At 33.9% G+C, this 109,843-nt stretch carries 117 protein-coding genes and 1 pseudogene (1 of these 118 cut by a window edge); 26 read left to right on the top strand and 92 right to left on the bottom strand.

The window, feature by feature from the left end:
* From DPQ31_RS10235 to DPQ31_RS10145, 19 genes are all read right to left on the bottom strand, one after another.
* The coding region (locus DPQ31_RS10235; RefSeq protein ID WP_208731853.1) for a hypothetical protein at nt 1–707 on the bottom strand (707 nt) is incomplete at its 3' end.
* Nucleotides 708–807: 100 nt separating this feature from the next.
* Entirely contained in the window at nt 808–1,632 is an 825-nt protein-coding gene (locus DPQ31_RS10230; protein ID WP_176518856.1) for a DUF3952 domain-containing protein, read from the bottom strand.
* Between the two features lie 75 nt (nt 1,633–1,707).
* Nucleotides 1,708–2,058, bottom strand: a complete 351-nt coding sequence (locus tag DPQ31_RS10225) for a DUF4176 domain-containing protein (RefSeq protein ID WP_208731852.1) — start codon at nt 2,056–2,058, stop codon at nt 1,708–1,710.
* A 1-nt stretch (nt 2,059) separates the two neighbouring features.
* Nucleotides 2,060–2,320, bottom strand: coding sequence for a hypothetical protein (locus DPQ31_RS10220; RefSeq protein WP_097956884.1), 261 nt, complete (start codon nt 2,318–2,320; stop codon nt 2,060–2,062).
* A gap of 39 nt (nt 2,321–2,359) precedes the next feature.
* The gene (locus DPQ31_RS10215; protein WP_097956886.1) at nt 2,360–3,919 is read right to left on the bottom strand and encodes a lipase family protein; all 1,560 of its coding nucleotides are present in this window, start codon (nt 3,917–3,919) and stop codon (nt 2,360–2,362) included.
* Between the two features lie 15 nt (nt 3,920–3,934).
* Nucleotides 3,935–4,735: a DUF3952 domain-containing protein gene (locus tag DPQ31_RS10210; protein WP_097956887.1), complete on the bottom strand. Its 801-nt coding sequence runs from the start codon at nt 4,733–4,735 to the stop codon at nt 3,935–3,937.
* Entirely contained in the window at nt 4,732–9,237 is a 4,506-nt protein-coding gene (gene essC / locus DPQ31_RS10205; RefSeq protein WP_208731851.1) for a type VII secretion protein EssC, read from the bottom strand. Before essC ends, DPQ31_RS10210 begins: the two co-directional genes overlap by 4 nt.
* Before the next feature lie 43 nt (nt 9,238–9,280).
* Nucleotides 9,281–10,480 carry a type VII secretion protein EssB gene (essB, locus tag DPQ31_RS10200; RefSeq protein WP_199631396.1) on the bottom strand — a complete coding sequence of 400 codons (1,200 nt, stop codon included), beginning with the start codon at nt 10,478–10,480 and terminating at the stop codon, nt 9,281–9,283.
* 73 nt (nt 10,481–10,553) lie between these two features.
* The gene (locus DPQ31_RS10195) at nt 10,554–10,805 is read right to left on the bottom strand and encodes an EsaB/YukD family protein (protein ID WP_001007574.1); all 252 of its coding nucleotides are present in this window, start codon (nt 10,803–10,805) and stop codon (nt 10,554–10,556) included.
* Between the two features lie 4 nt (nt 10,806–10,809).
* On the bottom strand, nt 10,810–11,313 hold the full coding sequence (gene essA / locus DPQ31_RS10190; RefSeq protein WP_000595649.1) for a type VII secretion protein EssA: 504 nt from the start codon (nt 11,311–11,313) through the stop codon (nt 10,810–10,812).
* Nucleotides 11,285–14,890, bottom strand: coding sequence for a type VII secretion protein EsaA (gene esaA / locus DPQ31_RS10185; protein ID WP_208731850.1), 3,606 nt, complete (start codon nt 14,888–14,890; stop codon nt 11,285–11,287). Before esaA ends, essA begins: the two co-directional genes overlap by 29 nt.
* Nucleotides 14,891–15,016: 126 nt before the next feature.
* Nucleotides 15,017–15,313 (bottom strand): WXG100 family type VII secretion target, encoded by a 297-nt coding sequence (locus tag DPQ31_RS10180; protein WP_000918601.1) that lies wholly within the window; start codon nt 15,311–15,313, stop codon nt 15,017–15,019.
* A gap of 344 nt (nt 15,314–15,657) precedes the next feature.
* Complete coding sequence (locus tag DPQ31_RS10175) at nt 15,658–16,086, bottom strand: GNAT family N-acetyltransferase (protein WP_208731849.1); 429 nt, start codon at nt 16,084–16,086, stop codon at nt 15,658–15,660.
* Entirely contained in the window at nt 16,083–16,454 is a 372-nt protein-coding gene (locus DPQ31_RS10170; RefSeq protein ID WP_098055915.1) for a cupin domain-containing protein, read from the bottom strand. The genes DPQ31_RS10175 and DPQ31_RS10170 overlap by 4 nt, the downstream gene beginning before the upstream one ends.
* 12 nt (nt 16,455–16,466) lie before the next feature.
* Nucleotides 16,467–16,952 carry a GNAT family N-acetyltransferase gene (locus tag DPQ31_RS10165; RefSeq protein ID WP_000222834.1) on the bottom strand — a complete coding sequence of 162 codons (486 nt, stop codon included), beginning with the start codon at nt 16,950–16,952 and terminating at the stop codon, nt 16,467–16,469.
* Complete coding sequence (locus tag DPQ31_RS10160) at nt 16,949–17,509, bottom strand: 2'-5' RNA ligase family protein (RefSeq protein WP_208731848.1); 561 nt, start codon at nt 17,507–17,509, stop codon at nt 16,949–16,951. The genes DPQ31_RS10165 and DPQ31_RS10160 overlap by 4 nt, the downstream gene beginning before the upstream one ends.
* 6 nt (nt 17,510–17,515) lie before the next feature.
* Nucleotides 17,516–18,082 (bottom strand): GNAT family N-acetyltransferase, encoded by a 567-nt coding sequence (locus DPQ31_RS10155; protein ID WP_001181781.1) that lies wholly within the window; start codon nt 18,080–18,082, stop codon nt 17,516–17,518.
* A gap of 314 nt (nt 18,083–18,396) precedes the next feature.
* Nucleotides 18,397–19,524 (bottom strand): metallophosphoesterase, encoded by a 1,128-nt coding sequence (locus DPQ31_RS10150; RefSeq protein ID WP_097959204.1) that lies wholly within the window; start codon nt 19,522–19,524, stop codon nt 18,397–18,399.
* A 101-nt stretch (nt 19,525–19,625) separates the two neighbouring features.
* Nucleotides 19,626–20,048 carry a GNAT family N-acetyltransferase gene (locus DPQ31_RS10145; protein WP_001101103.1) on the bottom strand — a complete coding sequence of 141 codons (423 nt, stop codon included), beginning with the start codon at nt 20,046–20,048 and terminating at the stop codon, nt 19,626–19,628.
* 130 nt (nt 20,049–20,178) lie between these two features.
* Here DPQ31_RS10145 and DPQ31_RS10140 point away from each other — a divergent pair, with 130 nt between their 5' ends.
* Nucleotides 20,179–21,579: a MocR-like pyridoxine biosynthesis transcription factor PdxR gene (locus DPQ31_RS10140; protein WP_208731847.1), complete on the top strand. Its 1,401-nt coding sequence runs from the start codon at nt 20,179–20,181 to the stop codon at nt 21,577–21,579.
* Between the two features lie 103 nt (nt 21,580–21,682).
* Here DPQ31_RS10140 and DPQ31_RS10135 read toward each other — a convergent pair whose 3' ends face one another.
* Both DPQ31_RS10135 and DPQ31_RS10130 read right to left on the bottom strand, forming a co-directional pair.
* Nucleotides 21,683–22,528: a YitT family protein gene (locus DPQ31_RS10135; protein WP_000831972.1), complete on the bottom strand. Its 846-nt coding sequence runs from the start codon at nt 22,526–22,528 to the stop codon at nt 21,683–21,685.
* A gap of 319 nt (nt 22,529–22,847) precedes the next feature.
* Nucleotides 22,848–24,056, bottom strand: coding sequence for a macrolide family glycosyltransferase (locus DPQ31_RS10130; RefSeq protein WP_070173063.1), 1,209 nt, complete (start codon nt 24,054–24,056; stop codon nt 22,848–22,850).
* A gap of 419 nt (nt 24,057–24,475) precedes the next feature.
* On the opposite strand from DPQ31_RS10130, the gene DPQ31_RS10125 reads away from it, so the two are divergent.
* Together DPQ31_RS10125 and DPQ31_RS10120 are read left to right on the top strand one after the other, a co-directional pair.
* Complete coding sequence (locus tag DPQ31_RS10125) at nt 24,476–25,354, top strand: protein kinase family protein (RefSeq protein WP_208731846.1); 879 nt, start codon at nt 24,476–24,478, stop codon at nt 25,352–25,354.
* Between the two features lie 23 nt (nt 25,355–25,377).
* The gene (locus DPQ31_RS10120) at nt 25,378–26,253 is read left to right on the top strand and encodes a GNAT family N-acetyltransferase (protein ID WP_208731845.1); all 876 of its coding nucleotides are present in this window, start codon (nt 25,378–25,380) and stop codon (nt 26,251–26,253) included.
* A 48-nt stretch (nt 26,254–26,301) separates the two neighbouring features.
* Here the strand turns inward: DPQ31_RS10120 and alr are convergent, their stop codons facing one another.
* Nucleotides 26,302–27,477, bottom strand: coding sequence for an alanine racemase (gene alr, locus DPQ31_RS10115; protein ID WP_043322909.1), 1,176 nt, complete (start codon nt 27,475–27,477; stop codon nt 26,302–26,304).
* Between the two features lie 171 nt (nt 27,478–27,648).
* Between alr and DPQ31_RS10110 the strand changes: the two genes are divergently transcribed.
* Nucleotides 27,649–28,110, top strand: coding sequence for a DinB family protein (locus tag DPQ31_RS10110; protein WP_098820996.1), 462 nt, complete (start codon nt 27,649–27,651; stop codon nt 28,108–28,110).
* Here the strand turns inward: DPQ31_RS10110 and DPQ31_RS10105 are convergent.
* From DPQ31_RS10105 to DPQ31_RS10075, 7 genes are all read right to left on the bottom strand, one after another.
* The gene (locus DPQ31_RS10105; protein WP_208732093.1) at nt 28,079–29,275 is read right to left on the bottom strand and encodes an MFS transporter; all 1,197 of its coding nucleotides are present in this window, start codon (nt 29,273–29,275) and stop codon (nt 28,079–28,081) included. The genes DPQ31_RS10110 and DPQ31_RS10105 overlap by 32 nt on opposite strands.
* Nucleotides 29,276–29,476: 201 nt before the next feature.
* Complete coding sequence (locus DPQ31_RS10100) at nt 29,477–30,022, bottom strand: MarR family winged helix-turn-helix transcriptional regulator (protein ID WP_000377478.1); 546 nt, start codon at nt 30,020–30,022, stop codon at nt 29,477–29,479.
* 145 nt (nt 30,023–30,167) lie between these two features.
* Nucleotides 30,168–30,944 (bottom strand): Cof-type HAD-IIB family hydrolase, encoded by a 777-nt coding sequence (locus DPQ31_RS10095; RefSeq protein ID WP_087970096.1) that lies wholly within the window; start codon nt 30,942–30,944, stop codon nt 30,168–30,170.
* A gap of 6 nt (nt 30,945–30,950) precedes the next feature.
* Entirely contained in the window at nt 30,951–31,541 is a 591-nt protein-coding gene (locus DPQ31_RS10090; protein WP_087970095.1) for a histidine phosphatase family protein, read from the bottom strand.
* Between the two features lie 92 nt (nt 31,542–31,633).
* Entirely contained in the window at nt 31,634–32,881 is a 1,248-nt protein-coding gene (spoIIP, locus tag DPQ31_RS10085) for a stage II sporulation protein P (RefSeq protein WP_306472800.1), read from the bottom strand.
* Nucleotides 32,859–33,827 (bottom strand): SPFH domain-containing protein, encoded by a 969-nt coding sequence (locus tag DPQ31_RS10080; RefSeq protein ID WP_199631387.1) that lies wholly within the window; start codon nt 33,825–33,827, stop codon nt 32,859–32,861. The genes spoIIP (DPQ31_RS10085) and DPQ31_RS10080 overlap by 23 nt, the downstream gene beginning before the upstream one ends.
* A 2-nt stretch (nt 33,828–33,829) precedes the next feature.
* Nucleotides 33,830–34,258, bottom strand: coding sequence for an NfeD family protein (locus DPQ31_RS10075; protein WP_000929499.1), 429 nt, complete (start codon nt 34,256–34,258; stop codon nt 33,830–33,832).
* 273 nt (nt 34,259–34,531) lie between these two features.
* On the opposite strand from DPQ31_RS10075, the gene DPQ31_RS10070 reads away from it, so the two are divergent.
* Complete coding sequence (locus DPQ31_RS10070) at nt 34,532–35,749, top strand: MFS transporter (RefSeq protein ID WP_199631386.1); 1,218 nt, start codon at nt 34,532–34,534, stop codon at nt 35,747–35,749.
* 49 nt (nt 35,750–35,798) lie between these two features.
* On the opposite strand, the gene DPQ31_RS10065 is transcribed toward DPQ31_RS10070, so the two are convergent.
* From DPQ31_RS10065 to spoIIP (DPQ31_RS10045), 5 genes are all read right to left on the bottom strand, one after another.
* Nucleotides 35,799–37,274 carry an amidase family protein gene (locus DPQ31_RS10065; RefSeq protein WP_199631385.1) on the bottom strand — a complete coding sequence of 492 codons (1,476 nt, stop codon included), beginning with the start codon at nt 37,272–37,274 and terminating at the stop codon, nt 35,799–35,801.
* A 185-nt stretch (nt 37,275–37,459) separates the two neighbouring features.
* Nucleotides 37,460–37,906: an NUDIX hydrolase gene (locus DPQ31_RS10060; RefSeq protein ID WP_097854932.1), complete on the bottom strand. Its 447-nt coding sequence runs from the start codon at nt 37,904–37,906 to the stop codon at nt 37,460–37,462.
* 23 nt (nt 37,907–37,929) lie between these two features.
* Entirely contained in the window at nt 37,930–38,670 is a 741-nt protein-coding gene (locus DPQ31_RS10055; RefSeq protein WP_016091007.1) for a M15 family metallopeptidase, read from the bottom strand.
* A gap of 11 nt (nt 38,671–38,681) precedes the next feature.
* On the bottom strand, nt 38,682–39,179 hold the full coding sequence (locus DPQ31_RS10050; RefSeq protein WP_199631384.1) for a GNAT family N-acetyltransferase: 498 nt from the start codon (nt 39,177–39,179) through the stop codon (nt 38,682–38,684).
* Between the two features lie 266 nt (nt 39,180–39,445).
* On the bottom strand, nt 39,446–40,600 hold the full coding sequence (spoIIP, locus tag DPQ31_RS10045) for a stage II sporulation protein SpoIIP (protein ID WP_001079305.1): 1,155 nt from the start codon (nt 40,598–40,600) through the stop codon (nt 39,446–39,448).
* Between the two features lie 89 nt (nt 40,601–40,689).
* On the opposite strand from spoIIP (DPQ31_RS10045), the gene DPQ31_RS10040 reads away from it, so the two are divergent.
* Both DPQ31_RS10040 and DPQ31_RS10035 read left to right on the top strand, forming a co-directional pair.
* A complete protein-coding gene (locus tag DPQ31_RS10040) occupies nt 40,690–40,986 on the top strand; it encodes a hypothetical protein (RefSeq protein WP_000770731.1) in 297 nt (98 codons plus the stop codon).
* A 4-nt stretch (nt 40,987–40,990) separates the two neighbouring features.
* On the top strand, nt 40,991–41,296 hold the full coding sequence (locus tag DPQ31_RS10035) for a hypothetical protein (RefSeq protein WP_044810160.1): 306 nt from the start codon (nt 40,991–40,993) through the stop codon (nt 41,294–41,296).
* On the opposite strand, the gene DPQ31_RS10030 is transcribed toward DPQ31_RS10035, so the two are convergent.
* The 4 genes from DPQ31_RS10030 to cbpA all read right to left on the bottom strand — a co-directional run bounded on the left by DPQ31_RS10030 (nt 41,269) and on the right by cbpA (nt 44,644).
* Nucleotides 41,269–41,835: a DUF1572 domain-containing protein gene (locus DPQ31_RS10030; protein ID WP_199631383.1), complete on the bottom strand. Its 567-nt coding sequence runs from the start codon at nt 41,833–41,835 to the stop codon at nt 41,269–41,271. The two genes, DPQ31_RS10035 and DPQ31_RS10030, sit on opposite strands and share 28 nt — an antisense overlap.
* Nucleotides 41,816–42,145, bottom strand: a complete 330-nt coding sequence (csaA, locus tag DPQ31_RS10025; RefSeq protein ID WP_001263027.1) for a chaperone CsaA — start codon at nt 42,143–42,145, stop codon at nt 41,816–41,818. The genes DPQ31_RS10030 and csaA overlap by 20 nt, the downstream gene beginning before the upstream one ends.
* A gap of 66 nt (nt 42,146–42,211) precedes the next feature.
* A complete protein-coding gene (gene brnQ4 / locus DPQ31_RS10020; protein WP_395935011.1) occupies nt 42,212–43,549 on the bottom strand; it encodes a branched-chain amino acid transport system II carrier protein BrnQ4 in 1,338 nt (445 codons plus the stop codon).
* A gap of 447 nt (nt 43,550–43,996) precedes the next feature.
* Nucleotides 43,997–44,644 (bottom strand): cyclic di-AMP binding protein CbpA, encoded by a 648-nt coding sequence (gene cbpA / locus DPQ31_RS10015; RefSeq protein ID WP_001220521.1) that lies wholly within the window; start codon nt 44,642–44,644, stop codon nt 43,997–43,999.
* 256 nt (nt 44,645–44,900) lie between these two features.
* On the opposite strand from cbpA, the gene DPQ31_RS10010 reads away from it, so the two are divergent.
* The 3 genes from DPQ31_RS10010 to DPQ31_RS10000 all read left to right on the top strand — a co-directional run bounded on the left by DPQ31_RS10010 (nt 44,901) and on the right by DPQ31_RS10000 (nt 47,770).
* Nucleotides 44,901–45,770 (top strand): hypothetical protein, encoded by an 870-nt coding sequence (locus tag DPQ31_RS10010; protein ID WP_199631382.1) that lies wholly within the window; start codon nt 44,901–44,903, stop codon nt 45,768–45,770.
* 208 nt (nt 45,771–45,978) lie between these two features.
* Complete coding sequence (locus tag DPQ31_RS10005) at nt 45,979–47,286, top strand: hemolysin family protein (RefSeq protein WP_097837306.1); 1,308 nt, start codon at nt 45,979–45,981, stop codon at nt 47,284–47,286.
* Nucleotide 47,287: 1 nt separating this feature from the next.
* Nucleotides 47,288–47,770, top strand: coding sequence for a DUF456 domain-containing protein (locus DPQ31_RS10000; RefSeq protein ID WP_000215664.1), 483 nt, complete (start codon nt 47,288–47,290; stop codon nt 47,768–47,770).
* 23 nt (nt 47,771–47,793) lie between these two features.
* Here the strand turns inward: DPQ31_RS10000 and DPQ31_RS09995 are convergent, their stop codons facing one another.
* From DPQ31_RS09995 to cls, 4 genes are all read right to left on the bottom strand, one after another.
* On the bottom strand, nt 47,794–48,414 hold the full coding sequence (locus DPQ31_RS09995) for an NAD(P)-dependent oxidoreductase (protein WP_208731844.1): 621 nt from the start codon (nt 48,412–48,414) through the stop codon (nt 47,794–47,796).
* A gap of 101 nt (nt 48,415–48,515) precedes the next feature.
* On the bottom strand, nt 48,516–48,695 hold the full coding sequence (locus DPQ31_RS09990; protein WP_001045965.1) for a hypothetical protein: 180 nt from the start codon (nt 48,693–48,695) through the stop codon (nt 48,516–48,518).
* A gap of 182 nt (nt 48,696–48,877) precedes the next feature.
* Nucleotides 48,878–49,342 carry a spore coat protein gene (locus DPQ31_RS09985; protein WP_000340532.1) on the bottom strand — a complete coding sequence of 155 codons (465 nt, stop codon included), beginning with the start codon at nt 49,340–49,342 and terminating at the stop codon, nt 48,878–48,880.
* A gap of 30 nt (nt 49,343–49,372) precedes the next feature.
* Nucleotides 49,373–50,557 (bottom strand): cardiolipin synthase, encoded by a 1,185-nt coding sequence (gene cls, locus DPQ31_RS09980; RefSeq protein WP_208731843.1) that lies wholly within the window; start codon nt 50,555–50,557, stop codon nt 49,373–49,375.
* Nucleotides 50,558–50,717: 160 nt separating this feature from the next.
* Here cls and DPQ31_RS09975 point away from each other — a divergent pair, with 160 nt between their 5' ends.
* Nucleotides 50,718–50,804: a YjcZ family sporulation protein gene (locus DPQ31_RS09975; RefSeq protein WP_000505094.1), complete on the top strand. Its 87-nt coding sequence runs from the start codon at nt 50,718–50,720 to the stop codon at nt 50,802–50,804.
* Between the two features lie 126 nt (nt 50,805–50,930).
* On the opposite strand, the gene DPQ31_RS09970 is transcribed toward DPQ31_RS09975, so the two are convergent.
* The 8 genes from DPQ31_RS09970 to cotH form a co-directional block, all read right to left on the bottom strand.
* Nucleotides 50,931–51,437 (bottom strand): acyl-CoA thioesterase, encoded by a 507-nt coding sequence (locus DPQ31_RS09970; RefSeq protein WP_000141169.1) that lies wholly within the window; start codon nt 51,435–51,437, stop codon nt 50,931–50,933.
* 196 nt (nt 51,438–51,633) lie between these two features.
* The gene (locus tag DPQ31_RS09965; RefSeq protein WP_000488051.1) at nt 51,634–52,503 is read right to left on the bottom strand and encodes a TIGR03943 family putative permease subunit; all 870 of its coding nucleotides are present in this window, start codon (nt 52,501–52,503) and stop codon (nt 51,634–51,636) included.
* A gap of 3 nt (nt 52,504–52,506) precedes the next feature.
* Nucleotides 52,507–53,403: a permease gene (locus tag DPQ31_RS09960; RefSeq protein ID WP_000418718.1), complete on the bottom strand. Its 897-nt coding sequence runs from the start codon at nt 53,401–53,403 to the stop codon at nt 52,507–52,509.
* A 198-nt stretch (nt 53,404–53,601) separates the two neighbouring features.
* Nucleotides 53,602–54,543 carry a magnesium transporter CorA family protein gene (locus DPQ31_RS09955; protein WP_000933700.1) on the bottom strand — a complete coding sequence of 314 codons (942 nt, stop codon included), beginning with the start codon at nt 54,541–54,543 and terminating at the stop codon, nt 53,602–53,604.
* A 184-nt stretch (nt 54,544–54,727) separates the two neighbouring features.
* The gene (locus DPQ31_RS09950; protein WP_002043092.1) at nt 54,728–56,107 is read right to left on the bottom strand and encodes a putative polysaccharide biosynthesis protein; all 1,380 of its coding nucleotides are present in this window, start codon (nt 56,105–56,107) and stop codon (nt 54,728–54,730) included.
* 96 nt (nt 56,108–56,203) lie between these two features.
* Complete coding sequence (locus DPQ31_RS09945; RefSeq protein WP_000880689.1) at nt 56,204–56,806, bottom strand: undecaprenyl phosphate transporter UptA; 603 nt, start codon at nt 56,804–56,806, stop codon at nt 56,204–56,206.
* 104 nt (nt 56,807–56,910) lie between these two features.
* Nucleotides 56,911–57,528: an NUDIX hydrolase N-terminal domain-containing protein gene (locus DPQ31_RS09940; protein WP_000153580.1), complete on the bottom strand. Its 618-nt coding sequence runs from the start codon at nt 57,526–57,528 to the stop codon at nt 56,911–56,913.
* A gap of 104 nt (nt 57,529–57,632) precedes the next feature.
* Nucleotides 57,633–58,709: a spore coat protein CotH gene (gene cotH, locus DPQ31_RS09935; protein WP_000938007.1), complete on the bottom strand. Its 1,077-nt coding sequence runs from the start codon at nt 58,707–58,709 to the stop codon at nt 57,633–57,635.
* Between the two features lie 181 nt (nt 58,710–58,890).
* Here cotH and exsB point away from each other — a divergent pair, with 181 nt between their 5' ends.
* Nucleotides 58,891–59,499, top strand: coding sequence for an exosporium protein ExsB (gene exsB, locus DPQ31_RS09930; protein WP_033662989.1), 609 nt, complete (start codon nt 58,891–58,893; stop codon nt 59,497–59,499).
* Between the two features lie 46 nt (nt 59,500–59,545).
* Here exsB and DPQ31_RS09925 read toward each other — a convergent pair whose 3' ends face one another.
* The 6 genes and pseudogenes from DPQ31_RS09925 to DPQ31_RS09900 all read right to left on the bottom strand — a co-directional run bounded on the left by DPQ31_RS09925 (nt 59,546) and on the right by DPQ31_RS09900 (nt 64,414).
* A complete protein-coding gene (locus tag DPQ31_RS09925) occupies nt 59,546–60,157 on the bottom strand; it encodes a phosphoserine phosphatase 1 (RefSeq protein ID WP_000859191.1) in 612 nt (203 codons plus the stop codon).
* 16 nt (nt 60,158–60,173) lie between these two features.
* The gene (locus tag DPQ31_RS09920; RefSeq protein ID WP_097959189.1) at nt 60,174–60,716 is read right to left on the bottom strand and encodes a short-chain dehydrogenase; all 543 of its coding nucleotides are present in this window, start codon (nt 60,714–60,716) and stop codon (nt 60,174–60,176) included.
* Nucleotides 60,717–60,729: 13 nt separating this feature from the next.
* Nucleotides 60,730–61,146, bottom strand: a complete 417-nt coding sequence (gene fosB, locus DPQ31_RS09915) for a FosBx1 family fosfomycin resistance bacillithiol transferase (RefSeq protein ID WP_208731842.1) — start codon at nt 61,144–61,146, stop codon at nt 60,730–60,732.
* A gap of 59 nt (nt 61,147–61,205) precedes the next feature.
* A complete protein-coding gene (locus tag DPQ31_RS09910) occupies nt 61,206–62,867 on the bottom strand; it encodes a peptide ABC transporter substrate-binding protein (protein WP_208731841.1) in 1,662 nt (553 codons plus the stop codon).
* A gap of 71 nt (nt 62,868–62,938) precedes the next feature.
* Nucleotides 62,939–63,936: pseudogene (locus tag DPQ31_RS09905) on the bottom strand (DUF2628 domain-containing protein).
* Nucleotides 63,937–63,961: 25 nt separating this feature from the next.
* Entirely contained in the window at nt 63,962–64,414 is a 453-nt protein-coding gene (locus DPQ31_RS09900) for a methylated-DNA--[protein]-cysteine S-methyltransferase (protein ID WP_000283903.1), read from the bottom strand.
* A 133-nt stretch (nt 64,415–64,547) separates the two neighbouring features.
* Between DPQ31_RS09900 and namA the strand changes: the two genes are divergently transcribed.
* Nucleotides 64,548–65,585, top strand: a complete 1,038-nt coding sequence (gene namA, locus DPQ31_RS09895; RefSeq protein WP_208731840.1) for an NADPH dehydrogenase NamA — start codon at nt 64,548–64,550, stop codon at nt 65,583–65,585.
* A gap of 29 nt (nt 65,586–65,614) precedes the next feature.
* On the opposite strand, the gene DPQ31_RS09890 is transcribed toward namA, so the two are convergent.
* Nucleotides 65,615–66,274 (bottom strand): oxidoreductase, encoded by a 660-nt coding sequence (locus DPQ31_RS09890; protein ID WP_001042745.1) that lies wholly within the window; start codon nt 66,272–66,274, stop codon nt 65,615–65,617.
* A gap of 116 nt (nt 66,275–66,390) precedes the next feature.
* A complete protein-coding gene (locus tag DPQ31_RS09885; protein WP_000540935.1) occupies nt 66,391–66,540 on the bottom strand; it encodes a hypothetical protein in 150 nt (49 codons plus the stop codon).
* A 264-nt stretch (nt 66,541–66,804) separates the two neighbouring features.
* On the opposite strand from DPQ31_RS09885, the gene DPQ31_RS09880 reads away from it, so the two are divergent.
* Both DPQ31_RS09880 and DPQ31_RS09875 read left to right on the top strand, forming a co-directional pair.
* Nucleotides 66,805–67,755 carry a metal ABC transporter substrate-binding protein gene (locus tag DPQ31_RS09880; RefSeq protein ID WP_001126163.1) on the top strand — a complete coding sequence of 317 codons (951 nt, stop codon included), beginning with the start codon at nt 66,805–66,807 and terminating at the stop codon, nt 67,753–67,755.
* A 137-nt stretch (nt 67,756–67,892) separates the two neighbouring features.
* The gene (locus tag DPQ31_RS09875; RefSeq protein WP_097959184.1) at nt 67,893–68,363 is read left to right on the top strand and encodes a GNAT family N-acetyltransferase; all 471 of its coding nucleotides are present in this window, start codon (nt 67,893–67,895) and stop codon (nt 68,361–68,363) included.
* A 136-nt stretch (nt 68,364–68,499) separates the two neighbouring features.
* On the opposite strand, the gene DPQ31_RS09870 is transcribed toward DPQ31_RS09875, so the two are convergent.
* A complete protein-coding gene (locus DPQ31_RS09870; protein ID WP_097959183.1) occupies nt 68,500–69,450 on the bottom strand; it encodes a CobW family GTP-binding protein in 951 nt (316 codons plus the stop codon).
* Nucleotides 69,451–69,615: 165 nt separating this feature from the next.
* On the opposite strand from DPQ31_RS09870, the gene DPQ31_RS09865 reads away from it, so the two are divergent.
* Nucleotides 69,616–70,518, top strand: coding sequence for an aldo/keto reductase (locus DPQ31_RS09865; protein ID WP_208731839.1), 903 nt, complete (start codon nt 69,616–69,618; stop codon nt 70,516–70,518).
* Between the two features lie 23 nt (nt 70,519–70,541).
* Here DPQ31_RS09865 and DPQ31_RS09860 read toward each other — a convergent pair whose 3' ends face one another.
* Nucleotides 70,542–71,126 carry a GNAT family N-acetyltransferase gene (locus DPQ31_RS09860; protein ID WP_097959179.1) on the bottom strand — a complete coding sequence of 195 codons (585 nt, stop codon included), beginning with the start codon at nt 71,124–71,126 and terminating at the stop codon, nt 70,542–70,544.
* A gap of 84 nt (nt 71,127–71,210) precedes the next feature.
* Nucleotides 71,211–72,674, bottom strand: a complete 1,464-nt coding sequence (locus tag DPQ31_RS09855; RefSeq protein WP_142307072.1) for a flavin monoamine oxidase family protein — start codon at nt 72,672–72,674, stop codon at nt 71,211–71,213.
* Between the two features lie 324 nt (nt 72,675–72,998).
* Here DPQ31_RS09855 and DPQ31_RS09850 point away from each other — a divergent pair, with 324 nt between their 5' ends.
* Entirely contained in the window at nt 72,999–73,190 is a 192-nt protein-coding gene (locus tag DPQ31_RS09850; RefSeq protein WP_016108226.1) for a DUF3896 family protein, read from the top strand.
* 104 nt (nt 73,191–73,294) lie between these two features.
* Complete coding sequence (locus tag DPQ31_RS09845; protein WP_097959177.1) at nt 73,295–74,296, top strand: LLM class flavin-dependent oxidoreductase; 1,002 nt, start codon at nt 73,295–73,297, stop codon at nt 74,294–74,296.
* A 45-nt stretch (nt 74,297–74,341) separates the two neighbouring features.
* Here the strand turns inward: DPQ31_RS09845 and DPQ31_RS09840 are convergent, their stop codons facing one another.
* The 3 genes from DPQ31_RS09840 to DPQ31_RS09830 all read right to left on the bottom strand — a co-directional run bounded on the left by DPQ31_RS09840 (nt 74,342) and on the right by DPQ31_RS09830 (nt 76,556).
* On the bottom strand, nt 74,342–75,286 hold the full coding sequence (locus DPQ31_RS09840) for an alpha/beta hydrolase (RefSeq protein ID WP_000798330.1): 945 nt from the start codon (nt 75,284–75,286) through the stop codon (nt 74,342–74,344).
* 264 nt (nt 75,287–75,550) lie between these two features.
* A complete protein-coding gene (locus tag DPQ31_RS09835; RefSeq protein WP_000488204.1) occupies nt 75,551–76,006 on the bottom strand; it encodes a DUF3939 domain-containing protein in 456 nt (151 codons plus the stop codon).
* A gap of 106 nt (nt 76,007–76,112) precedes the next feature.
* The gene (locus DPQ31_RS09830; RefSeq protein WP_000106367.1) at nt 76,113–76,556 is read right to left on the bottom strand and encodes a Dps family protein; all 444 of its coding nucleotides are present in this window, start codon (nt 76,554–76,556) and stop codon (nt 76,113–76,115) included.
* A 241-nt stretch (nt 76,557–76,797) separates the two neighbouring features.
* Between DPQ31_RS09830 and DPQ31_RS09825 the strand changes: the two genes are divergently transcribed.
* Nucleotides 76,798–77,838, top strand: coding sequence for a YkvI family membrane protein (locus tag DPQ31_RS09825; protein WP_000370197.1), 1,041 nt, complete (start codon nt 76,798–76,800; stop codon nt 77,836–77,838).
* Nucleotides 77,839–77,874: 36 nt separating this feature from the next.
* Here DPQ31_RS09825 and DPQ31_RS09820 read toward each other — a convergent pair whose 3' ends face one another.
* From DPQ31_RS09820 to DPQ31_RS09800, 5 genes are all read right to left on the bottom strand, one after another.
* Complete coding sequence (locus tag DPQ31_RS09820) at nt 77,875–78,240, bottom strand: DUF3979 family protein (RefSeq protein ID WP_000965090.1); 366 nt, start codon at nt 78,238–78,240, stop codon at nt 77,875–77,877.
* Nucleotides 78,241–78,493: 253 nt separating this feature from the next.
* Nucleotides 78,494–78,799: a hypothetical protein gene (locus DPQ31_RS09815; RefSeq protein ID WP_199631372.1), complete on the bottom strand. Its 306-nt coding sequence runs from the start codon at nt 78,797–78,799 to the stop codon at nt 78,494–78,496.
* 214 nt (nt 78,800–79,013) lie between these two features.
* The gene (locus DPQ31_RS09810; protein WP_208731838.1) at nt 79,014–80,996 is read right to left on the bottom strand and encodes a methyl-accepting chemotaxis protein; all 1,983 of its coding nucleotides are present in this window, start codon (nt 80,994–80,996) and stop codon (nt 79,014–79,016) included.
* A gap of 208 nt (nt 80,997–81,204) precedes the next feature.
* On the bottom strand, nt 81,205–82,257 hold the full coding sequence (rsgA, locus tag DPQ31_RS09805) for a ribosome small subunit-dependent GTPase A (protein WP_097854923.1): 1,053 nt from the start codon (nt 82,255–82,257) through the stop codon (nt 81,205–81,207).
* Between the two features lie 182 nt (nt 82,258–82,439).
* Entirely contained in the window at nt 82,440–82,967 is a 528-nt protein-coding gene (locus DPQ31_RS09800) for a DinB family protein (RefSeq protein WP_208731837.1), read from the bottom strand.
* Nucleotides 82,968–83,161: 194 nt separating this feature from the next.
* Here DPQ31_RS09800 and DPQ31_RS09795 point away from each other — a divergent pair, with 194 nt between their 5' ends.
* Nucleotides 83,162–83,509, top strand: coding sequence for a DUF4257 domain-containing protein (locus tag DPQ31_RS09795; RefSeq protein ID WP_000426317.1), 348 nt, complete (start codon nt 83,162–83,164; stop codon nt 83,507–83,509).
* 84 nt (nt 83,510–83,593) lie between these two features.
* A complete protein-coding gene (locus DPQ31_RS09790) occupies nt 83,594–83,818 on the top strand; it encodes a hypothetical protein (protein ID WP_000162608.1) in 225 nt (74 codons plus the stop codon).
* 246 nt (nt 83,819–84,064) lie between these two features.
* On the opposite strand, the gene DPQ31_RS09785 is transcribed toward DPQ31_RS09790, so the two are convergent.
* A complete protein-coding gene (locus DPQ31_RS09785) occupies nt 84,065–85,000 on the bottom strand; it encodes an aldo/keto reductase (protein WP_208731836.1) in 936 nt (311 codons plus the stop codon).
* Nucleotides 85,001–85,107: 107 nt separating this feature from the next.
* Here DPQ31_RS09785 and DPQ31_RS09780 point away from each other — a divergent pair, with 107 nt between their 5' ends.
* Nucleotides 85,108–85,416 carry an ArsR/SmtB family transcription factor gene (locus DPQ31_RS09780; RefSeq protein ID WP_208731835.1) on the top strand — a complete coding sequence of 103 codons (309 nt, stop codon included), beginning with the start codon at nt 85,108–85,110 and terminating at the stop codon, nt 85,414–85,416.
* A gap of 40 nt (nt 85,417–85,456) precedes the next feature.
* Here the strand turns inward: DPQ31_RS09780 and DPQ31_RS09775 are convergent, their stop codons facing one another.
* The 3 genes from DPQ31_RS09775 to DPQ31_RS09765 form a co-directional block, all read right to left on the bottom strand.
* A complete protein-coding gene (locus DPQ31_RS09775; RefSeq protein WP_001089053.1) occupies nt 85,457–86,407 on the bottom strand; it encodes a serine protease in 951 nt (316 codons plus the stop codon).
* A gap of 260 nt (nt 86,408–86,667) precedes the next feature.
* A complete protein-coding gene (locus tag DPQ31_RS09770) occupies nt 86,668–86,955 on the bottom strand; it encodes an AbrB/MazE/SpoVT family DNA-binding domain-containing protein (protein ID WP_208731834.1) in 288 nt (95 codons plus the stop codon).
* A 114-nt stretch (nt 86,956–87,069) separates the two neighbouring features.
* Nucleotides 87,070–88,950: an FtsX-like permease family protein gene (locus DPQ31_RS09765; protein WP_208731833.1), complete on the bottom strand. Its 1,881-nt coding sequence runs from the start codon at nt 88,948–88,950 to the stop codon at nt 87,070–87,072.
* A gap of 273 nt (nt 88,951–89,223) precedes the next feature.
* On the opposite strand from DPQ31_RS09765, the gene nadE reads away from it, so the two are divergent.
* Nucleotides 89,224–90,042, top strand: a complete 819-nt coding sequence (gene nadE, locus DPQ31_RS09760; RefSeq protein WP_208731832.1) for an NAD(+) synthase — start codon at nt 89,224–89,226, stop codon at nt 90,040–90,042.
* A gap of 42 nt (nt 90,043–90,084) precedes the next feature.
* On the opposite strand, the gene DPQ31_RS09755 is transcribed toward nadE, so the two are convergent.
* The 4 genes from DPQ31_RS09755 to DPQ31_RS09740 form a co-directional block, all read right to left on the bottom strand.
* Complete coding sequence (locus tag DPQ31_RS09755; protein ID WP_208731831.1) at nt 90,085–90,546, bottom strand: NUDIX hydrolase; 462 nt, start codon at nt 90,544–90,546, stop codon at nt 90,085–90,087.
* A 129-nt stretch (nt 90,547–90,675) separates the two neighbouring features.
* Entirely contained in the window at nt 90,676–90,873 is a 198-nt protein-coding gene (locus DPQ31_RS09750; protein WP_098000856.1) for a DUF4083 domain-containing protein, read from the bottom strand.
* Nucleotides 90,874–90,974: 101 nt separating this feature from the next.
* A complete protein-coding gene (locus DPQ31_RS09745; protein WP_097953348.1) occupies nt 90,975–92,135 on the bottom strand; it encodes a transglutaminase domain-containing protein in 1,161 nt (386 codons plus the stop codon).
* Between the two features lie 150 nt (nt 92,136–92,285).
* Nucleotides 92,286–93,038: a YwqG family protein gene (locus tag DPQ31_RS09740; RefSeq protein ID WP_208731830.1), complete on the bottom strand. Its 753-nt coding sequence runs from the start codon at nt 93,036–93,038 to the stop codon at nt 92,286–92,288.
* 224 nt (nt 93,039–93,262) lie between these two features.
* Between DPQ31_RS09740 and DPQ31_RS09735 the strand changes: the two genes are divergently transcribed.
* Both DPQ31_RS09735 and DPQ31_RS09730 read left to right on the top strand, forming a co-directional pair.
* Nucleotides 93,263–93,409 (top strand): YjcZ family sporulation protein, encoded by a 147-nt coding sequence (locus DPQ31_RS09735; RefSeq protein WP_070173045.1) that lies wholly within the window; start codon nt 93,263–93,265, stop codon nt 93,407–93,409.
* Between the two features lie 81 nt (nt 93,410–93,490).
* Nucleotides 93,491–94,456, top strand: a complete 966-nt coding sequence (locus DPQ31_RS09730; protein ID WP_199633764.1) for a patatin-like phospholipase family protein — start codon at nt 93,491–93,493, stop codon at nt 94,454–94,456.
* A gap of 105 nt (nt 94,457–94,561) precedes the next feature.
* On the opposite strand, the gene DPQ31_RS09725 is transcribed toward DPQ31_RS09730, so the two are convergent.
* Together DPQ31_RS09725 and DPQ31_RS09720 are read right to left on the bottom strand one after the other, a co-directional pair.
* Entirely contained in the window at nt 94,562–94,729 is a 168-nt protein-coding gene (locus DPQ31_RS09725; RefSeq protein WP_000816372.1) for a DUF3933 family protein, read from the bottom strand.
* Between the two features lie 12 nt (nt 94,730–94,741).
* Complete coding sequence (locus DPQ31_RS09720) at nt 94,742–96,187, bottom strand: aminotransferase-like domain-containing protein (RefSeq protein ID WP_106080521.1); 1,446 nt, start codon at nt 96,185–96,187, stop codon at nt 94,742–94,744.
* 119 nt (nt 96,188–96,306) lie between these two features.
* On the opposite strand from DPQ31_RS09720, the gene DPQ31_RS09715 reads away from it, so the two are divergent.
* Entirely contained in the window at nt 96,307–96,924 is a 618-nt protein-coding gene (locus DPQ31_RS09715; protein WP_001287314.1) for a LysE/ArgO family amino acid transporter, read from the top strand.
* A 48-nt stretch (nt 96,925–96,972) separates the two neighbouring features.
* Here DPQ31_RS09715 and DPQ31_RS09710 read toward each other — a convergent pair whose 3' ends face one another.
* The 13 genes from DPQ31_RS09710 to DPQ31_RS09650 form a co-directional block, all read right to left on the bottom strand.
* Complete coding sequence (locus tag DPQ31_RS09710; protein ID WP_043322897.1) at nt 96,973–98,202, bottom strand: bacillibactin exporter BcbE; 1,230 nt, start codon at nt 98,200–98,202, stop codon at nt 96,973–96,975.
* Nucleotides 98,203–98,440: 238 nt separating this feature from the next.
* Complete coding sequence (locus DPQ31_RS09705) at nt 98,441–98,647, bottom strand: alpha/beta-type small acid-soluble spore protein (RefSeq protein ID WP_000113546.1); 207 nt, start codon at nt 98,645–98,647, stop codon at nt 98,441–98,443.
* 125 nt (nt 98,648–98,772) lie between these two features.
* Entirely contained in the window at nt 98,773–99,615 is an 843-nt protein-coding gene (locus DPQ31_RS09700) for a sugar phosphate isomerase/epimerase family protein (protein ID WP_087970057.1), read from the bottom strand.
* 37 nt (nt 99,616–99,652) lie between these two features.
* A complete protein-coding gene (locus DPQ31_RS09695; RefSeq protein ID WP_000200692.1) occupies nt 99,653–100,636 on the bottom strand; it encodes a DUF6005 family protein in 984 nt (327 codons plus the stop codon).
* 23 nt (nt 100,637–100,659) lie between these two features.
* Entirely contained in the window at nt 100,660–100,935 is a 276-nt protein-coding gene (gene asbD / locus DPQ31_RS09690) for a petrobactin biosynthesis protein AsbD (protein WP_001250761.1), read from the bottom strand.
* Nucleotides 100,932–102,170, bottom strand: a complete 1,239-nt coding sequence (locus tag DPQ31_RS09685; RefSeq protein WP_098911519.1) for an AMP-binding protein — start codon at nt 102,168–102,170, stop codon at nt 100,932–100,934. Before DPQ31_RS09685 ends, asbD begins: the two co-directional genes overlap by 4 nt.
* Entirely contained in the window at nt 102,157–103,995 is a 1,839-nt protein-coding gene (locus DPQ31_RS09680; RefSeq protein WP_000861776.1) for an IucA/IucC family protein, read from the bottom strand. Before DPQ31_RS09680 ends, DPQ31_RS09685 begins: the two co-directional genes overlap by 14 nt.
* Nucleotides 103,996–104,061: 66 nt before the next feature.
* Complete coding sequence (locus DPQ31_RS09675) at nt 104,062–105,870, bottom strand: IucA/IucC family protein (RefSeq protein ID WP_199631541.1); 1,809 nt, start codon at nt 105,868–105,870, stop codon at nt 104,062–104,064.
* A 307-nt stretch (nt 105,871–106,177) separates the two neighbouring features.
* Complete coding sequence (locus DPQ31_RS09670) at nt 106,178–106,702, bottom strand: GNAT family N-acetyltransferase (RefSeq protein ID WP_098911517.1); 525 nt, start codon at nt 106,700–106,702, stop codon at nt 106,178–106,180.
* 79 nt (nt 106,703–106,781) lie between these two features.
* Nucleotides 106,782–107,462 (bottom strand): MgtC/SapB family protein, encoded by a 681-nt coding sequence (locus DPQ31_RS09665; RefSeq protein ID WP_000119505.1) that lies wholly within the window; start codon nt 107,460–107,462, stop codon nt 106,782–106,784.
* Between the two features lie 156 nt (nt 107,463–107,618).
* Nucleotides 107,619–108,275 carry a YkyA family protein gene (locus tag DPQ31_RS09660; protein WP_208732092.1) on the bottom strand — a complete coding sequence of 219 codons (657 nt, stop codon included), beginning with the start codon at nt 108,273–108,275 and terminating at the stop codon, nt 107,619–107,621.
* Between the two features lie 14 nt (nt 108,276–108,289).
* Complete coding sequence (locus tag DPQ31_RS09655) at nt 108,290–109,111, bottom strand: peptidoglycan-N-acetylglucosamine deacetylase (protein WP_000409398.1); 822 nt, start codon at nt 109,109–109,111, stop codon at nt 108,290–108,292.
* A gap of 251 nt (nt 109,112–109,362) precedes the next feature.
* On the bottom strand, nt 109,363–109,843 hold the final stretch of the coding sequence (locus DPQ31_RS09650) for a HAMP domain-containing sensor histidine kinase (protein ID WP_000824522.1). It continues 881 nt past the right edge of the window; 481 of the gene's 1,362 nt are visible here — the last part of the coding sequence; the start codon falls outside the window, past its right edge; its stop codon occupies nt 109,363–109,365.

Below are 109,843 nucleotides of genomic sequence, written 5' to 3'. Positions count from 1 at the left end.
ATATAAAATGATGGAAATTTAAATCTACAATAGGCTAATAATTGGAACTCTGCTGCACCTATGGCTACCGCGTACATTACAAGAGTTCCTGCTATATACCCTACTAATATCTCTGTTTCATAATCATTATGAAAATAAATTAAAATAAGAAGGATTAGTGTATATACCGTAACGCCAATCATTACGTTGTTTTTTGTTTTACTAAAAAATGAAGCTGCCCTTTCATCCATACTAAATGCTCCACTCTCTGCTTGTTTAAAGGTATCAATTGTGGTCACCAGATGAACAAAAACTGCTCCTAGAAACAATAAACCCACATACAATAATGTAATTTGATTAATCGAATAATTTGAAATTGCTGGAAGTATAAACAATGTGAATCCTATAGTTCCCAGCTGAAATGTACATAATAATATCACAAGCGCTTGCAACTTTTGACATTTAAAACGAACTTTTGGAAATAGATATAGAATTAAAAAGATTACTTGCAAGGTATATAAAACTAATTCAATACGAACAATTATTTTGTCAAAGAGATTTGGATAATAACCCCAGCCAAATTTAACTAATGCTCCAAAAATAAAAAGCATGAATAATGAACTATAAACAGTTGCGCCAAGTATAAACACCATGGAGCGTTCTGGACTTAAACGATTTCTACATGTTATTTTAAATTCATCTAAATCTTCTTCTTTTATGTTCCACATTTGTTAACTCCACCTTTCCCCGAACTATAGTATATTACCAAAATAAAGATGCAATTTTCTTATTCACTGATTTTATACCTTTTTATTTTCATCGCCACTCTTAACAATCTCTTTTGTTGTACTGCGCCTTGTATTTTAAATATTCCTGTCTCGCATCTTGGTTATTATCCTGTTTTCTATTAAAATACGTTATTATTTGGAACATATTTTCTACTAATTTTCCATCCTCATTCTTTTCTTTAAAATCTATATCTATCCTCATTTGCAAAATTTGTTTTGGATTTTTTGGAGCATCCAGGTGCAATACGATTGTTGCTCCATCAAATTCATCGTATTGTATCTTTAATTTATTATTAATAATATCTTTAAATTCAGATTCAGTTAGTCGATATCCCACTGAATTAGGCTGATCAAACTTTTTTATATCATCCTCGGGCTTCATCTTTAGTTTCCCTATCCCATTTAAACGATCTGCAATTAAGTTTACGTATGAAACATCTAGATTTGAATCCGAACTTTTCACCTGTCCATTTTCATACTTAACATGAGTACTATAAATAGTTTCTTTTTTATAATTTTCATTTGTCCTTTTTCCCTTGTCTTTTTCTATATCAGTCGCAACTGTTTGTATCGCCTCTCCATATAAACTTTTATCTTTTGTATTATATACACCTTCCGTAGTTTGACGAATTGTCTTACTGTGCTCTCCATCTTCTTTTTGCTCAAACGTACTATAAATACCTCTTTGAGTCACATAAGCATATCCATCATCACTCGCAGACATTACCGTACTCATGTCCTCTTCATCCAACGCCTTAACAAATCTCTCATACTCTATCTTTGTCTCCCAAAAACCACATCCACTTAATAAACTTGCTACTATTGACAGTACTATCATCATCTTAGCTTTCTTCTTGAACTTCATACTGACACCCTTATTCAATCAAAATAAGCTTTCCTCTTTCCATTTTGGAAGAGGAAAGCTTATTTCCTTTTAAATTTATTTTTTTCCCTTTATTTCTAACTCTTGTGCTTGTTGTTGCTTTTTATTTTTTTCAATTACTTTTTCAACAAACTCATTCCGCCACATTTTAAACTTATCTGCGAATTGACCTTCAATTTTATTTCGATACCCTTCAAATTTAACCTCTGCAATATCCGCGTGGTTAAATAATTTATACGTCTCTTCGGTTAAACCCACTGGATGCAACACTCCGCCATAATCATAGAATGTGTTTTCATCAAGTAATAAACCTCTCGTAGTAATTACATACTCCGCACCTTCCTCTTCTTTAAGACCCAATCTTACAACACTGCCTAAAGGTAATACTTTATCCATATAGTCTTTCATATTAATTCACTGTCCCTTTTAGTACGCTAATTTTCTCTTCTATTTTTTGTCTTTTTTTCTCTAATTGACGGATCCGATCAATAAATGCCTCACGTGTTTTTCCTTGTAATGTACTATCAATACTACTCTCTAACCTTCTAATTTCCCCTGTTAAAGATGCAGCTGCTTTTTCCAATTGCGCTACAACATTTATAATTTGTTCTCGTCCACCACTAGCTGGAAATGTACTATGAACCCTTGACATTATCGTATGTAAATCCACCTTCATACCCCTCTCTTTTAAATTTATAAACTTGGAGTTTTAATAATATGAAACTGCTCCTAATTCTTCGTCTTTTGCAAACATAGAAAATACTGCTTCTGAAACATCGTCGTTTAATTGCTTTAAATCTTTTGATAACTCCTTCACATCTTTAGCAATTTCACCTAATAAAGAACGGTTTATCCCCCTGCTGTTGTCATTCATAAAGAGATTTAACAATGAGTGACGATGACTTAATATATGTTCAGATACAATTGCAGCTACATTTGTATCAACTACAAAATCTCCTTTAAACAAATCTAGTAAATCTTGCACGTAAGAAGCTGCAACTTCTTTTGCAATTTCTAAAATTTCACTTGTAGCTAAATATACTACAACACTTCCAGCTAAAAAATTTATAGCAGTATTAAATACAGACTCTAATACTTCTAAAACTTTTTCCTTACATTTCGCTAAAGTTGATTCAATCCATTCTACAGCGATATCTACCGCTCCTTTAATTTCAACTGTAGCCATTATACTAAATTGGATTGCTTCTCCTGTAATTTGAGACTTTAGTCCTTCATACTTTTTATTGAGATTATAAATACTTTCTGTCACTTGACCCTTTATTTTTCTATATTCTCTCCCAGCTTGTACAGCATCTGAATAGGTAAGTACCGCCCATAAAATCGATGAAATCGGTGTTCCTTGTATGATAAAGTTTATTCCTATACCTGCGACTTGTTCTTCCGCTAAAGAAACTTTTCTTCCAAACTTTTTATTTATAAGTCCTGTATAAAAAGCACCTGCCGATTGGGTAAATTCTACAAAACCTGGAATTATATCCCCTCCAGTATCATTAGTACTGGTTAATTTATCAAACCATATTAACTTGCCATTATTATCATAATCTTTCTCAGAAAAAACGTAAGAATGCCATGCTTGGTTTGGAATTATATACATTCTCCCAGGGATTGTAAAGTCTGCCACTTTTATTCCGAGATGTAATGGATCCTTTTCGTTAATAACATTCCTAATATTATTCATATCAAATCCATTACCAAATTTATCAATATCTCGTTTAAGTACAGGTGCTGGATTTAATGTTAATGATTCAATATTATCTTCTTGGTGCCTTAACGATACCGTATTAGCCAAACCACCACCTAATGAATGCCCTGTTACACTAATTTTGGCAGAAGGGTTATCATGTTTAACCTTCAAATAAAATTCTTCTCCTTGATCATACTGTCTAACTGTAAAATCGTGTTCCCAATTACCTAACACCATTTTATTTGCACCCGTTATATTATGTCCCCCAATTTCACCATCTGTTATTGCATCCGTTGCATCTTCCGTTCCTACATATGTTATTATAATTTCTCCTGTAGACCTATCTTTAAAAGCATATGCAGCAAATCCTGTATTTTCATCAACTTTATCATCTATAAGTTCTGCGTTAAAGTTCTTTTTTAATGTTTCTTTATTTGTTTCACTTGATTGGTCATAAGGATATTCCCCAGCTTTAAATAGATAAATATCCTTTCCAGCTAGCTCCAATTTTCCCCAATCAGAACTTATCTTTAGTTTTTTATCTAGCTCCACATCCTTACTCATATTCTTCCCTCCTAATCACTTATAGTTTTTATACTGTTCTTTGTAATTTATATACTCTTTTTTTGCATCTTGATTATTACCTTGCTGACTATCAAAATATGTGTGTATCTGTGATATATATTTTACTAACTTGCCTTCATCATTTCTCTTCTTATAATTCATTACGATACTTACTTGTAATATCTGCTCTAAGCCATTTGTAGAATCAATATGCAGTACAATTGATCCACCACCATATTCATCATATTGTATTTTCAAGTTATCATTAATAATGCTCTGAAAATCTGATTCAGTTAATTTGTATCCAACAGTACTAGGTTGATCAAACTTTTTTATATCACCTTTGGGCTTCATCTTTAGTTTCCCTATTCCTTTTAAACGATCTACAATTAAGTTCACATATGAAACGTCCAGATTCGATTCCGGACTTTGTACCCGTCCATTTTTATAACTAATATTTGTACTATAATTAACTTCTTCTTTATAATTTTTATTGTCTACTTCTGAGGTAATTTCTTGTGTTGTATTTCCATATAAACTTTTATCTTTCGTATTATATATACCTTTCGAAGTCTGATAGATTGTTTTACTGTGCTCTCCATCTTCCTTTTGTTCATATGTACTATATATACCTCTCTGTTTCACATACGCGTATCCATCATCACTAGCAGACATTACCTTCCCCATATCCCCTTCATCCAAAGCTTTGACAAATGGCTTATAATCTATTTGCTTTTCTCCAAAACCACATCCACTTAATAAACTTGCCACTATTGACACGACTATCATCACCTTAGCTTTCTTCTTTAATTTCATACTGTCACCTCGTTAGTTACTCTAGGCATTTTTAGTTTCATTATGTTCCCTTTTTGATAGTAATACACTTCATCTTTACCTAATGGCGCTTCGTTGCTTATATATTTTATGTTGAAGATACTTTGATCATTTAATGGCATTGCGATAATTGCTGCTGTTAGTTTACTTCTCATTTTCATAGGTAGAGATTCACGATTTCGGTCCATGTAGTCGTGGTGACCTGCTAATACAAAGTAAATACCTACTGTACGAGATAGATCAATTAAAGTTGCTGCATCCTCCATTTCTAAATAAACAAATTTGCTAAACTCTTCAACATTTGTCATGATAATGAGTTGTTTTGTGAATGCAGGAATTTCTTTACCTTCTTGTCTTGCTTGCGCTAATTCAAGAGCTCGTTCTCGAATTACTTCCATCCAATACTTCGCATGCATATTGATTTCATTTTCGTCTACAATGTAATGCGTCACATTATCTTTATATTGAACGAAACTATACTCTGCTGTATCCACTAACGTCACACCTTCAAAATAATCTTTATTCAATTGAGATAGGATGCTAGATACAATTTGTTTTCTCATACTATCATCTACACTATAAATCATTAAATGATCATTCACCGCAATATCATGAGCTACAACTTCTACATTTGCAAAATCAAGCCCCATTGGAATTCTTCCTGCTTGTAGAGCTTTTGTAACGTCTTTATTTTTACGATACGTAGCAATATCAATCACTTCTGGCATCATTGGAATTGCCTTCGGACGTTCTCCATCCCATTCTCGATCCATATCATTTGCTTCTTGTTGTAATAATTGAATTTGTTGTAGTTCATCTTCTGCTTTCGTAGGTAATGCAGCCTGGAATAATGTAGGAGATTCTAGTTTTATTAACGCTCTTCCTGCTGTTTCTTCCACTTTTATATCAGATCTCCCTACAATACTAGCTACTTCACTCTGATCAATCATATATAGACAAGTTTGGATTTTAATATTATTGTACAATTGAATTCTAAGTGCGTTTTGTCGTCCTGCACTTATTAAAGTATGAATTCCTAAACTAGCACCATCTCGGACAATTTGCATAATTAGCATTTCAAAGCTCTCATAGAATTTTGCTTCTTTTACTGCATCATAATTATCGATTGCAATAATAATATGCGGTATTTCTTTCCCACTTGCCTTTTCATACATTTCAATACTCGCAACGTCATATTCACTTAATAATCGTTTACGATTTTTCATTTCTTGAGTTAATCTTTCAACAAACTTTAAACATTTTTCTGATTCGTCAATTGTAATCGTATCCGCTACATGAGGTAATCCTTTTAAAGGTAGAAGACCATTTGTTCCAAGGTCCACTAAATACACATGCAAATGCTCCGGACTATGCTGACGAGCTACATCCATAATGACTGATTGTAAGAATGTTGATTTTCCGTAACCTGGACTTGAGAAGACCGCTACGTGTCCGTCTTTACTAATATCTAATGTTAATGGTGTTTGTGATTGCAATTCAGGCTGGTCTAATAAACCAACTGTTGCTTTTAATGGTTTCTTTTCTTTCGTCCATGCTTCTTTGAACTGAATTGCGTGTAAGTCTTGTAAATATACGCTTTCTGGAAGTGGTGGTAACCACGGTCTAGCTAACGCTTCAATTTCATTTACTTCTGCGTAATCATGAATGTAGTCAATAACAGCATCCAGTTCAGATGGTACGCTTATTACTTCTTTACTACTACCAAGTCCACTTAAATCTTCACTTAATATTTCATATTGTCCTAGATCATTTATTGCATAGATTGTTGCGTCTAAATGTTCTTTATCCTCTTTGTTTTCTACATAGTCTGCTCCGCTCCAAGCCGATTGGAATAGTTCATAAATTTCATTATTCCCAACTTGTAAGTAAGCACGTCCAGGTAATGTAATTTCAGCAGCATCTGGTGTTTTTAAAATTTCATTACTATCCGACGTATTTTGAACTTTTAGTGCTAGTTTGAATTTCGAGTTACTCCAAATTTGATCATCTACAACACCACTCGGTTTTTGAGTAGCTAAAATTAAATGAATTCCGAGTGAACGCCCAATACGAGCTGTTGAAACTAACTCTTTCATAAATTCTGGTTGTTCTGACTTCAATTCCGCGAATTCATCACTAATTAAAAATAGATGTGGCATTGGTTCACTTACTAAGCCTTCTTTATACAGTTTTTGATACTGATTAATATGGTTGACATCATTTTCTCCAAATAATCGTTGTCTTTTTTGTAATTCGGCTTTAATTGATGCGAGCGCTCTCATACTTTGTGCTCCATCTAAGTTTGTAATTGTTCCTAATAAATGCGGTAAGTTTTTAAATAAATTCGCCATACCGCCACCTTTATAGTCAATTAGTAAAAAGGCAACTTCGTAAGGATGGAAATTGACTGCTAGAGATAAAATATACGATTGTATAATTTCCGACTTACCTGAACCGGTTGTACCTGCTATTAAGCCGTGTGGCCCGTGAGCTTTTTCATGTAAGTTTAAGTTTACGATATCTTCTTTACCACGTAATCCAAGTGGCACAGCTAAAGATTTATGTGCTGCATTTTTCTCCCAGCGCTTTGTGATATTCAGTTCTTTTATTTTTTCAACACCGTACATTTCTAAAAATGTTACGCTTTCTGGAATACTATTTTTTAAGTTTTGCAAATGATTTAACGGTGCTAGCGCTCGTGAAACATCTTCTAAATTGAAACCTTTCGGTACGTGATTTAGTTTAAATTGACGGTTAACAAGCTCTCCTTGTTCTAATATGATGTTTCCTTGCTTTGCATCTCTTATATCTATTACCGTTTTCACGTGTTCCGGTAAACTTTGCATAACATCTTGTACGAAAACAAGTGATACACCTAATTGACTCGGATCATCATTAAAGAATTCCATAACAACATGGTCTAGTATTAGTTTTTCATCTGTAATGAGAACGACATAGTGCGGTGCAAAATACATTTTTTCATTAGTTGAACTCTTTTCGTCTAGTTTTAATTTTCGTTCTTTCAATATTTGATATAAACTATTTAACACTTGATCACGACTACGATCATGATATACAAATCCACGTACATTTATATCGCGAACACTTCCATGAGGTAACCAGCGCATCCAATCCCATTTTTCTTTTTCTTCTTCAGGAAAAATAGTAATAAACTGCAAGTCATAATAACTATGGAATAGCGCCGTTTGTGCAACTAATAATTGTAATTGCTCTAACACTAAAGAGCGTTGTCCAATATAACCCACTGGTCCATTCATTAAATCTGTTACAACTGGTACATCTTCCAATGAAAGATAACGTTGTCTTAGTTCACGTGCTATATCAATTAATTCATCTTTCGTTTGACTAAATTCTTCTTCATTAAACTGAATTTCAAAACTCGTATTAGCTTGCCCTGTACCAACGCTAAATGTTAAGAAATCATGATGTTGCATTGTTTTTTCATAAATACGTGGATTTACTTGAACAGCCATATTACGTATAACCTCAACATTTGGATTATGATAATGTAATGCATGACGCTGTTTTTCACTTTCTGCATGTAAATCTTTCGTTTTTTGTTTTATATACTCTCTATAGCTTTTATCACGTTCAACGATGTCGATTTTATATTGCTTTAAATTTTTTATATAAGATGTGACAGAAACAATGATCGTTACTAATGTCATTGCAATGGATGCGATAATAAACATTCCATATTTCATAAAGATAGCAAGTAATACTGTTACGACAATCATGACAAGGGCAGGTGCAATAATTCTCGCCAAATGCTCAGTCGGTTTTGACGGCATGCTTGAAGGTTTTGCAATTGTCATTTTCTCTTCTGGTTCACGGTAAATAATACGTGGTGAACGATGATAGTCTGGATAACCACTTTGATAATTCGTTTCTGATTCTACTAAAATAGGTAACGTAGATTTCACTTTATCTTCTGAAGACAATACTTGAATATCTTCACTGCCTATCTCCACTAAAACGCCATCAAAATATAATTGGTCTCCTGCTTCTAACATAGCGCTATCTTTTAGCCTTGTATAATTATGAAATACTTCCCCGTCGTATACGTTCACTTTAAATGAATCGTGCAGCGTTTCACGAGATAGCATTATATCTACACTACTACCGGTAATAGAAATATCATCATAACTGTTTTGACTGAATGTAAGAGAATGCTTTGTTCCGATATCAAACACTTTAGTTGTGCCAACAATAGATATAAAGATTTTCAAGCTCACATCTTTCGTTTTTCCAATCTCAAATTCCTTATTGAATTCTATTAATTGATTTTGTATCATCCAAGCGTTTACTTCATTATTCCACTTTAACTCTACTTCTTGTTCTAAACTTGGATTCGTAATATCATTTGTCCACTCTTTTCCAATCGACACTATTGATTGCTCAGTTGGATGTAATGTGCACTTATATATTTTGTCTCCATAAGTCAATACTAATAGTTGCTCCATGCGTGTTCACTGCTCCTTTTCAACTGTCTCATCAAGTGCTTTCTTACTCTTTTTTCTCTGTGTCCGACAAATTTTTATCGCTGGATGTATTGCCATATTTCTTTTCATATTCATCTAATTGTTGTTCATATGTTTTTTTCTTTTGATCACGCTCTTCTCCTGACAAGTCCGGATTATTTTTCAACGCATCCATTTGTTGAAGAAGGCCGTACATAATAAGCTGCGGATCATCCAGGGTTTTAGCTAAATCTAATGATCTATCAAAATCACCTTTTCCGTTATACATCCAATAAAGTAAATACTTTTCATCACTTTTCAAACTAATGTTTTTCATAACCGCCTTCTTTTGATTTTCAGGCATTTTTTCAGCTGTAATGTATGCAAATGCTAACTCATATTTAGATGCAATTGGTAATGATTCAAATTCTTCTTCATTTAATTGCGTAATTACTTTGTCATAATCAGTTGCTATGAAATTCGCATTTGCTTCTAATAATTTATTTTGATAAGGAATTTTTATAAAAGTGAAATATATTAAAGGAGCAGCTAAAACAACTGTCGCCGCTATGAAGGAAAAAGCTAAATATTTAAATGATTTGTAGCTCTTTTTATGTACTAACTGCATATTTTTTTCTGTTTTTGTTTGTTCCTTCTCAAAGCTGTCATCAAGAAATTGCAGTAATGCATCTATACTTTCCATTTGAGAAACTGTCTGTTCAAATGTTGTTTCTTTTGCATCTTTTAGTAACCCAGCATACAAATCATCAAAATTGTGCTTTTGGGAGAATAAAGCGATAATTAGACACTTATATTGTGTTAAAAATTGCTCTTCTAACAACGGGGTTGGTGGAACAATATCTCGAATTCCTCTATGTATAATACTTGGCATTAAATTAGCATTAAAAACTATATTGTCTGGATGTAAAAAGAACGTGATTCTTTTATTTAAATATTTACGAAACTGCGCAACATTTCGAAGTAGTCTTAATTTCTCATTTCTTCCAAAACGGCTAAGATTGTCCCACTTATATAATTTTTTATCTACTTGATATAGAAACGTAAACATATCATCCGTTTCTTCTATTGTTAATGGTACAAATTCAGATGATACGCCCGTAATTATATCGAATTGACGGAAGTCTTTTATACGTGTTTGAGATTTGGTCATCTCCAATTTCCAATTTTCTTTTTCTATTTGAAATTGATAGTTCATTGCATCAATTTGAATTATTTTTTCCGTCATGTTTATCCTCTTCTCCTTTTCTTTATAACCCGTAATAACTTATTTTCAAATAAATATAAGTAAAAAAAATTTTTTATAAAACTTGTAAAATATCTCCATTTGTTATTTGGTGATCGATTAAACGATCATTATCTGTTAAAACAATTGACTTATTCTTTACTTTAATTACAAAATGTGAACCTTCATGATTATCCACATTTAGCGTATCTAATAAATTTTTCAATAAATATTTAATAGATTGATGATTCGGAATACGTAAATCATATGTATTTCCATTCCATTTACTAAAATCTACCGTTACATTAATATGCGTTTGTATCGCCATTACTTTACCTCCAACTTTTGCGAAGAACCGTATAAATACCGATGCAAATAAGTACAATGCCACCACCAAATAATAATATGATTGTTGTACCAATTGGCTTTTCGTTCATTGTTTCATTACTCGCTACTTCATCTGCACTTTTTCTCACAACGTATTCACTGCTAAACAAACTATTTTTCATATCTTTCACACTATTATTTTCTTTTTGTTTTATAAAAAGAGAATCTCGTAAAGCTTCCATATCTTTTTGTTCTTTCTTTTTCTTTTTCTGAATTTCTTCTTCTATGTCTTTGCTAAATAACTCAATTGATGCTTTATCTAATTCTGTTTCCTTATGTTCTTCTTTATTTTTTTCTTGGTCGCTTTCTTCAATTCGATCCACTTTAAACTTAATCTTCCCATCATCACCAAGATAACTGTCCGCCGCGCTCCTTATCGGTAGCGCGACAAACAGTAAAAGGATAGAGAGAAATGATAACTTAGCCACTATGCTCCATTGTTTGATCATTTACTTCTTTTTCCTCCCATTTCTTATGCCATACAAATAGATTACTAACTAACCCTATAATGGCAATTACAAACAATACGATAAAAATAACTTTCCCCGTATCTTTACCGCTAATAAAATCATTTAGAAAACTTTCTATATACTGAAGTGGTGAAAATTGACGTACCTTTCCAACTGATGACATTTGATCTACTTTACTTCCAACTGCTTCAGTTAAAAATAGGTACATACTTAAAAATACTAATAGGATAAACATCCCTACCATTTTTATTTGTCGCAATAAATATGTTGAAACCAATACAAACGCCATCATAATGATTGTGATAAACGCAATCCATAGTAAACTTTGATCCTGACCAAACTGTAAAAGACGTCCAGAAATGATACCTATACTAATTCCTTCCACAATTGATATACCGAATGCTACTACTGTAGTTGGTACATTCATATCAATTAATGAGAATTTCTCTTCAAAATGATCTAATTGCGTTCGTTTCTTTTCTTGATTCGCAATTGCGTATGCTGTAAATAACGCAACAATAAAACAAGTTAATACGATTAAATATGGTGTAAAAGCATTACCAGCTACAATGACTCCATCATTTTGTTTTTGAACTGGGCTAGATAAAAATTGATATAACATTTCATTTTGGCGATCACCAATTCGGCTATTAGCCAAAATTTTAGTAAAGTTTTTGGAGAATGTTTTATCATCGTCCATTTTCTTCGTAAAGTCATTTAATAATGAATCAGCTTTTGAAACAATTGTCGTTCCGCTGTCTTGAATTTCTTTTGCTTGTCCATTAATTTGATCAAATGTTTTATAAACATCGTCTGAAGTTGCTAAACTATGCTTCGAACTCTCGACCAATGATTGACTTTGTGACATTAATGATTTAATACCAGAATCTAACGATAAAACAGCTGTTTGCTCACCAGTATTATTTGTTGTTAGCACTTGCTGTTCTTCAACTAGCTTTAAGCTACTCTCACGCCATTTCGCTAAACCTTTTAAATATTCCCCTAAATTTTCATTCATACTAGTTGCTTGTTGCGTCGTTACATTTAATTTCTCTGCTAGTAACATTGAATTTTGATCCGCACTCGTAATGAATTGTTGATAAGAGTCTATTTTTTGCTTTAAACCTGTCATATCTTGCTTAACTTCTGCCGTAATACCTGATGAAACTAGGTTTGAAATTAAATCAATTAAGCTTTGTTTATTTAATACGTAGTACAAAGATTGTTCAGTTGCAATTGCATCTAAACTTCCCTCTTCTAGTTTAGGACCTACATCTTGCGTTCTTAAATCAATCCCATAATACATTTCGTATAAACTAATTAAACTTTGATAACTTTCAACTGTATCTACTGCTTCTTTAATTAATACATTAGATGTATTATCTGTTAATTTTTCTGTTTTTTGATGTACAACTTGATTTGTCGTACTTTCAATAACTTTTGAATTGCTACCGTTATCTGTCCCAGTGTCTGGCTTCTCTCCCGTGTCAGGTTTTCCTCCCGTGTCTGGATTTCCTCCTGTATCAGGTTTTCCTCCTGTGTCTGGATTTCCTCCTGTGTCTGGATTCCCTCCTGTATCAGGTTTTCCTCCTGTATCAGGTTTTCCTCCTGTGTCTGGATTTCCTCCTGCATCAGGTTTTCCTCCTGTGTCTGGATTTCCTCCTGCATCAGGTTTTCCTCCTGTGTCTGGATTTCCTCCTGCATCAGGTTTTCCTCCTGTATCAGGCTTTCCTCCTGCATCAGGTTTTCCTCCTGCATCAGGCTTTACACTGTCACCATTATTACTCTGTTCTGTTTTTTGAATAATAGGCGTTTGAGCATTGTGTACTAACGGCATTATGCCATACTGTGATTTATGAACCACATTTTCCACCTTGCTATTTTCCGTTTGTGTTCCTTTATCTTCTTTGTTAGGTTTTTCTTTTTCAGGACTAGTTTCTTTTTTATGAGTCCCACTCAATTCCCACTGCCACATTACAGGAGAGAAAACATCTATATTGATGTTTGGATCTTTTAACTTCACATGCAAGCTAATCTTTATATCCCCTTCATTACGAGGAGCTATTGTAATTTCTCCTGCTTCGCTTTGAAGAAAATCACTTGTACGATCCTCACCATCAATATGTAAGACTCCTGTACTTCCATCTAGTTCAAATTCTTCTGGAATCTTTATCTTCAAAATTTGCGGAGATTCCATTTTAATTACTTTAGCAGTATCACTAAATGTAGTTCCATCCTTATAAAGACTATCCTTCACTTCTTTAATGGCGTTTCCTAAAGATATTTTATTTACAGAATCATAATAAAAATTATTTTCTTTATTATATTTTTTTGTAAATTGAATTACATTTTGCATTTGTAATTTCGTTGTATCTGGCAAATCACTTTGAACGATTTCTTCCATGTTTAAACTAGGTAATTTTACAATTAAATTTTCGATTTGTTTCTTTATTCGAGCGTCTGGTTGTTTCATTAATGTATTTATAAAGATCTCTTGCTTTCCATCGTTCGACATAGATTGCTTTAATTTTTTAATTACCGTCTCTTGAATATCGCTCTCTAACTTCCCTGCCAGTTCTGTATCATATTCTGACACTTGTTTTTTTACATCTGTTAAATGTTTTTGAATTGCTGAAGCATCAGCTAAAATATTTGGTTCTTTCTCTGAAAGCGTAAATTGATTTGTAATCACTTTATTAGCAGATTCTAATGCACCTAACTGCTTTAAAACATCGCCTGTATTCATTTCACTCATGTATTGATTAAATTGACTCGTAAAATTATTCGCTAACAGATTATTATCAGATTGCATTTTTTGGAAGTTATTAAACCCTTCTAAGTAAGTATTGTTAGATTTATTCCCTTCATCTAACACTTGACCGAAACCTTTTAATACATCCTGAAATCCTTTAAAACTATTAACAGAAACCCCAGTATAATCTTGCACTGTTTTAAATTGATTTGTGTAATTTGCTAAAGGACTATGTACATCTTTTTTGTACATAGTTGTTTGAACGTTTCCTTTTTCAATTATTTTCCCTATATTATCTTGTGCACCTTGCAACTTACCGATAATACTTGCAAAATAAACGTCGATGATTTGCTTATTGAAATCTTCTAAAATTGTAGACGCCGTATTCTCAGCCTCAGCTTTCAAATCGTTATTCCCAGTTGCATTTACTTTGTAGTTTAACGTTAATTTCTCTGGTAGTTCTGAATCAATCGCAACTGCTTTCCTAGAAAAATCGTTTGGTATAACAATCATCATGTTGTAATTATTATTTTTCAAACCATTTTCTGCTACTCCGCGACTAACTACGTACCATTCTTGTTTCGTATTTTTATTTACATTTTTAACAAATTGATCTCCAAACGCTATTTTATTGCCCTCAAATACAGTGCCCTGATCTTCATTTACCAACGCAACTGTCATTTTTGGTGTAGTATTCTCATTAGCTTTCTTAACATTTTGATTTAATGCTAAATAGGAGACCCCTGTTGATAGTACAAGAGCTAAAATAATAAACAACAAGATGCTCCATCTGAACTTTTTCACTACTTATCACTCCTGCGACCGCGAGTCTATTAATTGAAAGACTTCGTATCTTACTCTAGTTTTAAAGTAATTTAGCCATACAACGTATGGTTGCATGGCTAAATTATATATTTCTTTTTATCTGTCTTATTGTAGACCGAAATTACGAGAAAGATCTTCGTCATGTCTAGCAACAGCCTCTGCAGTTTTATTAAGCTGCATATTAATTTCTTGTAATAGCTGTGCGAAGTTTTGTACTTTTGGTTTTAATTGATTGAACTGTTGGTCAAAACCTTCAAAAGCACGACCTTCCCATTCTCCTCTTAATTCATTTTGTAAGTTTTGTAGCTGACGTAAAATGTCCTCAATTTGATTTGCACCTTGTCCATATCGAGTCGCTTTTGATTTAAGCTCCTCTGGTGACATACGAATTTGTCCTGCCATTATTAAATCCCCCTTAAAATTTAAAAATAGTAAAATTAACCAATAATCAATTCTACAAATTGATTATATCAATAATTTAAAAATTTCTAAACAAAAAAATGATATTTTTCCAAAATTTATCTTTTACTATAATAACTATATATTGTATAATATAAATTTTGTTATTTTTTAAGAAACTACTATTACTTTAAAATAGAAATCAATTAAACAAATTCTACAAATGTTATTCTTAACAATAGAAAAACAGATTTCCTAAAATGAATGCGTATATTTTCCATTAAAAAGTTTGATTAAAATTCTATTAGAATTCTTTAATTAAAAGAAATACAGCCTCGCAATTTTTCTCACTTCAAAGTCATAATTACCTGTCTTTCAACAAACCCAAGTTCTTCGTACATCTCTTTCGCAAAATTCCCAGCAAATACATTTAATCGAATTTCTGAATATTTCTCCTTCAATTCCTTAATACCGGCCTCCATCAGTTCTCGTGATATCCCTCTCCCACGATACTCTGGAAAAACGTATAGCTCATATATAAATCCAAGTTTTTCACGAGAAAAATAGTCAGTATTTTCCCCTACTAATATCCACCCTAATATTTTATTTTCTTCTTTAGTGACTAAATAACATGCTCCCTTTTCTACTATTGGTTTTGTAATTTCAATTGCCTTCTCTGTACTTAATTGGCAATTCCCTCTCGTCCCTTCAAAAAGCGATTGGGCTGCATATTTTAATATTTCATTTGTATCTTCTTGATCCGCCTTTATTATCATTTTTCACAACTCCCATCCTTAATAGGCATTACTATCGATTGTTCAAGATTCTCCGCTTCCATAATAATTGCCAGTAATCCATGTTCTGTACTCGTCTCATGAAACTCTCCTTTCTCCCAAAATACAGCTTGTCCAGCTCTAATCTTTACTTTTTCTTTATCTGCCCCACACACATATCCTTCTCCGTCCATAATAAGAAGCAGTTGTGATACAACTGCTTCATGATATCCAATTATTCCATTCTCTTGTAAATGCATAGCACCGATATGTACATTCCCTTGGTGGTTTACTATTTTCGACATTATGAAATTAGATTGAAATACTGATATGCGCTTTCCCGCTTTTTCACTAAAATCAAAAATCTTCACTTCTAGTCCTCCTTATATGTATAAAACCATCCTTACTGTCTGCATCAAATGTCCTTCAAAGTCTTCTTCAAATTGCTCTAATTCAGCAAAACCTTTCGCTTCATAAAAACGTTTACCTTTTTCATTTGCTGCTTCTACATGTATGTACAGTTTCCGGATCCCTTTTAACGCCTTAATCCCTCTTTGTAATAAAGCACTTCCTATTCCTTTCCCTTGCTGATCTGGTAACAAATAAATCGCACCTAATTCTGCTTCGTTTTGCAATCTAACTGGTGAAAAATTAGCAAATCCTATTACTTCTCCCTCTTCCTCCGCAACGAATAAATGTGTATTTTTAAGACGATATTTCATTTTTTCATCAGAATATGCCTCGTCTAAAAAACTGTCTTGAATCTTTCTCGGAATAATGCCTTCATATGTATCATGCCAAGCTACTTTCGCTACTGTTTGTACAGCATGAATATCTTCTTGCTTCATCTCTCTAATTACATATGTCATCTCGATGTCTCCATTCTCATTAAATTATATTCTGCTACTATACTAGAAGAAACGGCAGAACCATTTTCATAATTTACCTTAATTAATTTTAACTTTTCAATCGAAGCTGCTTTAACATCAAAATTCCCATATATATACTCCATTGCGCTTAAAAACTGAGTCGAGTTCAAATGATTCGCTATCGTACAATGCGGAACCCATTTGCCCGGTACATAATATGAATTTGGATTATCATGAAAAGCTTGGAAATGATCATGATAAGAATGATGAAGTGTTAACAATTCATCGGTAAGAGTCGGCGCTAGAAAAATCGTTCCGTTTGTAGGAAAAGTTCCAACAGAAGAAAAATTCACTGCAGCCATTTTCTCTTGAATAGCTACAAACTCCTCTATTTTCTTAGTATATAAATTAACATCTAACTCCTTATAGTCCGCAAGTGTGATATGCGGTTCTACTCCAGCTAATTGATTTGACTCTATTATATTCGTTAGTTCATTTTGCAATTCTATAATCTTATTAGTAAACACACTATCAAATGTTGCAATAATAGCGTACATGCGTCCTCACCCCTTTGTTACATATATTGCTTCCCATTCTTCACGAATCATTCCCATTCGAATAGAATCATAGTATGTTCCGTTATAATATCGGCATTTGCGCATTCTACCTTCTAAAGTCATTCCTATTTTCTCAGCTACTTTCATCATTCGTTCATTACCAGACCACGTCGTGAGCCCTACTCTACCAATCTCCATCTTTTCAAATAATAAATCTCGATATAATGTTAATGCTTCTGTACCGTAGCCACCATTCCAGTATGTTGGATCATAAATAACAATTCCCATCTCCAACCAACGCGTCGGTTTATGTTCCCAATAAAATCCGACTGTACCTATAACTTGACCGTTATTTTCTATAATTAAATTTGATAGAGGTTCTTCTTGTAAACGAGTTAACATCTTTTCTTTATAAGGTGCGTATTCTTGCATTGAGAAAGGGAAATATGGCGCGTCCCACTTCTTCCATTCTGGATTTTCTTCTTTAAATACGAGGCTCCATAATGTTTTTATATTTGATTCTTCAATTGTACGAATTGTAACTTTGTTCCCCTTTTTTATAACGTTTTGCATAATTTCCTCCTACATTCCTCTTTATTTCATATATAATTATAATATCTTTTCAGAAAAATCAAAACAAAACTCTATAATATATTGTTTCATTTTGTTATTTGGCACCTATTATTTATAAAGAAAATAGTCTTCTAACCTTTAATCTCACCATATTCCAGGAGGAATTTATTTTTGAACAAGTTCAAGGGATGTATCAACGATTTCAAGAAGATATGAAACGGAATGCCAGAAGATAAATCCTCCATAATAGCTAAAGATGACATACGTGACCGTAACGCAGTTAATAAAAAATAGGAGGTTACATCCCTCCTATTTCAGCTCAATATTTTACTTTCCTTCTTATTTATCTCAAGTAGAATCCCTTTCTCTATCCAGCCTTCTACTCCATTTTTTTTAATTAAATCATACCCTGCGCAGCTACCATCAATGAGAGAAACAATATCCCCTTTTCTAACATCTATTTGCGCACAAGAAATATCAGTTTTCACTGTGTATTCACCTGACTCACGTTGCCTAATATATTCATTTTTCACATTGAGTAATTTATTCGTTTCCTTTTGCTTGCATATTGTGTAATCTCGCCTCTTCTCCACCGGCTCTATGTAATAATACGGATATGTAACCCCTCCCTGCATTGTTGCATCAGCATTAAATTCTGCTGTTGCTTCATAAATTGGAAAATAGTCTACATATGTATAAGAAAACGTATCACCTGTTAGTTTCCTCTGAATGATAAATGCATTTAATTGCCCTGCTTCTTTAATCGCATTCCCGCCGTCAATTGCAATAATTTTTTTCTCCTTATCAATAACTGGATTGTTAGACGGGGCTTCCTCAGAATAGTTCACAACAGGCCAATGCCCAACAACTACATACTTATTAGCTCTATGCGATTTATTAAAAAACTCTGGCATTGCTATCGCATTTTTGCGCGCTGTTTCTTTCCAATCTACTCTATCTTCCAGTCCAGCATGTACAAAAATATAATCTTCTGTTTCAATCGCTGTTGGCAGCTCATTTAGCCAATTTATTTCTTTTGAAAAGTGACTTAACAGTACTTCCTTCACTTCCTGAATTGAAGTATCTTCCTGAATAGAAAAATGTAATTGTTCTAACCATTCATTAAAAATCGAATGCTTTCTCGTACATAAATAATTAATGAGACCTGGATTTTCATTTAGAAGAGCATCAACTAAAACTTCACAATTCCCTTCAACAACGTGAACATTTAAATTACTCTCTACAAGATCCATTACATAGTCTACTACGCCGATGCTATCGCTTCCTTTCTCACAAAGGTCTCCATTAATAATTAAATAATCTTCATTCTTAAAGTTAACTTTATGTAGTAATTCTTTTAAAAGGTTCAATTCTCCATGAATATCAGACATTATGATAACTCTAGCATTATTAGGGATAGATAGTTTCTTTATTTTCTCCAAGTATAAACGCTCCAATCATTTTCTTTCTTTATACAAAATAAATTATAAACCTTTCTAAATGAAATAGGTTCTATATTATGTCATATAGAACCTATCTTTCTTTATAATTTTTTATGAAAAGAATAACTTACCTTATCATACCCTTCCCTTTCATAAAAACGATGAGCATCAATTCTAGGAAACGCTGATGTTAAGTCGATAGACTCACATCCATTTTCCTTTCCCCAGTTCTCTATATAAGAAAGTAATACATTCCCATATCCTTTTGAACGATGTGCTTCTGCTGTTACAAGGTCATATACGAAAACGTGCTTCTTATTATAAAAGTTCGTACAAATTGCTACACCGGCAAGGCCAACAACTTCATCATCTTCATTACGTAACGAAAATAGTTTATAATTTTCTTCTTTCATTTTTCGAAATAAAAAGCCTGCTTCCTCTTCGGAAAGCTGTGTTCGTAATTGCTGTAAAATAGGTAATACTTCATGTAATTGTGCTTCTGTTACTACTTCTTTAACATTCATTTGAACTCTCCCCTAACAATTTGTATAATTTTCTAAATGTTATATCATTATTATAGGGAGTATCTGCCCTTCACTTAAGTGACAGTTTAATTATTTTTTATAAGGCCAGTTTTAAAGGAGAGTTCTTACTATGGATTTTACTATCCCATTGCAATTAGAAAGCAATACACCTATTTACTTACAAATTTACGAATTTATAAAATATGAAATTATACAGGGAACTATTTCTGTTGGTACACGTCTTCCCTCACATAGAAACTTAGCGTCACAACTTAATATTAGCCGCATTACTGTTGAATCAGCTTATCAACAATTATTAGCTGAAGGTTATGTAGAAAGTAAACCGAAGCGTGGTATTTTTGTTGCAAATGTCGATATTGACGTTATCCCGAATAAAAAATTAAATATGGCAAAGGAAAAGAGCAATTTAATAGAAGATCCGTTTGAATATGATTGTAGCCAAGGTCTTATTGATCAAACTGCTTTTCCGATTACAAACTGGAAAAGAGCGTTACAAGAAGCAATACTAAAGTACGAAAATGCGTTATTTGCTAAAGAAGACCCACAAGGTGAGTTCGTTCTTCGAGAACATATTTCAACATATTTATATCATGCGCGCGGTGTATATTCTTCACCTGATCAAATTGTGATTGGTGCCGGAACACAGCCACTTCTTTGGCTACTAATTCAACTGCTTGGTCCTACAAAAGAGTACGGCATTGAAAATCCTGGATTTCACCGTATACATGCAATTGTTAAAAGCTGCAATCAACAAATTCATCCCATTCCATTAGACGAAAAAGGGATTCGTATTTCTAACTTATACAATACAAATTCCAATGTCGCATACGTTACGCCATCACATCAATTTCCGCTTGGAATGATTATGCCTTTATCTAGAAGATTGGAATTGTTAAAATGGACCAATGATCGCGATGGATATATTATTGAAGATGACTATGATGGGGAGTTCCGTTACACAGGTAAACCAATTCCGTCTTTACAAAGTCTTGACTCAAATGAACGTGTTATTTATATGGGGACTTTCTCAAAATCTTTTTTACCTTCTTTACGAATGGGATATGTTGTTTTACCACCGCATCTTTTAAAAACGTATGAAGCGTTGCAAGGTATTTTTAAACAAACAGTCTCTACTACACAACAACTTGCTTTCGCTAATTTTATACAAAGTGGAAATTGGGAACGTCATATTAACCGCAGTCGTACGTTATATAAAAGAAAACATCATACATTAGTAAAATTCATTGTGAAAGAAATGGGTACTAATGTTCAAATTCTTGGTGAACAATCAGGTCTTCATATTGTTCTACGTATCCATAACAATATGAATGAACAAGAACTTATTGAATCAGCTAAGAAACAAAGTATTAAGTTATATCCACTTTCTCCCTATGATTTTGTAAATGATTTACGCAAAGAACCTTACGTATTACTCGGTTTCGGTAGTATTCCCGAAAATAAAATTGAAACGGTAGTAAACTTATTGAATGAAGCTTGGTTTCCTAGTTAAAAGAGAATTTGCTAACGCTGAGTTTAACTCGCAATACAATAACAATTCAACAAAACAAAAAAGAAGATTGTCCAAAATAGCTTTTTGGACAATCTTCTTTTAGTTAATCACCTGATCGAGCGGTCCTTCCCGGACGCTTAACACCAGTTGTTTCTGTTGAATAAGAAGCTTCAATTATAGCAGTTGGATCTACAGAGAGAACGAGATCTTTCATTTTCGGATAAATGAAACGGTTTGTAATACAATAAATGATTCTCTTATGCTCTCCTAAAAAACCACCTTCTCCATGTAGATACGTAACGGATAATTGCAATTCTTTCATAAGTAGATCGCCTATTTCTTTATTCTTACCAGAAATAATCATGACGCTCTTTCCTTGATTAATGCCATCTAATATGAAATCAATCATCTTCGTAACAATATAGAAAATTGCTAATGAGAACATCGCTTGTTCGATTGAAAATAAAATGGCCACAAAAATGAAAATAACTGCATTTACAGCAAGTAAAAATGTGCTAATCGGTACCTTAAAGTGTTTGTTCATCCAAACTGCTAACATTTCTGAGCCATCTATTGCTCCGCCCATTTTCACTACAATCCCTACACCAATTCCAAACAGTACGCCACCATAAAGTACAATTAATAGTTCAGAAGTTGTAATCGCTGGAAATGGTTTTAAATAAATCAATCCGAGTGTTGTAACGACATTCGCATACGATGTACGTATAAAAAACTTCTTCCCCATTACTTTTGCAGTAAATAGTAAAATAGGAATATTAAGTCCTAAAAACACGCCATACAGCGGTAATCCTGCAACTTTATTTGCCATAATAGCAATAGCCGTTACCCCACCATCTACTAGTCCATTAGGCGCTAAAATTAGTTCTAGTGAACCCGCTACAATAATGGAACCAATTGTTAATAATACGTATTCAAATACTCTCTTCATTCATTACCCCCAAAACTTATATATTTTCTTAGTATTATTTTAACGTAATCTTACTACTAATACAAAGATATCAGTTTATATACACAGAAGTTCCACCTTTACAGTGATTTTTATGTAATTGATTTAAAGCCTAATAGAAGAAACACACTTACATATTACAATAAGTGTGTTTTAAGCGTTTATTCTGCTATTTGCGAGCAGTAGACTCCCGTTTCAAATTTCAGCTGAAACAAAGAGTCGGCTACCCAAAAACGTCCGATTCGTGTGAGCTAACAATCAGTTGTAGATGAACAAAGTCCAAACTGATTAAAGTTTCACTTTATTTAAGCTTTAAATATGAATTCATTTTCATTTTAAATATTTCATCAACTGCTCTCTCATACCCACCACTATTTCGAAGTGACTTTCCAACTTTACGACTATTTTCCTTAAACGTTACATCATCCATTACTTCCTTTACAGTCTCACGTAACAATTCAGAAGTTAATTCTTTACGATTAAGCCTTATTCCAGCCCCTACTTCAGTCACTCGTTTCGCAACTAAAGGCTGATCTCCTGTTACCGGAATTACAACTAACGGGACACCGTAATATAACGCTTCACTCGAGCTGTTCATACCACCATGTGTCACGAATACATCAGCATGCTGTAATACTTCTAATTGCGGCACATAATTATACAACTTAAAGTTATTCGGAATATTTTCAAATTGACTTATATTTATTTTCTTACCAACAACTAATATGACTTTCGCTTCTACATCTTTAAACGCTTCAAAACATTTTTCATACAGGGCAGGTTGTTCATTAAAAACTGTTCCCATAGAAATAAAAATCACTTTTTCATCTTTTAAATCTTTAATAGGAAAACTGTTCACTTCTTTTCGAGTAGCAATTGATGGACCGACAAATTTATACGATTCATCAAATACATCCGAATGTGGCTGATATTCTTTTGAAGTGTATACAATCGTAATATCGCCAGGATGATTCATAATATCATACAAACTTTTACATTTCATTCCATACTGCTCTTTCCATCTTTCCATTCCCACTACACAAGATTGGTATAATGGATTGGTCTCATCTATTGGGCTCGATTCTTGCTCATCATTAAAAGTAATGTACTGATTAAAAGCAAAGGTTGTACAAGAAGAAACGCTTCGCAACTGTAGAATATTCGCTATAATACGTCCAACCGGAAAATGATTATCGTATATTAAGTAATCGTACTTTTCTCCTTTTGTTTCTTCTACAATTTTAGTAACAATACGTTCTGATGCTTCAATCATATGGGACAGCATCGTCAAAGGACTACCACCCTCATTAACTCGTTCCATAATATTAATTTGCGAAAGAAAATTCTCAAATGATCGAAATTCAGCGCCTGTTGCTTCAACCTTGTTTTTGTAATCTTCAATACAATATGATACAACTGTTTCCCCACGTCGAATTAACTCATTAACAACTGCTATCGTCGGATTAATATGACCTTCTCCAGGGAAATTTATTACGAGTACGTTCGCCATACCATTCTCTCCTTTCGATTCAACACACATTAATTAATACTAAATCATGTTAATTAATTTAAATCTATTATATAGGAATCTATTCTCCTTCTTCCTATCTTTCTCTTCATTTTATTATTGAGAAATATTGTCTAAAGCCCGCACTATTACGAGTACAGAACCTTATAAATAGGCACTTCATTCCCCTTTTACTTTTCATATCTCGTATCATACGAACTTTACATTCGAGCATTTTTCACGTTTATCATTCGAAAACATTATTTTGATAATTCATACAAAACTAGAAAAATATAATTTCCATGCTGATTTCTCACTATAAATTTATGTATGCTCTATATTGTCCCCTATCATGATCCACGGGGTACATATTCTGTTATATAATGAATTTATAGAATTTACAGAAAAAATGAGGGAATTTCATGTTACAACAACTATTCACTTCACCTATTCTATCCATCCGAGCTTTACATCCAGGCTATGAAGATCATGCAAGTGACGTTTTTCTCATTCAAACAGCAGATGCAGAAGTTATCGTTCGTTCTTCTAAAATGAATGAAGAGCCAAATAATGATTTTTGGTGGGGATGCAAAAATCTCTTTGGAATTGATCCAAGGAACGTACATCATTTAGAAACGGTACATGCATTGCTGCAAAAACATACAAATCTTCCTATCCCAACAATTGTAGAAAAACATATTTTAGATGGCCGAGAATTCATTGTGGCTGAAAAATTAGTAGGTAATACAGTTCAATCTTTTATTGGGCAACCAGATTCTATTTTATTCAGCCTAGGAAAAGGACTAGCACAAATACATAAGTATACAGCCCATTTCGTAGGAAATCCGTCACGTACACTCCAAGTTCCACTAGCGGAATTCCAGCCACACATTTTAAAAGTGAGTAAAGAACTTGTGAATAGGTTTTATTCCGATAACGAGAGCATATATAACACATTTCATACTTTTGAGTCACAACTTTCTACCTTACCAACACCAAAGGAATCTACACTCGTCTTAATTGATATGGATCCTACTCAGTTTTTATCAGATGGTATAACTATTACTGGTTTAGTAGATACAGAAGCTTATGCAGTTGCCCCGCGAGAGTTTGATTTTATCGGATTAGAATATGTACTTTCAGAAAAAGAGGCTCATGCCTTTAAAAGTGGTTACGAAACAATTATGTCTATTCCTCATCTTGAGGAATGTAGACAGCCTTATCGTTATTTGTACCGACTGTTATCTGTTCAAGGTAGTGTGGAATTAAAGAAATGGTTAAGTTACCCATCCTATTTTTAAAAACGATTGCGAGGGATTATGAAATGAACATTGAAAAAAAGAAATCTTTAACAGCAAACGAAATTCAGCAAATGAAAGATTTAGCTCATATTTGCGGACAATACGATCAAATTGATTACTCATCAGATTTACATGTTAACTTTTTAACTGCTCGTAATAAAAAAGAAATCAATGATTTTCTATTTTTTGATGATACCCAATTAATTGGTGCATTAAGTATGTACGACTTTGAAAGACCGACTAAACTGGAGTTAATAGGATTCGTGCACCCAAACTATAGAAAACAACATATAGGCACTACCCTTTTACAAACTGCCATGAACGAAATGCAAAAAAGAGACATAGACGAAGCTCTTCTCATCATTAACGGAGATTCCTCATCTGGGAAAGCATTTGCAAATCAAATGAAATTACCTTATCTATACAGCGAGTATAATATGACTTGTAAATCAAATAAAAAACGAGAAACAATGAAGAATACTATTAAACTTTCCATCGCATCTTCAGAATTACTTCCTGATCTCATAGAAATCTCTAGTAAAGCTTTCGGGGATTCTGTAGCAAATACATCCACATGGTTACAAAAAATGATGAAGTCACCTTCTCATCAAGTTTACGTTGCTCTTATGAATGAAAAATCAATTGGAACGATTACAGTTACTCACCAAGAGCAATCTACTACACTTTCAGGCTTCGCAGTCCATCCTTCTTATCAAGGTAAAGGATATGGTAAAGATATTCTAAGTTATATGGTACATACACTCATTACAGAAGGAGTTTCAACGATTGAATTAGACGTCGAAACGAAAAATAACAATGCTTTACAGTTATATACACATTGTGGCTTTGAAATTATAATGAAGCATAATTATTATGACTTGTTCAAAAAACATCAATAGCCCAATTTTCATTTACGAAAAGTAAAGAAAAAACTGAATCATATCGATTCAGTTTTTTCTTAATATATTTACAACCGCAGTCGTTTCATTATTTTCTTTATAAACACGAGGAATTCTTCTGTCTAACATACATGTAACTTCATAATTAATTGTGCCTAACATATCCGCTACTTCTTCTACAGCAATTTCTTCTTCACCTTGTTTGCCGTAAAATACCACGTCGTCCCCTACTTGTACTGGCATCGCTTTTGTAACGTCCAGCATAAGCTGATCCATACAAACACGACCAATAACCGGCACTCGAACTCCATTAATTAATGCATACCCTTTATTAGATAACTGGCGATTATAGCCATCAGCATAACCAATCGGCACAGTCGCAATCCATTCTTCACCCGTTGTTACATACGTATTTCCATAACTAACACCACGATTTTTCGTCGCATGTTTAACATGAGCTACTTTTGATTTTAATGACAATGCAGGCTGTAAGGAAACGACTGTATGATCCACTTCTTTCGAAGGATACATGCCGTAAACTCCAATACCAACGCGAACCATATTTTGAAATGTATTGCTTAGTTCCATTGACCCTGCACTATTTGAACTATGAATGTATGGTATTTGCATCCCTAATTCATTTGCTGTATTTACAGCTTTCTCAAATAAACTTGTTTGCATATTCGTATACGATTTATCAATTTCATCTGCCGTAGAGTAATGTGTAAACATCCCTACTACCTCTACATACTCCATACGGTTTAATTCTTCTAAAAATGGTTTAACTTCTTCTTCTTGCAAACCGATACGGCTCATTCCTGTATCGATTTTCACTTGAATACGTGCTTTATTTTGAAGACGTTGTGCAATTTCATTTATGCCTTGTAAATCTTCTATTCTATAGACTGTCATCATAACGTCATATTGAATTGCGGATTCCGCAGCTGCAACTGATGTATAACCCAATATTAAGATCGGTACAGTGATTCCAGCTTCTCTTAATTCGATCGCTTCATCGACAAATGCAACTGCAAGCTGGTTCACCCCTGCTTCAATCGCAGCTTTCGCAACTTCAACTGCCCCATGGCCATACCCATTCGCTTTTACAGCAGCCATCATTGCAATATTTTCATCGTTTACATGTTTTTTAAATTCTTTTACATTATGTTTTACAGCATTTAAGTCAACTTCAACAATTGTATCTCTTCCATATTTCAAACTCATTGGTCTAACTCCTAACTCAATAATTGCATTCCATTCTATTTCACGTTTCATATGACCTTTTACAATATAATACGTTTCACTATGCTAGTCAAACTACTAGAATTTTCGGAATTTTAAGTATGATATAATACCCTTAAGAATTAATTATATATGGAGATGAGGAGAATTACAATGTTTATACAATCTGCGTTGCATCAACTAAAAGTTGCTGTTGATACTTCTATCCAAATACTGAATCAATATAATGAAAGTGATTTGAAAATAACACCGATTGAATCAAAGCGGTCATTATTTGAAATGTGTACACATCTTTCCCTTATTTGCCATGCTGATTTACTCATCTTAAATGGTATTTCGGAAAAAGAGTTACATACCTTTTATATAGAACAAACACCCGAAACAATTACTCAAATGCAACAAATGATGATACAAGGGTACGATTTACTTTCTAAAACTTTTTTATCCTATTCCAATGAAGAATTAGCGGAAATTATGACTGCTTATTGGGATATTGCTTATTCTCGATTCGAATGGTTACTTGAAATCGTCGCTCACTTTTATCATCATCGCAGTCAAATTCACATTTTACTAGTTGAGCATGTTAAAGATCCTTGCATTCCTTTATTTGAATGAAAAGAGTGGAAACAAAGCCAATAAAGAGTATGACTCCTAATAAAATAAACGTCTGAGCATAGTTCCCTATTTTCATAAGATAAATAGAAATAATAGGTCCTATACTAGTTCCTAAAAATAAAACGAAAGTATAAATAGAAACCGCTATTCCCCTTGCTCTCCCTCCTAATTGGCCGACAAGAGAAACTAAAGATGGAACCGATATAGCAATACCTATTACGAAGCAGACGCTCATCATTACAAGTAACGGCAGTGTCGAAATAAATCCCATTGAACTTAGACTAAAAATAGCAACTAACAATCCTCCTTGAAGAACTTTCTTTACTTCGAACCTCTGTGTTAAACGACCTGCAAATGGTGATAATAACATACCAAATAACCCTGCTAAGCGAAAATAAAGAATTTGTTCTGCTGTTAAATTGTAAGTAGAAGAGCTCAAATAATTCCCTAAAACAGTATACATATTAACAAAAGCCATTAATAAAACAAACGCAACCATATAGCTCCATACTAAGCTTTTATGTGTAAAAACTTTCCCCATCTGTTTCATTGGCCCCAAAATATCCGTATAAGCTTGAGACGTTTCCCCTTTCGGAAGAGAATAATGAACCCATACAGCAGTAATGATATAGACAAAGCTAAGAAGAAAGAACACCATATGCCATCCAAAATGCTGACTAACAGCAGTACTTATTACCTGCCCTGCAATTCCAGCTACTAAAAAACCGGTACTAACAAACCCTATCGTTGTAACTTTTTTCTCTACTGGAAACATTTCTACAACGTAAGCTAACGCCACTGGAGAAAATGTAGCTGCTGCTATTCCCTGTAACCCTCGAAGAATAATAAGCCAAAATAAGCTATCCACAAACCCTAAGAAAAAAGAAACAATCGACAGTGCAAGCAATCCAATAAAAATCACTTTTTTTCGCCCATATTTATCAGAGATTGCCCCAAATAACAAACAACCTATAGCAAAACCTACCGAAAATATACTGCCTGTAGCCGCAGATTGCTCTAATGAAACCTTAAAAATGTCTGAAAATAGAGCGATTAAAGGAATGGTCACATATAGGCTGGACATAACTACCATACCTGCCCAACATAACACCGCTGTCATTACTGTATAATTCCTCCCACTATTTACTTCTTTTGATATTTCCATCATAAAATCTCCCCCTTACATTGATTTTCCTCATCGATTGAAAACTTATAAAGTAAATGACTCAAAATAAAATCCCTTCAACACTCACTTAATTCGTTTACGTTAATAAATACATTATCGCCCTTTAAATTAGCTAAACATATAATAAGGTAACCTAATTATATGTTTAAATAAAAAAGTTGACTCTCACAATCAACTTATTTACCTACCTTCGCCTAATTTCATCTGCATAATTACTTGCATTTTATTTAATAGCTTCTCTAACACTTGACGCTCTTCTTGATTAAAGTCATTAACTAACGAAGCGCAAGATGACCAAAAAGTCGGTAAAGAATGTGTAACTAGTTCTTTTCCTTTCGGAGTAATTTTCACCTTTAATCTTCTTCGATCTTCAGAATGATGGAACCTTACGATTAACTCTCGTTTCTCCATCCAATCTAATAAGCCGGTGACAGAAGCACGTGTAATCCCTAATCGACTCGCTATATCCGACGGACTCATGTTCACTTCTTCTCCATTCGATTCCATTTCACGCAAAATAAATAACAATAAAAAATCTAATTTGCTTTCCGAAATACCAAGCGGAGCTAAATCTACGTCAACAGCATCAAGAACATTATCAGACGTCCATAACATTAACAAACCAAGTTTTGCTGCGATTGGATCTGTTTCCGCTGATGCTGTCTTTTTTATTAACTCTGCATATGGATCAATCCCTAAAGGAAGAGCACCTTTTTTTGAATCCATTCATTTTCACTCTCCTTCCCCCTATTTAATTAGCTTACCTAACTACTTTTATATTATACTCATTTCCTTCCTTTTATTGCAAGAGTATTGTTAGAAAAAAATTCTATTATGAAAACAGGATTTTTTTCACTTACTAATTATTTTTTCAAATGATCCTAAACTCTTTTAAAGCAAACGAAATGCCACCTTCACTTGATTTCTTTGTAACGAAATCAGCTTTTGTTTTTAACTCTTCTCCACCATTCCCCATCGCAATTCCTAAACCTACATACTGTAGCATTTCAATATCATTTCCACCATCTCCGAATGCCATTGCTCCTGACTTACAAATATTTAAATGTTCCAATACCTTTTGGATTGCAGTTAGCTTCGATACTTTATTATCTTCCAGCACATTCATAACATAACCATGAAAACGTTCAAACGTAAGCATTGGATATCTTTCAAAAAATTTTTGAGCTTCCATTTCATCAGCATACAGACATATACAATACATCTCTTCTGATAAGTTTCTAACTTTATCAGGATACCGCTCTAAATTTAAAGTTTCGTTTAATGCTCGTATTACACGTTCATCTTTTGAGGCTATACCATTCATAGAAAATTCTTCTGTAAAGTAAGAAACACTATGACCATGTAATTCAGCGAAATTTGAAATATCATGAACAATTTCACTTGAAAGTATCGATTTATGAATAACTTCTTCCTTACACTTTATATGTCCACCATTTGCAGAAATAAATGTGTCTATGCCTAGTTCTTTAAATTGTGAGCATAAACTATATGGTCTCCCTGTTGTAACAACTACGTGAATCCCTTTATCTATTAACCTTCTTATCACTTCTTTTGTACTTTCGTGCATACTTCTATCAATCTCACTTAAAAGCGTACCGTCAACATCGAAAAATACAACTTTATACATAAGTCTCTACATCCCGCCTAAATGATTCGTATCATTAATGAAATGTACCGTTTTTTGTTCACCATCAATTTCAATTAAACTTATTCCCGTATCTCCTATTTTAAAGTAATAATCCATTGAAATTGGCATTTGGAAAAATGCTCGTAATAGACTATTTATTACACCACCGTGTGCAACGATTGCTATCCGATCATATGTATTCTCTGTCACGATTTTAGAAAAGATTCCTTCTATTCTCATTCTAAATTCAATAAATGATTCTCCATTTTCAAAACGGTCATGAAGAAACTTTGGCTCAGGATATTTTTTCGCTTCTTCAAAAGATAAACCGGCTTGCACCCCATTATTAAACTCCATTAATTCCTCTTCTAATTGAATTGGACAACCAATTGCTTCCGCTAATGTTTCACCAGTTTCACGGGCACGTTTTAATGTACTTGCCCAAATGAAATCTGGTGGAAAGTCAGCCTTCACTTTCTGTATAAGTCTTTGTACTTGCTGTCTTCCCTTTTCTGTTAATTCAAAGTCAGCTCTTCCTTCATGTACATTCAGGATGTCCGCTTCGGATTCTCCGTGTCGTATTAATAGTATTTGCATTCGTTCCCCCACTCCCTGATTTAATGTTCAGAAGATTACATTATATCATATTTTTAACTTTTCATAATAAAAAAGGAACGGTCTCCCGTCCCTCACCCATTTACCTTCTCCGCATCATTCCAATAATACTTACTAAGTGCTTCCGTTAATACATCAATTGTGTTATATAATTCATCTAACGTATTATCCACACCACCAACTTCAATTAACATCGCGTTTTTAGATAAATCTTGGTTATAAACGCCGTTTCCATCTTTTTTATACTTCGGAAAAATCCCTCTACTTAATCCGTAATAGTTTTCATCTAAATAACTATTGATTGCTCTTGCAATTTTTTCGTTTTCAGTACGTCCTTCATTTTCCATCCCAATTATAAAATATAATCTTGCATACGATTTCCCGTTAATTACTTTTGTAGTTACTTTCTTGCGCTGATCATCACGGTGTATATCAATTGGAAAAGTAATTTTATTATTTTGTGCTAATGCTTCCTTTACATATCCATGAGATGCTGTATACGATTGATACCATTTCCATTTTTTACTTGCCAGTAAATCACCCATATTCGTTTTATCATGAACTACTGGAATTCCTTGCTCTTCAAGTTGCTCCTTCATACGTTTTCCTAATAAGGACACATTTACATCTGGACTCGATGGATCGGTAGCTCCTGGTAATAAAGGAAAGAAGGATTCCCAACTATGTGTATGGTAAATGTATACTGCATTTTCACCTTTTTTCGTTCCGTTCTTTTTCTGCACCGGATTATTCTTTTCTGCTTCTGTAACTTTATCTTTTGCTACCTCTCGCTCTTTCGTTACTTCTTCAATCGGTACACTAGATTCATTCGGGATATTCGTAAAGTTTGTCCCTTCCCCAGCTACGATAATGTTAGAGTAATACTTTGACATACCAGGTACTTCTTTACCGACAAATGTTCTTAAATCTTTAATTTTCAAATCTGTCGCAATAGAGAACATCAAATTCCCAACAGACTCCCGTTTATTCTGCTTAAAATAATCAAATCCATAATAGTGATTCTCACTTTCTATCATTTGAACAAAACCTTGCATAGACACTTTTCCAAACCATTGATTCGCATAACTTGATTTCATTGTATGTAAAAGCGACGTCAAAATTGACGCGATAATTATTACTATTAGCGCATATAAAAAAAGTAACGAGATTAGTTTTTTCCCATGTATACGAGTTGCATACTTTTTCACTGTATCACCTTCTTTATACATGGATATGTACAAGCCTTTCGTAATATACGCACAAAAAAGAGAAATGGCATCCCATTCCTCTTCCTCACTCTTATTGTTCTTTACCTGTATCATTTGAAGGCAATTTCTTCGCTTGTTTTTCTTTAAAGATTTCTCCGATTGCCCCAAGAGTACCAAGTGTTTCAATTGCATTAGATGGAATAAAGACTTTATTTGCTGGTCCTTTTGCAACCTCAATCAATGATTCAAATGATTTATAAGCAAGTACGCGTTCATCTAAATCTGCTGCACGAAGTAATTCAATTCGGTTTTGTTCTGCTTTTGCGATTTCTTCAATTGCTCTTGCTTCCCCTTGCGCTTCTAATTCTTTGGCTTCTTTTAAACCTTCAGCTTCTCGAATACGTGCTTCTTTATCCCCTTCGGCCATCAAGATTTTACTTTGTTTTTCCCCTTCCGCACGAAGAACTTTATCTTGTTTTGCTGCTTCAGCTTCTAAAATAATCGCACGTTTATTACGTTCTGCTTTCATTTGTTTTTCCATCGATGCTTGCACATCTTTTGGCGGGTTAATGTCTACTACTTCAACACGCTCAATACGAACGCCCCATTTTTCTGTTGCTTCATCAAGCGCTAAGCGAATTTCTGTTGAAATTTTTTCACGACCAGATAACGTTTCATCAAGTTCCATTTTACCGATAATTTGACGCATCGTTGCAGAAGTAATGTTACGAACACCATATTCATAGTTTGAGATACCATATGTCGCAAGTTCAGGTTCGACAATTTGATAGAAAATAATTGTATCAATTTCTACTTGTACGTTATCTTTCGTAATTACCTTTTGTGGTGGTACATTCGTTTGTTGAATACGTAAGTCGTGATATACACGAACGCGATCTACAATTGGGATTAATATATTTAATCCTGGGTGCATAATACGCTGAAACTTACCAAATCTTTCAACAACCCCAACTTTTTGCTGAGGAATAATTTTAATTGTTAATGCGATAAATGTAACTACAATTAGCGCGAATACAATTGTTAACGTTAATGCTATCATATTTATTCACTCTCCTTTTTTACTTGTAATATAGTACTATGCCTCTTTATAACAACGACTTTTTCTCCAGTGTCAATCGGAACATCTGCAATAGCTGTCCAAGTATCTCCATCCACCTTCACAATACCGTTCGTTTCATTTGTAATCGCTTGCACAACAATTCCTTTTTTACCGACAAGCATATCTACTGTATCCGTAAAACCTTTTGCTTCTCGAAAGTTTTTTGAAATTCTTTTCGTAAAGAATGTCAATGTTAAACTTACAATCGCACCAACAGTAACTTGTAACAATAGTGCATCCGGAGCAAATAAAGCAATAAGACCTCCGACAACAGCTCCAATTCCAAGCCAAAGCATATAAAACGTTATCGACAACATTTCCGCGATAAATAAAATACCCGCTATAATAAACCAAATCACCCAACCAGCCATATGCAACCCTCACTTTCTTTCTCATTTTCTATATGTATATGAAGAAAAGAATGGTTTATCCGCCCTTTCTCATACTTGGGCGTTTACTGCAAGTTATCGTACATATTCGCTGTTACAATAAGTATTAATAAAATACTATATCAATATATTCTTCATTATACATGAAAATTCCTTTCAAAAAATGACAAAAAATTTAATTCTTTTAAAATTATTTTTTTCAGTTTATAATAATTCTAACTCGAATTTGTATTTTTTTGGAAGGTGATATCCTTAATGTGGAATCATTCAATATCATACTATTTAGGATCAAAAATCTGTATTACTCTTGCTGACATCGTTTACATAATGATTATTACAACTCATATCTATATATCAACTAAATCAGCTACTATTACTGCCCTTTTTCCATTATTACAAGTTATCACAAATTTGATCGCAAACATATCTGCACCACTTATAATGAATCGTTTTTCATCTTATTCAGTACTTTTTATATTACAATGGACAAAAACTGCCCTATTCATGTTATTAACGCTATTATTTCCGGTCCTTTCCAAAAACATTGTAACTCTATTAACTTTCATTTTTTTCATTTCTTTATGTAGTGGGTGGAGTGCTCCATTACTATACAGTATTGTTCCACGCCTAACACCAAAAGAAAGATTAGTAAAAGTAAATAGTATCTTTTCCTTTTCATCACAAATTGTACAAGCGGCAGCTTATTCATTTACAAGTATTATCGTTCTGCTCATTGGCGCTACTTCTACATTCATGATTACTATTATTTTAATGATTTTCGGATGTATTGCATTGCATATTTCATTACATTCCATCCATACCGAACGAGTAACAGAGCCTTCTTCTTCAAAAAACACAGCTTTATTTGAAGGCTGGAAACTATTATTTCATCATCCTTCTTTGCGCACAGTTACATTAATGGACTTAATTGAAACTTTCGCAGGGACGATATGGATTGGCGCTATTACGATGGCATATGTAACGACTGTTCTGCATAAAGGAGAAGAATGGTGGGGATATATTAACACAAGTTATTATGTGGGCACGTTAATTGGTGGTCTATTAGCGTGGAAAATAAGTACATATATTCAAAAAAATTTAATACGCTCCATGGCGATAGGATCACTTATATTTAGTATTCTTACATTTTTATATGGTATAACAAGCAGTGGATTTATTGCGCTTTTCCTATGTGTTCTAATGGGACCATGTTATCAAATTAGAGATATTTCTCAAACGACGGTTTTACAATCTAGTGTCGCCCCTTCTCTATTATCGAAAATGTATACAGCACACGGCGCCCTTCTTTCAACAGCTTCTGGTCTTTCTATGCTTAGCGTTGGCATTATTACTGATATGTTCGGTGTTCGTACGATTTATATGATTGCTTCTTTTCTTATTTTATGTTCTGCCTGTTTATCTTTTAGCCTATTAAAATATCATAAGACAGAGCAGAAAGATATTTCACTTTAATCAATAAATCAAAAAGGACAGGAAATTCCTGTCCTTTTGTACATTCTATTCATGACAAGTTGGGAATTTCTCTATGCTTTGTCGCTTGTTCAAAAGCGTACGCTAGTTTAATTAATATTCCTTCACGAAAAGCAGTACTTGCAATCGTAATTCCAAAAGGTCTCCCGTTTTCCATATACCCTGCTGGTATTGCTATAGACGGATAACCTGCTTTCGCACATATAGTAGAGCCTATATAAGACGGAAATAGTATCGCATCAAGATTATATTTTTCCAATGCAAAATCAATACCTTGTTTTTGCGAAAAATATATATCTTCTAATCTTGCATGTAAATATTCTGGATTTCTTAACGTATTAGGATAATCTTTTCTTCCCTCCAACTTAGTTTGTCCATATTTTAAAGCTCTTTCTGCTATGTTTTTATTAAACGCCATTAATTCTGAAATAGAATGTACGGGAATAGTAGAAGGTAATTTTGAAAGATAGTTATCTAAACTATGCTTCAGCTCATAAAGCGGAACTCCCCAGCTCCATTCTCTATGAAAGGAAGGAATATCAATATTTTCTACTACTGTCGCTCCCTCACTACGTAATACTTGGATCGTGTCCTCAAACAAATTTTCATCATACTCACCATTTTCGTAATAATCTTTTGGAGCATTACTATAAACACCAATCTTCGCTCCCTTTAAACCATTAACATCAAGATAAGATGTATAATCTTCATATGCCATACCTTCACTTTTATGAGTAGCTACATCTTTCTCATCCACTCCAGTTAAACTCCCTAGTAAAATAGCGGCATCTGTTACTGTTCTAGCAAATGGTCCCGCTGTATCTTGTGAATAAGTGAACGGAATAATTCCTCTACGACTAATTAGACCGACAGTTGGTTTAATGCCTACTACAGAGCTTTGAACAGCTGGACTCAAAATAGAGGCATCCGTTTCTGTCCCAACAGATAATACTGTAAAATTAGCGGCAACTGCTATTGCGGCCCCTGTACTAGAGCCACCAACAAACATATCATCCGTGCCCGTTCCATATGGATTGATTGTTTGACCACCTCTTGCACTATATCCAGCCCACATTTCAAAAGACATTGCATTTGCTAACTCTGTCATATTCGTTTTACCTATTATCACCGCTCCTTCCTCTCGCAGTTTTGTAACGAGAAATGCATCTTCGCTACTTATATTTTGTTCTAGGGCAATCGTACCTGCACTTGTATGCATGGAATCATTCGTTTCAATATTGTCCTTTAGCAAAACAGGTATACCATGCAATGGTCCCCTTACACCTTTTATCTTCCTTTCATAATCTAACGCTTCTGCAATAAAAATAGCATCCGGGTTTATTTCTAAAATAGAATTAATTTTCGGTCCACCTTGATCATATTGTGCAATTCTATAAAGATAATATATAACTAATTCTTTGGAAGATAACGTCCCTTCTTCCATTGCGGTCTGTATATCATGAATTGTTAATTCTTTTTTTAATACTGGATTAAACTGAATTTCCATTTATATTCTCCTTTATATCCCTTTTAGTTTTTACGAATACTTCTTACTTTTTCATTTTTTCACCTCAGCCTATTCCAAATTAATATCCCTTTAAAAAGTTTCAACTTACTTTTTAATACACCTTTAATTTCCCGAAAAATAAAAAGAGTCTGAAACGATTCATCCTTCGCTTCAAACTCTTTTTATTACTGTGCATATACCACATCTAACAAATGTAAAAACTCTCCCTGTTTTCCTGCTAATTCAGGGCATTTTGCAATATCAATCCATTCGTAGCAAAATACTAAACCTTCATCTTCCTCACCGGCACTTACTATATGTTCCCAAGTATCTTTTACATTCGTTAGTAATGTTACGTGGAAAAAGTGGCGTTTTTGATATTCCTGTTTTTCCTTCACGTGTATGATGTAATCTGCTAGGAAACGCTCTATACATAAATGACGTAATCCAGATTCTTCTTGTACTTCACGTAAAACTGCTGCTTCTAACGTTTCTCCTTCATCAACTGTTCCCCCTGGCACTTGGATACCAGCTTCAGGTATATCACGATGTTTAAAAACAAGTAATTGCTTCATCCCTTCTTTTTCTCTTGTAATATATGCATGTACTTTTTTCTTATATAACATCGTCATTATATTTCTCTCCCCTCAATTGTTCACTCTGTTACTTCTTCAAGCGTCAGTTGATTTTCATATAAATATGTAGCTTGTGGATTTCCCACATACCTTACGTGCCATGGTTCAAACCGATAGCCCGTAATTGATTCTTTTTCTTTTGTATATCGAATCACAAAACCAAATTTATGGGCATTTTCAGAAAGCCACTGCCCCTCTTTCGTCTCCCCAAAAACTGTCTCTAACTGAAATTTAGCAGATTGCGATGTAATATCCATAGCTAGTCCAGTTTGATGTTCACTCGTACCAGGAATCGCGCTAGACATCGCAGTTTTCGCTTCTCCATCTTGTTTTTTATACATCGTATTTAATGCCTTTTGTCGATCAAAAGATCTAAATCCAGAGACTGCAAAAAGGAAAATACGCTCTTTATCAGCTTGTTGAAACATGTCCTCAAGCGCACTAGCTGCCTCTTTCCTCATTTTTTTCTTTTCTTGATCACCTTCACTAGAGTAACGTACTTTCGGAATAACTAAATCTGGCGGTCTATACCCATCTGGTAAACGCCTACTTTTATTCACAAGTACAAGCGTCGAATTTGGATTACTAATTACCGCAATATCCCCATCCATATTCGCAATCGTTTCTTTCGCTTTCGGAAATATGTTATTTACATTCACTTCCTGTGCCTGCTTATCCTTATACATTTTATAATTGATTCCTGCTACTCCAACAATGAGTATCGCCGCTACGATACCAAGTAGTGTCCATCTTTTTTTCATATAACGACCTCTTATTTTAATAATTTGGCCATTTCATACTCATCAATGTTTTGTCCATCGATAATAAGAGCAGCTTTTTTGACACCCTCTTTCTCAAAGCCTTCTTTTCTATATAGTGCCTGAGCTCTTGTATTGTGGGCCATTACCGTTAATTCTAAACGCCATACATCATGTAATCTTGCCCACTTCTCAACCTCTTTAAACAAGCTCGTTCCAATACCACGCCCACTACACTCTTGCAATATACCAATTACAATGGCTGCAACATGTCTCTTTCTTTGTATGTTATTTCCATTCACTAAAATAAATCCTACTATTTTCTCTTCTTCAATCGCTACAAATATTGTTGCTTTTTCATTCTGTATAAATCGATGAATCATTTGCTCTTGTTGCTCAACTGTAGTTTTTCTTTCTCCTGGCTCGTATAACATAAATTTCGTTTCTTCATCTAATTGCTTACTTAATTGCAAAAATGGGGCTGCATCTTCTACTTTGATCTCCCTAATCACTTAAATCACCCTACCTATTTCATTGTGAAAAATTTTCCTTGTAAAAAGATTTTCTCCATTATTGCGAAAATCCCTTTCTAATTCCCCTATTATAAATAGACAAATTTCGATATTACTATAGCAATTATAAATTATGTCTATAATGTGACATCTTATCATCCTCGTTTCATGACAAACAAAAAACGTAAGCTTTACACTTACGTTTTCCCCTAATTGATGTAGGCTGATAACCATTGGCAATGCCCACCACTCATTCAAATTTCACTTTATCCATTCACTTTTTCCGCTTGCCAAAAATATTCACCAAATGCCTTAGCAAGTGCATCAATTGATCGATTTAGTTCTTCCTCTGTATTATCTACCCCGCCAACTTCAATTAATATCGCTTGTCCTGATAGGTCTTGATTGTAAACTCCATTCCCTGTTTGGAATCCTTTTTGAATTACACCACGGCTCATTCCCGGATATTTCTTACTAATCGTCTCGTGTAACGCAGTTGCTAATTGTAAGTTTTTTTCATAGTTTTTGTTACCTTTCCCAATTACAAAAGCAAGCTTAGCATACGATTTATCTCCAATTGTTTTTGTTGTTACATTTTTCCGTGCACTATCACGGTGTAAATCGAAGAAGTATTGTAATTCTTTATTACCAGCCATCGCTTCTTGTACAATTTCCCGTGACATTTTGTAAGAACTATTACTATTTAACCCTTTACTAATTAACCTTTGACCAACGTCAGTCTTATCGTTAGTAGATCCGATTCCTTCGCTTTCTAATTGTTCACGAAATCGGTCGCCGACTATGGAAATATTCGTTACAGAACTTGTCGCTTTATTCGGGTTTGGATCATTCGTTAAGTTCAGTAACGGCAAATAAGATTCCCAGCTATGCGAATGATATATAAATGCAACTTGTCTTTTTCCAGTTGTTTGAGCTGGTTGTTTTTTCTCTTTATTCGTATCAGGCTTTGGCGCTTGTCCACCTTCTCCAGTCCGTTCTTTCACTACTTCTTCAAGAGGAACACTCGACTCTATCGGTAAGTTAGAATAATTTGTTCCCTCACCTGCGATAACGATTTCTGTATCGTACTTACCAAAGCCAGGAAGCTCTTTTCCGACAAAACTACGTACATCGTTAAAACGAATATTCGTAGCCATAGAAAAGAGAAACGAAGAGATTGAAAAATCTTGATTCAAATTTCGATACTCTTGTGTAAAATAATGATTTTCTTTTCCAAGAACATACATGTAGCCATTCATCGATAACTCATTTAACCAATTATATAAATACGTTGACTTTGTCTCTTTCATAGAGGTTACCATCATACTAATAAGAAAAAAAGTCGCTAGTACCGTAGTAATAATAAATAAAACTAACTTACGTACACTTGTAAACTTCACATAAAAAAAGCCTCGATTCATACTATCACCCTCTCTATTTCAAGTTATGTACAAGCTCTAGAGAATAGACCGTTTAAATTCCGGCTATATTGTTAATGAGGTGAAATGAATTGAAGCTATTAATAGGAATATTACCAATCGCTCTATCATTCATTTTTTATTTGTCCGCTAAACATCCAAAAGTCTCTATTGTGTTACATATTTCTGCGTATTTAGCACTGTATGTACTCGGTACAATTATTTCCATTAATATATACGATGTTTTAATACAAGATTTAGTTTTCATGACGAGCATTCATGGAATTTTACTGAATCCATTTTTCCTTATTGCAGGAGCGTATATAGGAACATACACTTTGTACCTACTTTTGTCTCACATTATTATGAAAATAAAAAATGGAGCGTAACGAAATGCAGCCACCGTTCATTTGTCATACATGTAGAAAAAGAATTACACGAAAGAAAGACCTTATTACCACTACACGGTACTTCCATTTTTATTTATTTCACAACAGTTGTTTTAAGCAGCAACAACTTTTCATCCCACGTTTTATCCCTATGAATACACTTTTTTGTTTCTTTCTAATTATATACGGCCTTATTGTTGGTAGCATTCTTATGCTTACGGAGCCGTCTATCATTTGGCTTATTTTTTTGCTTCCTATTTTATATCGATTTCTTTCATATTATTATGTTGAACGTTTTTTCTCTACATAACGAGTGGACTGTCCTCTCGGAATACTTAAACATTCCCACTCATTTTCTTTTAACATTTTACCGATGTAAATAATCTGTCCAATATGCAAAGCATAATGAGAAATTTGCCTTTCAATTGCTTGCAGGACCGTATGTGCTTCACCACGAATGTATACCGTCTTCAATAGATCTTCCGGCATTATAGTATTCATCGTATTAAAAACGTATTCCCATCCTTCTTGCCACGCTGCAAGGGCTTCTTCCTTTGAAGAATAGCCTCCTTCAAATTCACCATCTCGGTCACGATCAACTTTTTCACCATCAGATGCTAAAAAATCCGTCCATCTGGAACGCATATTACCGTGCAAATGTTTCATTATAATCGCTATGCTATTTGTTTCTTCATGAGAAGACCATTGTATTTGTTCGTATGATAATTGAGAAAGTGCCCGTTCTCCTTGCTGTTTTGTTGTTTTGAAATTAGAAATGACACATTGTAAATATTCTCGTCCGATATCCATATTGTCCCCTACCCTCACACTAACTAATTTTCGTTCCATTTGGCAGTTCCATATTAGGCTGAAGCAACACAACATCACCAGCTTCAGGAACTCCTCCTAATACAAGCACTTCCGATTTAAATCCAGCTACACGCTTTGGCGGAAAATTTACAACAGCAACAATTTGCTGACCAATTAAGTCTTCTGGATTATATCTCTTCGTAATTTGAGCACTTGACTGCTTGACCCCAAGCTCCCCAAAATCAATTTCTAGTTTAATCGCTGGTACTCTCGCTTCTTTAAATTCCTCTGCCTGTGTTACTGTTCCAATTCTTACATCAAAAGTTAAAAAATCTTCAAAATTAGCCATTTTATCATTCCTCCCAATTATTACTTAGACAAAATACAAAAATCCCCTTTAAAAAAAGAAAGGCGCCTAAGCACCTTTCTTTTGTAATTCACTTGATTCATTTGATTTATAGAAGAAGAAACCAAGAATTCCGCCAATACATGATGGGATTAACCATCCTATTCCTTCTTTATATAATGGTAACATTTGAAGTACATTAGAAATCGCATCAATTTTAATGTTCGCACTTTCTAAACCGTTAAAGAAACTAATTAACAACGCACCTAAAATCGCCCCAATGTAAATTGTATTACGCTTCCCTATCCATTTATGGAAATATGAAAGAACGATTAATACAATTGCAACTGGATAAATGATCATTAACACTGGTAATGTTACTGTGATTAATTGTGTTAACCCTAGGTTAGATACAATTAAACTAAATACACATACCATAGTTACAATCGTTTTATGCGAAAGTCTTGGGAATAAGTTTGTGAAGAAGCCAGCACACGCAGATGTTAATCCAACAGAAGTTGTTAAACAAGCGAGTATAATTACAAGTCCTAATAAAATTTTGCCACTTGTTCCATACAACTCATTTACAACATTCGTCAAAATAAGACCACCGTTCTCCGACACACCAAGTGATGTACTTGTAGATCCGAGATATGCAAGTGATAAATATATTAACGTTAAGCCTAATACAGCAATAATCCCTGATACAACTGTTATTTTTGCGATTTGTCCGCTCTCTTTTATCCCTTTTGAGCGAATAACTTGTACTACAACAATCCCAAACACAAGTGCACTAATCGCATCCATCGTTAAATATCCTTGAATAAATCCACCAAAGAAAGCATTCTCTTTATAAGCAGCTAAAGGTGCAGCCGGTTCTCCAATTGGATCAATAATTGCTTTCCCGACAATAACAGCAACAATTAATACTAATAATGGTGTAAGAAATTTTCCAAACCAATCGACTAATTTAGATGGATTTAATGATAAATACCACGTTATTCCGAAGAAAAATATAGTGAAAAGAAATAGCATGTACCACTCTGAAACCATTGCATCTGATAAAAACGGCTTCATACCCATTTCAAACGAAACGGCTCCCGTACGCGGGATTGCGAAAAATGGTCCAATTGCTAAATAACTAACCAATGGGAAAATAAACGCAAATATAGGGTGAACTCTAGAAGATAGCGCTTTCAAGTCCCCCTCTACAAACGCGACAGCTGTTACAGCTAATAGGGGTAATCCGACTCCCGTTACAAGGAATCCTATCGTAGCAATCCAAACATTCTCTCCTGCTTGTTGACCTAAAACTGGCGGGAAAATTAAATTTCCTGCTCCTAAAAATAATGCAAATAGCATTAAACCAATTGCTACCGTATCACCTGGCCTCAATCGTCCCTTCATACTCTTCATTTGCATAGCACTTTTTCATTGTTTATCTTTATTTTCACAATATGCTATGCATCCTCCTCTCTGCTCAAGATGATAAAATATGCCCCTTACAAAGCAGTGTCTTTCTCCATAATTTCTCCATTCCCCTTATTATTACTCTAATTATTAATCTCGTCATTATTTTTTGTTTTTGATTTTTGATTTTTTTGAATATTTAAATCATTAGAGTGTTATTACGTGGAGTATAGTTGTCAGACCTCTTTGTTTTTATCACACATATAGTAACATATTTAGTTGAAAAATAAAAACATATTTTCAAATTGATTTTTTTGAAAATCAAAATTATCTACATTTTATATTCTTTCACACAAATGTTATTCGAGCACTAGACTCATTCTATATTATTATTTTAAAATAATTCCAAAAGCCATCTAACATATGTTAGATGGCTTTTGCATGTTACTCTATCGTTTCTACTTCACGTGGATTATTCATCTCTTCTACATACACAACTCTAAATCCATGATCTTCTAAATCTTTTTGAAGTGTTTCTAATTCACCATCTTCAAACTCTTCTCCTAATGTAAACATAATTCTACGAACTAATAGAGCATCATTATCAAAAGTCATTAAACTTTGAATACCAGTGTATTTCTTCAAAACTGTCGATAACTTTTGGATCGCTCCATTATAGTCTTGCGTTCCAATCATGACAGAATATTTACTAGAATGAACGCCCCATGCATCTTCTAATAACTCAAAAACTTTTTTATGCGTTAAAATTCCAAGGAAAATTCCTTTTTCGTCAACTACTGATAAATAAGGTAATTTTTTTATTGTAAAAAATACTTTAAAGAAAGATGAATCTTCTCTCACAAATCCTTCTTTATCGTTCAATAATTGTATTACACTTTCGTCAAGTGATCCTTTATATTCTAAAATATCTACTTTATATATATTCCCTAAAAATTTCTCTTTTTTTTCATCTAAAACTGGTACACAACGATACCCTGTTTTATTTAAATGCTCCAATGCTTCTCCTATCGTAATCGAACTTGAGCACAGTAAAACTTCCCTTTTCGGCACGTAATTCCCTTTAATCCTCATAAAAAGCCTCCTTATGTTAAAATACTTTCTGTGCCATAACTATATTATATATTCAGAAAAAAATAAATAATTTATTTTATTTTTCTGAAAATTATTCATTTTCTTGTCATAATTTATTCATGAATCCTTCACTTGCATATCTTCACTAGGAAAGCCTCTCTCTGAATGACTTAATGAAAAAGATATTGTAACTTTATTAGAAAAACGCTAAAATAAGAATAAGAATTTTCTGAATATTCAAAGAGTAGGTGGTTATATGTCTTTGTTACGCTCGCATATATGCAAATTTATAATTGGTGTCATTGTTATTTTTCTCATAAGTCCTATCCCAGCTCTTTTTATTACACATAATTATTCTTATCAAAATGGCTTAATAAGTATTTTCCAAAACTTCGATCAACTTTCTTCTATATCAATTCCAAAAATTGATTGGATGCATGAATCTATTTTTTTCTCAGCAAATCAGATGATACATACTTCTACTCATTCAACACCACTATTCCCTTACATATGGGAAATATATTTTTTATCAATTGTTCGTTTCACTTTCACTCTTGCAATTGGCTTCTTTATAAGTTTAGGAATCGGTCATCTATTTTTAAAAGCACCAAATTCAATTAAAAAGATCACTACTTTCCTACACTGGATACCGTACTCTTTTTGCACTGTATTTTTACAATGTTCTATCTTACTACTTCTTCTCTATATTGCAAACTTTATAAAGTTTTCTTATTTCTCATCTTTGATCATCGTATGTAGTACCTCTATGATTATCGTTATGCAAGCAATAAAGAAATGGCTCCCTTTCCTGTATAACACAAGTGAATATGAAATGAAAAATTCTGCTTTCCTTGTTGATACATTATTTTTAGCACTTACTTCGAATCATAAATCTATTTTAAGTTCTATTATTTTTTCCTTTTTAATTATGGAATGTACTTTTCACTCGAGCGGATTATTACAATTTATCGTTCAATTTGGTGGTACTGCACCTGTAATTGTCACAATCGGTTTACTACTATTGTATATCCCATACAGCGTCTTATCTTTTCTCCAAGCACTTTGGACAACAAACTACTCTAAACAACAAACATACACTATAACACGAAGTATCCCAAAACCGTAAAGTTACATAGCCCTCTATATTCTGAAAGTAGAGGGTTATTCCTTTTGTATCGAGGACAAAATAACAACAAACTCTAAAACTACACTATAAACATGCCAATATTTACCCTTTTCCTTTGACTATTCTTTTCATTTGGATTTATTATAAAAGTATAACATAATTGCAGGAGGTGACATCTTTATTTCAAACTTTGGAATAGAGAACACACTTGGACATATTAAATATTTTTCTCATCTTTGTACTTATTCTTATTTCGGGCTTTTTCGTTGCATCAGAATTCGCTGTTGTAAAAGTACGAAAAAGCCGAATTGACCAACTTGCAAATGAAGGTAATAAACAAGCTTTAGCTGCAAGAAGTGTCCTATCTAATTTAGATGTTTATTTATCTGCTTGTCAGCTCGGGATTACGATTACTTCTTTAGGGCTTGGTTGGCTTGGTGAACCGACTGTGGAACATATATTACGACCGCTTTTTGAAAAAATCAACATGACTGGAACAATGGCTAACACGTTATCTTTTATTATTGCTTTTAGCGTTATTACATTTTTCCACGTTGTATTAGGTGAATTAGTTCCAAAGTCTTTCGCAATTCAAAAAGCAGAAGCAATCACACTCAAATTTGCCAAACCACTTATTTTATTTGATAAAATTATGTATCCGTTCATTTGGCTACTCAATAGTGCAGCTATATTTTTCACAAAACTACTCGGTTTAGAGCCAGCGAAAGAAAATGAACTTGCTCATTCAGAAGAGGAATTACGACTCATTTTAGGTGAGAGTTTTAAAAGCGGAGAAATAAACCAAACCGAATATAAATATGTAAATAATATTTTTGAATTTGATGACCGGGTTGCAAAAGAAATCATGGTCCCTCGTACTGAAATGGTTTGCTTATCTACCGAAAATACTTTAGAAGAAAATATGGATATCGTCGCAACTGAAAAATATACACGCTATCCTATAATTGAAAAAGATAAAGATGACATCATTGGGATGATAAATACGAAAGAAATATTTCATGATCAAACGAAAGGTATTTATAAACCACTTGAATCTTATATACATCCCGTACTAACTGTATTTGAAACTGTTCCAATCCGTAAAACATTAGTACATCTTCAAAAGAATCGCGTTCAGATGGCAATCATTATGGATGAGTATGGTGGTACTGCTGGGCTTTTAACAATGGAAGATATTCTTGAAGAAATTATTGGAGAAATTCAAGATGAATTTGACGCGGATGAATCACCTATGATTGAAAAGCGTACCCCGAAGCTTACTGTTTTAGATGGAAAAGTACTCATTTCTGAAGTAAATGATATGTTTGGCCTACATATTGATGATAGCGATTTAGATACAATTGGAGGCTGGCTCCTCTCTCAAGCGATTGACTTAAATATTGAAGCTGGTTATTCTATTGAATATGCTGGGTTTCAATTTAAAGCATTAGAACTTGATGGACATCAAATCAAAAAAATTGCTGTCCATAAATTAGATATTAAAAAGGAGTTATAAAGTGACTGTTTTCTTAACAATCTGTATCATTGCCTGTTTCATCATTTCATTTCTCGCCTTTATTTACCCTATTATCCCAGGTATCTTAGCTGTATGGGCTGGATATTTGCTTTATCATTTTGGTATAAATGGCGGGGAACTAACAATTACTTTTTGGGTCATTCAAGCCATTTTCACCCTATTCATTTTCGTCGCTGATTTTATTGCTAATGGATATTTCCTAAAAAAATATGGAAGTTCAAAATGGGGCGAACGTGTCGGTATGATTTCTATCATTGTTGGATCGTTCTTCTTCCCACCTTTTGGTTTAATAATTATACCGTTCTTATCGGTATTTTTCACAGAGCTCATGCATAAAAAGACGCCAAAAGACGCCTTTCTAGTAGGAGTTGCTACTGTAGTTGGTTTTTTAAGCAGTACTGTAGCGAAAGCTATTCTCCAAATCATTATGATTATCATTTTCGTATGTTATATCATCTTTTAACCATCCCGCTTTTGGGATGGTTTTTAATATGAAATACCAACTCGACTATTTTCATATATATTTTCATTGCATAAACCCCATGTAAAATGTGCTGTATCACCAACTGTAATTTTCGCTCCATCTTCTGGCAATATATGTTGTTCAGTGCGATATACCCCCGTTATCTCACCGTCTATTAAATGCGTCGGACAAACAATGGTCCAACATAAATCACTATTATGAAGCGCCTTATATGCAGCTAAATGATCCTCTGCTGCTGCTGTCGTTTTCCTTTTTGATTCCGCTGATTGGAAACGATATACATTTGGATTTGTTCTCGCTTGTAAAATACCAGCTGTTCCTATCGTAATAATTTTCTTAACGCCTTCTTTTTCCATATACTTTATAATATTTGGCATACTCTTTGCTAATGTCCCATTTCCATCCGTTCCAAGAGCGCTAATTACGATATCACATCCTTCTATCGCTTTCTTTATATCGTTTTCGTTTAATATATTTCCTTCTATAACATGTAACCTGTCATGTTCTATTTCCATTCTATTTAAATCACGAACGAATGCCGTCACTTCGGATGAATCCTTTAATGCTAATTTTATTATTTCCGAACCTACTCTACCTGTCGCTCCCAATACACATACTTTCATTTGTTTACTCCTCTCTCATTCTTTCTCTATTTTTTCAATACTCTCAATCAATATACAACAAAAAAGCTTCCTCATATATAAGAGGAAGCTTTATTATTACTTTATTTCTTTTCTTTAGAATCAGTAGACTTCTCTGTTCCACTTGTTTCTTTATCCTTTTTCTCATCCTGTTGTGTTGTTGTGTCTTCTTCTTTCTTCTTGTCCTCACCTTTACTACAACCTACCATTAATAAAGAACTTGCAAGTGCCATAGCAGTTAATGATTTAACCCATTTGTTCATTTGCGTTTCCTCCCTTTGATAGAATATGTACAATCCCATATTACTCTCTATTTTTAAAGGAAAGATTGAAAAATAGTAAATATACGGTAAATGTTTGTAAATTTTCTAATAATAATTACATTTAGCCCTTTTCTCTGCATGAAAGTAAAAAACTAGGGCGACAACTATTCCGCCTTAGTTTTTTATGCAAATTTCTCGTTTTCATATACATGTGTAATTTTATACTCCTTCTTCACAACATATTGCCACACACTATAAGCGTAACGATTCATTTTCAGGAAACAGTTTTCCAAAAACGAACGAAATTCTGGATTTGCAACTTCCACTGCAACTTGAGCAAACTTCAATGCTAATCGTTTCAAATGTGAAATATAACAGATTGCAATTTGGATATCTCCTGTATATGTATTATCTATTTCCTTTTCCGTTTCCATTTCAGACAAATGAAACGAAATTGGTTCACATGTTATATGCTGTACATTCTCTCCTTCTTGAAAATTCACTTGTTCATTATATGCTTGTAACATATACGGTAAATGGTGCTGTATTATATCCTTTAATTCTTCATCCCGGATTTTTTCGGTATACTCTCCTACTTTATAAATTAACATGTAACTATACTTCATTAATTCTTTCATACAGTCCATTAAAGTTTCTCCTTTCCTTTTGTCTATATGCTATAAATATGACGCTAAAACATTCGCTATTCTTGCTAAAAACCAATCCCATTTACTAATTTCCTCAAAATCCTGTTCAGAAAATCGTTTTGATTTACGAAAATCCTCCTTTAATCGACTCCATACGTCAGCAACAACTGTTTTGTCATATATGAGACAGTTAGATTCGCAATTTAAATAAAAACTTCTATTATCAAAGTTTGCTGTACCGATATCAACAATTTCTCCATCAATGATCGTTACTTTCCCATGAAAAAATCCATTGCGATATTGATAAATTTCCGCTCCAGCATGTAACATGTCTTTCAAATACGGATAAGCAGCTTGTTTTAACAATACGGCATCACTTTTAAATGGCACGAGAATTTTTACATTAACACCACGATGTAATGCATCTTTTAACTCTTTCATCATTTCTTTACTTGGTACAAAATAAGGTGTAGCAATTATTAAAGACTTTTTAGCCTGCTTTATAAGCACCCCATATTTCTGCCATAAACCTTTTCCATTTGAAAACAAATATTGATATTTTACATTTCCTTTTGCAGGTAAACTTTCATGTGCAGGCATTTTTTCCCCGGTATCTTCTTTCCAATCTTTAGCAAATTTTCTTTCCATATCAGTTGCACCATTCCCATTGATACGTACATGATAATCACGCCATGGACCAAATTTCGGATTTTGTCCAAGGTATTCCTTTCCGATATTAAAACCACCGACGTATGATACCTTTCCATCTATCGTAACAATGCGTCTATGATTTCGTTGATGCAAAGAATAGAATATACTTTTCAGTTTAGGTTTTTTACTAAATGTAAACTGGACACCTTTTCTTTTTAATTGATTCAGTATCTTTTTCTTCAGCTTATATCCACCTATACGGTCGACTGACAACTTCACTTCTACCCCGCTAGATGCTTTTTTCTCTAATAACTGTAAAAACTCTCGGCTTATCTCATCTTTACCTACAATATAAAAATGAATATATATATACTTTTCCGCATTGTTTATATCCTCAAATAATCTCCTATATAACTCTTCTCCGTTCGTATATAGTTGAAATTCGCCTAATCGAACTTGCCCTAATTCATATTCACTAGCCATTTTTTTCCCCATTTCCATATCGATGTTCATCCATATGAATACACCTATAAAAAAAAGGATTAGAGCGAAAAAGTGCTTCATGGATAATTTCCTTTCTCCACTTACTGTTATTCCTATATCTTCCCTTTTTTTATACATAATCATTCAAGAAAAAATGTCCTTACATGATATATGTCCATATCAAACAACAGCTCATTTGCATATTGTATGTTGTATCTTAAAATAAAAGGAGGAAATATCAATGGGCTTCGCACATGGTAATGGATTTGCGCTTTTAGTCGTATTATTTATCCTCTTAATCATCGTCGGTGCTGCTTGCTTCTGCTAAGTAGTTATTGTCATATGATATGTGGATGAAAAAACTATAAAAGCGGACACCTATTTTTAGGTGTCCGCTTTTTATTTTAAAACCATTATCGTTTGTTATGGTAACCTTAACCGCTATTTATTCAATTCAAAAAGTTAACAATGTGGCTACTTTCTTACTCTCTGCCTTACGAATATTACGTTGTTCCGCACGTAATACAGCAATACGATGTAATTCTTTCTCTTCTTCTGTTTCAGGAATAACTCGTGGTACAGGAACTGGATTATTTTCCTTACTAAGTGCAACAAATGTAACAAATGACGTTGCAGCTATACGCTTCTCACCTGAAATTAAGTCTTCAGCCACTACCTTCACAAAAACTTCCATTGAAGTTCTTCCCGTCCAAATTACAAAGGATTCATAACTAACGCAATCAGATGAACGAACAGGATGTAAGAAATCAACCCAATCCATAGACGCTGTGACACATTCTTTTCTTGCATGTCTCGTTGCTGAAATAGAAGCAACCATATCCATCTCCGCTAATATTTTCCCACCAAATAGTGTATTATGATCATTTAAATCCGTTGGAAATACTCGGCTCGTTTTAAACACTCTAGACTCATTAGCTGTTTTTCCCTTTACTTCAGTCATTGTTATCGCCCCCTTGATTAATTATCCTGCTATTTGCGGGTAGTAAGACTCCCAGAAGAAATTAGGTGGAAGTCGGGCTGTCCGTATACTTTCAATGAGTTCAACTAATCATGTACTGTTCACTACACTAAATGAACTACACGTTTAATATTAACAACATTCAGAACTTTTAGTCCATAAAAAAGAACCGATGTTATCAATCGGCTCCTCTAAATACATATTGTTCTTTCGGCTGCTCAACTTTATTCCATTTCGTTACTTCTAAAACGGGAATATTGGCATGGAACGGCTGATAAAACTCCGTTGTTATTTCTCCTTCTACTTGGATCCAGTCATCATTATTCCACTCTACCCCTTCTGGTTTTTTCACTAACATACCATATACACCAGAATCCGCTACACAGTGTATAATACCGAAACGGAATAAGAAGTATTGTTCTTTTTTAGAAGAATCATCTCTGAACACAAACCCTTTAAAAGATAATTTTTTCCCAGTAAACTCGCCAGGATAGTTATAAATCGTCTCCATACCCTTTAAGAAATCTTCATCTTTTAAAGTAATACTGTCTTTCGTAACAAACTCTTTCTTCCCTTTTTCCATTACACCACGGTATCCTTCTTTCCCGTAATAAATGCTCGTATCAGGTCTTAGAAATTGCCTTGTCATAAATGGATCTTTACTTTCTGCTTGCGCCACTGGAAAATGGAATCCCTTCGCCTTAACAATATCGGAATCTAATGTTGCAATTGGGAAAAACAATCCTGTAATGATTGGAAAACAGAATAATGTGTAAGAAAACACTTTTTTCCACCATGTATTCTCATCTTTCGAATGATCATGCCCGCAGTGACTATGATCGCAACCACAATTGTGCTGATCTTTTTCTTTTTGATGTTCTTTTTGGAAAACGATAATAATTTGAACAATCGTTAAAAACCCTAAAATAATGGCTGCTGTTGTTGATAAATAGGCATACTTCATATTGATATACTTCGTAATATTACCAGAAATATGAAGCTGCGCAATTAATATTGTAAAACCTAATAATATATATGCTCGAAACATAACCTACCACCCCATCGCATAAATGAGTAGTGAGCTTGCATAAACAACAAGTGTAACTGTAACTGTAACGACAATTACAAATTTTGTTTTAAATGTCGCAAGCATCATAAACATATTTTTAATATCCACCATCGGTCCATATACGAGAAACGCGACGAGTGATGCTGTTGAAAATGTACTTTGGAATGACGAAGCAATAAATGCATCTGCTTCTGAACAAAGTGATAATATAAAGGCAAGTCCCATCATTACAGCTGATGAAGAAAACGGCCCTTGTCCGATAGCAAGAAGTGTTGAAGTTTGTACAAACGTTTGAACCGCTGCTGCAATTAACGCACCTAGTACTAAGTATTTTCCCATTGAGAAGAATTCCTCAACTGCGTGCGTACATACCTCCCACATTTTTTTACGTAACGGACGCTTATGATTCACTTCTGGGAAGTGATCATCTCGTAATTGATGTTCTTTAAACATAAATGATAATATAATTCCAACGATAATTGCTACGATAATCGCTACAATAGAACGATACCATACCATGTGCATACTACTTCCAAAAGCGACATATGTAGCAAATAGTACAACCGGATTAATAATCGGTCCAGTTAACATAAATGCAATCCCTGCGTATGGCGGAACGCCTTTTCCGATTAATCGTCTTACAATCGGAACAATTCCACATTCACATCCTGGAAACATCATGCCTAAAAAAGTAGCTAGTAAAACTGACAGAAATCGGTTCTTCGGCATCCATTTTGCCACCATATCTTCTGTCACAAACATTTGAATGAATCCTGAAATAAATACACCAATTAGCACAAACGGAAGTGCCTCGATTAATATTGAGATAAAAATTGTATTCATTTGCAGGAATGCTTTCGGTAATTGAAACAATTCCATGATGTATTTCCTCCAACTTTTCTTTAACAATATGTAATTTTAACCCCATTTTATTAATTGGACAAGGCTTATACGGAATTCATAACCTTCATACACATTACATTTCACATGTTATATTCTATTCCAAAATTGAGATTTCATAGCAAAAAAGCTGCTCTAGCGTAGTTTTACAACTATGCTAGAGCAGCTTTTTTATTGTTAAAAGTAACGTTTCTTCCAAAAAACAAATGCCAATGTGAACGATAAAGTTACACATATAATGAGTACAATTACAAAACCATACGCTTCACCTTCAAATGGAACCTTTACGTTCATTCCAAAGAAACTAGAAACCATTGTTGGTAAAGATAAAATAATTGTAATAGACGTTAACAGTTTCATAACACTATTTAAATTATTTGATATAACGGAACTAAATGTATTCATCATTCCACTTAAAATGTGACTATATATTTCCGCCATTTCAATAGCCTGTTTATTTTCAATTAATACATCTTCTAATAGATCTTGATCGTCTTCATACATTTTTAAAAATGTACTGTTTCGCATTAATTTTTGAATTACAATTTTATTAGCCTTTAGTGACGTTGTAAAGTAAACTAAACTTTTTTCAAGGCCTAACAATGTAAAAATTTCTTTGTTTTTCATTGATTTATTTAATTGGTGCTCTAAATCGATTGTTTTTCGATTTATTTGCTTTAAGTATCTTAAATAATAAGTAGAAATCGTATATAAGAGCTGCAGTGCAAAGCGTGTCTTTTTAAACGTATAAAATTCTTTAATACGTTGATTAATAAAACGTTCAAAAATTGGATTCTCTTCTAAACAAATTGTAACGAAACAATCTGGCATTACAATCATACCTATTGGAATCGTGTCATAAATCGAATTCCCCTCTTCATCATGCCTAACTGTCGGAATATCGACGATGATTAAGGTATTATTGTCTTCCTTTTCAATACGAGAGCGTTCTTCATCATCCAAAGGGTCTTTAATGAAATCTAAGTCTACATTTAAAGTTTGTACTAAATACTGAATTTCTTCTTCAGTTGGATGAAGTACATTAATCCAGCAACCCTTTTGCATTTCCTCAATCTCTTGTAGTTTTCCGTTTCGGTCTGTTAAATACATATTTAACATACTATCACCCCGATTCTTTTTACATGTAGGAATCTACCTCTCTTACATAACAGTTTTTGAACCGCCATTCTCAGCATATGAAACATACGTTTAAATTTCAATAGAAAAATTATTTTGAAAACGCTTTTACGTGAAAAATATTATAAACGTAGAAAAAGACAGAGGATTCTCTGCCTTAAAAAGCTTATGTTGCCTTTATAACATATTTAGAAAGCATCCACAAGTTAAAACCAACTGAAATCGTATAGCCAGCGTAAGTTGAAATGATAAAACTTACATAATCGAAATACGGAAGCAATACAATATTTAATATTATCTTTACAATAATTCCGATTACTAAACCTAATACTGTTTTCTGTTGTTGATTAATTCCTTGCAGCATGGCAGCCGTTACAGTAAAGAGTGAAAATAGTATACACGCAGGAGCATAATATTGTAGAATAACACTCCCTATCTCCGGATCATTCCCCGTACTAAACAAAAGCGTATATATTGGTTTTGCTAACACCATCATTCCAATCGCCGCTGGTACCGTAATCCCTACTACTAATAGATTCGTCTTTGTAAAATGTTTATATAGTAACTTCGTATTCCCTGCTGTATAAGCTTTCGTCATCTCTGGAACGAGAGACATACTAAAAGCAGTCGCAACTGAAACTGGGATAAGTACAACCATTTGAACAAGACCAATAATCGCATTGATTTTTTCCGCTTCTCCTTGCATATATCCAATTTGTATAAGTAGTTTATTAATTGTAAATGTATCTATAGTCTGATACAAAGGAATAGCTAAACCAACCACGACGAAAGGAATAGAATATGTAAAGAGCTCCTTATACAACGAGAAGAAAGATTTCGTCGTTTGCGGTATACTTGCCATCTCTTTTTTCTTTAAATGCCTTCTCCTTCTTACATAATACGCAGTTAAAACAGTTAATCCACCTATCGCTCCCATGAAAGCACCAAACGTTGAAATACCAACTGCTAGCGAAACAGAAGCTTTTAAAACATATAATACGACAAAACTTCCTATCAATATAGTTAAGACCCGAAAGAATTGCTCTACAACTACACTTAATGCCGAAGGGCCCATCGACTGAAATCCTTGAAAGAAGCCTCTTAATAAACTCATTACTGGTACAAGTATTAACGCAAAACTTACAATTTGAATGTTAGTAGCGACTGCAGTTACACTATTCCCCGTTTGATCACTTCCATCAACTACAAGTTCAGCTAAATGCGGGGCTAATACATATAGTGTGACACACGATACAACTCCCATTATTAACATAAAAACGATACCACTCTTTAGTACTCTTTTAACTGTATGATAATCATTTAGTTGATCATATTTTGATACCATCTTTGAAACAGCGAGCGGTAACCCCATCGTCGCTATACTCAGCATAATCGTATAAGGACGATATGCATACGTGTATAGAACGTACCCACTCGTACCAACCATTGCTGTAAATGGTATAATATATATAAACCCTAACATTTTAGATATCATCGTTGCCATCGTTAAAAATATCGTTCCACGTATAAACGGTGACCCTTTCATCACATTCCTCCGCTACGCTTTATTATTACACATTATGGACAACTCCTTTTGTTTAGAACCGAAACAAATAAAAAAGCCAATGAATCATCATTGACTTTAACGTGTTGTTTTTTTCTTTTTCAAATACTTTAAACCGAAGTATAGTGCAATAAAGAGCACAGCTCCTATAATTATGTAATGTGTGTAATCAGATGCATACTCTTTAATATGACGCCAATTCCCACCAAGTTTTTCACCTAAGTATATAAATAGAATTGACCACGGAATAATCGCTACAACCGTATAAAGTGTAAATAGTTTTAATGGCATCTTAGCTAGTCCTGCTGGAATAGAGATCGCATGACGTACTACTGGAATAAAGCGTGCAGAAAATATTACGCCTGCTCCGTAACGTTTAAACCAACCTTCCGCTATGTCTAAATGGTGTTTATTAATAAGTAGATATTTCCCATATTTCTCTACAACCGGACGCCCTCCGTAGTATCCAAGCCAGTATAAAAAGATTTGCGCTAAAGTACCACCAATCGTTCCGGCGATAACTGCCCCCACAAAACTAATTTTACCATCCGCTACTAAAAAGCCAGCATACGAAAGTACAATTTCACTTGGGATTACTTCAATCATTAAAGCAAGAGCTACTCCAAAGTACCCTAAGCTTGCAAAAAATTGCAATAACTGATCTATTATATTTGCTAACATGTTCTTTTCTATCTCCTTTTTTCTTCACATACCATCCCATTATCACATAAAGATTGCAATCTGCCAATATCTTCATTTTAACAATATGTACAATTCAAGCAGCATTAATCTATTATTTTTTCTTTCTGTGGGTCTTTCATATAAGCAAACATTTCTTTAATTTGCTCTTCTGTATTTCTAGCAATTGATAAATCCGGCAATTCATCTTCACCAAAAAACTCTATTTCTTCTGTTTCAATACTAACCTTCTTTTCCCCACCAACAATATTACAACCAATAAAAATCTTATATACATGCGTTGCTGAAGGCGATGGTTGATGCTTTTCTTTATCAAATATAGCTAGTAGCTTAAAACGATCTACTTCATATCCTGTCTCTTCGAAAACCTCTTTTGCTGCTACTTCTGTTGGCGTATAACCAACATCAGCCCATCCACCTGGCAATGCCCATTTCCCATCACTTTTTTCCTTCACAAATAATAGCTTTTCATTTTGACAAACAACTGCTCGTATATCAACTTTTGGTGTTTGATAGCCCGTCTCACTTGCAAATAGTTTCGCTACTACTTCCCAATCTGTTTTTGTGTAATGTGACATCATCGAAATCGAAATGTCTCGTAATTGTTGGAAACGTTCTATATCGTACACATCTTTAGAATACGTTAAACCCGCTTGGGCTATAGATTGTATTTGTTTTACCCAATCAATCCATTTAATCGTCATCTCTACACAACCCCATTCTCTATCAAATACATATCATTTCACTTTTTTGGTACACCTTTATTATACAAAAAAAGAGATTGATAATGTTCCAATCTCTTTCAAAATTAATCCAATTCATGTAAGTGGTCTTGTATATACTTCCTTCTTTTATTTATATATTCATAAATCATATCAGCCTCTTGATCAAACGTTTCTAATTTTTCTTTCATATATGGATCTTGTAGTAAATATGGACGAATCAATTCACACAACGCTTCTACTTTCGGCCTCATAAACGAAACTGTAAATTGGTCTTCTAATATTTCTTCTAAAATACTTCGATACTGCTTTCTAAATACAGGTATGTCTAACAATCTTGCACTTAACGTGTTATACCCTTGAATGCGAATATATTCATGATTAAGCGGTCTCCCTTGTACATCTCGCCCCCAAGTTGCATCATAATCCCACGGTATAACTTCAAATAAATTTGTCTCATCGTTATGGTATAGTGCATAGTTATGAACGAAACCGTCAAAGTTTTGCGTGAAAATTACTCCAGCTAACCATCGTAAATATTTATCTACATGTAGAAACTTCCCAATTTCTTTTTCATAATCTTCCCTCGACAAAGTATTCGCTTGAAATACAAATTCACTTAGTTGTTCTTCACTATTTTTATTCGAATATTTAAATTCATAACCCGCAAAGAGCTCTGTCTTAACATCTTTATCTCGCTCACTCATTAATGAAAAATTCGCATCATCATCTATCGCATAATAAATAGAACCACTCGGTAATCCTCTATTTTTCAAAAAGTTTTCATCAACTGATTCTAACTGTAAATATACACCTTGAATTTGACCATTGATTTTTATAAATACATGTTGTGATTTTGGCGAAAGTACACCAATATCATGAAAAAAATCTAAAGATAATTTATTTCGTATGAGTGACGGATCCATAAACTCAGAATTCAAATGAAACTCTTTCGCGCCTTGAAATTTTTTCGGTTTATAAAATACAACATGATAAGACTTTTTCTCAAATTCGCGAATATGAGCACCCCGGTATACGATATCAATGTCATACTTCTTTTTTCCATAAGTTAATTTTGCTGGCACTGGACTATCTGACCAAATATCTTTTTTCAATTCCACTAAGTACATTGGATGAACAAAAAAATCATATGAAGGCAGCATGTTTTCTCATCCCTTCTCAGTTCTCTTCATTCAATGTATGCGCCTTGTCTTGTCCATACATCCGCTATCATCTATTTATATAAAATTACACTCTTGTCCTGTTCAGAACGTCGTCATATCTCATATCATGTTAAGGAAAAAGAATACCTTTTCACTTTAATACATGATAAGGAGGATTTCTATGAAACGTGATATTAGAAAAGCTGTTGAAGAAATCAAAAGTGCAGGGATGGAGGATTTCTTACACCAAGATCCAAGTACTTTTGAGTGCGATGATGATCATCATAAATGTACAACAGGGTGTAAATGTACAACAGGGCGTAGATGTACAACAGGGCGTAGATGTACAACAGGGAATAAATGTCCAAGAACAAGATGTACTCGCGTGAAACATTGTACTTTCGTTACAAAATGTACTCATGTAAAAAAATGGACTTTCGTTACAAAATGTACTCGTGTACGCGTTCAAAAATGGACTTTTGTTACAAAAGTTACTCGTAGAAAAGAATGCGTTATAGTTACAAAACGTACTCGCGTGAAAAAATGCACTTTCGTTACAAAATGCGTTCGTTTTGAAAAGAAATGTTTCTGGACAAAACGATGTTTCTGTAAAAAATGTGTATTTTTCCCTCATAGCCATCATGGTTCTTGTGATGATTCGTGGGATCATGGTAAGGACTGTCACGATGACGGACACAAATGGAATGATTGCAAAGATAGCAGACACAAGTCTTCTTCTTGCAAGAATAAAAAATTCGATCACTTCTGGTATAAAAAACGTAATTGCTAGTTTTTTATGTCCACCAAAAAAGGCCGCGTTGCGGCCTTTTTTACGTTTACTGAAAATGACTTATATCTGCAAATTGTTTTACTTTACCAAGATCTTCATCAAATTCAATTACACTAAGACTCGCGCTATGCATAAATGGCTCTCCCCATACATGTTCAATTTCAAGACCTGCAAAATGTCCTACAAGTAGTTTCGCTGCTGCAGCATGAGTAACTATTAAAATGTTTTCTCCTTTATGCTTTTCTAAAAGAAAGTGTATCCCTTCAATTACTCTTTTATAAACGGCCGCAAAGTTTTCCCCTGATGTTGACTGAAAAAGATGTGGTTCATTCCAAAATAAATGTACTTCTTCTGGATATTGCATTTCCAAATCAGCAATTGTTTGTCCTTCCCATATCCCCATATTTATTTCATAGAAACGTTCATCTTCTATAATTGGAATATCGCGTTCCCCTTTAATCAATTCAGCAGTATGACGTGTTCTTTCGCTTGGACTACTATATATGGCATGGAGTGGTAAATCCTTCATACGCTCCCCTAATTGTTTCGCTTGTAACATACCATTTTCAGTTAAAGCTGAATTTTTCCGTCCTTGCATTCGCTTCGCTACATTCCATTCTGTTTCACCGTGCCTTGTTACATATACAGTTGTTTTCATTTCCCATTCCCCCTTATCAATTTGGTCGTAATTCCCATGGTTCTATTTGCCCCACAATCCATTCATTGCAATTACTTTCAATCCCATTAATTACTCCATCTGATATTTCTTGATGAGTAAGCCACCTTCCGAATGTATCTTCTAAAATAAAACCTAATATAATTCTATGATACAGGCAAAGCGTACCACCTATTTTCCCTGTATTCATACGCGATACTTTACTGCCTAAAATATGAAATAAACTGTATGTCTCAGACGAAAATTCTATCTCCTTACAAATGAGTGATAACGCATACTTTGCACTTGAATGTATCCATGCCACAACTAATGTTATGGGACCATTTCTCTCAATTGTACCTTTAATAGCTATCTTTACTTCGTCATTATTATGATAATCTAACGGAAGGCATGTGATATTTTCTGGTGCAGAACTTGCTCGCTTCACATATTCTAATTTCACTTCATCTCGTCCAATAATAGAAACATGGAATCCTTGCTCACAAAGCCACATAGAAACTTTCTTTAACATCCCTGTTCCCCCGATTACAAGTGCATGCAAATACTCTTCCTCCCTAGTAAAATGTCATATGTGGTTTTGCTTCCCTATAATAATTTAAACGGTCTTGCAGTGTCCCTGAATGAAACTCGAACTTGTGACCGTCAGGATCAACAAAATATATAGACTCACAATCCCTCACATTACGTTCTCTTCCTTGTAAAATATGAACATTATTTTCTTCTAACCGATGTAAAAGGCGTTCAAAATCTTTTTGTTCAACAGAAAATGCGAGGTGCGTATAAGATTGATAAATCTCCTTTCTTGGAATATGTGCCTCTTCGTTCAGTGCTATCCATACTCCACATATATTGAAATATGCAAGTTTTCTCCCTTTAACTAATAGTTCTCCTTCTAGCACTCTTTCATAAAACAGAATAGAGTTTTCTAAATTTGATACTGAAAAACAAAGATGATTGATTCCTTTCAACACTCCACGTTCCTCCTTAAACAAATAAAAGATGAGCGAAAATTCACTCATCTTTTATTATACTATTTTTTTGTAATATATGCCCATTTATAACTGAAGTCGCCACCGAACGTATGGTTAGCAATACCATTTACATACGTCTTCTCTAAGTAAGCTGTACTTTGTTGGTACGTAGGAGAGATTGCAACATCTTGACCAATTAAGATTTTTTCAGCTTCTGCAAGTGCTTTCCAGCGTGCTGCGTCATCTTTTAGTAGTTCTCCTTTTGATTTCGCTACTAAATCATCATACTTCGGATTTGAATAATCCATTTCATTAAATGAACTTCCAGTAACGAACATATCAATATATGTCATTGGGTCTGGATAATCTGGACTCCATGCAGATAATGAGAATTCATATTGAAATTTCTTTTCTAAATCTAACTTCTGCTTATATGGTTGTTGCTTCAAATTCACTTTAATACCTGGTAAGTTTTTCTCTAATTCTTCTTTAATAAAGTCGCCCACTTTTTTACGACTACCGTTATCATCATTTAGTAATTCTACTGTAATTGTATCTTGACCAAGTTCTTTCTTCGCTTCTTCCCACAGTTTTTTTGCTTTCGCAGCATTATCTTTACTGTCACGGAAATTTTTATTTACAGTACGGAAGTCTTTTCCATCTGGTCCTGTCGTAAACTTTTCAGGTACTAAGAAATACGCTGGCAATGATCCATCATTCAAAATTACTTCCGCAATTCCTTTTTTATCGTACGCTAAATCAATCGCCTCACGAACCTTTTGATTTTTAAACGTTGCATTTTTTTGATTAAAACGTAGGAAATACATACGTGGGTCTAGCTTCGTTTTAAATTCATCTGGTTTATTCTTTTTATATTTGTCTACAAACTCAGAACTTAAAATGACACGGTCTGCTTGATCACTATCATATAAATTTACCCCAGTACTTGTCTCTTTTACTATACCCACATTAATTTCTTGTAATTTTACAGCATCTTTATCCCAATAATTTGGGTTTTTCTTTAACTGGTAACTTTGTTCATGTTTCCATTCACTCATTGTAAATGGTCCATTGTACAATAATTTATCTGCTTCTAATCCGTATTTATCCCCTTGTTCTTTTACATACTTTTCATTTAATGGGAAGAATGTAGGGAACGAAGTAAGCTCAAGGAAATAAGGTGCTGGTTGCTCTAATTCTACTACCAACGTTTTATCATCCTTCGCTTTAACACCTAATTGATCCGACGGTACTTCTCCTTTATTTACTTTCTGTGCATTTTTCACATCAAATAAAATAAATGCATATTCTGCTGCTATTGCTTTATCTAATGTACGTTGCCATGCATATACAAAATCTTGCGCTCGAACTGGATCACCATTTGACCATTTTGCATCACGTAATTCAAATGTATATGTCTTTTTATCTTCACTAATCTTCACATCTTTGGCCATACCTGGAGTTGGTTTATTATCTTTATCTAGACGATATAATCCTTCCATTGCATTTACAAATACACGGAAAGATACAGAATCTGTTGATTTAGATGTATCCATTGAAGGAATTTCAGCTGTTTCTAGCAAATTTAAAACTTGTTTATCTGCCATTCCCTTACTTGATTCTTTCTTCGTTGTCGAAGCCTTCTCCCCATTCCCACATCCCGCAATCAGTACACTAGTCGATAACGCAAGTGCAGCAATTGTTGTTGTCTTTCTCTTCATTCTTCCTTCCCCCAATCTATATGTATAAGTTAAAACTTGTATAATATATTTTATTATACAAAAGATTCTGATTATTTTAAATATTTATTTTCATAAAAAGAAAAAAAGCGGTCAGAAATTGCTTTCCCTCCGCTTTGTTGAATAGCATTTACTTGTAAGCCATCCTCTATATCAAATGGATTTTGAACTTTAAATATTTCCTCCATTATTTTCAAAAACTCTTCTTCATTTTTAGATTCACCGTTAATCGTAAGTGAATATGGTTCCACTTCTCCCAATTTATAATCAACAATAAATTGAATTGTCACCTTTTTCCTTGGCATCTCAGGACTCTCCCCCTGAAATTCTACTAATTCTAATCCTTCCGTTCCACGATAGTATATCCATCCTGAATTTTGAAAATAATTTTCGAACGATTCACCAATTGAAAAGACTGGATATTCATAAAGCGAGCTTGTACGAACTTTTTGAATAATATCCCGATCAGTTGGGAAAAAGAAATGACTGAGCAAAATACTAGCAACTGCTAACATTGTAACGATCGTTGCTCCCATTTTACTCGTTCCTCCACTATCACGAATGAGATAATTTTCAACCGATTCATCTTTAATTTCACGTGCCTTTATGCGGTATATACGTCTTTCTGCAAATTGATAATATAATCCATTCGCAAAAATCCCTAGCCCGAATAAGATAAAAACGAGTAATAAAAACGTAAGAGGCACCATATTAATGATTGGCAATGCTACGTTGAAGCCCATATAATATGAAAACGCATCACACACTACTAATAACAGTATTAATAGTGCAGCAGGTAAATAATACTTACGATAGCCAAGCCAACCTACATTAAAAATAGCAGCCCAACCATTCCAGCTCCATTTTGCAATTCGCTTATTTTCAAGCTCCCATTTTTTTTGTAGTACGGATATTGTCTCCCTACATATTCTTCTAATTCTTTGTCTATTAGCGAGCTTCCTTCACCTTGTTTATTATGCAGTTTTTGCTGACAGTTTGCACAATTTAACTGTTCATTCGCACAAGGTTGCCCACAATTTATACATTCCAAAACAATCCCTCTTTCCATTCATACTTCATTTCAAAATACCTTCGTGTTTTAACAGCCACTCTTTCCTCCATAAACCACCCGCATACCCTACAAGCTTTCCACTCTTTCCTATTACACGGTGACACGGAACGATAATTGAAATGGGATTACGACTGTTTGCTCCTCCTATTGCTCGTACAGCTTTCGTATTACCAACCTTCTCCGCAATATCTAAATATGAAGCACTTACGCCATAAGGAATAGTGTAGAGCGCATCCCATACATTTTTTTGAAATGACGTTCCCTCTGCAGACAGTGGTACAGTAAACTCTTTTCTTTTTCCTTTAAAATATTCATCTAGCTCATTTATACATTGATCTATCATTTCATTTGTATTTTCTTCTTGTCGTTCATCAACAAATATAACAGACGTAATTCCTTCTTCGTTCGCTGTAATTTCTAGCAAACCTAATTCACTTTCATAATAAGCCTGGTACATATGTCATCCTCCAATTCAGTTCATATTAGTCATTGTAACACGAATAGACATAATTTTTCGTATAAGCGTTTTATTAGAGAAACAAAAAAGAGAATGGTAAAATATAAGAAAATTCAATCAAGGAGGCTATTTGATGCATTCCAAACTTTTTTCACCCTACACAATTAAGGATGTTATACTAAAAAACCGTATCGTCATGTCGCCTATGTGTATGTATTCTTCTGAAAATGAGGATGGAAAAGTAACGAATTTCCACCTCGTTCATTATGGAACTAGGGCTGCCGGTCAAGTCGGTTTAGTTATAATTGAAGCAACAGCTGTGTTACCTGAAGGTCGCATTTCTAACAAAGATTTAGGTATTTGGGACGACAGTCTAATTGAAGGATTACATACAGCGACAACTTTTATACATGATAATGGTGCAAAAGCTGCCATTCAACTCGCTCACGCCGGAAGAAAAGCTGAGTTAGAAACAGATGCGTTAGCACCTTCAGCAATTCCATTTAATGAAACAATGAAAATACCACTGGAAATGAGTAAAGAGCAAATTAAAGACACCGCACTAGCTTTTCAAAAGGCTGCACTGCGTTCAAAACAAGCTGGATTTGACGTTATTGAAATACATGGCGCTCACGGTTATCTAATTAACGAATTTCTTTCTCCACTTTCCAATAAACGAACGGATGAATATGGCGGTTCATCTGAAAACCGCTATCGTTTCTTACGTGAAATCATCGAATCTATAAATGAAGTTTGGGACGGACCGTTATTTGTTCGTATTTCAGCAAATGATTATCATCCTGACGGGCTAACCGTTCAAGATTACGTTCAGTATTCAAAATGGATGAAAGAACAAGGAGTAGATTTAATCGATTGTAGTTCTGGTGCAGTTGTACCGACACATATTGATGTTTATCCTGGTTACCAAGTACAATATGCTAAACATATTAAAGAACATGCTAACATTGCAACTGGGGCAGTTGGATTAATTACGACTGGGGCACAGGCAGAGCAAATATTAAATAATAACGAAGCAGATTTAATTTTTATCGGACGTGAGTTACTTCGCAATCCGTACTTCCCAAGAATAGCCGCAAATGAACTTGGTTTTGAATTGCAAGAACCGTATCAATATAAGCGGGCTCCTGGGAAAATCAATATGAATAAATAAAACCGAGAAGCCATTCTTCTCGGTTTTATTTATTCTATCGTTGTAATTTCATTTGAATTATAAATGTGGAGACCAGATTCTTCTCGCAGCGCAGTTATATACATCCCTTTCGCCACATCTTTAGCTGAAATTGGTTTATACTTTTTGAAAGCCCCTTTAAATATAAAAGGAATAATTCGAGTTAACTTTTCAGCCATTCGTTCACCAAAACGAAACTCTTGTCGATTTCCAACTAATAAAGACGGCCTAAAAATATGAATACCACCAATCACTAACTTTTGCAATTCCTCTTCCATTTTCCCTTTTACTTGTGAATAAAAGAAAAATGATTTAGGATTTGCTCCCATCGAAGACACAACAAGGAAGTTTTGCACCCCTTGCTTTTCAGCTAAACAAGCAGCTCGTAACGTATATTCATAATCTACTTTTTTGAAATTCGCCTTTGTTTTTGCTTTTTTTATTGTTGTTCCTAGACAACTAAAAACATCATCTACTGCAAAAAATTCTTTATATTCTTCTAATGCCGAATAATCTACTTTCTTCTGCTGTAACTTCTCATGTTGCCATTGCATTGGTTCTCTTACAAAAATAGTAACCGAATCGTAGTAATCTGATTCAAGTAATAGACGCGTTATCTCTTGTCCAACTAAACCACTTGCACCAAGTACTAACGCTGTTCGCTTATTCATATATGCATATACCTCTTATTTTACTTTTCTCTCCTTCAGTGACATGCAACTTTTAGGAGTTTCCTTCTTTTTATTTTACCATAAGTAAAGCACTATGCGTATGCATAGTGCTTTACTTACTCTTTTTTCTTTTCTTTCTCTGGTAATTTCGTTATCGTTGATGCATTCCCTAAATTACTTATTAAGCGTCTTAAAAAGATTAAAACGAAAGATAATGGCAATACTACCGCTAATATCAATAAGATAGCTTCCATTAAATATCCCAAGCGCTCATCCCCCTCTTCACCTTCCTTTCAAATATATGAAAGCAGCGTTGTCACATATGCATGTATTCACAAAAATAATACATCTATATTTGACAACTTTATAACAAAATCAAATCGTAATGATTATTATTTATTGCAACTTTATGAAAGATGTATTATACTAAGTTCGCAAACTAAAACGTAATTATTCCGTTTTGTATTAAAATGATATTTTTCTTCTATAATTGAAGATATATCCGTAAAAAAAGAAAAGAGGAGAACTTCATGCCTAAAAGATTGACTATATTTTCATTCTTACTTATTTTCACTTTAATTTTTACTGGCTGCTCAAATAAAAAAGAAGGTACTGCCAAGAAAGATGGAAAGCTAACTGTTTATACAACTATCTTCCCTCTTGCAGATTTCGCAAAAAAAATTGGTGGCGACTATGTAACAGTAGAAGCAATTTACCCTCCTGGTGCCGATTCACATACATTTGAACCGAGTCAAAAACAAACAGTACAAGTTGCAAAAGCCGATTTATTCGTTTATAACGGTGCTGAATTAGAACCATTTGCTGAGAAGATGGAAAAAACATTACAAAAAGAAAATGTTAAAATTGTAAATGCATCAAAAGGAATTAAACTTCGTGCTTCTTCTGAAGAAGAACATCACGATCACGGAGATGGTCATAAAGAAGATGATCACCATCATGATAAAGACCCGCATGTTTGGATAGACCCTACTCTTGCGATGAAACAAGCTGAAAAAATCAAAAATGCTCTTGTGGAATTACAACCTGACCATAAACAAGAATTCGAGAAAAACTTTGCAGCACTTCAAACTAAATTTACCGATTTAGACGATCAATTTAAAGCTGCTGTAGCAAATGCGAAAACGAAAGAAATTTTAGTTTCTCATGCTGCTTATGGTTATTGGGAACAACGCTATGGTTTAAAACAGATTCCTATCGCCGGAATTTCAGCTTCTGATGAGCCATCTCAAAAAGAGCTTGCTGACATTACAAAAACAGTAAAAGAACACGGTCTAAAATATATTTTATTTGAAACTTTCTCTACGCCAAAAGTCGCATCAGTTATTCAAAAAGAAACTGGTACAACAGTTTTACGCTTAAATCACCTTGCTACTATTTCTGAAGATGATGCGAAAAACAATAAAGATTACTTTACTTTAATGGAAGAAAACGTAAACACATTGAAAGAAGCAACAAACTAATTTACTATATTTTCCAAGCAGCTGAATCTATTGTTCAGCTGCCTTTTTATGTATGTATCCTTGACTTGACCAAAATAACAAGTAAAATTATCCATATTAGCTTTAAGCTATACTCTTTTAGAAGGTGAGTTGGAATTATGAATCTTCACATTTGTGAAGTAACAGCAAAAAATTGGCGTTCAGTAGCTGCTTTAAACGTCGCAAAAAACCAGCAGCAATTTATTGAAAGTAATGCGTTTTCTTTAGCAGAATCATTATATGAAGGAAACGGGACGTCAGTAGGTTTATATGATGGAGAAACACTTGTTGGATACGCAATGTACGGTTGGTATTCAAAAAAACACGAAAGCATCTGGTTAGATCGTTTTATGATTGACCAACACCATCAAGGAAAAGGATACGCAAAACGTTTCCTCCGCTTACTCATTCAATTTTTACAACAACAATTTACATGTAAAATAATTTACTTAAGTTTACATCCGGACAACAAACTTGCCATGGGCCTATATGAATCATTTGGTTTCCATTTAAACGGGGATATTGATGATGAGGGTCCAGTTGTAGGTGTTGTAATGGAGTTACTAATAAACGAAAACACAAGCCTGTGAAAACAGGCTTTTTATTATATATTTATCAATGTTATTTTCTATTTTCCGTTTCTTTCCCTTATGTGTTTCGTTATTGAAATCTAGTACAATCTCAATAGAATGCTCATAAAAAAATAAGCCTGCAGTTGACGCAGACTTATTTCACACACTCCCCAAAATGTTCTTGGAACCATTCTTTATTAATATCTTTACCGATAAATACGACTTCACTTACTCGCTTTTCACCCTCTTGCCACTCTCTATCATACGAAGCAGCAAATAATGTATGTACACCTTGGAACACGATACGTTTATCTACTCCATCGATAGATAAAATCCCTTTATAACGATATAAATACTCCCCTAGCTCTTGCACGACAGCTGACATCCACTCATTTAGTTTTTGTAAATCTAACGGACGCTCTTCACGTAGTACAAATGATTTTACACCTTCTAAATGATTCTGCTCTTTATGAGGATAAATTTGTAACGTATCTTTCGTTTTAAACGTTTGAATTTGTAATAATGATGGTATATCTACCTCACAGTTAGTTGCCTCGATTAGCTTTGCAGTGGGGTTAATACCTTGCAGTTCATGCAAAAGATTTTCCTTTTCACTTTCTTCAATTAAATCTAATTTATTCACCAACACTACATCAGCAAATGCAATTTGTTCCTTTGCTTCTAGTCCCTTTTCAAAATGTTTATGTATATGGTAACTATCTACTACCGTTACAACGCCATTAATTTGGTATGCAGATTGAATAACAGGATCTAAAAAGAATGTTTGAATAATCGGGCCTGGATTTGCAAGACCTGTTGTTTCAATTACTAAGCCTTCAAAGTCCATTTTCCCTTCTGCTTTTACGTCCAGTAATTGTTTTAACGCAACGAGTAAATCTTCACGTACAGTACAACATAGACAACCGTTAGTCATTTCCATAATTTCTTCTTCAACATTCATAATCAACTGATTATCGATACCAATTTGTCCTATTTCATTTACAATCACCGCTAATTTCTTACCGTGATTTTCTGATAAAATACGATTTAATAAAGTCGTTTTCCCTGATCCAAGAAAACCAGTTAATATTGTTACTGGAATCATCCCTTACATCTCCTTATAGCTATATGTGTCTACATTATAGCATATAGAGAAAATCGTTTTTGTAGCAAAACATATTTATTGTTTGTACGCTCCTCAAACTATATAATAATATGTAGTAAGAAAGCCTTTTCAAAATAATAATCATTCATCAAGGAGGTACTTATAATGGAACGAGTTCAAATGGCCGAAACACTAGAATTTTCTCGTATTATTCAAGGATTTTGGCGTTTAGCAGAATGGAATATGACGAAACAAGAGTTACTTTCTTTCATTGAAGAATGTATGGATATGGGGATTACTACTTTCGATCACGCTGATATTTATGGTGGATATACGTGTGAAGGGCTGTTTGGAGAAGCTTTACAACTAAAGCCTTCCTTACGAGAAAACATGCAAATTGTTACCAAGTGTGGAATCGCTCCCCCATCACCGAAATTTCCAGAGCGATATGTTGCTCACTACAATACGAATGCTGAACATATCATAAAGAGTGCGGAGGATTCATTACAAAACTTACATACAGATTATATTGATGTATTACTCATCCATCGTCCTGATCCATTTATGGATCCAAATGAAGTGGCAGAAGCGTTCTCACGCTTAAAGCAAGAAGGAAAGGTTCGTTACTTCGGTGTATCTAACTTTTTACCTCCACAGTTTCATATGTTAAGTTCATATTTAAATTTCCCGCTCATTACAAATCAAATCGAAGTATCTGCGCTGCAGCTTGAGCACTTTGAAAAAGGTACAATTAATTTATGCCAAGAAAAACGAATCAATCCAATGATTTGGTCACCTCTTGCTGGTGGCGAAATCTTTACCGGTCAAACTGAACGTGCTGTACGTGTACGTGAAACTGTACAAAAAGTTGCTAATGAGCTAGGTGTTACTAGCATCGATACGATTATGTATGCATGGCTGCTTGCTCATCCAGCTAACATGATGCCAATCGTTGGCTCTGGGAAATTAGATCGTGTAAAAACGGCCGCTCTTGCTACAAAAGTTAACTTAGATCGTCAACAATGGTTTACAATTTTTGAAAGCTCTAACGGTCATCCTGTACCATAATATGAAAAAGAAGAGCTGTTTCTTTACAGCTCTTCTTTTTCATATGTATTTCTCGTCATTGCAAATACACACATATCCCTTAATCCATTTTCATCTACCGCAACACTAGCACTTTCTAAAATACCCTCTAATTTAAAACCTAATTTCTCAGGTATCGCTCTACTCTTTTTATTTAGAGCATCACAACGAATTTCTACGCGGTTTGCTTTCAGTTCAGAAAAAGCATAATCCGTTATACCTTTCGCAGCCTCTACCATATAGCCTTTTCCACTAAATCTCGAATCAATCCAATATCCGATTTCAAATTGAGGTATATCCCAATTAATACGATGTAATCCGGCAGATGCAATAAATTCACCTGTTTCTTTCGAAAATACTAGTAATCTTAAATCCTCACGTTGCAAAAATTGAATATGTGATTTTCTAATACTTTCTTCTACTTCTTCCTCTGTTTGCTCTTTCTGTGCAAAAACCATCCAAGGTTTTAATTCTTGTATTGAAGCTTGAATTGCGTCATATACAACTTTACCATCGCCTGGTTTCGGCATTCGAATAAAAAGCCTGTCAGTATAAAATTCAGAAGGAAAATCAAATAATAACGGATTCACTGTAAACACTCCCTATAATTCTTTTATATATAATAATATCCATCTCAAGTTGTACAGTAAAGAAATTTCTGAATTTTAAATGTTTTATTCGTTCACTTCCACCGCTACACGAACTCCAGACTCAATCGCACCTTGAATCCATCCGTGATATAACGTTGTATGATCTCCAGCAAAGAATATTTTCCCCTCTGGTTTTACAATCACTGGTTGTAGCTCAGATTCTTGACCAGCTTGAAAAAGAGCAAATCCTCCAAGTGCATATGGATCCAATGTCCAACTTTTTGATATTCCAGACATGAATTCATCATATACTTGACCACCTAATATCGTTGCTAAGTTGTGTAATGTGTAATAAATACGATCCCCCTTCGATAACCCATCCCATAGTAACGCATCATAAGACCATGTATAGCTTCCTAACATCATAGCAGCTCCTTTCTGTCCAATTCCATAGCTTGGATAATAGGCGTAACGAATTGGCAAATCTGTTATAATTCTGCCACCTAATTGCCCTTGTTCTTCCCAAAATCGACTTTTAAATTGAATGCCTATTTTCGTCGCAGGCATATAATGCAATTCACGAATTGCTTTCCACTTTTCATGAGATATAGAGTCAAATGGATCTACTTCCACAAAACGCATTGTCGAAAACGGAATTGTAACAATAACTAAATCCCCTGTAATACTACTATATTCAAAAGTTTCCTCGTTTCGATAGAAAGCCGTCACACCGTTATCGTGTTGATGTAGCTTCATTAATTTTTGATTATAAATAATATTTTCTTCTAATTGCGGTAAAAAAGATTTTGGTAATCTATCGTTTCCACCTATTATTTCACAAAATCCGCTCTCCTCTTGCATAATGTATAAAAAACGTAACGTCTCAACGAATGACCTTTCTAAAAAACCTTCTAAATCTAATAAAACACCAATCATCTCAATCGTTATTGGTGAAAAATACGTATTATATTGATAAGGATGGTACTTTAAAAATTGTCCTGTAGAGTATCTTCCAAAATCCTTTACTACAACATCCCAATTTTTCTCTGGATTCTTTTTTATAAAATTTATAATGGGCTGTACCGCTAACAATAATAGTTCCTCAGACGTTTTCCCAACTTCATTCATTTCCACAGGATATCTTAAAATACTTGGATCTTTTTCGTATTGTTTTAATGTCGTTTTCCGACCATTTACGTAGATGATATCTGTCTCATTCCTATTAATAAAAGGACTCACCTGTAACCCAAACTTTCTTATATATGCCATCGTTAACGTGTGCGAATATGGAATTCTCATTGCCCCAACATCTAAATATAATCCGGTATCTTCCATTCTAACTGTCTCTATGCGGCCGCCTACACGATTGTTTGCTTCAAAAACCTTCACTTCATGTCCTGCAGCCTTTAATAAAGATGCCGAAACTAATCCAGCCATGCCTGCCCCTACTACAATAATTTGTTTCGGACGTGTCGTCTTATTCAATCCCTTATTTATAACTTGTAACGTTTCATCCATCTCAGTGTTATACATTAAATCTTTCTGCACAATTCCACCCCTTACTTCATAAAGTGAAACTATAATCAGTGGGTGTTCTTCCCCCACTGATTATTAGTTGAACCAATCGGGCTTTTATGGGCAGTTAATCTCCCACCTAACTTCATTGCTCCAGCCGAATTTTGAGGTGGGAGTTTTACTGCCCGTTAATGCGGGATAAAATGCGCATTAGTGGTTTAGTGCATTTTATTCATAAATCCCCATAAACATAACACCATTGTAATTTGAATATTCACTAAAAATACATAAGAGACAGACCTCACATCTCTTTATGCTTCGTATAATATAGCAACTGCAACGAAGGAGTGGTTGAAAATGAAACAGACTTATGATTACCAGGCTACAAAAAAACATCTAGAATTAAAGAAACAAAACTTATGTAAAAAACTTAGCAATAAGAGACTATCTGAAAAAGAACGTGAACAGCTAAAATGTGAAATTGACAACTATGAATATATTTTAAACTTAGTCGAAATGAATCATTATGAACGGGGATTTTCTCGTTAAAAGCGGATATAAAATGATCCGCTTTTCATTTTGAGCATTTCATTACGCATTTTTCGTAAGTAAATATATAATAGGGTGTACATTAAGATTGAGAGGTATATTCTATGATCAAATTAAGTGTATTAGACCAATCACCTATTTCAGATGGTAGCACAGCAATCCAAGCTATTTCACATACAGTTACGCTTGCACAAGAAGTGGAAAAACTCGGATTCACACGTTTTTGGGTATCCGAGCATCATAATTCCGTAAGCTTAGCTGGTTCAAGTCCAGAAATACTTATTTCTCATATTGCAGCGAAAACAGGACATATGAGAGTTGGTTCGGGTGGTGTTATGTTGCCGCATTATAGCCCATATAAAGTTGCCGAGAATTTCCGTGTTTTAGAAGCACTTTATCCAAACCGCATCGACCTTGGTGTTGGTAGAGCACCTGGTGGTATGCCAATAGCAACTCGCGCACTACAAGAAGGAAAAATGGTCTCACTTGATCAATACCCAGAACAAGTTACAGATGTTGCAATGTATTTACATGATCAAGTACCAGAAAATCATCATTATGCAAATTTAAAGGCTACTCCAGTTATTCCAACATCACCTGAAATGTGGATGCTCGGTTCTAGCGGAGAGAGCGCTAAAATTGCGGCGCACAACGGAGCTTCTTTTGCATTTGCACAATTTATTAATGGCTTCGGAGGCCCAGAAGTTATGAGGGCTTACCAGGAACAATTTCAACCTTCCTATTTAGGAGATAAACCAAAATCAATTGTCGCGATTTTTGTTATTTGCGGAGAAACAAATGAAGAGGCAGAAAAAATTGCTTCTAGTTTAGATTTATCAATCTTATTACTAGAGCAAGGAAAACGAACGACTGGTACACCTTCTATCGAAACTGCTCAAAATTATTCATACAGCGCGTATGATTTATTCCGTATAAAAGAAAATCGTCAACGTATGATCGTAGGTGATCCAACTTCTGTGAAAGAAAAAATAGTAAATTTAAGTAAAGCGTACAATACTGACGAATTTATGGTTGTCACGATTACTCATCAATTTGAACATAAATTAAATTCTTATCGCTTACTAGCAAATGCTTTTAATTTATAATTGTAAAAGGGAGATACATCAACGACGATGTATCTCCCTTTCTTACTATTTATTGTTTTTACTTCCTATATATTCAATAGCTTCTTTTAATAACTCATCAAAATGATTAGGATAATCATGATTTAAGTTAGGCACAATTTTATACTTATGCTCTATATTCTTATCTCTTAATAATCGTACAAATTGCTGCGTGCATTCGAAACAATCTTCATCTTGATCCCCGCATACTATATATCCCTTTATATGTTTATCCTGTAGCACTTCCAGCAACTCATTCCATTCTTCAATCTCTGGAAGCCACGGTGCCATAAAAATAAAACCATCTACATCTATATCTTTTTGTAAAATCGTAAGTAAAGCTACTCTTGCTCCAGCAGAAAAACCACCTATTATTACATTTTCTACTGTATGATTCTCTATAAATTTATCGTAATGCTCTTTTAATTCTTCTTTCCCTCTATGTATATCATCCCAAACAAACCCATCTGAAAATTGAATTTGCGAAGACTGTGGTAACGCTAACGTATAATCTTGTGTAATAACTGATTTCCAATATGGTTCTATTATTCCTATATTTTCTTGATCACCATGCATTGTAACTAGTAGATTTCCCTTTTCCTCGCTGTAAATATATTTCACATCTGCTCGTTCTGTTTTCTTTGCTACTTCTTCTCTTTCTTTACATAATTGAACCATTTTATGAAACTCTTCAAACTTATGTAGTGGTTTTAAATCGTCGTCGGAAATTAAATATTCATTTCCATACCAAAATCCATTCTCTATAATAGCTTCCTTCATTACATGCAAAGCTTCTTCTTCAAGTCCTGCTGCACTTGCTAGTGCATATTTAAAATTATATATTTGTGCCTCATTACCTATTACACCTTTAGCATGTTCCATTATATACGTATACGCTTCAAAACTTCCTTTATTTGCATAACAACGTAAAGTTTCATTTAATAACTGGATGTAAGTCATACTATTTTTCATATACCAATCCCCCGAAACCGTTTATAATATTTATTTCTCGAACTTGTATACCATCCTTTGATCATGGTATGTACATTGTTATATTCAATAACTCAACCTAACCATACTTGATCCTCAGAATGATATTTAATAATTACCGTATGTTTACGCATAATACATCACCTCTTCCTATCCAATACGTGTAGTATAAAACTAAATAGACAGAATAGTCAATATATTTTCAATCAAAAAAAGACAACAATATATTATTGTTGTTTTTTACATCTACCCGCTCTTTTGTTTTTTTCTATCCGGTTTACTTGAAACTAAATAATGTTTTTCTGAAATATATAAGTCTCTTTTTAATAGACGATTTAAGTACGGCCCTAGCTTCATTCCGCATATAAGGCGATCTTCACTACCCTCAACAATTGGAAACATTTCTTTTTCTGTTACATATTGATCTACTGCCTTTTGTACGATATCAATTTCTTTAACTAGGTTTAAATTTTCTTCTGTATGTTCAAATACCTCAAGCGTTTCCTTCGTAATAAGAAAAACATTTGTCGGAAATACAGGCAAATACGGCTTTAACAAATCATAATTTACTGTATAATCATCATTTACTAATACTGTATATACGATATTAGCATTTGTTTCTAGAAACTTAGCCATCGCTTGTTCTAATTCATCTTTCGTAATTTCCCGTTCTTCTTTTCCAGTTCTGAAAAAGCGAAACATTGCATCGCCTCCCTTTTACTATATTATAGCATAAAAGAAAACTGAAAAATCACAAAAAAATCCATTGAAAAAATTTTTCAATGGATTTTTCAAAATATATTTATTTTTATTTTAAGAATGCACTTAGCATCCATACATGCTGTTCTAATGTCGTGTGAATCGCTAGTAACATATCAGCTGATGTTTCATCGCCAGCTTCACCAGCAACTTCCATACCTTCTTTTAATTCTTGAATAAGTGCAGAGTAATCATTCACTAAAGTTTGCACCATTTCCTCAGCTGATTCCTTGCTTGTCCCCTCACTGACACTAGATGTTGCAAGATATTCTTTCATTGTCGCTAACGGTTTACCTTCTAACGCTAAAATGCGTTCTGCTAACTCATCAATATACGTCCCTGCTTCATTATAAAACTCTTCAAATTTCTCATGTAATGTAAAGAAGTGTGGTCCTGTCACATACCAGTGATAATTATGTAGTTTCACATATAACACATTCCAGTTTGCTACCTGCTTGTTTAATACTTCAACAACATTTGTATTCGTACTCATACAATCCACTCCTCTTATCGTTTTGTAATGCTTATCTTTTAATAACCTAATTACATTTTACCATACATTTCCTACCCTTTCGAATGATTGGCTCATATGTAACAAAGTTTTAACACCTTTAATATTTCCCTAATATCATACAATTCATGTATTTTTTCAACTACTTCATATGTCTAATCGTCCAAGCTGCTACATATGCATTATAGTAAGTCAAGCTCATCATAGAAGAAAGAGGGATAACATGGACAATCAACAATGGCAAGTAGCAAAGAAAGTTGCTGCTACTTATATCGGAACTGTCGTTGGAGCTGGATTTGCTACTGGACGAGAAATTGTTGAATTTTTTACAGTGAACGGATTATACGGAACAATTGGTATATGTGTAAGTGGATTTTTTTTTATTTGGCTCGGCACAAAGATGATGTTACTTTCATCACAAATCGGGGCATTTTCAGCGCAAGATTTTAACAAATATTTATTTGGAGATGTATTCGGAAATGTTGTAAATACATTATTACTACTCGTATTATTTGGTGTAACGAGCGTTATGCTATCAGGGGCTGGAGCGGTATTTGAAGAGCAACTTCGTTTACCAAGACAACTCGGTATTCTCATTACAGTTATCGCCTGTCTCATTATAGGTAGCCGCGGATTACAAGGTGTTTTTGAAGTAAATACACTTGTCGTACCTATTATGATGATATTTATTATAGGACTTGCTATTACAACCTTTTTCCACAGTACAACACCTATTAGTAATACTATTCCTGCAGAGAGCTGGAATATGAAGTGGATTACTAGCCCTATTACATATGTCGCTTTAAATCTTTCTCTCGCCCAAAGCGTTCTCGTCCCGTTAGCCGGTGAAGTAAAGGATCGAAAAGCCATTTTGTGGGGTGGAATTTTAGGTGGTGCAGGACTTTCTTTAATTTTATTATGCAGCCATTTAGCTATCTTATCAGTCGACCAATTTTATCAATACAATATCCCAATGGCTGAAGTCATAAGAAGATTTAATGCAACGTTTCACTTTTTCTTTGTTCTTATTATTTTCGGTGAAGTGTTTACAACTTTAGTTGGTAATGTGTTCGGGATGACAAAACAAATGCAATCTATCACTGGGTGGAAAAGTAACAATATTATTTTCTTCATTTTACTAATTAGTTATTGCTTTAGTTACATCGGTTACAGTGAGCTACTCCACATTCTATATCCAATCATCGGATGGGTAAGTATCGTTCTACTTCCAATCATTGCTTTTAAACAACTTCAAAAAACATAAAGAAAGCATCCATTTTATTGGATGCTTTCTTTATGTTCATTCACAATCATCACATATTTCCCAGTACGGTCCCATTTCCAATGCCAAATATGGCTTTAATTGCAATCGAATCATTCGACTAGGCATGCGCTCTAAAACAAATTGAATCCCTTCTTCATCCTCGTCTAATTCAACTTTTGAAATAGCAATTCTTTGCATAGTAGAAATAGGAATTCCATCTTTATATAAAGTGATTTTCACCTCATCATATTCATTAAAATACAATTCAATACTCATTTGATTTTTCAACATTTCATCAACAATTTCATATTTATCATTTTGTTCTTGGATTATATATTTCCAGCCACCTCTATCTTTTTTTGGAGCTGCTTGAAATAATGTCATCAAATCCTCGTATAGCATAAGATAACCCCTCTCTTACTAAAAAACGATGAGTATTTTATATACCCTTTATCTCTATCACTATCCATAGTCATTGTACCATATATCACCGTTCTTACCGTATTCATTTGCTTCATTAGTACTTACAAAATACTTATTCTATCTTCATTATTATGTTTCTTAGTCCGTTACTTACTATTCTACTGTAAGTTTTATTCAACACCTATTTTTTATTTACTCACAACAAAAAAAGGAGAGTGATATATCACTCTCCCTAAATAAATTTCCCTGTAGCTGCTATTGCTAATACTATAATTAAAATTGTAAATAATATTGAGACAATTAAACTAAAAATGGGTAATGCTTTCTTTTCATTCTTCTTAAAAAGTAACTTTAAACTAAGAAGGATGTTTACTGGTACGAGTATAAAATAAAAATATTTAACAATTTGCACCGAGCTATCCGAAAGTGTTTTTAAAATAAACACTTCAATTAGAAACACCACAAAAAATGAAATACTTAGCCAAAATGAGACATAACTAAGCCAAGAATGTCTTTTTGTACCCCAATACACTCCCATAATAATCTCCTTTATTTGTATTCGATATGATTGTAATTATACACAAAGTTAACAAATACCTCTATTTTTCGACAAATAATATGAGAAATTCAGTTTTAAACATCATTAAGCTATTCTCCATCCTCATTCATTATAAGCATAAATTCATCCCAGTTAATGTGTTAAAAAAAAGACTGCCCCAATAGCATACTGCTATTGGGGCAGTCTTTCTCTTTTAAACTTTAAATCTTTCAATTAATCCTTGCAACTCTTCAGCCATTTGAGATAATGTACCAGCTGCGGAACCAATTTCTTCCATAGAAGCTAATTGTTCTTCAGCAGACGCTGCGACACTTTGTGTACTCGTCGCATTATTCTGTGCTGTCATTGCAATTTGTCCTACTGAAATAGATACTTCATTGGCACCTTTTGACATCCCATTAGCCGTTTCAACCATCGTTTTAATTTGATTAGCAATTTCATTTGTAGATTGTAAAATCTCAGCAAAATTTTGCTTCGTTTCATTTGCAATAACTAGTCCAGATTGAACTTCTTCATTTACATGACCCATAGATTTTACTGTCTTACTCATATCATCTTGTATTTCACATATTAATTTACTAATTTCACTGGAAGATACACTAGATTGCTCTGCCAATTTACGTACTTCATCTGCAACGATCGCAAATCCTCTTCCGTGCTCACCCGCTCTTGCGGCTTCAATTGCAGCATTCAAAGCAAGAAGATTTGTTTGATCTGCAATATTTTGGATTACTTCTAATATGTCACCAATTTGCTTTGATTTATTATTTAATAACTGTATAACTGCATCAGATTGCGAAACAGATTCTGCAATAGATTGCATTTGATTTACTGTTTTCCCTACTAGCTTTCCACCATCTTCTGCTTTTTCACGAGTATGAGTAGAAGCCGTATTAATAGATGATGAACTATTTGCTACATGCTGAATTCCTTCTGTTACATCAAACAGTAACATCGCACCATTTTCTACACTTGTTGTTTGCGTCGTTGCACCACTTGATATTTCATCCATTGCCATTGTAATTTGTTCTGTTGCTTCACTCGCTTGCCTTACACTAGCAGTTAGCTCTTCTGATGCCGCTGCAACATGCCCGGCCGAATCATTAATCCTTCCAATTAACGTTCGTAGTGAATCTGTCATCTCATTAAAACCTTTTGCAAGTTGACCAATTTCATCGTTTGAATGAATTTCAATTGTTTGTGTTAAATCTCCTTCACTTATTTCTTTAGAAGTGGCAACTAATCTCTTTAAAGGTTTTGTAATAGTAAGCGTTACGAAATAAATAAGTGCCCCTCCTACAACTAGTGAAATAATCATAACAATTAACATATTATAAAATAAAGGCTGAGCAGCTTCAATGACTTCACTTGAGTACATCGTTCCACCGATTTTCCAACCTGTTTTTAAATTTGTAGCAAATACCATTTTCTTTTCACTACCGTCATACGTGTATGAAAAAGCGCCCTGATTATCTTCGTAAATTCTCTTTGCCCAAGAATCAGCTGCTTTATCTCCTGGTTTTTCTTGAGGGTGAGCAATTATTTTTTGTTTTCCATCTAAAATGAAAGTATATCCTTTTTTACCAATATTGATTAGCTTTGTTGTTTTCAATAAATTCTCTAAACTTAAATCTACCGCAACAACACCATTTTTATCTTCTGTTTGTTTCGCAATCGTTACGACAATATGTCCATTTCCTTTTGCCTTATACGGTTCAGTGACCACGATTCCACCTTGTTTACTCACTGCATCTTTATACCAAGAACGAGTTGTTGGATCATAATCTGCTGCCATTTGTATATTAGGTTCTTGCACAAATTTCTTATCATTGCCGGCAACATATACTTGTTCAATATCTTTATTTAAATTAATATACTGAGATAACACCTTTCTTAATTCATCTTGATTATCTCCTTGATACATATCACTATGAACCACTCGTGCAAAGTTATTTATTTCGTTAAATTTCGCCTCAATCATTTGATTGATTAAATTATCTAATATTTTTATATTATCGTGAGCACTACTCGTAATTTGTGATTCAAAATTCTTTTTAGCCGTTTGATAAGACATGCCCCCAATAATAGAGACAGCTGCAATTAAAATTACAAAAAATGAAATTAATAGCTTTTTTGCTACTTTTATATCTCGAAACCACCTTAACAGTTTACTCATTATAAACCTCCTACATTCAAATATTAAGTTTTAAAGATAAATAACCGATTATGAATATATCCCATTCCCTATCCTCTATTTTTACAATTCGTTTTTCATAAACACCTTGTAAAGTTTAAACAAATATTCTCGCTTTGTCTATATATATAAATAATATTATTATAAAATTTACAAATGTAAAAAACCAAAGGAATAGCCCTTTGGTTTTTTACATTTTTTTATGTTGTTTAGAAATCTTCTTCCACTTATCGCGCTCAGCTCTTGCAAGAATAGCATCTTGTTTTCTCATAAAATACGCCAATTCTCTTTGCAACTTTTTATAGCTTTGCAAACGATTTATCGTCATTAGCCCGTTATCAATTGCTTTATGCACTGCGCATCCTGGCTCATTCTCATGTTTACAATCTCGGAAGCGACATGTTTTTGCAAATTCTTCAATATCAGAAAACGTTGTTTGGATTGCATCGCTTCCATCCCAAAGCTGTAACTCTCTCATGCCAGGAGTATCAATGACTAAGCCCCCACTCGGTAGTTGGAACAGCTCACGATGAGTTGTCGTATGCCGCCCTTTACTATCTTCCTCACGTATATCTCCCGTTTTCGCTATCTCAATTCCTACGAGTGCATTTAACAAAGTAGATTTTCCAACCCCTGATGAGCCGACTAAAGCAATTGTTTTTCCTGAAGCAACAAATTGTTGTAACGAGTCAATACCTCTATGCTCTAAACTATCGACGACGAAGATCGGAACACCAATTGCAACAGCTTCCGTTTCTACAATTTTTTGTTCCACATCTTCACATAAACTACTTTTTGTTAAAACAATAACAGGCATTGCACCACTTTCATACGCTAATAGTAAATAACGCTCCAACCTTCTTACGTTAAAATCATGGTTAAGTGCATTCACTAAAAATAAATAATCAACATTTGCTGCAATAATTTGTTCTTCAGTTCTATTACCAGCTTCTTGTCTTGAAAAAGAACTTCTTCTCGAAAAAATACGATGAATGATTGCCTTTTTCTCATTTTCTATTTTCTTTATATACACCCAATCACCAACTGCTGGGTAATCTCCTTTCGTTACCGCTTCATGTCGAAACTTCCCAGACAGTTCTGCCATATATTCACCGTCATTACAAATAATACGATATATATGCTTATGCTCAAGTAAAATACGCCCTACTTCATAATTCTGCTCTACAGCTTGCTCTTCAAAAAATGAATCCCAGCCGAACGACTCTAAAATATTTTGATTCAAATCAAGATCCTCCCTAGTTTGTACTAAGTGGAAGGATTGCGAACTATCTTATATAATATCGCCCTTTCCATCCACGTTTGTATTTAATTTATTATTCATTACAGTCATATTCGCCATAATACATCACTCCGATCTTATTTTAATTACTCTCATTATATGGAATATCAATTTAAAAAGCTACTTTATTTGACGTAATTTTCAAATAAATATCTCTTTAACATTCTAATTTGTCCACGGTGATTAATTTCATCTTCTATCACATGAAACCAAAGATAGTGCTGGTTATACGCTACACCGTTAGGCCACTTTCTTTCTGACATTAGCCATGTATCATCTACTTTACTCAAATACTTTAGCGACTCTTCTCGAACACTTTGCAAAAGTTGTACATAATACTGTATTTCATGACCATGAATCGTTCTCCCAACTTCCCCTAAATACAGTGCATCTTCCCATATTTCTAATTCTTCTTTTGTAAAGTCACGTTTTTGAAATGAAATAAGCTGATGGGCTTTTTCTATAGATGCCATATGTTTTAATAAGGCGCCAATTGAATTCCCACCACTTGGCATAATTAAATCTAATTGCTCAACTGATAGATTTTCTATTTCCTGTAATGTTACCGCCCTCGTATGCTCCAGCATACTTACTAATTCCCCTATATTTTTCGTATAACCATCCACACTTCTTATTCGATACTCTATATTCATATCACACACCTCTTTCTGTATTCATATTATTGTAAATATGATTCATATAATAGACTGAAATATATCGGAATTTTCTGTTATAATTAAATTGAATAAGATTTACCCAAACAAACTTTCTCAATATGCTTATATGAAATATGAAAAGGAATCAATATGAAAAAATCGAATCTTATTCACTAAAAGGAGTGGATTCGATGGAAATGTATCAATGGCTAACCGCAGTTCTCGTTGGTGGCATTACTGGCTTCGTTTCCCATCTAATCAATAACCAAGGTAAGTTATTGCTTCCACGCCGTTTGAAAACTTTTTTTCATTTTGGATTTTTAACTGATATTTTTACTGGTAGCCTAGCCGCACTTCTTGGACTCGTTTTATTCGATGTCACCGCAATAAAGGAAATTATAAAAGTCTCCATTGTGACTGCTATTTCCGGTCAAACTTTTTTACTTCACCAAGCTCTAGGTGGTGAGCAGGCTAAAAATACGCAAATTGGAAAAGCTGATGAGAAGATTCAAGAAATTGACAAATTATTACGACGTTAGTCTATACTTTCTTTAAAAATTATTGTTATAATGAAAAATATATATTTTCTATTGCGTCGTTTGTCAGAAGAAAGGGTGTTTCGTATGACAAAAAAGAAAATAGAAGATTTCTTAACAAACACCGAAAAAGAGGAACTGCTAGAAAACTATAAATGTTTACGAGAAGCCCGCACAAAAAGTGAAGCTAACTATTTTGGTGAAGAAGTAAACCATCTACTAAATAAAGCAAAACAACGAATTATTAAAGATGCAGGCATACATGATGAAAATGCAGCAACTGTTCAATCAAAGAGAAAAGCACTGTTTTAGTTATATTAGCTAAAACAGTGCTTTTTATTTACAAAGATTTTCACCATAAGCATTTTTCACATTACTTTCACATCTATTTCACAAATATAAGTAATCCTATATGTTAAACTAAGTATATCCTTTTCCAAGGAACTATATGCCGATATATAAATCCCTATCTTTATAGGGATTTTTTATTTTTATACTATATGCTGTTTATATAGTATAAAAGAAAAGGAGCTTAGCATGCGATCTTCCCCTTCCTCACTACTCTTCTAATATTAACTCGATTTCTTTCATTGCCCCTTCATTCAATGATACATCCACCGCTTTCACACTTTCTCTTATTTGCTCAGCCCGCTTTCCACCAGGTATAACAGTATCAATTCCTTCTTTATTTAATAACCATGCTAACGCTAAATGAGGCAATTCAATATTATTTTCTTTAGCTACGTCTTTTAACTTTTCAACTTTTTTAAAGTTACCTTTATATATATTTTCTTCAAATAGATTTACACTTTGACGCCAATCCCCTTTATCAAAGTCAAAATCTTCTGTATATTTACCACCTAATATCCCAAAGGCTAGAGGCCCATACGGTATAAATGAAATACCTTCTTTTATACAATACGGCAATAGTTCTTCCTCGGCAGTACGATTTAACATATTGTAAGGCGATTGTACAACATCAATATGACCATGTTGATTCGCTTCTTTTAATTGTTCTATGTTTACATTCGATATTCCAATTGAACGAATTTTCCCTTCTTCTTTTAAACGAGTAAGCTCTCCGATTGAATCTATGTAACTTGTTTCAGGATTTGTAAAATGTAAATAATATAAATCAATATAATCAGTCTGTAATCTTCTTAAGCTATTCTCCACAGCATTTCTTAAATAACTTGGTTCATTGTTAATATAAGTTTCTCCATTTAATAACGGCTGAATTCCACCTTTTGTAGCAAGTACAAACTCGTGGCGTTTCTCTTTTAATACCTCTCCTATCAATTCCTCCGATCTACCAAAACCGTATGAATCCGCTGTATCAAAAAATGTAATTCCTTGCAGGATTGCTTCTTCTATTAATCGTTTTCCTTCTCCCTCATTCACATCAACATATAAATTATGCCCCCCTACTGCATTTGTACCTAAACCCAACTTTGAAATATTTAGTCCAGCCTTTTGCAATTTTATATACTTCATTTTTTCTCCCCTTATATTTCTATTGTTCGAATATAATTGAACAATAGAAATATATCACTTTATATGCTATAGTGCAAATATATTAACTTATACAAGTAGGTGAAAAAATGCGTACACTCTATCATCCAAATCGAGAAGAAATTCAATTTTCTTCTGTCCTATATGCACTTAGCGACCAAATTCGTTTACAAATTGTAAATATGTTACTAGCGAAAAATGAGCAATCTTGTGGTGCGTTAAACATTCCAATCGCAAAATCAACTTTATCTCACCATTTCAAAGTTTTACGTGAATCAGGTGTCATGTATACACGTCTTGAAGGAACACAACGTTTCATTTCAATTCGTGAAGATGACTTAAATGCTAGATTCCCGGGTTTATTAAACGTTGTATTACATGCGACAGGGCCATACTAAAAAACATCTCACTTACAAATGAGATGTTTTTTAGTATTTGTTATTCTTTTAATAGATCTATTAATCCATTCCCTTCAGATGTACGCTCATATCCTAAAGGTACAGTTCTTTTAATAAGTTGCGCGTAAATTTCTGGCTCTGATAACTTTCTGCCATATTCTCTTTCGCACTGCTTAATGAGAAGTGCTAATGCACCAGCGACATGCGGCGTCGCCATTGAAGTTCCACTTAATACAGCATATTTCCCCTCTGGATACGTAGATAATATTTCATCACCTGGCGCTACTAAATCAATTTCTTGATTTGAATTACTAAAACATGCGATTTTCCGCTCTAAATTGACAGCACCAACTTCAATTACTTCAGCATAAGCACCTGGGAAATCTAGTTCCTCCGTATTATCATCACAATCTCCATCATTTCCTGCAGCACATACAACGAGAACATCTTGATTTACTGCATTTTGAATAGCTTCATGTAATTCCGGAACGTCTTGCGGACCACCAAGTGACATTGAAATAACTCTGACTTCTTCTTTATTAGGTCCTCTCCAATTTACAGCGTAATGAATCGCCTCAATAATTTGCTCATAGCTTCCAGAACCATCTCCCGCTAAAACCTTTAACACTAGCATTTTAGCAAGAGGTGCGACTCCTAAAACACCGACATCATTTTCAGTCGCTGCAATCGTCCCCGCTACATGAGTCCCATGGCCGTTATTATCAAGGTAAATGTTCGGATCTCCTTCATAATCTTTCGTGAAATTTCTCCCACCAATAATACGATCTTTTAAATCTATATGATTAATATCACAACCTGTATCTAATACGGCAACGACAACATCTTTTCCTTTCGCACTCTTCTCCCATACTTGTGGAGCGTTAATCAGTTGTACACCTGGTGGAATTTCATTTACTTGTTCAACCACCTTATTTACGGTAAACGGAATCAATTGTATACCTTTTTGTTTATTCGCTGTACTACTGTTCATCGTAATCCCTCCTGAAAATATATTATTTTCATTTCAGACCACTATTGAATAGGTTTACATTTAACATTCGTTTTAACTGTTCTATTTTCCTTCATTTCAAATGTTTCTCAATATAACTTACCAACATTTATCCCGTGCTTTGCAGGCAATAACAGTTCAAATCATTCAACGAATGTATAAAAATAAAAGGACCATTAAATGGCCCTTTTATAGTTTTTTTAAAGAATCATATATAATCTTTAAAATATTATAAATGAAAACTAAATCTCACTTTTTTTTAAAAACTTCTCTATTTCTTTTATTAAATTTTTCGCTCCATCTATACTAACAGTAATGTTTCCATTTGCTAATGATATGTTCTGGTCTGAAACATCACCTGTTATTTGACAAGCATTGTAAGGTTCATATTTTTGTAAAATGACTTTATCTTCATCTACGAAAATTTCAAGTGGTGATTTAATTTGTATCCCTAATACATCTCTTAATTCTTTAGGAATAACAATTCGCCCTAATTCGTCTACTTTTCGAATAACTCCTGTTGCTTTCATATTACTCCCCCCTTACTCTCTATTAATTTTCCACCTCGCTTTTTCCATTTTATCACTTTTTGGCAATACTTGTATCTTTTTAGAAAATTTTGTACTCAAGTTAAAAAAACACAGTTAACGAATACGTAATCTCTCTTTCAATTGTTTTAAATAACGAGATCGTATTATTAAGAAGTATACAACTTGAATTCCTACGAAAATACTTAATACAATTGTATTTTCTTTAAACAGTGAGTACTCAAACATCTGTCCTAACGCAGTTAACGCTACTGCCCCGTGTAATGTTGCAACACCTATCGGAACGAAGAATAAAAGTGCCAATCGAATTGTAACTACTTTCGATAATTCCCCGCTCGTTAAGCCAACTTTTCGAATCATTTCAAATAACCGAGTATCATCCTCCAAATCAGAAAATAAACGGAAGTAAAGGAAGCTTCCTGCACATACGAAAAATACAATACCAATAAAGAAACCTACAAATAAAATTGGTCCTGCGATTTGTAAACTTTGGTTTTGTTCGTACTCTTCTGCACTAAACGTTGCATGTTCTTCATAAGGCTTCATCTGACTCGTAAGTTCTTTACCAACCTCAATTTCATCTTTCATTCCTTCAGTTTTATACATATAATCTTTTGTTTCTATAAATCCATCTTGTAATGAATCATATTGATTATTAGGGATTACATAAACATTTCCTCTTAATATTTTCCCCAATGAAGAAGAAGTAACTTTTTTCACTTTTAAATGTTCATTCATATTAGGTAAAGTAATTTCTTTTCTTTCTTTCATCAGTGGTCCTGGTATTTCGGCCGACAAAAATAAAACCTCTTTATTTGCTACAGTATTAAATGGTTCTCCTGTTAACTTTGCATATCCCCTATACTCTGATTCTTTTATAAAAATGGCGCTTCTTAATGACTGCTCCTCCGTTTTCTTCGATGAGATATTAGTTTTTGAAGCTGCTATATTATGTTTTTTTAGTCCCTCATCGATGATCTTCAGATGCTGTGATTCATTACTATTCCCTTGCTTAGAGTGGTAATGAAACGCAATTGGTCTCTCCATAATCCCTTTCGTCATTGATGCAAAGCCAACTAATGTACCTATTGCCGAAAATGCTACAGTTGAAATTATCGTTACAATAAAGAACATTCTTGCGTTATCTCTCATACGGTACGCTAAATCTGACAACGTAATAATATTTGTCTGTGTCCAATAGAAACGTTTACTTTTTTTACATAGCCGAATAATAAAGACACTCAACTGCTTGTACAGCAAATACGTACCAATAATGACTACCGTTGTAACCGGAATCATCATCACAAATACCATAGCACCATGTGACATAAGAGCGCCTGTATAACCAGCACTAAGCAATACTACTGCTAATATAGAAGAAATACTCGATGCTTTCGGTTCTGGCTTCGCCTCTGCTGATCCTCTAAACAATTTCATAATATTATTTTTACGAACCATTCCGGCACTAAATAATGAAATAATCATAAATAATATGAAAAACATAATACTCGTTACAACAACTGCTTTCATTGGAATGTAATAGGATAAGGAAATATCTAGTTTTAATATCATTGGGGCTACAAAAATTAATACTCCTGAAAACAACATACCTGAAAGAATCCCGAAAATAATTGCCCCTATTCCAATCATAATATTTTCAAAGAAGATAAGACGCTTTAATTGATATTTCGTCATACCAAGCATCATTAAAATTCCTAGTTCACGCTTTCTCGTTTTTAAAAACATTCCCATTGAATATAAAATAAAGAAGAATGTAAATACGTAAATAATAGACTGTGCAAACGACATACTTACAAATACATACTGACCTAATTCTCCTGCACTTAATGCCGGATGAAACGCAAAAAACGAATATACAAAAAAGGCCATAATTGCAAATGCACTACTCAAAAAATATGCTGAATATGTCCGTCTATTTCGCGTTACATTCCGATATGCGAGTTCTCTAATGTTCATATTACTTCTCCGCCCTTCTACTAACTATGCTTTTATAGTAGTAAAGTAGGGAAATACCTTCCATCGATTCAAATGACAAAAACCTTACATTTTTGAAAGGTAAAAAAATTGCTTAAACGAAACAGTTTCATTATAATGACTACATTCATATTCATACACACATCCTATTGTATATTCGTTAGTTTTGCGAAATAATAAAGGATAGAAGTATGTACCAATATATACATAAAAATTTTTTATTTACCGCTTTAATATGAATAGGAGGAAAACATAATGACATTACAAGAACAGATTATGAAAGCATTACATGTTCAGCCTGTAATTTATCCGAAAGTAGAAATTCGTAAACGAGTTGATTTCTTAAAAGATTATGTAAAAAAAACAGGTGCGAAAGGATTTGTACTTGGAATTAGCGGCGGCCAAGACTCTACATTAGCAGGACGTTTAGCACAGCTTGCAGTTGAAGAAATTCGTAACGAAGGTGGTAACGCAACGTTTATCGCTGTACGTCTTCCTTACAAAGTGCAAAAGGATGAAGATGACGCACAATTAGCATTACAATTTATTCAAGCTGATCAATCAACTGCATTTGATATCGCTTCAACCGTTGATGCTTTTTCAAATCAATACGAGAACTTATTAGGTGAATCATTAACTGATTTCAATAAAGGTAACGTGAAAGCTCGTATCCGTATGGTTACACAATATGCAATTGGTGGACAAAAAGGTCTACTTGTTATCGGAACAGATCATGCTGCAGAAGCTGTAACAGGATTCTTTACAAAATTCGGAGATGGTGGTGCAGATTTATTACCATTAACGGGGTTAACGAAGCGCCAAGGACGTGCTTTATTACAAGAGTTAGGTGCAGATGAGCGACTTTACTTAAAAATGCCAACAGCTGATTTATTAGATGAAAAGCCAGGTCAAGCTGATGAAACAGAATTAGGCATTACTTACGATCAATTAGATGATTATTTAGAGGGTAAATCAGTTCCAGCTGACGTTGCAGAAAAAATCGAAAAGCGTTACACAGTGAGTGAACATAAAAGACAAGTACCAGCGTCAATGTTTGATGATTGGTGGAAATAAAACATAAAAAAGAAGCTAATCTTTTAGCTTCTTTTTTATATGTTAGCGATATACCCCTACTCTTTTCTCCAATAAATCTTGCAAGCAATCTTCATGTTGTTTACAAAATAACGGAGGCATTTTGTCTAATGGGAAAAATTTTAAATCTAACGTCTCATCACCGTCTATTTTTTTATTCCCTCCAACTATTGAGCATGAAAAGCACATCACAATTGTCTGTGCTTTATCTCCATTTGGATATGTTTGAAAATATTTTGTATACACTCCAATAAGCTCATGTATTTCTACATCATACCCAGTTTCTTCTTTTATTTCTCGAATCGCAGTTTCCGCAGCCGACTCTCCTATCTCCATTGCGCCACCTGGAAGGCCCCAAGCATTAAAGTCTCCTCTTTTTTGCAGTAATACTTCTCCCTCTTTATTAAACACAAAACCACCCGCAAAGTTTAAGAAAACATAATCATGTCCTACTTTTTCACGTAATTCTTTTATATAATCGGCCATTTCTTTTCCTCTTTTCATACGTCTTCCATCGTTATCTCGCTATTTGCCAGGCAGTAAGATCCCCACCTCAAAATGTAGCGGAAGCAAAGAAATTAGGTGGGAGATCAACTGCTCGTAAAAGCCTTCACTTTACTTCTTATTTATTTCTAGCAATTCAATAATTCGATCTAGCTTCTGATTCATATTGATAACATGTTGTTTTTTTGCAGCGCTACTTTGCAATAATCTTCTAATAAACAAAGTAAATGATAGGAAAAACAAAACGATAAGTTCGATTATTAAACAAGTATATATCAATATAAATATATTACTTTCGAACAAATCCATTTAAATTCCACATCCTTCCTTTTTATTTTATCACACAATTCTGTTTTTTAAAACGATACATAATAAAAAGAGCACCTTTTACAGATGCTCTTCTTCATTACTTAATACGTAAATGTAATTGTCGCTAATGAATAACCTGCCATTGCACTATATGGTGCTACTTGATAAGATACACGCTTTGCACCTTTTGGCCAATTTATTTCATTTAATACTTTCTTTATATCTTGCATTGTTCCATCCATGGACTGCTTATATCGTACTTCTACCTTTTCTGGTTTACTAGCAAATTGTTGCTGCAACTTTTGCTTAAATTCATTATAATTTTCCGCTCCGTATTGTGCAGATAAGTATTGTAAATTTGTTTCTTTTAACATTTGCTCATATACAACGTTTTTTGAACTACCAGCTTTTATTTTGTTTGTTAACTCACCAAAGTAACTTGTAGTTGCTGCTGGATATTTACTACGATCCCAGTCATGGTCTTTACTTAATTGGTCGTCAGACATATTAAAATATGAATATGTTACACGTCCAGCTTTGTCTGGTACTGGATCATCGAATGTAGTATCAAGATGGTACCATTTGTTTTCAATGTTCACTAAATTCCATGCATGAGCTTGTCCATTTCCTGTACCAGTTACAATATGATTTTGAATACCTGCTTCTTTTAGTAATTCATATGTTAATAATGTATACCCTTGGCAAACAGCAGAACGGTTCGCTAACGCTTCATATGCTGTATACGCTTGATAAGAAGTGTCGTATGATACATGTTTCACAACATAATCATGAATAGCTTTTACTTTTTCATGCGCATCCATTCCTGGCTTTACAATTGAACTTATAATTGCTTTCGCCTGAGATTTTACATATTGTGTTTGCTCTTTTGATTCACGGTATTTCACTTGTAGTGTAAACGAATAGTTCCCTGGCATCCCTTTAATAGAATATCTAGTAGAGGCTACATTATATTTTACATACTCATCAGCATCTACGATTTTATTAAACTCGCCGTACAATTGGTCCATAATCTTTCTAGCATCTCTATCTTTTGTTTTATATGTGATTGTAATATTTTCTTCACGATTATCAATCTGTTTTTTTAATTCTTTTCTGAAATCATCTAATAACTTTGCATCTGATTGTGTCGTCACTACAGTTGGATTCGTAGCTGCATAAGATACAGTTGACGATTGTAAGCCTCCCATTACAATCGTTGAACAAAGTGCGGCAGCTGTCATATACTTACTTGTCTTTCCCATCTTGTCACTCCTTATATTCTATAACTATACGAAAAAGTATCGTATAGTTTCAGAGTATACAATACTTTTCAAAATAGGTCATATGAGATTATGCATATTAATTAATTCACATAAAAAAGGTTGCTCTTTTAAAAAGAGCAACCTTTTTTATTAACACGTTTGTAACACACAGCATGTATTTTCAAAACGTCGATTTTTCAAATCTTCATTACCAATACAGAAATATAACATTCCTAACTCTCCCCAAACCATATTACAATTTTTATGATCTGAATCGATTTGGAATAAAAGCGTCATTTGCTGTGGATCTATCCCCATATATTCTCCTGTCTCATGTAGTACTTCCTCTTGTACAGAGAATGGGTCACCAAACATTTGATGGTTATCGTAGTTATCTGGGATTAGTTCTTCAAGTAATTGCAAGAAACGATCTGAATCGGCCTCATCTTCAATGAAAAGTTCTGGTAATTTATACGTCAGTTCAAAAGTAATTGCGCATTGATTATATTTCGCTTGCGTTTCATCCGCTCTTCGTAATTGCTCTACTGGAACATCATAATAAAGTACGCGCCCAGCTTCCATTGGATTCACATCTTCTTCAAAATAATTTTCAATGCTAAAGAAATATACCATTCCTGCCTTAGGTAGATTGTGATTCATACGAACGTTTTGTAAATCATTTAGATTAAATTGCGCGATAAAATGTAACGGATTTCCTTTATACATTGGATATTCAAATGTATCCGGTAAATCAGGAGCTCCCCCCATTTTTGAACTACCAATCGCAACCGTTTCTTGCTGCTCAGGCACAACTTTTACACAAGGAAATACAGTATTAATAAGTTCCTCTTTTAAATGTGTCAGTCCATATTTATCAATTAACACTTCAATTTTGTTATCCATATATTCTCCTTACATCTCTATACTTATTTGTATCATAGCACAAAGATTATACTCCATTTATCACAAAATCAACAAGCCTTCCAAAAAACGGGCTTATCCCTCATACGCGAACAAGTTTAAAAAAGCATAGTATACATTGTTCCTACAAACACGATAGTTCTTTATTCCTTCCAGTACATTTTCCCTTCGTTCATTTTCATTTTTAATTTAAGGAGGAATTCCACATGGGTTACGGATATAGTTGCGGCGGTTACGGTTACGGCGGTAGTTGTGGTGGATGTGGTTATGGAGGTTTCGCTTTATTAATCGTTTTATTTATCCTTCTAATCATCATCGGAGCTAGCTGTTGGGGCGGCTTTGCAGGCTGCTAGTAAACTTAAAAACTATTGTAAAAAAGCACGTATATTACGTGCTTTTTTTACATTTTCATTTTTAGAAAGGAAGTATGTGCAATGAAAATTGATGGTGTTTTTGAAGGAGGCGGTGTGCGTGGAATTGCACATGTAGGGGCAATTTGCGCGTTAGCTGAAAAAGGGTATGAATGGGAGCGTGTAGCTGGAACATCGGCTGGTGCTATTATTGCAGCTCTTTTAGCTGCTGGCTATTCTTGTTCAGAATTAAAAACAATTATAACTGATATTGATTATAACAAATTTATGAAGAAAACTTTCCTTGATAGAATCCCGTTTATCGGTAAAGGAATAAGTGCATGGTCTACTCTAGGTATTTATTCCAATTTATTTATAGAAGAATGGCTTGAAGAATTACTACGAAAAAAAGGAGTTCACTTATTTACAGATTTACCTGATTTAAACAAACTTAAAATTATTGCTTCTGATATAAGCAACGGTAAAATGGTTGTCTTTCCCGATGACTTGCCAAACTACGGATTTTTAAATTATCGCTTCTCGATTGCTAAGGCAGTAAGAATGAGTAGTACCATTCCTTTCTTCTTTGAACCAGTAAAATGGAGAACACCAAAATGGAAACAACCTTGTTATATGGTTGATGGTGGGATTTTAAGCAATTATCCCATTTGGATTTTTGACTCCCCTACCTCACCTCGCTGGCCAACTTTTGGATTTCATTTTGTAAAAGATGAAATTCAAGCTGATCCCGCCCATTATAAAGAGCCCATTTCCATGTTCAAAGGACTATTTAAAACAATGATGCAAGCTCATGATTTACGGCATTTAGATAAAGAATCAAAAGCAAGAACAATTACAATTCCTACAGGGACGATTACAAGTACAAATTTTGAATTAACGAAAGAGGAAAAAGAATGGCTTTACAATTCTGGTTATAACTCCGCAAATAAGTTTTTACAATCTTGGAACTTCAGACAATATGTTGATGAATATAGAAATGGAAATCAAGATCGCAAAACCAATAGATTTTTCCGTCAGCTTGACTCATAATATTTTTATTTTCATACGGGATTTCTTGACGCTTTAATATTAAATAAGCCTAGTAATTTCATATATTACTAGGCTTATTTACCGACTACGTACCCCACACATTGCTTACGGATAAGTTAACCCTTTCGCTTCTTCCGCGGTAATTACTATGTAACGATTTCCCGTTCTTAATCCTAGCAGTTCTGCTTTTTCGACTGCGTCCTGCTTCGTCTCTGCATAAGCAGCTAAATATTTATCTCCATCGATAATTTGGCAAATTACATATTGTTTCATTACTTTCTCCTTTTACATTTTAATTAGTTGTGCAAGTTTTTTTATACCTATTTCAATTTCTTCTAACGTTGCATATGAATACGATAGTCGCAAAAATTGGTTTGCACTTCTATCATACAAAGTACCTGGATTTAATAAAATCTTTTCTTGTAAAGCTTTGTCAAATAAGCTACGATTCGAAACGGGTACATTCATATGTAACCAAATATAAAAACCACCTGTCGGTTCATACCATGTTGCTATTTCACGACAATATTTCTCTAACATATGTAACATAAAATCTCTACGTTTCTTCAATTCATTTCTTACAAACTGTAAATGTTCATCATATAATCCATTTGTAAACCATTCTGCTGCAATTTGCTGGGATATAGAACTCGAACCATAATCTGTTTGCATTTTTATATCTGCCAACCTTTGAATTACTGATTCAGGTCCAACAATCCATCCAATTCTTAAACCTGGACTAATCACTTTAGACATACTCCCGATATGTAGTACAATTCCGTTTTTATCATATGCTTTTAAAGGCTTTGAAACAGGCTCATCAAACCATAAGTCTTGATACACTGCGTCCTCTATAATAGGCAATCCAATTTCATTACATATCTCCATTACTTCTTTCCGCTTCTCTGCATTCATACTAAAGTTCGTCGGATTATGAAAAGACGGAATTGTATATAAAATAGATGCGTTAAATTGCTTCTTATATTTCGCAATATATGATGCATTTAATCCATTCTCATCCATTGGTATTCCAATTAAACGCATTCCTGCTGATTGAAAAACATTAAGCGAATATAAATAGGATGGTTTTTCTAGTAAAATCGATGCCCCTTTCGGAAGAAGCCCCATAGAAATAAGTTGCAACGCTTGAATTGCTCCTGAAACAATTAAAATAGAATCAGGAGATACATATACACCATGCCCTTTTAAGTAGCCCGCAATTTTCTCCCTTAAATAGAGATTTCCTTTCGGCTCTTCATACCCAAGTGGCACGTTTGATTGCAACAGCTTATTCATTATTAGTTTCATCTTTTTTTCAGGTAAGAGACTCGGCGCGAGTTCACCTGTTCCTAAACGAATTACATGCGGATAAAATTCAGCTTGATTAATATCTTGAATAGCAGGAAGGTTCGGATAATGAAGCCCTGTTTCTACATAAGACTGCCAATTAGGAGGCGGAGCATATGTTGAAGTGTTCTCATTATTATTTACAACAATCGTTCCCTTTCGGCCATTTCCCTCAATGTACCCTTTTACTGCTAGTTCATCGAAAGCCATTACAATTGTACTTCGATTCACACCAAATGTATGTGCCAAATCTCTTTGTGAAGGTAACTTTGTTCCAACAGTCCATTCTCCATTAACGATTCTTTCTTTTATATACGTTTCTATTTGTTTATACAAAGGAGACGCTAAAGACATATCAGGCTTCCAAACTAATCTTTCCATCATACATATCACCTTACATTCTTTTTGGTTGGTGACCTCCCCAACCATATGGATGGATACAAATTTTCATTTCTTCTATACAATATACACTATCATAATGAATTAAAGTAGGAGGTAATATAATGAGTGAAGCGATTATTCACGGTATCATCCTTGCATTTGGCCTTATCATTCCATTAGGTGTCCAAAATGTTTTCGTATTTAACCAAGGTGCGAGCCAACCTAATATTTGGAGGGCAGCCCCTGTAGTATTAACTGCTTCTCTATGTGATACGTTACTAATATTAATTGCAGTACAGGGTGTATCCCTTGTACTCCTTACTTTTTCTTGGCTAACGACGACATTATATACGATTGGATTTATCTTTCTCATATATATGGGCTTCGTTATTTGGAGAAGTAAGCCTTCCAAAGATGTAAAACAAGAAAAAAGCATGCCTTTAAAAAAACAAATTATTTTCGCTGTATCGGTTTCGTTATTAAATCCACATGCGATTTTAGATACAATCGGTGTAATTGGGACAAATTCTATTCAATATATAGGAAGTGAAAAATGGGCTTTTACATCTGCAACGATTATCATTTCTTGGATTTGGTTTATTAGCTTAGCTTTAGCTGGAAAGTTTTTAAAGAGGCTAGACTCAACTGGAAAGGCAATCGTATTATTAAACAAAATTTCAGGCCTCGTCATATGGGGAGTCGCACTTTATATGTTAAAACAAGTTATTTTCCCTAACTAAATTAATAGGATTGCACGCTAATTATAGGTCATGCAATCCTATTTCAAATTATGCAGTCGGTTCTGGCTTCTGTTTTATTGCCTTTTCATCTTTTGCTGGTTTAATCCAAATCATTGCTATAACGGCACCAATAACAGCGAAAATACTTGTCAAATAAAACACTTCATGGTCCGACCCTTTCATAAAAAATGAATATAGGGGTGGTCCAGCTGCTACACCGATAAATCGCATCGAACTATAAAATGACGTAACCGTGCCTCTCTGCTCCTTTTCAATCCCTTGTGTAATTAGGGCATCTAAACATGGGAGTGCCATACCAATTCCTACTCCCATAATAACGAGACATAGAAGTAGTAAATAGATCCCTTTTATAAATAAAGGGATTATGACTGATGCCGCAGCCAGTAAAAAGCCAATATAAATACACTTCTTCATAACATTTTGATTATCTCCAATTTTTTTACCAGCCATATATGAACTAATCGATAATACAAGCAAAGGAATAGCAAGTACACACCCTTTCCATATACCATGAATGTCATACTTTGACTCCAGTATAGTAGACAAATAAAAGAGAATTCCGAATAAAATAAGCATTATAATTGCACCTAGTGCAAAAATGGCAATTAACCATCTTCCCTTTTCTCGAAACGTAGAGATAATAGCTTGAATAAACTCTTTTAATGGTGGTACTTCTCCTTCTTGTTTTTTTGCTTTTACTAGTACCAGTAATAAAACAATCGATACTACACATAAAACTGGAATCGCCCAAAATGGTAAGAACCATACAATGGCAGCTAGAGCAGATCCTAAAATAGGGCTGAGCACTTTTCCAAATGTATTTGATGTCTCAATGATTCCTAAACCTGCGCTAACCTGTTTTTCATCTTTGTATAAATCACCAACACACGGTATAACAACTGGCATTGCACCAGCAGCACCAATACCTTGAATCGCTCTACCGATAAGTATCCAAACGTAGGGATTATCAACTTTCCATGATACCCAACCAGTTACCGCTCCTCCGATAGCCGCAATCAGTAAACTCGGAACCATTACCATCTTCCGTCCCCATCTATCTGATAAATAACCAGCAATCGGTATAAGTAAAATTGCAACTATGGAGTAAATTGTAATAATCATGGATACTTGAAACGATGAAATATGTAATTTCTTTTCGATAGTCGGCAGTATTGGAATGAGCATTGAATTCCCTAATGTCATAACAAGTGGAACTGATGCAAGCGCAATTAAACAACAGTTTTCTTTTTTTAACATGTTGACTTCGGAACCTTTCATCATATATTTCTTGCCATATAATAGCCCTGATGGAACGTAATTTTTCATTCCACCAGGGCTATTACATCTTTACTACTTCCCATTCACAACGAAAGAAATTGGGTAAAATATAGTATTATTCCTATTGTTTGAATCCAGTTCGCTATATATCCGTACCAATTAATTGAAAAAAAAAAAGAAAGGAAGAATCCTTCCTTTCTCCTATAACCTTCTACATTTAGCGAGTATATCCGCCACCAAGTTGTTGTTCTGCCATCGCTACAAGGCGTTTCGTGATTTCACCACCTACAGAACCGTTTGCACGTGAAGAAGTTTCAGCTCCAAGTTGTACACCAAACTCTTGTGCAATTTCATATTTCATTTGATCTAGAGCCGCTTGTGCTCCATGTGATGCTAATTGATTAGAATTACGATTTCTAGCCATTACCAATCACCTCCTTGATATATATATAAATTGTGCCAAATTCGAATTTAAATACATGGTAATTTTTGGTTATTTTTAACTATAAAAAAAGAGACTCTAAATAGAGACTCTTTTATCATTTTATATTACGAAGTTACTACCTCTAATCTTCTATCTGTTAATACTTTCATTTCTTCTTTTAATATATCTTTCGCGTTGTGTCCAAACCATTCTAGCGAAGCAAAATAGTCCGTATCTCGCACTTCCCGAATGATATCATCATAATTTACAATACCTTCAAATAATGGAACCATACCAATACGACTTCCCGCTGCGGCATATACATTATTAGGTTCAAATACATGTAAATAATCCGCTGACGATATATTCTTAAAATGGTAATGTTGTATCCACGGTCTTAGTCGATGAAAACTGTCTATTGGATCTGCACCAGACTCCCATATATGAAGAAAATCAAGGTTTATTTTCAAATTCGGATGGTCTACTTCTTCTAATAATTCCAAAGTAGACGGCAACGTGTCCGTTAACGTATTTGGATGTGTTTCTAAAAGTACATATATATCATGCTGAGCAAATAAATCACAAATCTTGTGAATTCGCTTTACATACTCTTGTCTCTCTTGTTTCGAGAAGTCTACACTCCCTTTTTGTCCGGCAAACGTACGAATTTTATTCGTATTAAACCAATTTGCTAACATTACGAGTTGTTCACATTTCCCCATCGTTTTTTCAAAATCTGCTGATAATGATATGTCTAAATAATCACTTATCATCGTAATTTCTAAGTTTTTATCCTTTAAAAAATTCAACTCTCGTTCTGTCGTTTCACGCTCTTGCACATACAAATTTTGTGCATGAGTTCCCCACAATTCAATTCCTTCAAAACCGTTTTCATATGCAAATTGAACAATATCAGTAAATGAAATTAATTGATGACGAAATGAAATGGTACATAGCGAATATTTCATAACTTTAAACTCCCCTATCTTAAATTCAGTTAGCTTTTTAAAGAGTTACGACAGACTGATTTGTTTTCATACCTTTCCATGATAGAAACTGTCTCTCTAATTCCTTCTTAATTTGCAGTTCAATTGCATTCATTTCATCCAGTTTTTCAATAATCGATACGAGCATACCCTTATTATTCGTCATTGCCATTTTAATTGCACGATACTGTACATTTGTAAATCCTTGTACAATATCCTCTACCCGATCACACCAATAATCAAACTCCTCTTCCGAGTATTGTAACGTTTCACGGAAGTATGCAAAGGCATGTTCATAACTATATTTACGAATTGCAAGTACTGGTATTTGTTTTACTGCTGCTACAAGCTTAGAGAGCGAATAGCCCTCTTCCTCATTTGCCATTTTTATAATTAAATTTTTTAATTCCATAGTCAGTTCATTATCATACTTTTTGAATGTCTCAGTGAAATAATTAGCGACCATTTCTTGCGTCGGCTCCTGAATCGCCTCTACATCAATGAAATAACCACCACCAAATGGATTATCTTGAACAGAGTGAATCACTTTTTCTCTTTCCATATTCCCTTCCCAACGAAAATCAGGATCTAACATGAACCATTCTTCTTCTTTCTCTGTCTTCGATATCATTAAATAATGCGGAAATGGTTTTTGGTGAAACTTATTTTCCCTCTCTGGTAATAAAGACATATCCACCATTACAATTACATAACGATTTTCCGGCTTATTTTCTACTAATTCTAAAAATGTTTCTACATTTCTATCTTTATCTTTTGCATGATCATACCATTCGTTCACTTTAATACCATACAGTTTTTCATACCAAAGTAAATAATTATCATGGTTAATGTTTTCGGAGTGATACGAAATAATTCCGCCTTCTGTTATATCAAAGTCTCCATCCCATAGTCCAAAATAAAATGGACGAAAATCTATATCACCACGTCTTTTTATAATTTCACAAAAACAGCTCACTAAACAGTGCACTTTAATTGAAGTCATACTCTCATCCACTTTCTCCAAGGTTAGTTATTCACATTTGATTCTTGTAACGGCTGTAACTCTTCCATAAAATCAAGTAAAGATCCTACAGTAAGAAACGCCTTTGGATCTACCTCATCCTCTGGGACACATAACTTCAAATCCATTTCTATGTATACGATAAGCTGCAACATCATTACCGAATCTATATATAAATCTTGATTTAAACGCATTGTTTCTTCTAAATGCGTTACATTTTTCAGTTCCATTTTTTCTGTCATAATTTTCAGCACTGCACTCTTTAACGTTTCACGTCTCATGTTGTAACCTCTCCCATCTCTAGTAACTTTCTACTTACTTTTCCAGTTTTATTTTTCGGAATTTCAGTTACACTTTCAATTTCATGCGGAACTTTATAAGACGGTAAGTGCTGAATACACCATTCTCTTATTTGTACTGGGTCAATATGAGAGATTACTTTCGCTTTTACGATTTCTCCCATCACTGGATGTTTCCCTCGGTATACAATGGCTTCTTGAATACCTTCTAATCGAAGCATCGTTTCTTCCACCTCTATAGGAAACACTTTTAACCCTGAAACATTGATTACATCATCCATACGCCCCATAAAGTGAAGGCCGCGCTCAGATTCATACCCTAAATCTTTCGTATAAATTTCCTTTCCAGCAATTTTCACTACGATTTCTTCAGGCTCGTTTTCATCTGATCCTATGCTTATACTTACATGTGGAAGTGGTTTTCCTAAATCTAAATGACTCTCCATATCATGACATATACTAATACAACCAGCTTCAGAACATCCATATTGCTGCATCATGTACGTTGTCATTTCATTTAGTTTATAAAATAATGTTTCGGGCAAAGGTGATCCGGATGTCATAATTTTATGAAACTGGAACGTTCCTAGTGGAAAACTCCCCATAATATGTAGCATCAATGGTACTGCATATATGATATGTTTTTCTGTATTGCGAATAATATTTAATGCGAATTTAGGGTTTTTATTCGTAATAATTATAGGCTTACTTCCTCTTGTAATAGAAGATAACGTACCACATATTAATCCGTATGAATGTGAAACAGGAGCCATAACAATCGGTACTTCATCTTCTTCACAATTTAAAGCTTCATTATAAGCAACGATTTCAGTATCAACTTCCGTCCATGATCTGCAAATCAATTTCGGTTCTCCCGTGGTTCCTGAGCTATATTGCAATAAAGAAGGCTCTTGTAGTAATGAATTCACTACTTCTAATTTTGTAAATTCGCTACATTCTCCATATAAAAGTCCCGTACAATTTGCACGCCTTGCCATTTTAATAGCCGTATCTTTTGGTGTATCTTCATGTATAAGAAGTACAGATGATTTCTTTTCTTTTAAGAAAAACACAAGTGTAATAATCTCAAATGGATCTTTCAGACAAAGTGCAAATCTATTTCCTTTTGCTGCTTGAAATTGTTCCATTTCCTCGTAAACTTGTAATCTCGATTCAAAATCATTTTTACTATACTCTTGTTTATTAACGATTAGCATAATTTCCCCCTGTAACAAATGATTTTTGTATGTTAAGTTGCTTTGCACTATACAATGGATTTGGAACTTCATGAACAAGCGATTCTACATCCAAATATAAACGACGCTTCGTTAATTGCTCCGCATAGAAAGTAGCTGTGTATAATTGAATGGATTCAAATCTCTCTTTCAAATGTGGATATTTTCTAAAATGATTTTCAATTTCTTCGACAATCATCATCCAAAAACGTTCTTCTTTCCATTCATATTCATCCGCAAGTATGAAAGCTAACTCTCCTAGATTAAATAAGAAAAGTGCATCTAAAACCATCTCTTGCAAACATTCGATGCGATCCATTTCAAAGAAATCATTCATTTTTCCGTTCACATACGTTTTATGCATTTTTGTAAACTCAGGGCATTTGTCAATTTCTTTCAAGTATGGACGATAAAACTCAAGTCCTTCATGAAAGTCCTTTAATGCAACCCGGACAGGTAGCCCTTCTTTATGGACTAAAATCATATTTTGACCGTGTGATTCTAATGCGATCCCGTGCTCTACAACAAGGTGTAAAACCGGTATTATCGCTTTTTGAATAAGTACTTGCAGCCAATTTTCTATTCCATATTTGTTTAACCATGCATCAATAATTGGTGTACTATCTTTCTTTTTGGCATATAAGCCATTAAAGGGAACTGCATCCTCTTGTTTATCTACATATTTGTGAACGCTTTCACGCCAAATACATCCTAATGAACCATATGTAGCTTTCTTATTCGTATCATACGTTACGCTCGAGAATTCCTTTAATAAAATCAAGCGCGATTCATCCCTTAAATAAGGATCCTGACTTACGACATCACTTAACCAATTTGATATAGCTGGTGCACTCACAACCGAATGTGGTTTCAACGTACGGATAGTTGAAGTATTAAGTAAATTCATCGATAACTTAACATACGGCTTCTTTGGATTCGTCATATTTCTTAATGTTCTCATTGACTGTTGGGCGCAGTAATCATCCGATGATTCCCCTAAATAAATCACATATTTCCCCTGTATATGATCCGCATAATTAGGAATAATAAAGTTCTCCCACTGCCAAGGGTGGACTGGGATAAACAAATACTGTTTTGGATTACATCCCATATTTTGAATACGATTTATATATTCTTCTATTCTCTGCACACCAATTTCTTCTGTTAAAGTATTGCTATAAATCATTTCATTTTCATAACCTACAGTCGCATATTTCTTATGTGCTGCAATCCATATGAGTTTTATTGGCTTCATGAATTCATATCCATATTGAAAATTGTCACGATATTGAAATCCAATGCGCGCTTTATAGCTAGGATGATACGGGTGACCGTCTATTAAATGGCTTTCAAACTCATCGTAAGATTTTCGAGTATATTCCTCCCTTTTATTTCTTTCATATTGTGCAATCGTGTCTTTAAATATTGTTTGTTCTAATTCGTGAATAAAAGAATCTAATCTAGTTCGTTCTACGTTAACAACCCGAAAAACTTCTTCTAAAAATTGCGACACAGATTGTATTTCTTGTTGTTCGTCTTGCACTCGTATTAGTAATGAGTCTACAGCAATACGTCCAAATGTCATCCTTTCTCTTCCATGGCATTGATACGAAACATTTTTGTTTTCTTCATCAAGTCCTTGTATAATAAAAAGAATTTGTTCTTCCTTCTCTACACGAACTGGCGTTATAATCCCCTCATAAATTAACGATTCTACTAACTGACGTAACACCCTTCTTCGCACTGAAATGTATTCTTCTGATTCAAGTGCCTTCAATATTTTCGTGTGATACATATCCACTTTCATAAACTCCTCCACTTATGACGAAATACCAAATTCCATTATTTGTATTACGTGAAATTTTAACGCTATTTATGAACGAACAGCCACTTCTCTAACGAGTGGATTATGCACTTGCACATAAATTGCTTGCTCTAATGGATTTGTTAATTCATCGACATCGAAAAATCTCGTTAATAAATTTGCTTTACATGCCAACTTATCCTCTTCCAACAATTCTTTTAAAAATGTAGAAGGTTCACGGTTATATGGAAGGAATGATTCCAATACAGACCTTAATTCAGAAAGTAGAATTTCCTCCTTAATTAATCCTGCCGTACCAAAACCGTTAATAAGTCCAAACATATGATTAAAAATTAAATAGTAACGAAACCTTTCATCTACAATATAATCGTCATATAAATTCCCAGTACGTTCTCCAATACCAGATAACTCATTATTAAGCATCTCTTTCATTGAATTACAGAAATAAAATCCTTGATTATCACGGAAATAATATTTTACTGGATAACCATCCTTCAACTGTACAACACTATTTTGTTGATGAGCTTCTAATGCAACTCCATACTGTAAATACATCCATACCATCGGCTTTAAAGAAATATTTACATACCGTCTAAACCACTCTAAACTTACTTCTTCACAGCTTCTATTTTCTAACTCTGCTAAATGATGAATTATATTCGATAAACGAGTGTGCTCGCCAGGAATAGCATCTTGAACTAGTCCAGCAATTAATGTAGCATCATTTGCATGTTCACTATAGAAAGGGTTCTCGCGAATAATTACTTCAAATCCAGATTCTTGTGTTCCATAATTTAATGTAATAAAGGCTGGATCACAAATAAAATCAAAGCCTGGAAATCTTTCTCGTACTTCACCAATAGCCGTATTTAACATTTCCTTCCCTTCAAGGCCACTCTCAAGTTCTTTCAACTTATTAATGCGCATTGAATTTGTTACTTTCACTGGAAAGGAAAACTTAAGCATATATTTCGAATGAGGATGATATAGCGTCCTAAGTGATGATGTTGCCATATAACACTTACCTACTGGACCAATATATTCAAGCACTCCTTGATTTATCCACTCTTGTACATAAGGTTGATGTAATAACCATTCAGCCTGAAGCGGATGAATTGGAATTAATGAATATTCATCTTCCTTACAGTACTTCTCTATAAATTCCTCATTTACCATCTCATCTTTACTTAATTCTTCTTTTATAATCGTTGTTGTAGAATCTAATAATAATGATTTTTCATTTACTATACTTTTATGTGCGCGAAAATAATGAAGCTGGCATTCTCCTTTTAATTCTGGAGAATACATTGCACTTTTCCAATCCAATATACCTTGTCTACTCTTTGGGGTAGGATGAGTTAAATGCCCAAATAATAAAGATTGCTCCGCCTCTATAAAAGTTGTATGGAAACCATATAATGCAGATGTATCTTCTGCTCTCTCTTTTGTAAATTCTTCAATATTTTGACAACTGCGAATAACTCGAAGCATAAGCTCAGCAGGATTAGTTCCTTCTCCATAGTTGATAGACATCTCTTTTATTAAAAATGTAATAACTGTAACATAATCTGCTTTTATAACAGTTTTAGTTTCTCCAATTTGATAATAAAACTGTTCTCCAAACAAATGGCGATCTGTTGCTGATTTATATATAACTTCTCCATACAAAGTAACATTCTGTGCCGATAGCCGACAACATAAATATGTGGGGACTACATTTCTATTCAACGTATTACTGAAGATACTTTCCATTCTTTCATCCTCTGTAATCCATTCTCCACTCCCTGTTTCTCTTAAATAACAGTTTAAAAAACTTTGTATTGTTGCATGTTCTGCGATTTGTTTCGCATGCTGCATACTGGTCCTCCTCTTTATATTAACGCTATCGAAATTTTATAAAACAACCAATGATTGAATATCATTATCAATTATGATTCTAATTGATTGTTATTATCAATTCAAGAGTATATTTCAGAATTTTTTTATCTAACTAAATTTTTTTCCTTTTCTATCATTTATTTCATCTAATTAAAGATACAATAGAAAAATTTTTACTCTCAAGTTAACTATTCATTATTTTTCACATTACTCGTTATTAATCGATTGAACAGAGTTAAACAAAAAGGTATACCAATTAAAGGTATACCTTTTAAAAACATAAAGTTTACATAATAATATTATTTATATTCCTCCAGCAATACGCTGTTTCTTCTACCTGTACTCTCTCTAAAAATTTCGTATCAATTTTTTCAGGGTTATATTTTTCATAAAACTTTTTAGCGGGATTATTAGTAACGACCCAAACTAAAAGAGATTGCATACCATTTTTTATACATTCCGACAGTAACGCTTGAAATAATTTTTGTCCTATTTTCAGTCCTTGATACTGTTGTAACAGATAAATCGCATATAATTCCCCATCACAATTATATGTACCGCTTCTTTCAACTCCCCCATCAATGAATCCGATTATTTTTCCATTTAACGTTTCTGCTACAAATTTGAATTGGTAATTATCTTCTTTTTGAAAAATATCCTCCCACTGCTTTTTTCTTTGTTCAAATGTTACATTTTCTAAAATTTCGTTTTCGAATATCCCGGTATACGTTGTTTTCCAGCTTTCCACATGTACTTTTGCTATTGCTGCAATATCCGATTTTGTCGCCCTTCTAATGTGTATCTCCACCATTCTCATCCCCTTTAGAGAATAATTATAGCAAACTGTTTTTTTACGCGTAAAAAAAAGAGTGAATTTCCATCACTCTTTTTTATCTACTTTCAACTTCAACTGAAACAACTCGATCAATCTCTTTTAGTGAACTATATAACTCAGTTGTATATAAATCTTCTGGAGCTAAAATAACCATTTCCAATTGCTGAAATGCACCACTATCAATATCTTTAATTTTCACTCGTTTTACATGCATGCCTAATTTTTTAATTTGCTTAAATATACCATCTAATTCTTGGTGCTCTTTTACAGTAATTTTTATAGATAAGTCCTTTTGTCTTAATGAATACGGGCCTGCAATTTTCACAATTTGCGGAAGTACGTTAATCGCTAAAATAATTAAAATCATGGCAACGGTCGCTTGTAAATAAAACCCTGCTCCAATTGCTATACCTAAAGCTGAAGCAGCCCACACCATAGAAGCTGTCGTTAATCCAGAAATAACGTCATTACTTCTTCGTAAAATGACACCTGCTCCAAGGAAACCGATTCCGCTCACAATTTGAGCAGCAAGACGCATTGGATCCATATTTGTATGACCTGGAACAGAATATACATGAACTGATTCAATTGAAACCATCGTAATTAAACAACTTGCTACAGAAATAACCATACTTGTTTTCACACCAAGCGGTTTATTCTTTAGCTGCCTATCTATCCCGATGAATAATCCTAAAAAGAGCGCTAAACCTAATTTGAGTAAAAATTCATATGACATGTTTCATTCTCCTTACTTTACAATGTTTCCCTTCGAATAATTCACTATAACTCTTTTATGATATCTATTCCAGTCTTTTCTATTCATTTAACGATAAAAGCCGAAAAAACATTTTTATATGTTTTTTCGGCTTTATATTCCGATTAAGAACTTTCTTTATTTCTGTTCTTTAATCTTAATCTGCGCATCTTTATAAAATGCTAATTTACTGTCATTATACTCTTTTGTATAATTGTTAAACTGCTCTTTCGACTTTTGTGCTTCTCCATTTAACTCATTAAAAGTTTTAACTTTCTCACCAATCTCTTTTAATTTCGTTTCTTTTACCTTTAATTGTTCGTACAATTCTTTTTCAGTCGCTAACGCCTTCGTGTAGTTTTCATTCATCTTTTGGAATGCATCGTAACGTTTTTTATACGACTCTTCAACTGCCTTTGCTTGCTTTTGCACTTTCTTATCTTCAAGTTTTTCTATATTACTTTGAACGGATTTCGTTTCCTTCTGCGCTTTTTCTAGCATTTCTTTTTCGTTTTTCAATACTTTTTCACGGTCAGCTACATTTGCAGTCGCTTGTTCTATCTTTTTCATAACTGCGTCATTATGATCTTTACCTTCTTGTAAAATTTGAGAATATAGTTCTTGACCTTGCTTCTCTAAACCCTCTAATTTTTTCGCTTCATCAACTAAAGACTTTTCTTGTGTTGCTGCTGTTTCAAAAGCTGTATATAAATTTCCTTCTGGCTTTTCACCGAAACAACCTGTTAATACCCCTACTGATAACGCTCCAACTAATGCTACTTTTCCATACTTCAACATTCATTCCTCCATTACATACGGTTATCATGCCAGAAGTTCACTGGGAAGTGACTTTCTTCATGATAAGCTTCAAACTCATAACCCTTTTCTTTTAACCCCTTTAAAATTGCTGGCACAGCAGCGACTGATTGCGGGTGAATATCATGCATTAAAATTACTTCTTGTGGTTTTGTTGCATTTGTTAATACGTTTTGAGCAATTTGCGCTGCAGCTGCATCAACTTGCATTTTATTATATTTCCAATCTAATGAATCAATTGTCCAATCCCAAACTTTAAAACCGCCTTCTACCACTTTATTTCGAAGGCCTTCATTTAATCCAGGCATCGAACCATATGGCGGACGTGTTAATTTAGGTGATTTTCCAATAATATTAGCAATTAAGCTTTGGTCTTCTTTCATCTCATTTACATATTCACCATTTTTATATAACTTTGCAAAGTTATGTGTCATACTATGCATACCTACATAATGTCCCTCTGCATTTTCACGTTTCACTAAATCCGGAAACTCTTTTACATTCGCTCCAATTAAAAAGAATGTCGCCTTCGCATCATGCTGTTTTAACGTATTTAATAATTCAGCCGTATATTTGCCTGGTCCATCATCAAATGTAAGATAAGCAACTTTTCTTTCTTTTCCATTAAAACGACTTGGTGCCGTTTTATTCAATTCAACTTTTGATTGTTCACTTGCAAGCTGTACTACATTTTCTTGTTTTGCAACAGCCTTTGCTGGTGAAGTAATTGATTGAAACATAAAATACCCAATAGCTACTGCTGCAACCGCTATTAAAACGACTACTACTCGTTTCATATTAAAAGCTTTTTCCATTCTATCGAATTCCTCTCCCTATTAATCTTATATATAAATCACCCAATATAATTATACATCTATTTATTTTATTGCACGATATAAAGTGAAACTTTAATCAGTGGGGGTATTCATCCCCCACTGATTATTAACCTTCACCAATCGAGTGTTTACGGGCAGTTAATTTCCCACCTACCTTCTTTGCTCTAGCCGAATTTTGAGGCGGGAATCTCACTACCCACAAATAGCGTGATAAATAGACTGTATATGTATTATAATGGGAGTTTTATCAAAATTGTTGTTCCTATTCCTTCTTTACTCACAATACTAAGTGTACCTCTATGAAGCTCCACCATTTTTTTTACGATAGCTAAGCCAAGGCCTGCACCTGCAGCATGATTATTAATCTGGTAAAAAGACTGCTCTATATATGGTAAATGCTCTTTAGCAATTCCAATCCCTTCATCTTTCACCTTTATCACTGCTTGTCCTTCATTTTTAGTCGCTTCAATGTATACAGTACCATTTTCATGTGAATATTTAATTGCATTTTGAATAATATTCAAGAAAATTTGCTTTAGCCTATTTCGGTCTCCCAACAATTCAATTCGTTCTATAGTATTAATGAATTGAATTTGTTTCTTTTCAGCGTTAGGAGTTAATTGCCAAATCGTCTCCTCTAGTATATCGTACAATTGCACCTTTTGTTTATATAAATTAAAATGATTTGATTGTAATCTTGAAAAATCTAAC

The sequence above is a fragment of the Bacillus sp. COPE52 genome (assembly GCF_003355115.1).
GTDB lineage: Bacteria > Bacillota > Bacilli > Bacillales > Bacillaceae_G > Bacillus_A > Bacillus_A toyonensis.
This window is presented reverse-complemented; position numbering and strand designations above follow the sequence as displayed.

Excerpts from the sequence above, each read along its gene's own strand:
- DPQ31_RS10230 (WP_176518856.1), bottom strand. The coding sequence starts at position 1,632 with ATGAAGTTCAAGAAGAAAGCTAAGATGATGATAGTACTGTCAATAGTA.
- DPQ31_RS10225 (WP_208731852.1), bottom strand. The coding sequence starts at position 2,058 with ATGAAAGACTATATGGATAAAGTATTACCTTTAGGCAGTGTTGTAAGA.
- DPQ31_RS10215 (WP_097956886.1), bottom strand. The coding sequence starts at position 3,919 with ATGAGTAAGGATGTGGAGCTAGATAAAAAACTAAAGATAAGTTCTGAT.
- DPQ31_RS10210 (WP_097956887.1), bottom strand. The coding sequence starts at position 4,735 with ATGAAATTAAAGAAGAAAGCTAAGGTGATGATAGTCGTGTCAATAGTG.
- essC (WP_208731851.1), bottom strand. The coding sequence starts at position 9,237 with ATGGAGCAACTATTAGTATTGACTTATGGAGACAAAATATATAAGTGC.
- essB (WP_199631396.1), bottom strand. The coding sequence starts at position 10,480 with ATGACGGAAAAAATAATTCAAATTGATGCAATGAACTATCAATTTCAA.
- DPQ31_RS10195 (WP_001007574.1), bottom strand. The coding sequence starts at position 10,805 with ATGGCGATACAAACGCATATTAATGTAACGGTAGATTTTAGTAAATGG.
- essA (WP_000595649.1), bottom strand. The coding sequence starts at position 11,313 with ATGATCAAACAATGGAGCATAGTGGCTAAGTTATCATTTCTCTCTATC.
- DPQ31_RS10180 (WP_000918601.1), bottom strand. The coding sequence starts at position 15,313 with ATGGCAGGACAAATTCGTATGTCACCAGAGGAGCTTAAATCAAAAGCG.
- DPQ31_RS10175 (WP_208731849.1), bottom strand. The coding sequence starts at position 16,086 with ATGATAATAAAGGCGGATCAAGAAGATACAAATGAAATATTAAAATAT.
- DPQ31_RS10165 (WP_000222834.1), bottom strand. The coding sequence starts at position 16,952 with ATGACATATGTAATTAGAGAGATGAAGCAAGAAGATATTCATGCTGTA.
- DPQ31_RS10160 (WP_208731848.1), bottom strand. The coding sequence starts at position 17,509 with ATGTACGCTATTATTGCAACATTTGATAGTGTGTTTACTAATAAGATT.
- DPQ31_RS10155 (WP_001181781.1), bottom strand. The coding sequence starts at position 18,082 with ATGCAAAACGTTATAAAAAAGGGGAACAAAGTTACAATTCGTACAATT.
- DPQ31_RS10145 (WP_001101103.1), bottom strand. The coding sequence starts at position 20,048 with ATGAATGTTAAAGAAGTAGTAACAGAAGCACAATTACATGAAGTATTA.
- DPQ31_RS10140 (WP_208731847.1), top strand. The coding sequence starts at position 20,179 with ATGGATTTTACTATCCCATTGCAATTAGAAAGCAATACACCTATTTAC.
- DPQ31_RS10135 (WP_000831972.1), bottom strand. The coding sequence starts at position 22,528 with ATGAAGAGAGTATTTGAATACGTATTATTAACAATTGGTTCCATTATT.
- DPQ31_RS10130 (WP_070173063.1), bottom strand. The coding sequence starts at position 24,056 with ATGGCGAACGTACTCGTAATAAATTTCCCTGGAGAAGGTCATATTAAT.
- DPQ31_RS10125 (WP_208731846.1), top strand. The coding sequence starts at position 24,476 with ATGTTACAACAACTATTCACTTCACCTATTCTATCCATCCGAGCTTTA.
- DPQ31_RS10120 (WP_208731845.1), top strand. The coding sequence starts at position 25,378 with ATGAACATTGAAAAAAAGAAATCTTTAACAGCAAACGAAATTCAGCAA.
- alr (WP_043322909.1), bottom strand. The coding sequence starts at position 27,477 with ATGAGTTTGAAATATGGAAGAGATACAATTGTTGAAGTTGACTTAAAT.
- DPQ31_RS10110 (WP_098820996.1), top strand. The coding sequence starts at position 27,649 with ATGTTTATACAATCTGCGTTGCATCAACTAAAAGTTGCTGTTGATACT.
- DPQ31_RS10105 (WP_208732093.1), bottom strand. The coding sequence starts at position 29,275 with ATGGAAATATCAAAAGAAGTAAATAGTGGGAGGAATTATACAGTAATG.
- DPQ31_RS10100 (WP_000377478.1), bottom strand. The coding sequence starts at position 30,022 with ATGGATTCAAAAAAAGGTGCTCTTCCTTTAGGGATTGATCCATATGCA.
- DPQ31_RS10095 (WP_087970096.1), bottom strand. The coding sequence starts at position 30,944 with ATGTATAAAGTTGTATTTTTCGATGTTGACGGTACGCTTTTAAGTGAG.
- DPQ31_RS10090 (WP_087970095.1), bottom strand. The coding sequence starts at position 31,541 with ATGCAAATACTATTAATACGACACGGAGAATCCGAAGCGGACATCCTG.
- spoIIP (WP_306472800.1), bottom strand. The coding sequence starts at position 32,881 with ATGATACAGGTAAAGAACAATAAGAGTGAGGAAGAGGAATGGGATGCC.
- DPQ31_RS10080 (WP_199631387.1), bottom strand. The coding sequence starts at position 33,827 with ATGATAGCATTAACGTTAACAATTGTATTCGCGCTAATTGTAGTTACA.
- DPQ31_RS10075 (WP_000929499.1), bottom strand. The coding sequence starts at position 34,258 with ATGGCTGGTTGGGTGATTTGGTTTATTATAGCGGGTATTTTATTTATC.
- DPQ31_RS10070 (WP_199631386.1), top strand. The coding sequence starts at position 34,532 with ATGTGGAATCATTCAATATCATACTATTTAGGATCAAAAATCTGTATT.
- DPQ31_RS10065 (WP_199631385.1), bottom strand. The coding sequence starts at position 37,274 with ATGGAAATTCAGTTTAATCCAGTATTAAAAAAAGAATTAACAATTCAT.
- DPQ31_RS10060 (WP_097854932.1), bottom strand. The coding sequence starts at position 37,906 with ATGACGATGTTATATAAGAAAAAAGTACATGCATATATTACAAGAGAA.
- DPQ31_RS10055 (WP_016091007.1), bottom strand. The coding sequence starts at position 38,670 with ATGAAAAAAAGATGGACACTACTTGGTATCGTAGCGGCGATACTCATT.
- spoIIP (WP_001079305.1), bottom strand. The coding sequence starts at position 40,600 with ATGAATCGAGGCTTTTTTTATGTGAAGTTTACAAGTGTACGTAAGTTA.
- DPQ31_RS10035 (WP_044810160.1), top strand. The coding sequence starts at position 40,991 with ATGCAGCCACCGTTCATTTGTCATACATGTAGAAAAAGAATTACACGA.
- DPQ31_RS10030 (WP_199631383.1), bottom strand. The coding sequence starts at position 41,835 with ATGGAACGAAAATTAGTTAGTGTGAGGGTAGGGGACAATATGGATATC.
- csaA (WP_001263027.1), bottom strand. The coding sequence starts at position 42,145 with ATGGCTAATTTTGAAGATTTTTTAACTTTTGATGTAAGAATTGGAACA.
- brnQ4 (WP_395935011.1), bottom strand. The coding sequence starts at position 43,549 with ATGAAGGGACGATTGAGGCCAGGTGATACGGTAGCAATTGGTTTAATG.
- cbpA (WP_001220521.1), bottom strand. The coding sequence starts at position 44,644 with ATGAGGATTAAAGGGAATTACGTGCCGAAAAGGGAAGTTTTACTGTGC.
- DPQ31_RS10010 (WP_199631382.1), top strand. The coding sequence starts at position 44,901 with ATGTCTTTGTTACGCTCGCATATATGCAAATTTATAATTGGTGTCATT.
- DPQ31_RS09995 (WP_208731844.1), bottom strand. The coding sequence starts at position 48,414 with ATGAAAGTATGTGTATTGGGAGCGACAGGTAGAGTAGGTTCGGAAATA.
- DPQ31_RS09990 (WP_001045965.1), bottom strand. The coding sequence starts at position 48,695 with ATGAACAAATGGGTTAAATCATTAACTGCTATGGCACTTGCAAGTTCT.
- DPQ31_RS09985 (WP_000340532.1), bottom strand. The coding sequence starts at position 49,342 with ATGGACTGTATGAAAGAATTAATGAAGTATAGTTACATGTTAATTTAT.
- cls (WP_208731843.1), bottom strand. The coding sequence starts at position 50,557 with ATGAAGCACTTTTTCGCTCTAATCCTTTTTTTTATAGGTGTATTCATA.
- DPQ31_RS09975 (WP_000505094.1), top strand. The coding sequence starts at position 50,718 with ATGGGCTTCGCACATGGTAATGGATTTGCGCTTTTAGTCGTATTATTT.
- DPQ31_RS09970 (WP_000141169.1), bottom strand. The coding sequence starts at position 51,437 with ATGACTGAAGTAAAGGGAAAAACAGCTAATGAGTCTAGAGTGTTTAAA.
- DPQ31_RS09965 (WP_000488051.1), bottom strand. The coding sequence starts at position 52,503 with ATGTTTCGAGCATATATATTATTAGGTTTTACAATATTAATTGCGCAG.
- DPQ31_RS09960 (WP_000418718.1), bottom strand. The coding sequence starts at position 53,403 with ATGGAATTGTTTCAATTACCGAAAGCATTCCTGCAAATGAATACAATT.
- DPQ31_RS09955 (WP_000933700.1), bottom strand. The coding sequence starts at position 54,543 with ATGTTAAATATGTATTTAACAGACCGAAACGGAAAACTACAAGAGATT.
- DPQ31_RS09950 (WP_002043092.1), bottom strand. The coding sequence starts at position 56,107 with ATGAAAGGGTCACCGTTTATACGTGGAACGATATTTTTAACGATGGCA.
- DPQ31_RS09945 (WP_000880689.1), bottom strand. The coding sequence starts at position 56,806 with ATGTTAGCAAATATAATAGATCAGTTATTGCAATTTTTTGCAAGCTTA.
- DPQ31_RS09940 (WP_000153580.1), bottom strand. The coding sequence starts at position 57,528 with ATGACGATTAAATGGATTGATTGGGTAAAACAAATACAATCTATAGCC.
- cotH (WP_000938007.1), bottom strand. The coding sequence starts at position 58,709 with ATGCTGCCTTCATATGATTTTTTTGTTCATCCAATGTACTTAGTGGAA.
- exsB (WP_033662989.1), top strand. The coding sequence starts at position 58,891 with ATGAAACGTGATATTAGAAAAGCTGTTGAAGAAATCAAAAGTGCAGGG.
- DPQ31_RS09925 (WP_000859191.1), bottom strand. The coding sequence starts at position 60,157 with ATGAAAACAACTGTATATGTAACAAGGCACGGTGAAACAGAATGGAAT.
- DPQ31_RS09910 (WP_208731841.1), bottom strand. The coding sequence starts at position 62,867 with ATGAAGAGAAAGACAACAACAATTGCTGCACTTGCGTTATCGACTAGT.
- DPQ31_RS09900 (WP_000283903.1), bottom strand. The coding sequence starts at position 64,414 with ATGTACCAGGCTTATTATGAAAGTGAATTAGGTTTGCTAGAAATTACA.
- namA (WP_208731840.1), top strand. The coding sequence starts at position 64,548 with ATGCATTCCAAACTTTTTTCACCCTACACAATTAAGGATGTTATACTA.
- DPQ31_RS09890 (WP_001042745.1), bottom strand. The coding sequence starts at position 66,274 with ATGAATAAGCGAACAGCGTTAGTACTTGGTGCAAGTGGTTTAGTTGGA.
- DPQ31_RS09880 (WP_001126163.1), top strand. The coding sequence starts at position 66,805 with ATGCCTAAAAGATTGACTATATTTTCATTCTTACTTATTTTCACTTTA.
- DPQ31_RS09875 (WP_097959184.1), top strand. The coding sequence starts at position 67,893 with ATGAATCTTCACATTTGTGAAGTAACAGCAAAAAATTGGCGTTCAGTA.
- DPQ31_RS09870 (WP_097959183.1), bottom strand. The coding sequence starts at position 69,450 with ATGATTCCAGTAACAATATTAACTGGTTTTCTTGGATCAGGGAAAACG.
- DPQ31_RS09865 (WP_208731839.1), top strand. The coding sequence starts at position 69,616 with ATGGAACGAGTTCAAATGGCCGAAACACTAGAATTTTCTCGTATTATT.
- DPQ31_RS09850 (WP_016108226.1), top strand. The coding sequence starts at position 72,999 with ATGAAACAGACTTATGATTACCAGGCTACAAAAAAACATCTAGAATTA.
- DPQ31_RS09845 (WP_097959177.1), top strand. The coding sequence starts at position 73,295 with ATGATCAAATTAAGTGTATTAGACCAATCACCTATTTCAGATGGTAGC.
- DPQ31_RS09840 (WP_000798330.1), bottom strand. The coding sequence starts at position 75,286 with ATGAAAAATAGTATGACTTACATCCAGTTATTAAATGAAACTTTACGT.
- DPQ31_RS09835 (WP_000488204.1), bottom strand. The coding sequence starts at position 76,006 with ATGTTTCGCTTTTTCAGAACTGGAAAAGAAGAACGGGAAATTACGAAA.
- DPQ31_RS09830 (WP_000106367.1), bottom strand. The coding sequence starts at position 76,556 with ATGAGTACGAATACAAATGTTGTTGAAGTATTAAACAAGCAGGTAGCA.
- DPQ31_RS09825 (WP_000370197.1), top strand. The coding sequence starts at position 76,798 with ATGGACAATCAACAATGGCAAGTAGCAAAGAAAGTTGCTGCTACTTAT.
- DPQ31_RS09820 (WP_000965090.1), bottom strand. The coding sequence starts at position 78,240 with ATGCTATACGAGGATTTGATGACATTATTTCAAGCAGCTCCAAAAAAA.
- DPQ31_RS09815 (WP_199631372.1), bottom strand. The coding sequence starts at position 78,799 with ATGGGAGTGTATTGGGGTACAAAAAGACATTCTTGGCTTAGTTATGTC.
- DPQ31_RS09810 (WP_208731838.1), bottom strand. The coding sequence starts at position 80,996 with ATGAGTAAACTGTTAAGGTGGTTTCGAGATATAAAAGTAGCAAAAAAG.
- DPQ31_RS09800 (WP_208731837.1), bottom strand. The coding sequence starts at position 82,967 with ATGAATATAGAGTATCGAATAAGAAGTGTGGATGGTTATACGAAAAAT.
- DPQ31_RS09795 (WP_000426317.1), top strand. The coding sequence starts at position 83,162 with ATGGAAATGTATCAATGGCTAACCGCAGTTCTCGTTGGTGGCATTACT.
- DPQ31_RS09790 (WP_000162608.1), top strand. The coding sequence starts at position 83,594 with ATGACAAAAAAGAAAATAGAAGATTTCTTAACAAACACCGAAAAAGAG.
- DPQ31_RS09785 (WP_208731836.1), bottom strand. The coding sequence starts at position 85,000 with ATGAAGTATATAAAATTGCAAAAGGCTGGACTAAATATTTCAAAGTTG.
- DPQ31_RS09780 (WP_208731835.1), top strand. The coding sequence starts at position 85,108 with ATGCGTACACTCTATCATCCAAATCGAGAAGAAATTCAATTTTCTTCT.
- DPQ31_RS09775 (WP_001089053.1), bottom strand. The coding sequence starts at position 86,407 with ATGAACAGTAGTACAGCGAATAAACAAAAAGGTATACAATTGATTCCG.
- DPQ31_RS09770 (WP_208731834.1), bottom strand. The coding sequence starts at position 86,955 with ATGAAAGCAACAGGAGTTATTCGAAAAGTAGACGAATTAGGGCGAATT.
- DPQ31_RS09765 (WP_208731833.1), bottom strand. The coding sequence starts at position 88,950 with ATGAACATTAGAGAACTCGCATATCGGAATGTAACGCGAAATAGACGG.
- nadE (WP_208731832.1), top strand. The coding sequence starts at position 89,224 with ATGACATTACAAGAACAGATTATGAAAGCATTACATGTTCAGCCTGTA.
- DPQ31_RS09755 (WP_208731831.1), bottom strand. The coding sequence starts at position 90,546 with ATGGCCGATTATATAAAAGAATTACGTGAAAAAGTAGGACATGATTAT.
- DPQ31_RS09750 (WP_098000856.1), bottom strand. The coding sequence starts at position 90,873 with ATGGATTTGTTCGAAAGTAATATATTTATATTGATATATACTTGTTTA.
- DPQ31_RS09745 (WP_097953348.1), bottom strand. The coding sequence starts at position 92,135 with ATGGGAAAGACAAGTAAGTATATGACAGCTGCCGCACTTTGTTCAACG.
- DPQ31_RS09740 (WP_208731830.1), bottom strand. The coding sequence starts at position 93,038 with ATGGATAACAAAATTGAAGTGTTAATTGATAAATATGGACTGACACAT.
- DPQ31_RS09735 (WP_070173045.1), top strand. The coding sequence starts at position 93,263 with ATGGGTTACGGATATAGTTGCGGCGGTTACGGTTACGGCGGTAGTTGT.
- DPQ31_RS09730 (WP_199633764.1), top strand. The coding sequence starts at position 93,491 with ATGAAAATTGATGGTGTTTTTGAAGGAGGCGGTGTGCGTGGAATTGCA.
- DPQ31_RS09725 (WP_000816372.1), bottom strand. The coding sequence starts at position 94,729 with ATGAAACAATATGTAATTTGCCAAATTATCGATGGAGATAAATATTTA.
- DPQ31_RS09720 (WP_106080521.1), bottom strand. The coding sequence starts at position 96,187 with ATGATGGAAAGATTAGTTTGGAAGCCTGATATGTCTTTAGCGTCTCCT.
- DPQ31_RS09715 (WP_001287314.1), top strand. The coding sequence starts at position 96,307 with ATGAGTGAAGCGATTATTCACGGTATCATCCTTGCATTTGGCCTTATC.
- DPQ31_RS09710 (WP_043322897.1), bottom strand. The coding sequence starts at position 98,202 with ATGTTAAAAAAAGAAAACTGTTGTTTAATTGCGCTTGCATCAGTTCCA.
- DPQ31_RS09705 (WP_000113546.1), bottom strand. The coding sequence starts at position 98,647 with ATGGCTAGAAATCGTAATTCTAATCAATTAGCATCACATGGAGCACAA.
- DPQ31_RS09700 (WP_087970057.1), bottom strand. The coding sequence starts at position 99,615 with ATGAAATATTCGCTATGTACCATTTCATTTCGTCATCAATTAATTTCA.
- DPQ31_RS09695 (WP_000200692.1), bottom strand. The coding sequence starts at position 100,636 with ATGACTTCAATTAAAGTGCACTGTTTAGTGAGCTGTTTTTGTGAAATT.
- asbD (WP_001250761.1), bottom strand. The coding sequence starts at position 100,935 with ATGAGACGTGAAACGTTAAAGAGTGCAGTGCTGAAAATTATGACAGAA.
- DPQ31_RS09685 (WP_098911519.1), bottom strand. The coding sequence starts at position 102,170 with ATGCTAATCGTTAATAAACAAGAGTATAGTAAAAATGATTTTGAATCG.
- DPQ31_RS09680 (WP_000861776.1), bottom strand. The coding sequence starts at position 103,995 with ATGAAAGTGGATATGTATCACACGAAAATATTGAAGGCACTTGAATCA.
- DPQ31_RS09675 (WP_199631541.1), bottom strand. The coding sequence starts at position 105,870 with ATGCAGCATGCGAAACAAATCGCAGAACATGCAACAATACAAAGTTTT.
- DPQ31_RS09670 (WP_098911517.1), bottom strand. The coding sequence starts at position 106,702 with ATGGTGGAGATACACATTAGAAGGGCGACAAAATCGGATATTGCAGCA.
- DPQ31_RS09665 (WP_000119505.1), bottom strand. The coding sequence starts at position 107,462 with ATGTCATATGAATTTTTACTCAAATTAGGTTTAGCGCTCTTTTTAGGA.
- DPQ31_RS09655 (WP_000409398.1), bottom strand. The coding sequence starts at position 109,111 with ATGGAAAAAGCTTTTAATATGAAACGAGTAGTAGTCGTTTTAATAGCG.